General features: G+C 28.2%; 112 protein-coding genes, 1 other RNA gene and 1 pseudogene (1 of these 114 running past the window's edge). 97 read left to right on the top strand and 17 right to left on the bottom strand.

What is annotated here, in order from left to right:
- The 6 genes from OW729_RS14185 to OW729_RS14160 all read left to right on the top strand — a co-directional run.
- Window positions 1-483 carry part of the coding region annotated (locus OW729_RS14185) for an acetyl-CoA hydrolase/transferase family protein (protein ID WP_326498381.1) on the top strand (this coding region is incomplete at its 5' end). Its footprint begins 22 nt before the window's first position, so 483 of the 505 annotated nt are shown.
- Between the two features lie 142 nt (window positions 484-625).
- The gene (locus OW729_RS14180) at window positions 626-1,993 is read left to right on the top strand and encodes a hypothetical protein (RefSeq protein ID WP_268062199.1); all 1,368 of its coding nucleotides are present in this window, start codon (window positions 626-628) and stop codon (window positions 1,991-1,993) included.
- A gap of 216 nt (window positions 1,994-2,209) precedes the next feature.
- Complete coding sequence (locus OW729_RS14175) at window positions 2,210-2,494, top strand: NifU family protein (protein ID WP_268062198.1); 285 nt, start codon at window positions 2,210-2,212, stop codon at window positions 2,492-2,494.
- A gap of 8 nt (window positions 2,495-2,502) precedes the next feature.
- Window positions 2,503-2,772 (top strand): hypothetical protein, encoded by a 270-nt coding sequence (locus tag OW729_RS14170; protein WP_268062197.1) that lies wholly within the window; start codon window positions 2,503-2,505, stop codon window positions 2,770-2,772.
- A gap of 268 nt (window positions 2,773-3,040) precedes the next feature.
- A complete protein-coding gene (locus OW729_RS14165) occupies window positions 3,041-5,503 on the top strand; it encodes a YhgE/Pip domain-containing protein (RefSeq protein ID WP_268062196.1) in 2,463 nt (820 codons plus the stop codon).
- Window positions 5,504-5,751: 248 nt separating this feature from the next.
- The gene (locus tag OW729_RS14160; RefSeq protein ID WP_268062195.1) at window positions 5,752-6,252 is read left to right on the top strand and encodes a gamma carbonic anhydrase family protein; all 501 of its coding nucleotides are present in this window, start codon (window positions 5,752-5,754) and stop codon (window positions 6,250-6,252) included.
- Window positions 6,253-6,457: 205 nt separating this feature from the next.
- Here OW729_RS14160 and OW729_RS14155 read toward each other — a convergent pair whose 3' ends face one another.
- Complete coding sequence (locus OW729_RS14155; protein ID WP_268062194.1) at window positions 6,458-7,384, bottom strand: hypothetical protein; 927 nt, start codon at window positions 7,382-7,384, stop codon at window positions 6,458-6,460.
- Between the two features lie 261 nt (window positions 7,385-7,645).
- Between OW729_RS14155 and OW729_RS14150 the strand changes: the two genes are divergently transcribed.
- Window positions 7,646-9,397, top strand: coding sequence for a glycoside hydrolase family 10 protein (locus OW729_RS14150; RefSeq protein ID WP_268062193.1), 1,752 nt, complete (start codon window positions 7,646-7,648; stop codon window positions 9,395-9,397).
- A gap of 205 nt (window positions 9,398-9,602) precedes the next feature.
- Here OW729_RS14150 and OW729_RS14145 read toward each other — a convergent pair whose 3' ends face one another.
- The 3 genes from OW729_RS14145 to OW729_RS14135 form a co-directional block, all read right to left on the bottom strand.
- Window positions 9,603-12,209 carry a calcium-translocating P-type ATPase, PMCA-type gene (locus OW729_RS14145; protein WP_268062192.1) on the bottom strand — a complete coding sequence of 869 codons (2,607 nt, stop codon included), beginning with the start codon at window positions 12,207-12,209 and terminating at the stop codon, window positions 9,603-9,605.
- A 660-nt stretch (window positions 12,210-12,869) separates the two neighbouring features.
- Complete coding sequence (locus tag OW729_RS14140) at window positions 12,870-13,406, bottom strand: chromate transporter (protein WP_268062191.1); 537 nt, start codon at window positions 13,404-13,406, stop codon at window positions 12,870-12,872.
- A 3-nt stretch (window positions 13,407-13,409) separates the two neighbouring features.
- The gene (locus OW729_RS14135; RefSeq protein WP_268062190.1) at window positions 13,410-13,946 is read right to left on the bottom strand and encodes a chromate transporter; all 537 of its coding nucleotides are present in this window, start codon (window positions 13,944-13,946) and stop codon (window positions 13,410-13,412) included.
- Window positions 13,947-14,389: 443 nt separating this feature from the next.
- Between OW729_RS14135 and OW729_RS14130 the strand changes: the two genes are divergently transcribed.
- Window positions 14,390-14,812 (top strand): YaaR family protein, encoded by a 423-nt coding sequence (locus tag OW729_RS14130; RefSeq protein WP_268062189.1) that lies wholly within the window; start codon window positions 14,390-14,392, stop codon window positions 14,810-14,812.
- 141 nt (window positions 14,813-14,953) lie between these two features.
- Here the strand turns inward: OW729_RS14130 and OW729_RS14125 are convergent, their stop codons facing one another.
- Window positions 14,954-16,858: an NAD(+) synthase gene (locus OW729_RS14125; protein WP_268062188.1), complete on the bottom strand. Its 1,905-nt coding sequence runs from the start codon at window positions 16,856-16,858 to the stop codon at window positions 14,954-14,956.
- A 279-nt stretch (window positions 16,859-17,137) separates the two neighbouring features.
- On the opposite strand from OW729_RS14125, the gene OW729_RS14120 reads away from it, so the two are divergent.
- From OW729_RS14120 to yhbY, 22 genes are all read left to right on the top strand, one after another.
- On the top strand, window positions 17,138-17,563 hold the full coding sequence (locus tag OW729_RS14120; protein WP_268062187.1) for an NfeD family protein: 426 nt from the start codon (window positions 17,138-17,140) through the stop codon (window positions 17,561-17,563).
- 26 nt (window positions 17,564-17,589) lie between these two features.
- Entirely contained in the window at window positions 17,590-18,534 is a 945-nt protein-coding gene (locus OW729_RS14115) for an SPFH domain-containing protein (protein WP_268062186.1), read from the top strand.
- A 277-nt stretch (window positions 18,535-18,811) separates the two neighbouring features.
- Window positions 18,812-20,158, top strand: a complete 1,347-nt coding sequence (gene gdhA / locus OW729_RS14110) for an NADP-specific glutamate dehydrogenase (RefSeq protein WP_268062185.1) — start codon at window positions 18,812-18,814, stop codon at window positions 20,156-20,158.
- Window positions 20,159-20,309: 151 nt separating this feature from the next.
- Window positions 20,310-20,741, top strand: coding sequence for a SoxR reducing system RseC family protein (locus OW729_RS14105; protein WP_268062184.1), 432 nt, complete (start codon window positions 20,310-20,312; stop codon window positions 20,739-20,741).
- 210 nt (window positions 20,742-20,951) lie between these two features.
- Window positions 20,952-21,683, top strand: a complete 732-nt coding sequence (locus OW729_RS14100) for an ABC transporter ATP-binding protein (protein WP_268062183.1) — start codon at window positions 20,952-20,954, stop codon at window positions 21,681-21,683.
- Window positions 21,684-21,688: 5 nt separating this feature from the next.
- Window positions 21,689-22,609 carry a SufB/SufD family protein gene (locus tag OW729_RS14095; RefSeq protein WP_268062182.1) on the top strand — a complete coding sequence of 307 codons (921 nt, stop codon included), beginning with the start codon at window positions 21,689-21,691 and terminating at the stop codon, window positions 22,607-22,609.
- Between the two features lie 122 nt (window positions 22,610-22,731).
- Window positions 22,732-22,917: a DUF1858 domain-containing protein gene (locus OW729_RS14090; RefSeq protein WP_268062181.1), complete on the top strand. Its 186-nt coding sequence runs from the start codon at window positions 22,732-22,734 to the stop codon at window positions 22,915-22,917.
- A 346-nt stretch (window positions 22,918-23,263) separates the two neighbouring features.
- Window positions 23,264-24,427 carry an iron-containing alcohol dehydrogenase gene (locus OW729_RS14085; RefSeq protein ID WP_268062180.1) on the top strand — a complete coding sequence of 388 codons (1,164 nt, stop codon included), beginning with the start codon at window positions 23,264-23,266 and terminating at the stop codon, window positions 24,425-24,427.
- A gap of 532 nt (window positions 24,428-24,959) precedes the next feature.
- On the top strand, window positions 24,960-25,691 hold the full coding sequence (locus OW729_RS14080; protein WP_268062179.1) for a M23 family metallopeptidase: 732 nt from the start codon (window positions 24,960-24,962) through the stop codon (window positions 25,689-25,691).
- A 6-nt stretch (window positions 25,692-25,697) separates the two neighbouring features.
- Complete coding sequence (locus OW729_RS14075; protein ID WP_268062178.1) at window positions 25,698-26,642, top strand: M50 family metallopeptidase; 945 nt, start codon at window positions 25,698-25,700, stop codon at window positions 26,640-26,642.
- A 97-nt stretch (window positions 26,643-26,739) separates the two neighbouring features.
- Window positions 26,740-28,611, top strand: a complete 1,872-nt coding sequence (locus OW729_RS14070; protein WP_268062177.1) for a TIGR03960 family B12-binding radical SAM protein — start codon at window positions 26,740-26,742, stop codon at window positions 28,609-28,611.
- Window positions 28,586-29,293, top strand: a complete 708-nt coding sequence (locus OW729_RS14065) for a TIGR03936 family radical SAM-associated protein (RefSeq protein WP_268062176.1) — start codon at window positions 28,586-28,588, stop codon at window positions 29,291-29,293. Before OW729_RS14070 ends, OW729_RS14065 begins: the two co-directional genes overlap by 26 nt.
- Window positions 29,294-30,067: 774 nt before the next feature.
- Window positions 30,068-30,616, top strand: a complete 549-nt coding sequence (locus OW729_RS14060) for a GNAT family N-acetyltransferase (protein WP_268062175.1) — start codon at window positions 30,068-30,070, stop codon at window positions 30,614-30,616.
- Window positions 30,617-30,681: 65 nt separating this feature from the next.
- Window positions 30,682-31,296: a class I SAM-dependent DNA methyltransferase gene (locus OW729_RS14055; protein ID WP_268062174.1), complete on the top strand. Its 615-nt coding sequence runs from the start codon at window positions 30,682-30,684 to the stop codon at window positions 31,294-31,296.
- A 138-nt stretch (window positions 31,297-31,434) separates the two neighbouring features.
- Window positions 31,435-32,043 (top strand): 3'-5' exonuclease, encoded by a 609-nt coding sequence (locus OW729_RS14050; RefSeq protein ID WP_268062173.1) that lies wholly within the window; start codon window positions 31,435-31,437, stop codon window positions 32,041-32,043.
- Between the two features lie 22 nt (window positions 32,044-32,065).
- Window positions 32,066-33,511 carry an Rne/Rng family ribonuclease gene (locus tag OW729_RS14045; protein WP_268062172.1) on the top strand — a complete coding sequence of 482 codons (1,446 nt, stop codon included), beginning with the start codon at window positions 32,066-32,068 and terminating at the stop codon, window positions 33,509-33,511.
- A gap of 124 nt (window positions 33,512-33,635) precedes the next feature.
- A complete protein-coding gene (gene rplU / locus OW729_RS14040; protein ID WP_268062171.1) occupies window positions 33,636-33,947 on the top strand; it encodes a 50S ribosomal protein L21 in 312 nt (103 codons plus the stop codon).
- A 4-nt stretch (window positions 33,948-33,951) separates the two neighbouring features.
- Window positions 33,952-34,284 (top strand): ribosomal-processing cysteine protease Prp, encoded by a 333-nt coding sequence (locus OW729_RS14035; RefSeq protein ID WP_268062170.1) that lies wholly within the window; start codon window positions 33,952-33,954, stop codon window positions 34,282-34,284.
- A gap of 3 nt (window positions 34,285-34,287) precedes the next feature.
- On the top strand, window positions 34,288-34,587 hold the full coding sequence (gene rpmA / locus OW729_RS14030; protein ID WP_268062169.1) for a 50S ribosomal protein L27: 300 nt from the start codon (window positions 34,288-34,290) through the stop codon (window positions 34,585-34,587).
- 199 nt (window positions 34,588-34,786) lie between these two features.
- Window positions 34,787-35,323, top strand: a complete 537-nt coding sequence (locus tag OW729_RS14025; protein WP_268062168.1) for a Spo0B domain-containing protein — start codon at window positions 34,787-34,789, stop codon at window positions 35,321-35,323.
- Between the two features lie 38 nt (window positions 35,324-35,361).
- Window positions 35,362-36,636: a GTPase ObgE gene (obgE, locus tag OW729_RS14020; protein WP_268062167.1), complete on the top strand. Its 1,275-nt coding sequence runs from the start codon at window positions 35,362-35,364 to the stop codon at window positions 36,634-36,636.
- A 10-nt stretch (window positions 36,637-36,646) separates the two neighbouring features.
- A complete protein-coding gene (gene yhbY, locus OW729_RS14015; protein ID WP_268062166.1) occupies window positions 36,647-36,937 on the top strand; it encodes a ribosome assembly RNA-binding protein YhbY in 291 nt (96 codons plus the stop codon).
- 51 nt (window positions 36,938-36,988) lie between these two features.
- Here yhbY and OW729_RS14010 read toward each other — a convergent pair whose 3' ends face one another.
- Entirely contained in the window at window positions 36,989-38,080 is a 1,092-nt protein-coding gene (locus OW729_RS14010; RefSeq protein WP_268062165.1) for an endospore germination permease, read from the bottom strand.
- A gap of 125 nt (window positions 38,081-38,205) precedes the next feature.
- On the opposite strand from OW729_RS14010, the gene OW729_RS14005 reads away from it, so the two are divergent.
- The 7 genes from OW729_RS14005 to OW729_RS13975 all read left to right on the top strand — a co-directional run bounded on the left by OW729_RS14005 (window position 38,206) and on the right by OW729_RS13975 (window position 44,693).
- The gene (locus OW729_RS14005) at window positions 38,206-39,618 is read left to right on the top strand and encodes a spore germination protein (RefSeq protein ID WP_268062164.1); all 1,413 of its coding nucleotides are present in this window, start codon (window positions 38,206-38,208) and stop codon (window positions 39,616-39,618) included.
- Window positions 39,602-40,714: a Ger(x)C family spore germination protein gene (locus tag OW729_RS14000; protein ID WP_268062163.1), complete on the top strand. Its 1,113-nt coding sequence runs from the start codon at window positions 39,602-39,604 to the stop codon at window positions 40,712-40,714. Before OW729_RS14005 ends, OW729_RS14000 begins: the two co-directional genes overlap by 17 nt.
- Window positions 40,715-40,888: 174 nt before the next feature.
- Entirely contained in the window at window positions 40,889-41,488 is a 600-nt protein-coding gene (gene nadD / locus OW729_RS13995) for a nicotinate-nucleotide adenylyltransferase (protein ID WP_268062162.1), read from the top strand.
- 82 nt (window positions 41,489-41,570) lie between these two features.
- Window positions 41,571-42,152 (top strand): bis(5'-nucleosyl)-tetraphosphatase (symmetrical) YqeK, encoded by a 582-nt coding sequence (gene yqeK, locus OW729_RS13990; protein WP_268062161.1) that lies wholly within the window; start codon window positions 41,571-41,573, stop codon window positions 42,150-42,152.
- Window positions 42,149-43,399 (top strand): LCP family protein, encoded by a 1,251-nt coding sequence (locus OW729_RS13985; protein WP_268062160.1) that lies wholly within the window; start codon window positions 42,149-42,151, stop codon window positions 43,397-43,399. The genes yqeK and OW729_RS13985 overlap by 4 nt, the downstream gene beginning before the upstream one ends.
- A gap of 15 nt (window positions 43,400-43,414) precedes the next feature.
- The gene (locus OW729_RS13980) at window positions 43,415-43,798 is read left to right on the top strand and encodes a RidA family protein (protein WP_268062159.1); all 384 of its coding nucleotides are present in this window, start codon (window positions 43,415-43,417) and stop codon (window positions 43,796-43,798) included.
- Window positions 43,791-44,693 carry an RluA family pseudouridine synthase gene (locus tag OW729_RS13975; protein WP_407647685.1) on the top strand — a complete coding sequence of 301 codons (903 nt, stop codon included), beginning with the start codon at window positions 43,791-43,793 and terminating at the stop codon, window positions 44,691-44,693. Before OW729_RS13980 ends, OW729_RS13975 begins: the two co-directional genes overlap by 8 nt.
- Window positions 44,694-44,805: 112 nt before the next feature.
- Here the strand turns inward: OW729_RS13975 and OW729_RS13970 are convergent, their stop codons facing one another.
- A complete protein-coding gene (locus OW729_RS13970; protein ID WP_268062158.1) occupies window positions 44,806-46,065 on the bottom strand; it encodes a D-alanyl-D-alanine carboxypeptidase family protein in 1,260 nt (419 codons plus the stop codon).
- A 489-nt stretch (window positions 46,066-46,554) separates the two neighbouring features.
- Here OW729_RS13970 and OW729_RS13965 point away from each other — a divergent pair, with 489 nt between their 5' ends.
- The gene (locus OW729_RS13965; protein WP_268062157.1) at window positions 46,555-47,205 is read left to right on the top strand and encodes a ComEA family DNA-binding protein; all 651 of its coding nucleotides are present in this window, start codon (window positions 46,555-46,557) and stop codon (window positions 47,203-47,205) included.
- 118 nt (window positions 47,206-47,323) lie between these two features.
- Here OW729_RS13965 and OW729_RS13960 read toward each other — a convergent pair whose 3' ends face one another.
- Window positions 47,324-48,520 carry a class I SAM-dependent methyltransferase gene (locus OW729_RS13960; RefSeq protein WP_268062155.1) on the bottom strand — a complete coding sequence of 399 codons (1,197 nt, stop codon included), beginning with the start codon at window positions 48,518-48,520 and terminating at the stop codon, window positions 47,324-47,326.
- A 273-nt stretch (window positions 48,521-48,793) separates the two neighbouring features.
- Between OW729_RS13960 and OW729_RS13955 the strand changes: the two genes are divergently transcribed.
- The 5 genes from OW729_RS13955 to holA all read left to right on the top strand — a co-directional run bounded on the left by OW729_RS13955 (window position 48,794) and on the right by holA (window position 54,737).
- Complete coding sequence (locus tag OW729_RS13955) at window positions 48,794-49,093, top strand: hypothetical protein (RefSeq protein ID WP_268062154.1); 300 nt, start codon at window positions 48,794-48,796, stop codon at window positions 49,091-49,093.
- Window positions 49,094-49,221: 128 nt separating this feature from the next.
- Window positions 49,222-51,792, top strand: coding sequence for an HAD-IC family P-type ATPase (locus OW729_RS13950; RefSeq protein WP_268062153.1), 2,571 nt, complete (start codon window positions 49,222-49,224; stop codon window positions 51,790-51,792).
- 138 nt (window positions 51,793-51,930) lie between these two features.
- Complete coding sequence (locus OW729_RS13945; RefSeq protein ID WP_268062152.1) at window positions 51,931-52,212, top strand: hypothetical protein; 282 nt, start codon at window positions 51,931-51,933, stop codon at window positions 52,210-52,212.
- Complete coding sequence (locus OW729_RS13940) at window positions 52,209-53,546, top strand: ComEC/Rec2 family competence protein (RefSeq protein WP_268062151.1); 1,338 nt, start codon at window positions 52,209-52,211, stop codon at window positions 53,544-53,546. The genes OW729_RS13945 and OW729_RS13940 overlap by 4 nt, the downstream gene beginning before the upstream one ends.
- A 168-nt stretch (window positions 53,547-53,714) precedes the next feature.
- Window positions 53,715-54,737 (top strand): DNA polymerase III subunit delta, encoded by a 1,023-nt coding sequence (gene holA / locus OW729_RS13935; protein WP_268062150.1) that lies wholly within the window; start codon window positions 53,715-53,717, stop codon window positions 54,735-54,737.
- Between the two features lie 84 nt (window positions 54,738-54,821).
- Here holA and rpsT read toward each other — a convergent pair whose 3' ends face one another.
- Window positions 54,822-55,088, bottom strand: a complete 267-nt coding sequence (gene rpsT, locus OW729_RS13930) for a 30S ribosomal protein S20 (RefSeq protein ID WP_268062149.1) — start codon at window positions 55,086-55,088, stop codon at window positions 54,822-54,824.
- 209 nt (window positions 55,089-55,297) lie between these two features.
- On the opposite strand from rpsT, the gene gpr reads away from it, so the two are divergent.
- The 25 genes from gpr (at window position 55,298) to ppdK (ending at window position 82,198) form a co-directional block, all read left to right on the top strand.
- A complete protein-coding gene (gpr, locus tag OW729_RS13925; protein WP_268062148.1) occupies window positions 55,298-56,272 on the top strand; it encodes a GPR endopeptidase in 975 nt (324 codons plus the stop codon).
- Window positions 56,273-56,326: 54 nt separating this feature from the next.
- Window positions 56,327-57,415: a stage II sporulation protein P gene (locus OW729_RS13920; protein WP_268062147.1), complete on the top strand. Its 1,089-nt coding sequence runs from the start codon at window positions 56,327-56,329 to the stop codon at window positions 57,413-57,415.
- 52 nt (window positions 57,416-57,467) lie between these two features.
- A complete protein-coding gene (locus OW729_RS13915) occupies window positions 57,468-57,923 on the top strand; it encodes a hypothetical protein (protein ID WP_268062146.1) in 456 nt (151 codons plus the stop codon).
- Between the two features lie 68 nt (window positions 57,924-57,991).
- Window positions 57,992-59,797 carry a translation elongation factor 4 gene (gene lepA / locus OW729_RS13910; protein ID WP_268062145.1) on the top strand — a complete coding sequence of 602 codons (1,806 nt, stop codon included), beginning with the start codon at window positions 57,992-57,994 and terminating at the stop codon, window positions 59,795-59,797.
- 100 nt (window positions 59,798-59,897) lie between these two features.
- On the top strand, window positions 59,898-61,022 hold the full coding sequence (hemW, locus tag OW729_RS13905) for a radical SAM family heme chaperone HemW (RefSeq protein WP_268062144.1): 1,125 nt from the start codon (window positions 59,898-59,900) through the stop codon (window positions 61,020-61,022).
- Between the two features lie 310 nt (window positions 61,023-61,332).
- Window positions 61,333-62,391, top strand: a complete 1,059-nt coding sequence (hrcA, locus tag OW729_RS13900; protein WP_268062202.1) for a heat-inducible transcriptional repressor HrcA — start codon at window positions 61,333-61,335, stop codon at window positions 62,389-62,391.
- A 27-nt stretch (window positions 62,392-62,418) separates the two neighbouring features.
- Window positions 62,419-63,009 carry a nucleotide exchange factor GrpE gene (gene grpE, locus OW729_RS13895; RefSeq protein ID WP_268062143.1) on the top strand — a complete coding sequence of 197 codons (591 nt, stop codon included), beginning with the start codon at window positions 62,419-62,421 and terminating at the stop codon, window positions 63,007-63,009.
- 61 nt (window positions 63,010-63,070) lie between these two features.
- Window positions 63,071-64,927, top strand: coding sequence for a molecular chaperone DnaK (gene dnaK / locus OW729_RS13890; RefSeq protein ID WP_268062142.1), 1,857 nt, complete (start codon window positions 63,071-63,073; stop codon window positions 64,925-64,927).
- 121 nt (window positions 64,928-65,048) lie between these two features.
- Complete coding sequence (gene dnaJ, locus OW729_RS13885) at window positions 65,049-66,182, top strand: molecular chaperone DnaJ (protein WP_268062141.1); 1,134 nt, start codon at window positions 65,049-65,051, stop codon at window positions 66,180-66,182.
- A 111-nt stretch (window positions 66,183-66,293) separates the two neighbouring features.
- A complete protein-coding gene (prmA, locus tag OW729_RS13880) occupies window positions 66,294-67,229 on the top strand; it encodes a 50S ribosomal protein L11 methyltransferase (protein WP_268062140.1) in 936 nt (311 codons plus the stop codon).
- A gap of 16 nt (window positions 67,230-67,245) precedes the next feature.
- Window positions 67,246-68,001 (top strand): RsmE family RNA methyltransferase, encoded by a 756-nt coding sequence (locus OW729_RS13875; RefSeq protein WP_268062139.1) that lies wholly within the window; start codon window positions 67,246-67,248, stop codon window positions 67,999-68,001.
- Window positions 68,001-69,302 (top strand): tRNA (N(6)-L-threonylcarbamoyladenosine(37)-C(2))-methylthiotransferase MtaB, encoded by a 1,302-nt coding sequence (gene mtaB, locus OW729_RS13870; protein WP_268062138.1) that lies wholly within the window; start codon window positions 68,001-68,003, stop codon window positions 69,300-69,302. Before OW729_RS13875 ends, mtaB begins: the two co-directional genes overlap by 1 nt.
- A 92-nt stretch (window positions 69,303-69,394) precedes the next feature.
- Complete coding sequence (locus OW729_RS13865) at window positions 69,395-69,739, top strand: histidine triad nucleotide-binding protein (protein ID WP_268062137.1); 345 nt, start codon at window positions 69,395-69,397, stop codon at window positions 69,737-69,739.
- Window positions 69,740-69,883: 144 nt separating this feature from the next.
- Window positions 69,884-70,066, top strand: a complete 183-nt coding sequence (rpsU, locus tag OW729_RS13860) for a 30S ribosomal protein S21 (RefSeq protein WP_268062136.1) — start codon at window positions 69,884-69,886, stop codon at window positions 70,064-70,066.
- Between the two features lie 315 nt (window positions 70,067-70,381).
- The gene (yqfC, locus tag OW729_RS13855) at window positions 70,382-70,672 is read left to right on the top strand and encodes a sporulation protein YqfC (RefSeq protein ID WP_268062135.1); all 291 of its coding nucleotides are present in this window, start codon (window positions 70,382-70,384) and stop codon (window positions 70,670-70,672) included.
- Window positions 70,665-71,834 (top strand): sporulation protein YqfD, encoded by a 1,170-nt coding sequence (gene yqfD, locus OW729_RS13850; RefSeq protein ID WP_268062134.1) that lies wholly within the window; start codon window positions 70,665-70,667, stop codon window positions 71,832-71,834. The genes yqfC and yqfD overlap by 8 nt, the downstream gene beginning before the upstream one ends.
- 51 nt (window positions 71,835-71,885) lie before the next feature.
- Window positions 71,886-73,955 carry an HD family phosphohydrolase gene (locus OW729_RS13845; protein WP_268062133.1) on the top strand — a complete coding sequence of 690 codons (2,070 nt, stop codon included), beginning with the start codon at window positions 71,886-71,888 and terminating at the stop codon, window positions 73,953-73,955.
- A complete protein-coding gene (ybeY, locus tag OW729_RS13840) occupies window positions 73,955-74,455 on the top strand; it encodes an rRNA maturation RNase YbeY (protein WP_268062131.1) in 501 nt (166 codons plus the stop codon). The genes OW729_RS13845 and ybeY overlap by 1 nt, the downstream gene beginning before the upstream one ends.
- A gap of 487 nt (window positions 74,456-74,942) precedes the next feature.
- On the top strand, window positions 74,943-75,656 hold the full coding sequence (locus OW729_RS13835) for a diacylglycerol kinase (protein WP_268062130.1): 714 nt from the start codon (window positions 74,943-74,945) through the stop codon (window positions 75,654-75,656).
- Between the two features lie 81 nt (window positions 75,657-75,737).
- Window positions 75,738-76,136, top strand: coding sequence for a cytidine deaminase (locus tag OW729_RS13830; protein WP_268062129.1), 399 nt, complete (start codon window positions 75,738-75,740; stop codon window positions 76,134-76,136).
- 9 nt (window positions 76,137-76,145) lie between these two features.
- Window positions 76,146-77,036 carry a GTPase Era gene (era, locus tag OW729_RS13825; protein WP_268062128.1) on the top strand — a complete coding sequence of 297 codons (891 nt, stop codon included), beginning with the start codon at window positions 76,146-76,148 and terminating at the stop codon, window positions 77,034-77,036.
- Window positions 77,037-77,236: 200 nt separating this feature from the next.
- Entirely contained in the window at window positions 77,237-77,992 is a 756-nt protein-coding gene (gene recO / locus OW729_RS13820) for a DNA repair protein RecO (protein ID WP_268062201.1), read from the top strand.
- A complete protein-coding gene (locus tag OW729_RS13815) occupies window positions 77,985-78,581 on the top strand; it encodes a DUF4342 domain-containing protein (RefSeq protein WP_268062127.1) in 597 nt (198 codons plus the stop codon). The genes recO and OW729_RS13815 overlap by 8 nt, the downstream gene beginning before the upstream one ends.
- A gap of 278 nt (window positions 78,582-78,859) precedes the next feature.
- Window positions 78,860-79,501, top strand: coding sequence for a helix-turn-helix transcriptional regulator (locus tag OW729_RS13810; RefSeq protein WP_268062126.1), 642 nt, complete (start codon window positions 78,860-78,862; stop codon window positions 79,499-79,501).
- A 66-nt stretch (window positions 79,502-79,567) separates the two neighbouring features.
- On the top strand, window positions 79,568-82,198 hold the full coding sequence (ppdK, locus tag OW729_RS13805) for a pyruvate, phosphate dikinase (RefSeq protein ID WP_268062125.1): 2,631 nt from the start codon (window positions 79,568-79,570) through the stop codon (window positions 82,196-82,198).
- Between the two features lie 18 nt (window positions 82,199-82,216).
- On the opposite strand, the gene OW729_RS13800 is transcribed toward ppdK, so the two are convergent.
- Window positions 82,217-83,278, bottom strand: coding sequence for a CotS family spore coat protein (locus OW729_RS13800; protein WP_268062124.1), 1,062 nt, complete (start codon window positions 83,276-83,278; stop codon window positions 82,217-82,219).
- Window positions 83,279-83,639: 361 nt separating this feature from the next.
- Between OW729_RS13800 and dnaG the strand changes: the two genes are divergently transcribed.
- The 7 genes from dnaG (at window position 83,640) to rnpB (ending at window position 90,197) form a co-directional block, all read left to right on the top strand.
- Window positions 83,640-85,421, top strand: a complete 1,782-nt coding sequence (gene dnaG / locus OW729_RS13795; RefSeq protein WP_268062123.1) for a DNA primase — start codon at window positions 83,640-83,642, stop codon at window positions 85,419-85,421.
- A gap of 4 nt (window positions 85,422-85,425) precedes the next feature.
- On the top strand, window positions 85,426-86,532 hold the full coding sequence (gene rpoD / locus OW729_RS13790) for an RNA polymerase sigma factor RpoD (protein ID WP_268062122.1): 1,107 nt from the start codon (window positions 85,426-85,428) through the stop codon (window positions 86,530-86,532).
- Window positions 86,533-86,618: 86 nt separating this feature from the next.
- Window positions 86,619-87,506, top strand: a complete 888-nt coding sequence (locus OW729_RS13785) for a PH domain-containing protein (RefSeq protein WP_268062121.1) — start codon at window positions 86,619-86,621, stop codon at window positions 87,504-87,506.
- A 10-nt stretch (window positions 87,507-87,516) separates the two neighbouring features.
- On the top strand, window positions 87,517-88,206 hold the full coding sequence (locus tag OW729_RS13780) for a tRNA (adenine(22)-N(1))-methyltransferase (RefSeq protein ID WP_268062120.1): 690 nt from the start codon (window positions 87,517-87,519) through the stop codon (window positions 88,204-88,206).
- The gene (locus tag OW729_RS13775) at window positions 88,197-89,012 is read left to right on the top strand and encodes a Nif3-like dinuclear metal center hexameric protein (RefSeq protein WP_268062119.1); all 816 of its coding nucleotides are present in this window, start codon (window positions 88,197-88,199) and stop codon (window positions 89,010-89,012) included. The genes OW729_RS13780 and OW729_RS13775 overlap by 10 nt, the downstream gene beginning before the upstream one ends.
- Before the next feature lie 57 nt (window positions 89,013-89,069).
- Window positions 89,070-89,786, top strand: coding sequence for a zinc ribbon domain-containing protein (locus OW729_RS13770; protein ID WP_268062118.1), 717 nt, complete (start codon window positions 89,070-89,072; stop codon window positions 89,784-89,786).
- 39 nt (window positions 89,787-89,825) lie between these two features.
- Window positions 89,826-90,197: RNase P RNA component class A (gene rnpB, locus OW729_RS13765), an RNA gene on the top strand.
- Between the two features lie 174 nt (window positions 90,198-90,371).
- Here rnpB and OW729_RS13760 read toward each other — a convergent pair.
- The 7 genes from OW729_RS13760 to OW729_RS13730 all read right to left on the bottom strand — a co-directional run bounded on the left by OW729_RS13760 (window position 90,372) and on the right by OW729_RS13730 (window position 96,339).
- Window positions 90,372-91,658, bottom strand: a complete 1,287-nt coding sequence (locus tag OW729_RS13760) for a VTT domain-containing protein (protein ID WP_268062117.1) — start codon at window positions 91,656-91,658, stop codon at window positions 90,372-90,374.
- Window positions 91,659-91,698: 40 nt separating this feature from the next.
- The gene (locus OW729_RS13755; protein ID WP_268062116.1) at window positions 91,699-92,289 is read right to left on the bottom strand and encodes an undecaprenyl-diphosphatase; all 591 of its coding nucleotides are present in this window, start codon (window positions 92,287-92,289) and stop codon (window positions 91,699-91,701) included.
- Between the two features lie 16 nt (window positions 92,290-92,305).
- On the bottom strand, window positions 92,306-92,881 hold the full coding sequence (locus OW729_RS13750; protein ID WP_268062115.1) for a phosphatase PAP2 family protein: 576 nt from the start codon (window positions 92,879-92,881) through the stop codon (window positions 92,306-92,308).
- A gap of 4 nt (window positions 92,882-92,885) precedes the next feature.
- Window positions 92,886-93,431 (bottom strand): phosphatase PAP2 family protein, encoded by a 546-nt coding sequence (locus tag OW729_RS13745; RefSeq protein WP_268062200.1) that lies wholly within the window; start codon window positions 93,429-93,431, stop codon window positions 92,886-92,888.
- Window positions 93,409-94,083 (bottom strand): DedA family protein, encoded by a 675-nt coding sequence (locus OW729_RS13740; RefSeq protein WP_268062114.1) that lies wholly within the window; start codon window positions 94,081-94,083, stop codon window positions 93,409-93,411. The genes OW729_RS13745 and OW729_RS13740 overlap by 23 nt, the downstream gene beginning before the upstream one ends.
- A 182-nt stretch (window positions 94,084-94,265) precedes the next feature.
- Entirely contained in the window at window positions 94,266-95,678 is a 1,413-nt protein-coding gene (locus tag OW729_RS13735) for a sensor histidine kinase (protein WP_268062113.1), read from the bottom strand.
- A complete protein-coding gene (locus OW729_RS13730) occupies window positions 95,659-96,339 on the bottom strand; it encodes a response regulator transcription factor (RefSeq protein WP_268062112.1) in 681 nt (226 codons plus the stop codon). Before OW729_RS13730 ends, OW729_RS13735 begins: the two co-directional genes overlap by 20 nt.
- 529 nt (window positions 96,340-96,868) lie before the next feature.
- Between OW729_RS13730 and OW729_RS13725 the strand changes: the two genes are divergently transcribed.
- The 22 genes and pseudogenes from OW729_RS13725 to OW729_RS13630 all read left to right on the top strand — a co-directional run bounded on the left by OW729_RS13725 (window position 96,869) and on the right by OW729_RS13630 (window position 115,053).
- A complete protein-coding gene (locus tag OW729_RS13725; protein ID WP_268062111.1) occupies window positions 96,869-97,096 on the top strand; it encodes a hypothetical protein in 228 nt (75 codons plus the stop codon).
- A 326-nt stretch (window positions 97,097-97,422) separates the two neighbouring features.
- Entirely contained in the window at window positions 97,423-97,683 is a 261-nt protein-coding gene (locus OW729_RS13720; RefSeq protein ID WP_268062110.1) for a hypothetical protein, read from the top strand.
- 108 nt (window positions 97,684-97,791) lie between these two features.
- Window positions 97,792-98,406 carry a YdcF family protein gene (locus OW729_RS13715; RefSeq protein WP_268062109.1) on the top strand — a complete coding sequence of 205 codons (615 nt, stop codon included), beginning with the start codon at window positions 97,792-97,794 and terminating at the stop codon, window positions 98,404-98,406.
- 139 nt (window positions 98,407-98,545) lie between these two features.
- Complete coding sequence (locus tag OW729_RS13710) at window positions 98,546-99,082, top strand: GNAT family N-acetyltransferase (RefSeq protein WP_268062108.1); 537 nt, start codon at window positions 98,546-98,548, stop codon at window positions 99,080-99,082.
- A gap of 84 nt (window positions 99,083-99,166) precedes the next feature.
- Window positions 99,167-99,532: a hypothetical protein gene (locus OW729_RS13705; RefSeq protein WP_268062107.1), complete on the top strand. Its 366-nt coding sequence runs from the start codon at window positions 99,167-99,169 to the stop codon at window positions 99,530-99,532.
- Between the two features lie 200 nt (window positions 99,533-99,732).
- A complete protein-coding gene (locus OW729_RS13700) occupies window positions 99,733-100,314 on the top strand; it encodes a GyrI-like domain-containing protein (RefSeq protein WP_268062106.1) in 582 nt (193 codons plus the stop codon).
- Window positions 100,315-100,335: 21 nt separating this feature from the next.
- On the top strand, window positions 100,336-100,701 hold the full coding sequence (locus OW729_RS19435; RefSeq protein WP_326498380.1) for a serine hydrolase domain-containing protein: 366 nt from the start codon (window positions 100,336-100,338) through the stop codon (window positions 100,699-100,701).
- Window positions 100,702-100,778: 77 nt separating this feature from the next.
- Window positions 100,779-100,949: a hypothetical protein gene (locus tag OW729_RS19430; RefSeq protein WP_326498379.1), complete on the top strand. Its 171-nt coding sequence runs from the start codon at window positions 100,779-100,781 to the stop codon at window positions 100,947-100,949.
- Window positions 100,950-101,539: 590 nt separating this feature from the next.
- Window positions 101,540-102,415 carry an AraC family transcriptional regulator gene (locus OW729_RS13690; protein ID WP_268062105.1) on the top strand — a complete coding sequence of 292 codons (876 nt, stop codon included), beginning with the start codon at window positions 101,540-101,542 and terminating at the stop codon, window positions 102,413-102,415.
- A gap of 4 nt (window positions 102,416-102,419) precedes the next feature.
- On the top strand, window positions 102,420-102,875 hold the full coding sequence (locus OW729_RS13685; protein WP_268062104.1) for a GyrI-like domain-containing protein: 456 nt from the start codon (window positions 102,420-102,422) through the stop codon (window positions 102,873-102,875).
- A 1-nt stretch (window position 102,876) separates the two neighbouring features.
- Window positions 102,877-103,830, top strand: coding sequence for an ABC transporter ATP-binding protein (locus OW729_RS13680; protein WP_268062103.1), 954 nt, complete (start codon window positions 102,877-102,879; stop codon window positions 103,828-103,830).
- Window positions 103,827-104,582 (top strand): ABC transporter permease, encoded by a 756-nt coding sequence (locus OW729_RS13675; RefSeq protein WP_268062102.1) that lies wholly within the window; start codon window positions 103,827-103,829, stop codon window positions 104,580-104,582. Before OW729_RS13680 ends, OW729_RS13675 begins: the two co-directional genes overlap by 4 nt.
- A 465-nt stretch (window positions 104,583-105,047) precedes the next feature.
- On the top strand, window positions 105,048-105,215 hold the full coding sequence (locus tag OW729_RS13670; protein ID WP_268062101.1) for a hypothetical protein: 168 nt from the start codon (window positions 105,048-105,050) through the stop codon (window positions 105,213-105,215).
- An 835-nt stretch (window positions 105,216-106,050) separates the two neighbouring features.
- Window positions 106,051-106,182: pseudogene (locus OW729_RS19495) on the top strand (DUF3990 domain-containing protein); the annotation flags it as partial.
- A gap of 30 nt (window positions 106,183-106,212) precedes the next feature.
- Complete coding sequence (locus OW729_RS13665; protein WP_268062100.1) at window positions 106,213-107,412, top strand: phosphoenolpyruvate hydrolase family protein; 1,200 nt, start codon at window positions 106,213-106,215, stop codon at window positions 107,410-107,412.
- A gap of 152 nt (window positions 107,413-107,564) precedes the next feature.
- Entirely contained in the window at window positions 107,565-108,773 is a 1,209-nt protein-coding gene (locus tag OW729_RS13660) for a Tm-1-like ATP-binding domain-containing protein (RefSeq protein WP_268062099.1), read from the top strand.
- Between the two features lie 52 nt (window positions 108,774-108,825).
- Window positions 108,826-109,656: a phosphoenolpyruvate hydrolase family protein gene (locus OW729_RS13655; RefSeq protein ID WP_268062098.1), complete on the top strand. Its 831-nt coding sequence runs from the start codon at window positions 108,826-108,828 to the stop codon at window positions 109,654-109,656.
- 1,277 nt (window positions 109,657-110,933) lie between these two features.
- Window positions 110,934-111,356: a hypothetical protein gene (locus tag OW729_RS13650; protein ID WP_268062096.1), complete on the top strand. Its 423-nt coding sequence runs from the start codon at window positions 110,934-110,936 to the stop codon at window positions 111,354-111,356.
- Window positions 111,357-111,451: 95 nt separating this feature from the next.
- Complete coding sequence (locus OW729_RS13645; protein ID WP_268062095.1) at window positions 111,452-112,252, top strand: hypothetical protein; 801 nt, start codon at window positions 111,452-111,454, stop codon at window positions 112,250-112,252.
- 669 nt (window positions 112,253-112,921) lie between these two features.
- Entirely contained in the window at window positions 112,922-113,701 is a 780-nt protein-coding gene (locus OW729_RS13640; protein WP_268062094.1) for a hypothetical protein, read from the top strand.
- Window positions 113,702-113,710: 9 nt separating this feature from the next.
- On the top strand, window positions 113,711-114,346 hold the full coding sequence (locus OW729_RS13635; RefSeq protein WP_268062093.1) for an ABC transporter ATP-binding protein: 636 nt from the start codon (window positions 113,711-113,713) through the stop codon (window positions 114,344-114,346).
- A 2-nt stretch (window positions 114,347-114,348) separates the two neighbouring features.
- Window positions 114,349-115,053 (top strand): hypothetical protein, encoded by a 705-nt coding sequence (locus OW729_RS13630; protein WP_268062092.1) that lies wholly within the window; start codon window positions 114,349-114,351, stop codon window positions 115,051-115,053.
- Window positions 115,054-115,343: the final 290 nt, after the last annotated feature.

Genomic DNA, 115,343 nt, shown 5'->3' with positions numbered 1-115,343 from the left:
AAAAGACTATATAATTTTGTAAATAACAATCCTATGGTAGAAATGTATCCTGTTGATTATGTAAATGATCCAGTAGTAGTATCTAAGAATGATAATTTAATATCAATTAATTCATGTGTTCAAGTTGACTTTATGGGACAAGTATGCTCAGAAAGTATAGGAAGTAAGCAAATTAGTGGAGTTGGAGGACAAGTAGATTTTGTAAGAGGAGCTACTATGTCTAAAGGTGGAAAATGTATAATAGCTATGCCTTCAACAGCTGCAAGAGGAAAGATATCTAGAATAGTTCCTAACTTAGATGAAGGGGCAGTAGTAACAACATCAAGAAATGATGTGGATTACATTGTTACAGAATATGGAATTGCACAATTAAAGGGTAAAACATTAAAAGAAAGAGCAAGAGCATTAATAAATATAGCTCATCCAGATTTTAGACAATCATTAATAGAACAATTTGAAGAGAGATTCAATAATAAGTTTTAAAATATACAGGATTTTTATTTGTATAAAATGTTAAAATATTAACAATATAAAAAGATAAATATATTATTGCTTATAAATAATAACACATTTATAAGCAATGATATACTTATTCACAGTATGTTATGGAAAGGAGAATATTATTATGGCGATTAAGAGAGAATATGGAAAAGAACAACCATATATACCAGCAGGACCGTTTAAGATTCGAATTCCTTTTGTACATTATAAATTTGAGTGGGCAGATTATATACAAGGTTTGTTTATGTGTGCTGTATGTTTAGGCGCTATTCCAATGTTGCAGGAGTACTTAGGAATGCCTTTTGAAATAGCTATGGCAATAGTACTTCTAAATGGTATACTTTATTGTGCACATGTATTTTTAGGAGATCCAGTAGTTCCGGGATGGGTAACTCCAGCTATACCACTTCTTATGCTTCATATAAGTCAATTCCAAATGGGAATTGAAAGGATGCATGCATTAATTGCATTTGAGTTAACATTAGGTATATTAGCAATTATTTTAGGTATTACAGGTTTAGGAAAGAAAATAGTCTCCATAGTCCCTAATGCTATGCAATCAGGAATTATATTAGGTGCTGGAATTGCCGCTGTAAACGTTATCTTTGTAAAGGGCGCACGTTTTGATAAATTTCCTATATCAATAGTTATTTGTGTAGGTATAGGTTTTTACCTATTATTTTCTAATCATTTTAGAAGTATAAGAGAAAACAATAAAATTTTAAAAATAGTATCTGATTTAGGTATATTACCAGTAATTTTATTAGCTGTTATAGTTGGACCTTTAGCAGGAGAGACACCTTGGCCTCATATGGAATGGGGAATAACAAAACCAGAATTTGGAACTCTATGGAAAGAATGGACTGTATTTGGAATGGGCTTTCCACCATTAAGTATGTTTATAAAATCCATTCCTATGGTATTATCAGCTTATATAGTATTATTTGGAGACATGATTCAGGCTAATGCTTTATTAGAAGATGCTGAAAAAGTAAGACCAGATGAAAAGATAGATTATAATGCAAATAGAACTCATATAATATTTGGATTACGTAATACTATTATGTCAATTATAGGACCAGATTTAACTATGTGTGGACCATTATGGGCAGCTATGCAGGTTGTTATATGTGAAAGATATAAAAAAGGAAGAGAGGCAATGGATAGTATAAGTGGTGGTGCAGGTTCTTTTCGTTTTGGAACATTAACAGGTTATCTTTTATTACCTATAGTTTCTCTTTGTAAGCCAATTTTAGGAATTGCACTTGCCTGCACAATGCTTATTCAAGGATATGTCTCTGTAAGAGTTGGAGTTATGAAGTCACGTACTTTTAATGACCTTGGTATTGCTGGTATTATGGCTGCAGTTCTTGCAACTAGAGGAGCAGCTTGGGGACTTGCAACAGGAATAATACTTTGCTTATTAATTCAATTGGGTAATAAACCTAATTTGGATAATTATATTTTTGAAGAAACAAAGGAAGTAGAATAATTTTATTTGAATAAGAAGTTGTTCAAATAGATGAGTTTATTATAGTTAAAAATGTTTTTCAAATTATGCTAAATTAACAAGTTTTTAAGTGTAGATTAATATAAGAATTTAACTAAAAGAATCTTGAAAACTTATAGTATTTTTGATAGTATGAAGAAAAAGATATAATAAAACTATAAGGGATTAGTAGTCCTTTTACAGAAATGGAGAGGAAACATGTTTCATAAAGTAGAAGATATTCTTAATAAAAAAGTAAAACCTTCACTTCAAAGTCATAATGGAGATATTAAACTTCTAGAGGTAAAAGATGGAGTAGTAAAAGTTAAGCTTTTAGGTCAATGTAGTGGGTGTCCATCAGCAAAATATACTCTTGAACATGTTGTAGAAACAGCACTAAAAGAAGAAATACCTGAAATAAAAGAAGTTATAGCAATTCATGAAGTAAGTGAGGAATTATTGGATATGGCTAGAAAAATTTTAAATAAAGATAAAAAACAATAGGTGATTTCATGAAAGTAGGAGTTAAATATTGTGGTGGGTGCAACCCAAGGTATGATAGAACTTCCTTTATAGATAAATTAAAGAATGAAGTTAAATTTGATTTAGATATACAAGGGGCATCAGAAGATAACTTTTATGATGTTGTATTAATTTTATGTGGGTGTACTAGTGCCTGTGTTAATCATGATAATTTAAAGGGTAAATATGGTAAAATTGTTGTTGTTTCACAAGATAATTATAATAAAGTACTAGACTTATTAAATAATGTAAATAAATGAAAAATGGATGATATGATATCATCCATTTTTTTATGCCAATAGTTTTTAATATCTGTTGTAGATTATTAGTATTCTACTAAAATTAACTTTACAATTTTTGTAAATATTACAATATATGACTTTATTTTTAAAAAGTATTAGATGAATATTAATTTTTTTAAAATATAATAAAAAACTATTGAAAAAATAAATAAAAATATGTATATTTATATATAAATAATGACTCGTAGTCATAAATACAAAAAGAAAGGCGGATAAAATTAAACAAATGAAGATTTTTAAATTTACAAAAGAAGAATTTAAAGCTATTTTTAACAACAAAATTAAAATAGTCGCACTTATAGCTATAATAATTATTCCTCTACTTTATAGCTTTTTCTATCTGAAAGCTTATTGGGATCCTTATGGTAATCTAGATAGTTATCCAATTGCTATAGTTAACCAAGATAAAGGTGTGTATGAAGATGGTCAGAAGCATAACTACGGAAATGAAATTATTAATAATTTAAAAGATAATAAGGAGGTAGGTTTTGAATTTATATCTTCTGAAGAAGCAAAAGATGGATTAAGCAATGATAAATATTTTGCTGCATTTTTTATTTCAGAAAATTTTTCAGAGAAAATTGTAGATGCGAAAAAAGGTAAGGCTGTACAGCCAGTAATAGAATATGTTTCAAATGATAAGAAGAACTATATAGGTTCAAAAATTTCAAAAGCAGTTCAAGGAGAAGTTAAGGAAAAAATAAAGAAAAATATTTCAAAAGCATATGGTGAGGCTGCTTTTAAAAGCATATATGAGATGAGAGACGGAATGGGAGATGCAGTAGATGGTTCTCAAAAGCTATTAGATGGAGAGAATAAGCTTAAAGATGGAGCTAATCAGTTGAATAATGGTATAAGCAAAATAAATAGCAATATGCCTGAATTAGCTAGTGGATTTAAAAGATTATATGATGGTATGATATCTATGGAAAAGGGTATAAATGATCCATCAGGATTAAAAAGCGGTTCAGTGAATCTATCACAAGGATTAAAAATTGCTGAAGTTGGAAGTAATGAATTAAGTGAAGGAATACTTAAAGCTTCTAATGGTATAGATAGTTTATATGAAGGAATTTTAAAATTAAATAATGCATTAAATACAGAAGAAAAAGATAAAAATGACAAACCATTAGGATTAAAGAATGGAGCTTTAGCGTTAGAAAATGGGGTTACAAGTCTAAACAATGTAATAAATACACAAGCAAAAGATCAAAATGGAAACCCTTTAGGACTTAAAGAAGGTATGATTTCTCTTAATAACGGTATTAATACATTAAATAAAGGTGTTAATGGAGATGAAGGGTTAGTAGAAGCTGTGAATAAAATATATGAAGGAAATAAAACTTTATCAGCTAGTGTTGATAGTTTAGATAGGGCTTTTCAGGCTTATAAAGCAAATCCTAATAGTGAAACATTGGTTCAAGTAGAGTATATAATAAATGCTTTAAAATATAATACAAGTCAAAATTCTAAAGATCCAAGCAAGCCTACTTTTAAGGATGGTATAGATAATTTAAAACAGGGAACAGATGGATTATCTATAAGTATTGATAAAGCTCTTGTACCAGCTTCAGCATCAATTACTAAAGGGGTGGGTACATTAGCATCAACAGTAAATGATCAGGTATTACCTGCAACTAAAGGAGTAACTAATGGTGTTAAACAAGTTTCTAATACAATGAATTTTCAAGTAGCTCCAGGAACAGCACAATTACAGACTGGACTGCAAGAGTTAAATAAAGGTTCACAAAGATTGAACAACGGTGTAGGAGAACTGTATAATGGTTCTACAACAATGGTTCAGGGAGTAGATACTCTTGGAAATGGTACTACTAATATGAAAGATGGAATGAGTAAGTTTAATGAAACTATACCTGTTTTGACAAATGGAATCTCAAAATTATTTAAAGGGTCAGAAGAAATATCAAAGGGTATGGGAAAATTACAATCTGGTACTGAAGAATTGAATGATGGATTAAATGATGGTATTGATAAGGTAAATAAAAATGTAAGCACGCCTAGTAAAGAACTTGGTGAGTTTGTAGGGGAGCCTATTAAAGTTAATGAAAATGTTATAAATCCTGTGCCGAATTATGGAACAGGTTTAGCACCATATTTTTTACCTATTTCATCTTGGTTAGGAGCTGTATTCATGTTCTTTGTTCTTAAAAGTAAAAGAGATAATGCAGAAGAGTATAATAGTGCTGAGAGGGTGTTAGGAAGTTACTTTACTTATGCAATATTAGGTATAATACAAGCTATAGCATTAGGGGTTGTAGTATTAGGTTTAGGAATAAAGCCATCTAACATACCTATGTTATTTGTAATAAATGTATTTATGTCTCTTTGCTTTGTAGCTATAATTCAATGTTTTACAAGCTTATTAGGATTAGCAGGAGAAGGATTAGCTATAATAGTATTGGTACTTCAACTTTGTTCAGATGCAGGAACATTTCCAATTGAAACTTTACCAGAATTTTTCAAAAACATAAGTGGATTTTTGCCATTCACTTATTGTGTTCAAATGATAAGAGAGGTACTTTCTGCAACTAGTATTAATTATTCATTAGTTATAAAAGATATAAGCATGTTAATTATATTTGCTTTAGTGTTTATGATGGTAAATATGATATTTAATAAAAAAGGACAAGCTATTTCAGAAACTTTAGAAGAAAAGCTAGCATCTTAGAAAAAATTATTTAGTAAATGAGAAAATTACTATAATTATATAATTTTTAAATTATGAAATTTACTCAAATATAAAATAATGAAAAATGCCATTAAAATATTTTTCAATGTAATTTTAAAAAAACTTTCAAAAACAAAGGATTTAGTATATAGGTATAAATGAAAACCTATACTAGATCCTTTATTTATTTGATTCATAGTGAATTTTGGTTATAATATTAATGTATATCTTAACGGAGGATGATGAATATGAATTACAAATTTAATGATAAAATTCCAAACATAAATGAAACTGCTTTTGTAGCAAAAAGTTCAGATTTAATAGGAGATGTTGAAGTATTAGAAGAAGCTAGTGTGTGGTTTGGGGCAGTTCTAAGAGCAGATGAAAATAAAATTATTGTAGGCAAAAGGGTAAATGTTCAAGATAATTCTACTGTGCATACGTCATCAAAATATCCTACTGAAATAGGTCAAAATACAAGTATAGGCCATAATTGTGTTATTCATGCATGTAAGGTAGGAGAAAATTGTTTAATAGGAATGGGAAGTATTATTTTAGATGGAGCAGAGATAGGAGACAATACAATTATAGGAGCAGGAAGTTTAGTTACAGGAGGTAAAAAAATACCTTCAGGAGTTTTATGTGTTGGGTCACCTGCTAGAGTAGTTAGGGAATTAACAGAGAAGGATATGGAGTATATAAGAAGTAATTGTGAAACTTATGTAGGGCTTTCAAAAGGCTATAAATAAAATTTATAGTCAATATATGACTATTGTTACACAAGTAAACAGATTAGTTTGATTATTTTACCATGTATATTAAAAGATTTATAACACATACTATAATTAGACATAAATGACTATTATTAGTATGTGTTATACTCAAATAAATATTACTAGAAATTAGTTTTTCTAGTAATATTTATTTGATGTTGGTATTCTAAAGCACATAAATCTATTTATATTCCTTAGAAATAGCTTCATCACAATCAAATATATCTAAATTAGAATTTTTACTTATATCTATATTTTCTAGTTCATTATGATCACAAAATAATATACATAAAGAGCTATTATTACTTATATTTAGATTTGATAAATTATTTTTTCTACAATCTAATGTATCTAGCTTAGTATTTTTACTTATATCTAGTATTTTTAGTTTATTATTATTACACATTAATTCAGTTAAAACAACATTCTTACTTACATTTAAGTTTGATAAATTATTACTATTACACACTAAACTAATTAAAGCGGTATTCTTACTTAAATCTAGAGATGTTAGTTGATTATTACTACAATCTAAATTAGTTAAAGAAGTAAAATACTCAATTCCGCTTAAATTTTTTATATTCTCATTGTTTAAGTCTAAAGAAGTTATATCTTTTATATCAGAATAAAGTATTGGTTTTGAACTATTTTTTCTTATGATATCATATATATTATTTTTAAAATTCACATCACTAAACTTGTTAGTTACATCCGTTTTATCACTTATAACTGGTTTTTTTATGCTGAATTTTAATGTAACTGTTTGTTTTAAATGCTTATTGTTTTTAGAATGTACTTTATTGTCAATAATTAGCTTATACATTTCCCCTTCTTTATATCCACCTATTGGAGCATCTACTATAATATTTTTATTATTTTGTCCTAATTTTAAAACTACCGGAGCTAAATTACCTTCACTATCAATTACATTAATACTTTTCCTTGATAGATCGTCAAATATAATCTCTTTGTTAAAATTTATCATCCATTTTTTATTTGTATCTACAATTGTATTATCAGTAAAGGTTGTTGCTTTAACACTTGTACATAGAAATAATAATACAGTTGCTGTTATAGTTGCTATTGATGTAAAGCTTTTTTTAAACATACCATCATCCTTCCAATTTAGCAAAGTGCATAATTATAAATTTAAAACTTACATGGAGTTATATATTTTTAAATTTTGACATTTATTAAATTATTATTAATATAAGAATTATTATATAATAATTTCTAAAATAAGTATATGAAAAAAATTCTATTATAACAAATAAACCACCTTATATGACATTTTTAGTATTTTTTATGTTATAATTTTCTATACCAAGTAGAAATAAAGAGTAAAAAATATAAAAATATGGAGGAAGAAATGAAAAATAAGAGTTTTATTAAAATTGCTATATTAAGTATAATTCTGTTTACATTTGTATTTTCAATTAACATTTATGCAGTAGAAATGAATGCAAATAAAAAAGAAGATATAATATATTTAAAAGAAGGTGAAACAGTAGTTTCAAAACCTGGTAAAACATATTTATTTAGAAGAATGCATAAAATGATTGGCTATTATAATAATGAAGAAGCTTTAGATTCTAGATGGAATATATCCATATATGAAAAAGATAAGAAAAAAGGAATTATAATTGATAGTACTAATTCTTCTGAAACACTAAGATTACCTTTAAAACTTAATGGATGGTTTAAAGTTTATGTGGGCTATGCTTCTGGAACAAGCAATTTTACGATAAAGAAAGAAAATCGTTTAGATGACGTTTCATATACTTTCAATGAAAGTAACCAAGATAATAATAAGTTATATGGCGAACAATTTATATATGAAAAAAAGGTATTTACTTGCAATTTTAATAAAGATACTATTCAGATAGTACCTCATAATAAAACACGAATAGCGTATATAAAATTAGTTGGATTAACCTCACAAGAAATAAATGAATATACTAAACAAGATGAAGGGGATAATGGCAAAAGAATTCTTTATGATTTTGATGGATATTCTGACTTTTTCTCAGGAATTTATCCTGATGAAGAAACTCTAAAAGAAAGAACGGTAAGAAGATTGGCTCAAAAAGGTGTTGGAGAGATAAATTGGTGTTTAGGAACTACTTGCATGCTTAATTATAATAGTAAATATGCTGGAAAAGCTTTTGATTACGATCATAAGTATGATAATCAATTAAGAGATGGGGATAAGCTTGCAATAGAGCAACTTTCAAATATTTTAAAGTCAGGAAAATCTCCTATAGAAATTATAGCGGAGGAAGGAAAAAAACTAGGTGTAAAAGTTAATGCTTCTCTTAGAATGAACGCTTTCTATCCTCCTGGAAAATATGGTTTCTTGAATGGAATAGTTTATAATAAGTATGTTAGTTATCTTCAACCACATCAAGAACTTATGAATTATAAATACCCTCAGTTTAGAACTTATGTAAAAAATATACTTAAAGAAGCAGCTTCCTTTGAAAATGTAAGTGGTGTAACTTTAGACTTTTGTAGATATCCTACAGTTATGAGTAAAGAAGTGAAACAAGGAGATAAGATTAAAATAATGAATCAATTTATGAAAGAAGTACGAAATGAAATACCTACTAATAAGACTATTACAGTAAGAATACCATATAAAGATACTCTTTCTTATGGATTTGATATAAAAACATGGGTTAGAAATGGATATATAGATAGATTAGTTCCTTCTAATATTACAATTGAAGATTTTTTTGATATAACTCCTTATGTTAATATGGTAAAAGGGACAAAAGTAAAGTTATACATTGGTATTGCTGCTGATGTCAAAGGACATGATTTAACTAAAGAAGAAGAGGAATTAATAAAAAAAGGCCTTTATGTTCATAAAAAAGAATATTTAGATATAAATCAATATTTATCTAGAGCTTATGATGTATATAAAAAAGGTGCTGATGGACTATTTTTATTTAACACTACCTCCAAAATTTTAATTGACCCAACTGCTCCAAAAGAAGGTGAATATTTAGGAGATAAGGTTAAAATGGAAAAATGGTATAAGAAACAATACAATACTGAAAAGATAGAGAAACAGAAAGTATTTATATCCAAGAACACTATTGAATCTTTTTTAAATTAGAAGAGTTCACTTCTGTTAGTTTTCATAAACTATAATCTAAAGTGTACAAGCTAAGGATATAAGAAAAAATATATGAATGAAGAATGATAAGGAAAAGTGGCTGTGGCACTAATAATAAATCCTACAATATATTGTATTAAATTTAAACTTTCAAAACAGTATATTGTATGTAAATTTTTTAATGCCACAGTTCCTTTTAATTCTTTTAGTTTCTTTTAAATAATTTTACTAATTCATTTATTAGTAAAGGTATAAGGCTTAAGATAATTACCCACATCCAATCATAAGCATTAAGAAGATATACTTTAAAAATACTTCTAAGAGCAGGAATAAATAATATTATATTTTGAAGTAATATTCCTAATAAGATTGATATTATTAGAAGTTTATTTGAGAATAATCCTATTTTAAATATTGATTTATCTCTATTCCTCATATTTAAAGAATGTATTAATTCACTTATACTCATAACCATAAAAGCCATTGTTTGAGCGTGAAGCAGTGAATCAGAGTAGCGGGTGAAACCTATTCTAAAAGCTATCAATGTTAAAGCACCAATTAAAATTGCATTAAACACTAAGAATTGTATTGAGTCTGATAAAATACTTTCTTTAGGACTCCTAGAATCTTCATCCATAACAGATTCATCCATAGGGTCAATACCTAAAGCTAGTGCAGGGAGAGAATCTGTGACTAAATTTATCCATAATATGTGTATTGATCTTAAAGGAGAAGACCATCCTAAAATTATTGCAATAAATATAGCAATTAATTCTCCAATATTACAGGAGAGCAAAAATAATACTGATTTTTTTATATTATTATATATATTTCTTCCTTCTTCAATGGCAGATACTATGGTAGAAAAATTATCATCTGTTAGTATCATATCTGATGCACCTTTTGCAACATCTGTACCTGTTATTCCCATAGCTACTCCAATATCAGCTATTTTGAGAGAAGGCGCATCATTTACCCCATCACCTGTCATGGAAACTATATTTCCTTTAGACTTAAAGGCTTCGACAATTTTAACTTTATGTTCTGGGGAAACTCTAGCAAAAACTTTTAAGGTATCAATTCTTTTATTTAAGTCTTCTTGAGATAAAGTATCAAGTTCTGCGCCAGATATAGTGTCTTCTTCATTTTGAGTAATATCTAATGCTTTTGCTATAGCAAAAGCAGTAGATTTATGATCACCTGTTATCATTACAGCAGATATACCAGCTTTTTTGCATAAAGCTATAGAATCTTTAACTTCTAATCTAGGAGGATCTATCATACCTACTAGTCCTATAAGAGTAAGTTCTTTTTCTAAAGTATCTATTTCAACATGAGGTGTTGTAATCTTTTTATATGCAGCACCTAGAACTCTAAGAGCATCTTTAGACATTGAAGAAGCTGCATCTGAAAACATTTTTTTTATTTCACCATTAATAGGGATAACTTCTCCATTAATATAAACATTGTCACATAAAGGTAGTAGGTTATCTATTGCACCTTTTGTCATAACGTAAAATTCTTCTTCAAATTTATTTACTGTTGTCATAAGTTTCCTATCTGAATCAAAAGGAATTTCATTAATACGAGAATGTGTTTTTTCAAGTTCATCTTTAAATATGTTAAATTTTATACCTGCATCTAAAAGTGCTATCTCTGTTGGGTCACCTGTTTTGCTTTTTTCAGAATAAGTAGCATCATTACATAATATTAAATTTTCAAGAAGTAATTGTTGAACAGGGCTGTTTATGTCTAAATTTTCAATATTATCAAGCGAATTGTGTACAAAAAACTTAGTAACAGTCATTTTATTTTGTGTTAAAGTTCCTGTTTTGTCAGAGCAAATTATATTTACAGAACCTAAAGTTTCAACTGCAGGAAGTTTTCTTATTATGGCGTTTTGTTTTATCATTCGTTGAACGCCTAAAGCAAGTACTATTGTTACAATGGCGGGAAGACCTTCAGGGACAGCGGCTACGGCTAAACTTATAGCAGTTATAAACATTTCAAACAAGTCTCTTTTCTGGATAATTCCAATAATGAAAATTACAGCACATATACCAACAGCAGCTAACCCAAGCACTTTTCCTAACTGCTCTAACTTTTTTTGAAGTGGAGTTAATTCTTTTTTACTTTCTGTAAGAAGAGAGGCAACTTTACCTATTTCTGTATTCATACCGGTTCCAACTGCGATGCCAACACCTCTTCCGTTACTTACCAAAGTTGACATAAAAGCCATGTTTTTTTGATCCCCTAAAGGAACTTTATCTTCTTTTAATACTAAATTAGCATCTTTATCTACAGGAACTGATTCACCTGTAAGAGCGGATTCTTCTATTTTTAAATTGGCACTTTCTATAAGACGAAGATCACAAGGAATATATCTTCCAGCATCTATTACTACGATGTCTCCAGGAACAACTTCTTCAGATGGTATTTCCTTTAACTCTCCATCTCGTTTTACAATAGCCTTTGGGGTTGATAAGTTTTTTAATGCTTCTAAAGAATGTTCTGCCTTAGATTCTTGTACAATACCGATTACAGCATTAAGTAATATTACAACGCATATTATAATAGAATCACTAACTTCGTTTGCTAAAGCAGAAATGATTGCAGCAGCAATTAATATATAAATCAAAACATCATTTATTTGGGATAAGAAAAGCTGAAATAATGTTTGTTTTTTTTCAGAAGCTAGTTTATTAAAACCAAATTCTTGTTGACGTTTTTCTACTTCAGCGGAAGATAAACCATTTGTTGAATTAGAATTTAATTCAGTTAATACATCTTGAATATTTTTTAAGTAAAACATATAAATCACCTCCTTATATATTATTTTATTAAAGTGCTAAGTTTATTAGTTATATTTCAAGAAGTTTTTATTTTAATTATATAAAGTAGAGAATATTTCAGAAATATAAAAGATGCAGGATAAATTCTATTGAAAATTTGTCTTATTAAATAAAATGTTACAAAAAAATAAAATTTGTACAGTAATCATTAACGACTTACTGTACAAATTATAGATGTTTCAAGATTATTAATTTATGTATTGTTAAACTAGTAATATTATTTTTCATTGCTATTTTGTTTTAATACTTTCATTTGTATTGTCAATTGAAGAAATTAATGCAACTCCTGCTAAAAAAATCAATCCTATAAATGCGTAAACTCCTTGTAACATATTAAATACCTCCATTAAATTTATATTTTATTTATTAATTAGTAATGTCAATTACTAACGCTTAACTATCTTTAAATAAAGTATATCATAGAGAATTTAAATATTAAAAACTGATAATAGTTTAAAATAAACTGAAAAAGCGTTTACACATTATATGTATAGCGTTTACAAGTTAATCAGATATAAAAAACCTCATTAAATCATGTATTTAAACGCATATTAAAAAATCACTATTAGTTTTCGTAATAATAAAATTTTTGTATTTTAATCCCACTATAACGAAATGTTTTAGAAAATTCCGTAGAAAAATATTCCCAATACTGCAGATATTATTATTATTAAGATAGGATGTATTTTAGTTTTAAATGATAATACTCCTATAATTACGCCTAATATTATACTCTTTATATCTTTTAATGTATAAGAACTTTTAGCAAGAAGTAAAAAAGCAGATGTTATTAATCCTATAACTGCAGGTCTCATACCTAACATTGCAGATTTCAGTATTTTAGATTCTTTAAATTTCATTATATAATGAGTTGCAATAGAAACTAAAATAAATGAGAAGGATACAACACCTAATGTTGCAAAAATACTTCCCATTATACCACTTACTTTGAATCCTACAAAAGTAGCCGCATTTATAGCTATAGGTCCAGGAGTCATTTGAGATATTCCTATTATGTCTTTAAAGGTAGAAAAATCAATCCAATGATTAGAATCTACTATCTCTTTTTTTATAAATGGAATCATGGCTAGTCCGCCACCAAAACTAAACATTCCTATTTTAAAAAGAGTAACATAGAGTTTTATTAAAAGTTTCATTGATTAATCCACCTTCTTTCTTAAAAATAGAATACCATAAATTGCAGCGAAGGATATTATTAAAATAGGGTGGATATTAAATATAGTAACTGCAACTATAGATATAATTAGTATAATTAAATTATCTACACTTTTATCTAAGGATTTTGCCAATTTATCTATACCAGATAAAACTAATACAGGAACTGCAGCAGAAATTCCTTTAAAAAGTAAATCAACTATGTGATTATTTCTAAATTGTAAGAAAAAATGTGCTACAATTAATATTATAAAAAAAGAAGGAAGTACAACTCCCATTAAAGCCAATACAGCACCAATTAATCCACCTATTTTATAACCTATAAAAACAGAAGAATTTACAGCTAATGCTCCAGGAAAGGATTGAGAGATGACAATAATGTCCAAAAACTCTTCTTTATCTATCCAATTTTGTTTATCTACGACTTCGGCCTCGATAAGAGGTATCATTGCATATCCACCACCAAATGTAAATGCACCTATCTTAAAAAAAGTTATGAACATAGTTAAAAGCTTTTTCATTGAATCACCTCGCATAATTGATAAATAGATTACTATGTAAATTATAGCAGAAATTCATTATTTGAGGAACTTTGATAATTGGTAAATTATATAGCTGTGTAGCCATTATTATTGACTAAAACAAGTTATAAGGGAGTACATTACTAATGTTTTTCTATTTAAATATAGAATTTAATAAAGTTATAGAAAGTATTGTTAGATAACAAAAATGAAGTATTCTATATTAATGATTGAGTGCTTTGTTTTTATTTAAAATTAATATATAATATTAATAAATAAATTTGTTCTAATGAGAAATGGTGATTATTATATTTTCAATTAGGTGATATACACATAGAAGTCTATATACTATTATGATGATTGTTTATGAAATATATAACTACATTTAGGTGTGATTAATAAAGTTTCATTAAACGAAAATTTACTTTATGGAGGTGATAGGTTTGGAAATAACACCATTAGGAAGAAATACTCCAGTTACATCTGAGAAAAAAGTAGTTGCAAGTAAGAAAAACTTTTCTCAAAGTTTTAGTTTTGCCAATCAAAAAAAATCTGAAGAACAATTAAAAAAAATGCTTGAAGATATAAAGAAGAAAGGTAATAGGTTGGTTATAACTAAGTGTTATGGTGATGTAGCTGCCTATAAGAGAATGATAAGAGAATATTTAGAATCTGTACTTACGCATATGTATGGAGTTAAAAAAGATATAAGTTTTTGGCAAACCCAATATTTTATAACTGTTGAAACAATAGATGAAAAATTAGAAGAACTTACTAAAATGCTTTTAGGAGAGGAAAAGGAAAATTTAAATGTAGCGGCTACTATTGATGAAATAACAGGGCTTATAGTGGATATATATAAATAGAGTTAAATACTGTGCTAATTATTGATTTGAGAAACCTTGTGGAAATATAAGAGTTAGACTAGAAACCTATCAAATTTTTAGCCTAACTCTTTTTCATTATTAAGGCATATTTTAAGTTGTTGTGGAGAGTATACTTAGATATTATCTCCAAATAGCATAGCTAGCATCTGATGGCATTCTCCAATCTCCTCGAGGAGATAGACTTATAGTTCCTACTTTTGGACCATCAGGTAAAGCTGATCTTTTAAATTGCTGAGTAAAGAAACGCTTTATGAATTTATCTAGCCATTTTTCTATAGTTTCATTATCATAACAATCCTTAAAGGCGTGTTTTGCTAAGAATAGAATTTTTTCAGGAGTAGCTCCTTGTCTTATAAAATAATATAAGAAGAAATCATGAAGTTCATAAGGTCCTACTATGTCTTCTGTTTTTTGAGAAATTTCTCCACCATTATCTTTAGGCAAAAGTTCAGGACTAACTGGAGTATCTAGAATATCAATAAGAATTTTTGAAACTTCTTCTGAACTTTCCGTATCAGCTACATATTTTACTAAGTATCTAACTAAAGTTTTAGGAACAGAGCAATTTACTGAATACATAGACATATGATCTCCATTATAAGTTGCCCAACCTAATGCTAATTCAGATAAATCTCCAGTACCAACTAAAAGACCACCCTCTTTGTTAGAAATGTCCATAAGAATTTGTGTTCTTTCTCTTGCTTGAACATTTTCATATGTAACATCATGCTTTTCTACAGAATGATTTATATCTTTAAAATGTTGAAGGCATGCATCTACAATGTTTATTTCTCTTAAGTCTGTACCTAATTTTTTGCACAAATTTATTGCATTATTATATGTTCTATCTGTAGTACCAAAGCCTGGCATTGTTATGGTTATTATATTTTCTCTAGGAATATTTAATAAGTCAAATGTTTTAATTGTTACAAGTAAAGCTAAAGTTGAATCAAGTCCACCAGAGATGCCAATTACAGTTTTATCAATTCCAGTATGAGTTAATCTTTTAGCAAGTCCGGAAGATTGTATATTAAATATTTCTTTGCATCTTTCTGATCTTTCATTTTCATTTGAAGGTACAAAAGGATGTTTATCTACAAATCTGTCAAAGTTTTTTAAAGATATATTAGAAAAATTAAATTGTATTTCCTCAATTTCAAAAGGTAAATAATTTTCATAAGATCTAAAACTCAAGTTTTTTAAACGTTCGTTGTTTAGTTTATCAATATCTATTAATTGAGTTATTACTTGATTTTCTCTTTGAAATCTATCATTTTCTTCAAGTATGTAGCCATTTTCAGCTATAAGCAAGTGTCCGCTAAATACTAAGTCAGTAGATGATTCAAATACGCCAGAAGAAGAATAAATATATGAAGAAATACTCCTTCCACTTTGATTTTCAATCAATGATTTTCTATATTTAGCTTTACTAACAAGCTCGTTAGAGGCTGAAAGGTTTCCTATTATATTAGCTCCAGCGAGGCTTAAGTATGAACTAGGTGGTATAACAGTCCATAAATCTTCACACACTTCAAAACCAAATTTAAAGTCACCACAAGTAAACAATAAATTTACTCCAAAAGGTATGTTTTTTTGAAAAGGAAGAGAAGCTGTTTTGCTAATTATATTTATACCTTCAGTAAACCATCTTTTTTCATAGAACTCTGAGTAATTAGGTATATGACTTTTAGGAACAATTCCAAGTATATTACCATTATATATTATATAGGCACAGTTATATAAGCAATTTTTATATACTAAAGGGGCACCAATAGCTATAAGTATATCTTTATTTTTAGAAAAAAGACAAAGCCTTTTTAATGCTAAGTTAGATTTTTCTAATAATTGTTGTTGTGAAAAGAGGTCTCCACAAGTATAAGAGGTCAGAGAAAGCTCAGGAAACACTATAAGCTTGCTATTTTTTTCTATAGCTTTATTTATACAGTCTTTTATATTTTCAATATTAAAGTTTATATGTGCTACGTTAGTTATAGGGCATGCGGCTGCAACTCTAATAAAATTCATTATACTCACACTCCTGTTTATAATATTTTAATTTATATCATTGAAAGGTATTTATGATTAAAAATATAGTAAAATATATTTCAATTATTAATCGGCTTTCATTAAAACATGATACCAAAATTTAAGTAAATATAAAAGAATTTAATTTATAAATAGTATAAGAGTATAATAAATCTTATAAAACTCTTAAATTTTTGTATGCTATGTTAAATTTTAGAGCGTTGGTATATAATAATGCTATATTGATTTTTATAAAATAGTGAAAGGGGGATATAGGGTATGTGGTCGGAGTTAATATTATGGATAGTAGTAGTGGTTGTGGCAATGGGAATAGATATTTTTACAAGTAGCTTTTTATTTGTATGGTTTGGAATAGGAGGAATAGTCGCAATAATATTAACAGTATTACATTTTCCTTTTTCAGTTCAACTTATTACATTTATAGCTACTAGTTTAGTCTTAATGTCTGTAGGTTATCCAATAGTTAAAAAAGCAATAAAAAATACAGTCCCAATAACTCCAACAATGGAAGAAGAATATATAGGAAAAGAATTTATTAGTGAAGATAATATTGGTAATAAAGCTACAACAAAAATTGAAGGACTATATTGGACAGTTAAAAACGTAGGAGGAGATATAAATAAAGGTGATAAGGTTGTAGTTTTAGGAATAGAAGGTAATAAATTAGTTATTAAAAAATTATAATAAATTAATGGAAGGGGATTTTTAGTATGGTAGGTACAATTTTGTTAACTGTATTGTTAGTTATAGTTTTATTAGCAGTATTAACATCAATTAAGATAGTAAACACTGGATACATTTATATTTTGGAAAGATTTGGTCAATACCATAGAGCATTACAACCAGGATGGCATTTTACAATACCATTTGCTGATTTTGTAAGACGTAAAATTTCAACAAAACAGCAGATTTTAGATATTCAGCCACAAAGTGTTATAACTAAAGATAATGTTAAAATATCAATAGATAATGTTATATTTTATAAGGTTTTAGATCCAAAAGCAGCAGTGTATAATATAGAGGATTATAAATCAGGTATAGTCTATTCAACTATAACAAATATGAGAAATATAGTTGGAGAAATGAGTTTAGATGAAGTTTTATCAGGTAGAGATAGAATAAATTCTAAGCTCCTAGAGATAATAGATGAGATAACTGATGCTTATGGTATTAAAATTCTTTCTGTTGAAATAAAAAATATAATTCCACCATCTGAGATTCAACAAGCTATGGAAAAACAAATGAGAGCAGAGAGAGATAAAAGAGCTGTAATTCTTCAAGCAGAAGGTGATAAACAAAGTCAAATTGCAAGAGCAGAAGGAGAAAAACAAGGAGCAATACTTAAATCAGAAGCTGAAAAAGAGGCTAATATAAGACGTGCAGAAGGACTTAGAGAATCTCAACTTCTTGAAGCAGAAGGTAAAGCTAAAGCTATTGAAATAGTTGCAAAGGCAGAAGCAGAAGCAATTAAACAAGTAAACAAAGCTATAATTGAATCAGGAACAAATGAAACTGTTATTGCATTAAAACAGGTTGAAGCTCTTAAAGAAATGGCTAATAGTCCAGCAAATAAACTTATACTTCCCAATGAGGCTTTATCTACTTTAGGTAGTATAGCTGCTATAGGGGAAATGTTAAAAAAAGAGAATAAATAATAAAAATATATAAATAATAAAGGCAGGTAATACTTTAAAAAGGGTTACCTGCTTTTGTATTTTGATATACTTTGTGTTATTTAATGAAGAACCATAATGATGCTTTAATTTAAAAATGAAGTAAATACTGAATTCGCAATTTTTTCATATATATTTTATTAAAGTAATAAAAAAATGCATGATTTTATAAAAAATTATTTAAAAAACTATGTATTTTTAAAAAAAAATATGGTATCATTATGAACACGGGGTAAAAAAATCGTAGGGGGTAATTACCATGAATACTAAAGAATATGTAGAAAAAGTATATGAACAAGTTTTACAAAGAAATCCTGGTGAAGTAGAATTTCATCAAGCTGTTAAAGAAGTTATACATTCATTAATACCTGTTTTTGAAAAACATCCAGAATATGTGCAGCAAGGAATCTTAGAAAGAATAGTTGAACCAGATAGACAATTTATTTTCAGAGTACCATGGGTAGATGATAATGGAAATGTTAGAGTGAATAGAGGATTTAGAGTTCAGTTTAATAATGCTATTGGACCTTACAAAGGTGGACTTAGATTTCATCCTACTGTAAACTTAAGCATAATAAAATTTTTAGGATTCGAACAGATTTTAAAAAACTCCTTGACTGGTCTTCCAATAGGAGGAGGTAAAGGTGGTTCTGATTTTGATCCAAAAGGAAAATCAGATGCAGAAATAATGAGATTTTGCCAAAGCTTTATGTCAGAACTTTATAAATATATAGGACAGGATATTGATGTACCTGCAGGTGACATTGGAGTTGGAGGACGTGAAATTGGATATTTATATGGATATTATAAAAAATTAAGAAGTTCATATGAAGCGGGAGTTTTAACAGGAAAAGGATTGACGTATGGTGGAAGTCTTGCTAGAAAAGAAGCAACAGGATATGGATTGGTTTATTTTGTTGATGAAATGTTAAAAGGAAAAGGAATTAAATTGGAAGGAAAAACAGTAGTAGTTTCGGGTTCAGGTAATGTAGCTATTTATGCCATAGAAAAAGTTCAAGAATTAGGTGGAAAAGTTGTTGCGTGTAGCGATTCTAATGGATATATATATGATAAAGATGGAATTAAATTAGAAACTGTTAAGAGAATAAAGGAAGTAGAGAGAAAGAGAATTAAAGAATATGTTAGTAAGCATGAGAATGCTGAATATCATGAAGGATGTAGAGGTGTATGGACAATACCGTGTGATGTAGCTCTTCCATGTGCTACACAAAACGAGATAAGTAAAGAAGAAGCAGAAGTTCTAGTTAAAAATGGTGTTAAAGCAGTAGGTGAAGGAGCTAATATGCCATCTACTTTAGAAGCTGTAGATATATTCTTAAACAACAAGGTTCTTTTTGCACCTGCAAAAGCAGCAAATGCTGGAGGAGTTGCTGTTTCAGCTCTAGAAATGAGTCAAAATAGTATAAGATATTCATGGAGCTTTGAGGAAGTAGATAATAAATTAAAAGATATTATGAAAAATATATACCAAAATTCAGTAAGATGTGCTAAGGCATATGGCTATGAAGACAATTATGTTATAGGGGCCAATATTGCTGGATTCCTAAAAGTTGCTGATGCAATGTATTCACAAGGTATAATTTAAAACGTTCGAATTAAAAGAGTATAGTTTAAAATATACTCTTTTTTTATGAGCTTAAATTATTTGACAAATATCTACTTTTTAATTTAATATATAGGGTGCAGGGGTATATGTATGTCTATTAAATTCACTTTTAATTAGGAGTTGATAATTTATGACTGAAATAGGATATATAACAGGCATTAGTGGAGAATATGCTTTGGTAAAATTCAAAAGAAAATCTGGATGTGGTGATAATTGTGCAACATGTAAATCTTCTTGTGGAGCAAAAGAAGGGGTTTCTGTAGAGGTGAAAAATATTTTAAATGGTAAAGTTGGAGATAAAGTAAAAGTTTCTATAGAAGAAAAATTTCTTAATAAGATGATTGCTTTAGTTTATGTGTTTCCTTTAATCATGATGATTATAGGGATTGGAGTAGGTTTAAAAATATTTAAAGATATAGGTTATTCTAATTATGAACTATTTAGTTTCCTATTGGGAATGGTATTTTTAATAATATCATATGGAGTTTTGAATATTGTAAATAAGAAAAAAGTTAAAAATAAGGAAATTATTTTGGAAATGATAGATATTATTAACGACTAAATAAAAACTCCTGTGGCTTATTATTCACAGGAGTTTTCATTTTGAAATTAACTTAAGTTATATGTCAATAATACACAATTTATTATACAAAATAATTGAAAGAATAATTACATAATGGTAATATAAATAAGTGTAATATTATTAATAATATTAGGCTTGATTTGTTAGGAATTAATGTACAGAATATTAATACGTAAGGAGAAGTTTGGAATGATAGAATTTCAAAATGTTTCACTAGAAGTAGAAGAACAAAATGATAAAGTTACTATTTTACATGATATAAACTTAAAATTAGAAGATAATAAAATTTACGTTATTACAGGTCCTAATGGGGGCGGTAAGTCTTCTTTATGCAAACTTATAATGGGAATATATAATCCTACAGATGGAAAAATTCTTTTAGATGGAGAAGATATTACTGAATTAGGAATTACAGAAAGGGCTAGAAAAAAAATTGGTTATGCTTTTCAACAGCCTCCTCATTTTAAAGGGATGACAGTTAAAGAATTATTAGAGTTATCTAGTAAAGATAATAAAGAAAAAGTGGATATAACAGAGTTATTAGCTGATATGGGACTTTGTCCTAAAGATTATATAAATAGAGAAGTTAATGGAAGTCTTTCTGGTGGAGAATTAAAAAGAATAGAGATAGCTTCAGTTTTAGCTAGAGAACTAAAACTTGCTGTTTTTGATGAACCAGAAGCAGGAATTGATTTATGGAGTTTCCAAAGACTTGTAGAAACTTTTAAGAATATGCATAAGAAATATAATTCAACAATTGTTATAATTTCTCACCAAGAACGCATTATAGATATTGCTGATGAAGTTATAGTTTTATCAAAAGGAAGTATAGAAAGAACTACCAGCAAAGAAGAAATTATAAAGGAGATAAAAGACCAAGTAGCCTGTGAATATTGTGAAACATGTGAGGGGAGAATGTAGTAAATATGGTTAATTCAATCGAAGAAAAAGTATTAAGTGAAATAGATAATTTAGATGATTTATATAAAGGGGCTCATAATATAAGAAGCAATGGAAAAGCTATAAGCCGAACTTCTTCTAAAACAATTACAATAAGTAATAAACAAGATAAGGCAGGAATTAATGTTGTAGTAAGTCCTGATACTAAAAATGAAAGTGTTCATGTTCCAGTTATAATTTCAAATTCTGATATTACTGATACTGTATACAATACATTTGATATAGGTGAAAATTCAGATGTAACTATTGTAGCAGGATGTGGCATTCATAACTGTACTGCTCAGAAAACAGAACATGTAGGTATTCATGATCTGTTTGTAAGAAAAGGAAGTAAAGTAAAGTATGTTGAAAAACATTATGCAGAAAGTGAAGGCGAATCAAGAAAAGTTTTTCATACAAAAACCATTATAGAAGTTGAAGAAAATGGAACATTAGAAATGGAATTGGTTCAAATAAAAGGTGTTGATGACAGTAAAAAAGATTTAGAAGTAAATTTACATAAAAATGCTCATCTAATTATAACAGAAAGAATTTTTACAGAACTTAATCAGGAAGCAAAGTCTAATTTAATTGTAAATTTAATTGGAGAAGATGCCTCTGCCCAAACTATATCACGTACTGTAGCAAAAGGTGAATCAAAACAAACATTTAATTTTATGATAAATGGAAAAAATAAGAGTAGAGGTCATATAGAGTGTGATTCTATTATTATGGACAAAGCGGTTGTAACATCTGTACCAGCTCTTTGTGCTAGTTGTGAAGATGCGGAACTTATTCATGAAGCGGCAATAGGTAAAATAGCATCTGATCAAATAATGAAGTTAATGTCTTTGGGACTTACTGAAGAAGAGGCTCAAGAAACTATACTTCAAGGATTTTTAAAATAAGATGTGTTTTTAGCGTTAATCTAGAGTTATAATTAAATTCTTGGGAATTATATATTTATAATATACTTTATACATGTATATAATTAAAAGAATTTATTTAATTGAAAAAGGAGAAAAGGGATATGAAAATTACTAAAGATATGACAATAGGTGAAATAATAAGAATGGATATGTCTAAAGCAGAAATTTTAATGAACTTTGGAATGGGATGTGTTGGATGTCCATCAGCGCAAGGAGAAACTATAGAAGAAGCAGCTATGGTTCATGGAATAGACTTAAATGCTTTATTAGAAGCTTTAAACAAATAAGTGTAAAAAATAGGGACTGTCTCAAAATAAATTTCATACACAATATATTGAAATCCTAATTTAAAAATTGTTCAATATATTGTGTTGATTTTCTGTTTAGAGACAGTTTTTTTTAGTAAGGATAGCATTTTAAAACATTTGTAAAGAGGTGTTTTAAGTATTTTATAGATCATAATTAATGTATAAAAATTTAAACAAAAGAAGGAATTTATATAAAAAAAACAGAAATTAATGCAGTGACAATCTAAAAGTAAATGGAACTGCAAAACTTAATTATAAATGCAGGATTATTTTGCTGAAATAAATTAAGAATCAACCTAATATAAAATGTGAAGGGGGAAGTAATATGTTAAAATTTAGTTACTCTATTCCAACAAATGTTCATTTCGGAAAAGGTAGAATAAAAGTGTTAGCAAAAGAAATAAAGAAGTATGGTTCAAAAGTTCTTTTAACTTATGGGGGAGGAAGCATAAAGAGAAATGGACTTTATGATTCTATAGTAGAGATTTTTAATGAGAATGATATATCTTTTTGTGAACTTAATGGAATAGATCCTAATCCAAGATTAACTAGTGTAAATGAAGGAATTAAAATATGTAAAGAAAATAATATTGATTTTATTCTCGCAGTTGGAGGAGGAAGTGTAATAGATTGCTCTAAAATAATCGCAGCAGGATATCATTATGAAGGGGATCCATGGGATTTTTTCATTGGAAAAGCTAGAATAAAGCAAGCACTACCTATAGGAACAATTCTTACATTAGCTGCCACTGGCTCTGAAATGAATGGAAATGCAGTTATAAGTAACATGGAAACAGAAGAGAAGTTGGGGACTTTTGGGGAGTCCCTAAAACCTAAGTTTTCAATATTAGATCCTACTTATACAATGACTGTTCCAGTTAAACAAACAGCAGCAGGTACAGCTGATATAATGAGTCATGTATTTGAACAATACTTTAGTCCTACAGAAGGAGCTTTTCTTCAAGATAGATTAGCTGAAGCTGTTCTTAAGACATGTATAGAATATGGTCCAATAGCAATTAAAAATCCAGAAAATTATGAAGCAAGAGCGAATTTGATGTGGTCTTCAAGTATAGCTTTAAATGGTCTATTAACTTATGGAAAGATTACAGATTGGGCTACTCATGGAATGGAACACGAGCTAAGTGCTATATACGATATAACTCATGGTATAGGACTTGCTATTCTTACTCCAAATTGGATGGAACATGTTCTAGATAATGGGACTGTTGATAAGTTTGTTGAATATGGAGTTAATGTATGGGGAATATCATTAGAAGAAGATAAGTATAGTGTAGCTAGAAAAGCAATAGAAAAAACAAGAGAATTCTTTAAAGGATTAGGAATTCCGATGACTTTGAAGGAAGTTGGAATTAATGAAGAAAGATTACAAGAGATGGCAGAAAAAGCTACAAAGTTTAGACCTCTAGGTGGATTCAAAAAACTTGATAAAAATGATGTTTTAGAAATATACAAAGCATCTTTATAATAATATTGCAAGGCAACATTATTATAGGGATTAGTGAACAGAGAACAGAGAATAGTGAATAGTAAAGGAAGATTTTTCTCCTAAAGTCCCAAAATCTTTGAATTAAGTAAAAGAATAAGAGCATAATGAAAAATTGATTTTTCATTATGCTCTTTGTTTTTAGTTTAAACAAAGGAGCTGATAAGCTCTTAAAAACGGTAGCTTGAGTAAGTTATTACAAAATTTTAGCTTAAATACAGCTGTTCATAATATATTCTGAATATAAAGAGAATTTTCATTCCCTTACTCTAAATTTAATTCAAAATTATATGAACTCAATCTTTAAAATAGATATTTTACAAATGCTAACGAATAAAAGAATCTTAACAATCTAAGATTTTGTCTAAAACAAAATCCTCCTTTACTATTCTATATACACTATTCTCTGTTCCCTATAATAATGTTGCGTCGAAACATTATTCTTTTACGAATACAATCCAATTCTACTAAATATATATATTATATATCATCTTCTTAAGGCAAGGGGGATAAAATGGGTAATTTTAATTCTAAATATGAAAGCTATTATAGTTCTATTGTGAATAGAAGAAATACTGGTGGATACTACAATGGAATTTCTAATAAACATCAAAAGCAATTGACAGGTAATAGAATAATTAAAAAATTAATTCAAGATCTGTGTGGGGTTTTAATTATGTTTATTTTTGTAATAGCATGTAAGACTATTGTTACTCCACGAACGACTACAGCATATAATTACTGTAAGAATGTAGTTAATAAAAATTACGATTATAAAAAGATAATTACTACAATTAAAGAGGAAGGAAAAACAGAAAATTTTCAAGATAGGATTATAAACATTATTGAAAAAATTAAAACTAAGTTTACTGGTGAAGAGACAATAAAAAATATGATAAAAGACAAGTTTCAGTTACCTGTTGAAGGGAAGATTATGAGCTCAACTAAACAAGGGGTGGATATAGAGTCTCCCAATAGGGTAGATATAAAAGCAAGCTATGATGGGACAGTAAAGCAATGTGGTATCGATGAAAAATATGGAAAATATATTGTTATTGATCATGGTCAAGGGCTTGAAACAAAGTATTCTAATTTAGAAAATATAGTAGTAAAAAGAGAGGACAAAGTTGGAAAAGGACAAATTATAGCTAAAGCCAGTGGTAGTAATTCTAATGAGGTAGTTCATTTTGAAATTTTATTTATGGGTCAAAATAAGGGTTTAGAAAAAAACGTGGAAATGAAGTAGTTTGCTATGGAAAAACAAAAGCCGTTATTAATTAAATTTAGCAAAATTTTTATGATTTATATTATTGTTCTTATAATAATAGGATTTAAAGGAAAAGTGATTATTTCCTTTTTATTTGTTTTTATGCATGAATTAACTCATTATATTACCGCAAGAAAAATGGGGTTTAAGGGGTTTGATATAGAAATACTGCCTATAGGAGCTGTACTTCATCTTAAGGATTTAGATGATGCGGAGCCTAAAGAAGATCTTATTATATCAATGAGTGGTCCTTTATTTAATTTAGTAGTTGCACTGATTTTTTGTGTTCTAAGGAATTTTTTTTATAGTGAATATTTTAATTTTATATATTTGAGCAATATGGCATTAGCTATATTCAATTTAATTCCTGCTTTCCCACTGGATGGTGGAAGGATTTTGAGAGATATTTTATCAATAAAGACCTATTATAAAAAAGCAAATAAGATTACAGTTAATATTAGCTTCATAGTAGGATTTATAATGATAATATGTTCATTAATTATATGGAGGTTAAGAAGTTTAAATTTAAGCATTTTAATTATTGGTTTTTTTATTATAATCTCATCATATAAAGAAAAAGAAAGGATAGTTTATTTAATTATGGGAGATATTATTAGAAAGAAATATAAGTTTTTAAAGAGAGGATATATTGATAATAGAAGTGTATCAATATATTGTAAAAAAACTTTATTAGAAGCTCTTAGTATAGTGGATAAGAATAAATATAATATATTTATTGTATTAGACGAAGACATGAAAACTATAGGGATTACTTACGAAGAAAGCCTTGTTGAAGGACTAAAAGTTTATGGCAACATCTCTATAGAAGAATATTTAAAAACTACTGATGAGATTGATAAGATGGATAAATGGGCTACAATGACAGTGGAAGAATGGAGTAAATGGAATGAAAAGAGTATCAAAGGATAGTAAAAATATGCCTAAGTATATTTTATTTAATTTTTATAATCAATATGTTAAAATGTAAAAATGAATGAAATTGCAATTTAACTTAGGAGGAAGTTTAATGAATAAGATTTCAGACGATATATTATATAAGGTTGAAAAACCTTCTAGGTATACTGGTGGAGAACTAAATTGTTTTTATAAAGATAAGGACAAAGTGGATATAAGATTTGCATTTTGCTTTCCGGATGTTTATGAGGTAGGTATGTCACATTTAGGAATGAAGATACTTTATTATACATTAAATCAAAGAGAAGATACTTATTGTGAAAGAGCCTTTGCCCCATGGCCTGATATGGAAAAACTAATGAGAAAAAATGATATACCAATGTATACATTAGAGACAAAAGACTCTCTTGAAAAATTCGATTTTGTATCATTTACTCTTCAATATGAGATGAGCTATACTAATATATTAAATATGCTTAACTTAGGTAATATAAGCTTAAGAGCCTCTGAAAGAGGAGAAGATGAGCCTATTGTCTTATGCGGTGGTCCTTGTGCTTATAATCCTGAGCCACTTTATGATATAGCAGATATTTTTGCTTTAGGTGAAGGTGAAGAACAATTAGATCAGTTGATGGATTTATATAAAGAATATAAGAAAAAAGGAATAGGAAAAAAACAGTTTTTAAGAGAGGCTGTAAAAATAAGAGGAATATATGTTCCAAGTCTTTATGATGTTACTTATAAAGAAGATGGTACTTTAAAAGAATTTAAACCTAAATATGAGGATGTTCCTAAAAAGGTAGTAAAAGCGATAATACGTGATTTTGACAGTGTGCCTTTTCCAGAAAAATTAATAGTACCTTATGGCGAAATAGTCCATGATAGAGTAACTCTCGAAACTTTTAGAGGGTGTACAAGAGGATGTAGATTTTGTCAGGCGGGAATTGTTTATAGACCTGTTAGAGAAAAAACTGCTAAAACTCTAATAGAGGAGGCAGACAAGCTCATAAAAATTACTGGATATGAGGAAGTTTCATTGGTATCTTTAAGTACATGTGATTATTCTGATATACAAAATCTTATTATGTCATTAATAGAAAAATATAAAGATAAAAAAGTTGGTGTTTCTCTTCCATCAATTAGGATCGATGCATTTTCAGTAGATCTTATAAAAGAAATTCAAAAGGTTAGAAAAACTGGACTTACTTTTGCTCCAGAAGCAGGAAGTCAAAGAATGAGAGATATAATAAATAAAGGGGTCACTGAACAAAACCTTTTAGACTCTGTAACAAGTGCTTTTAAATCAGGGTGGTCAACTATAAAATTGTATTTTATGTTAGGACTTCCTTATGAAAAAGATGAAGACATAGTAGGCATAGCAGAGTTAGGACAAAAAGTTGTTCAGCAATATTATAGTATATCAAAAGAAGAAAGAAGAAAGGGGCTTAAAGTAACGTTAAGCACGTCCATTTTTGTACCTAAACCTTTTACACCTTTTCAGTGGGCGGCACAAAATAAAATGGAAGATATGAAAAATAAAATAAGGCTTTTAAGAGGAAAAATTAAAAGCAGACAAATTACATATAACTGGCATGAATCACCAGTAAGTTACATGGAAGCTATAATTGCAAGAGGAGATAGGAGAATTTGTGATGTTATAATAAAAGCTTATGAAATGGGAGCTAAATTTGATGGATGGGGAGAATATTTTAGCTTTGAAACATGGATTAAAGCTATGGAAGCTTGCAATGTAGATGGTGATTTTTACGCCTGTCGTGAAAGATACTATGATGAAATTTTCCCTTGGGATTTTATAGATATTGGGGTATCAAAAGAATTTTTAATGGAAGAAAATGAAAAGGCTAAAAAAGCTGATCTTACACCAGACTGCAGACAAGGGTGTAAGAATTGCGGAATACTTACTAATGAAAATTTTGGAAAGGGGGTTTGCTTTGAAAATGCGATATTTAATAAAGTTCACTAAGGAAGGCAATATAAAGTTTGTAGGACATTTAGATTTAATGAGGACTATACAAAGAATGATAAGAAGATCAGAAATTCCAGTACAATATTCAAAAGGATTTAATCCTCATATAATTTTATCTATAGCTCAACCTCTTTCTGTTGGGGCATATTCAAGAGGAGAATACATGGATTTAGAGTTTACGGAGGAGATAGACACAGAGTACATAAAAGAAAGGCTAAATGAAAATGCACCTATGGGAATAAAAATTCTTAATGTTGTAAAAGCAAAAGAAAAAATAGGTGAAAAAAAAGCAGCGCCAGCGATGGCACTTATTGAAGCTGCACAGTATAATATTAAGATAAAATGTATTGATTCAGAAACAGTACAAAAAGATTTGAAAGCTATAATGACTAGAGAAGAATGGATTGCTACAAAAACAAGTAAAAAGGGCAGTAAAGATGTAAATATAAAGCCAATGATAAAGAAAATAAATTGTGATATTGATGATAGCTTCTTATTTATAAATACGACTCTAACAAGTGGAAGTAAAGAGAATTTATCAGCTCAGCTTTTAGGAGAATATTTAAGGGATAATTTAAATGGAGTAAATAAGGAAGCATTTATAGATATAGAAAGACAAGATATGTACGCTTATGAAGGAAAAAAGATGCTTAGTCTTGATGAATACTTAAAAGAATAATGTTGTGACGTAATGAACATCGGCAGAGGAATAGGATTTTCTAGGATATATGTAGTTATCCATTAAACCTTCAGTACGCAAAGAAGTACTAAAGGCGTAGCCTTCTAAAAATTCTACCCTCGCTATGGGGAGTCCATTCCCCAGCTCGGCTGTCGGAGTCCGTTCTGACAATTACGCATTTTTAGAAACCTACACCTTAAGTATTCCTAGTTGCTACTTCAAAGTTTAATTGGCTAACTACATATATAAGAAAATCCAATTCCTCTGCCTTAGTTTCTTTATAAGTAATATAGTTTAATATGTATACTGGGGAGAAGAAGAGGAAGACTAAAGGATGATTTTCTTCCTTATGTCAGAAAATCTTAAAACTAAATAGAAAATTATTTTAAAACAAACCATCAGTATTTAAAATTAAAACTTATTACAGCCTACAGTCTAACATTTATCTTATTATGTTCAAAATATACTATAAATAAAAATGCTTAATCTAAAATTTAGCAATGTTTCTGATAGCTGCCGCTTTTAAGAGCTTATCAACCCTTTTATTTAGACTAACGACAAAGAGCATAATGAAAAATTAATTTTTCATTATGCTCTTCTTTTTTTACTTAGTTTAAAGATTTTCTGACCTTAGGAGGAAAATCCTCCTTTATCATTCACTATTCTCTGTTCACTAGTCACTACTATAATATTACCTCACAATATTATTTTATTGTGCTATAATAAAATAAAAATTTTTTTATTTTATTAGGGGTGCAGAGGGGGAGTAAAGGTATGTTTAAATGTATAATTGATGAAAATATTGAGCTAAGATTACTTGAAACTACGCATGCAGAAGAAATTTTCAAGTCAATTGATTCATGTAGGAATCATTTGAGGGAATGGTTACCTTTTGTAGATGGAACTAAGACTATTGAGGATACAAAAAAATTTATTGATATGACAAAAGAACAGTTTGTATCAAATAGTGGGTTTCAATCGGGGATATGGTATAAAGGAGTATTTGCTGGAATAATAGGATATCATAAAGTTGATTGGAATAATAAATCTGTAAGTATAGGATATTGGTTGGATGAAAGATATGTAGGAAAAAGAATAATGACAAAAGCATGTAGAAAATTTGTGGATTATGCATTCAATAATTTAAAATTAAATAGAGTAGAAATAAGATGTGGTGAGAATAATTATAAGAGTAGAGCTATTCCACAAAAAATTGGTTTTAGTGAAGAAGGTTTAATAAGGGATGCTGAATGGCTTTATGACCATTATGTTAACCATATTGTTTATGGTATGTTAGCTGATGAATGGGTGAGAGGTAAATAAAGTAAGTTAATTTTGTAGAATATAAAATAATATTTTGTTATTTAATATGGAGGAATAGATTATTTATGAGTTTTGATAATTATGCTAAAACTTGGGATACTGATGAGAGAATTGATAGAGCAAGAATAATATCAGATAAAATAATTAACTCAATTGATGTTAATAAAGATTGTTCTGCTATGGAATTTGGATGTGGAACTGGGCTTGTAAGTTTTAATCTTTATAAAAGATTTAAAAGTATAACACTTATTGATACCTCAAGAGAGATGATAGATATACTTAATTCTAAAATTGATAAGTATAAAGCAAACAATATGATTAGTTATCAATCAGACATATTTGATGAAAGTTTAACAGATAGAAAATATGATGTTATTTATAATTCTATGGTACTGCATCATATTCAAGATACTAAGTCTATAATAAAAAAGTTTTATGATTTACTAAATGAATATGGGTATTTGTGTATAGTAGATTTAGATGAAGAAGATGGTAGTTTTCATAAAAAATATTCAGATTTTGATGGACATAATGGTTTTAATCAAGAGAAGTTAAAAAATGTTTTAATAGCTGTTGGTTTTAAAGATGTAGAATCAAATACATTTTTTCATGATAAAAAAGATATAGATGGTAAAAAAATTAATTACTCATTATTTTTAATGAAAGCAAGGAAATATTAACTATACTAAGGGTGATTTTTTAGGTTCTTATTATCATTACCCATAATATACATTTTTTTTAAGATTTAATACAAGTTTTACTTTGGATATAAATAGGGTATAATTAGTAATATATTAGATTAAAGGGGTTTAGATTCAATGGGCTTTTACATTATGCAGGATTTAGAAATGAAATTTATCCCATATAATTTATTAGCTTTAGATTTTGAATTTATAACTACAAGGGTAGTTAAGAATAAAGCTAAAAAATATCTTCAAGAAATTATTGAAGTAGGTGCTGTGTATAAAGAAGATGATAAAATTTTGGAATTTGAAAGTGTAATTAGACCAAGGAATTATATACAATCTAAGCATAAACCACTTTATGCCATTTATGCAGGAAGATTTTCGGAAGAAAAAATAGAAGATGGTATGGAATTGGAAGAAGCTATTAATGAATTAAAAAAGATATATATTCCAGAAGAAACGATCTGGATATCTTGGGGAAAAGCAGAATATGATATTTTAAAAACTATATGTAAAGATTATGAGATAAGTTTTCCTTTTTTAAAAGATGATTATTTAGATTTATCTAAGGAATTTGCACAATTTTATAAGATTAAGACAAGTGTTTCTTTAGATAAAGCTTTAAATATGTTAGATATACCTTCTTTAAGTAGACATGAGGCTCTTCCGGATGCAAGGGCTTTGATGAAGATAGCAGAAAGAATGTTTATAGAAGGATATGAAATAGAAGAAAAATATTAATAAATAGATGAGGTGTGGCATATTGGAGGAAGTTTTTATAGAAAGACAGAAAAACATCTTGAGAATAGCATTGAAGGAAAATAATGAATTAAAAGAATGTTTTATTGAAGAAGAAAGTTTAGAGCCGTCTCCTGGAGAGATATATAAGGGAGTAATTAAAAATATTGTTCCAGCTATTAAATGTGCTTTTATAGATATTGGATGTGAAAAAAATGCTTATATGTACATACATGAAAGGTATGGAAATTCTCAAGTGAAAAATGGAGATGAGGTCCTTGTTGAGATAATGAAGGAACCTATTTTAGATAAAGGTCCTAAAGTAACAAGTCAAATTAGTGTACCAGGAAGGTATGTAGTTATAATAACTTATAATAAAAATATTAATTTTTCTAAGAAAATAGATGATAATGATAATTTTAAAGAGTACATAATGTCTCATTTAAACAAACCTGATGATGTAGGAATTATGATTAGAACAAATGCACTTAATGTAGAAATAAATGATATAAACAAAGAGATAGAAGAATTATATTCTATTTACAAAAATATTGTTAAACAAGGATGTTACTCTATAAAACCTAAACTTTTGTATGATGGTGGAGGAAGTTTGGGAAGAATTTTAAAGGACATATTAAATGAAAATACAGAAAAAGTTATCTGTGACAATAAAGAGGACTATGATTTTATAAGTGAATTTATAAAAAACAAGTCTGATTTAAATATAGAATTAACCATGTATTTTGAAGAAGAAAATCTTTTTAGTTACTATAATATTGAAAGAGAAATCCTTTCTCTTAGGAATAGCAAAGTTGTATTACCTGGAGGAGGAAATATTGTTATAGACAAGACAGAAGCTATGTATGTTATAGACGTAAATTCTGCTAAAAATATAAAAGAAACATCTATAGATAAAACAGCTTTGAATACTAACTTAGAAGCTGCTAAAGAAATATGTAGACAGGTAATGATTCGAAATTTGAGTGGAATAATTATAATTGACTTTATAGATGTAAATAACTACAACAGTAAGAAGAAAATTATGAATGTATTAAAAGATGGATTTAGAGAAGATAAAAAGAAAACAGTAATTTATCCTTTTACACAGTTAAATCTTGTTCAAATAGCGAGGAAAAGAAGAGGAAAATCAATATATGATTATATAGAAGAAGATTGTAATTTATGTAAAGGAAAAGGTAAGAGAATAAAGTTTATATATATAAGTAGTTTAATTAAAAATGAAATTATTAAAATGAACAGATCTTATAATATTGATGATATATATATTGAAGTAAATGAAATATATCAAAAGGATATATTAGGAGATGTTTTAAGTTTTATTAAATTAATAAATGCTTTGGATAAAAAAGTATATGTGAATTTTATGGAAAATCTAGAAAATTTCAAGGTAGAACCACTTTTATTTAATAGTCAAGTGAAAAAAATAGAAAACCTTAAGATATATGGGTGAAATTTTCTTTACAAATAAGTAGCTATATGATAAAATGGCTTTTGTAAACCGCACGCATAAGGTTATAAACACAAAGTGACTTGTGTACCGACGGCGGCGAGACTCTTATAAGGAGGTGTATTGAATGTACGCTGTAGTTAAAACTGGAGGAAAACAATATAAAGTTCAAGAAGGAGACGTTATCTTCGTAGAAAAACTAACTGCTGAAGTTGACTCAAATGTTGAATTAAATGAAGTTCTTGCTGTAAATAAGGACGGAAGCTTAGTTGTTGGAGCTCCTGTAGTTGAAGGTGCTAAGGTTGTTGCTAAAGTACTTAAGCAAGGAAAAGCTAAGAAAGTTATCGTGTTCAAGTACAAATCAAAGAAGGACTCAAAAAAGAAAAGAGGCCACAGACAACCTTTTACAAAATTACAAATCGAAAAGATAGAAGCATAATATCATGATTGATGTAGTATTTAAGTTGGATGAAAGTTATATTGTAGCATTTGAAATTGAAGGCCATGCAGGGTTTGATGACGCAGGTAATGATATTTTATGCAGTGCGATATCGTTTTTATCACAGGCCACTTTAAATGGTCTTATTGAGATATTAAAAGTGAATGTACAGTATAAGGCTGAAGATGATGGATACTTAAATGTCAGCATAGAAAATGAAGAAGATGAACATATTGAAAAATGTCAGGTCTTACTTAAAACTATGTTGTTAGGAATAAAAAGTTTAATTAAGGACGGTTACGGAGATTATGTACGTCTGTTTATTAAGGAGGTGTAAAGGATGATAAGAATAAACCTTCAGATGTTTGCACATAAAAAAGGTCAAGGTGCATCTAAAAATGGTAGAGACTCTGAATCAAAAAGACTTGGAGTTAAATGCGGAGATGGACAATTTGTTCTTGCTGGAAATATATTAGTAAGACAAAGAGGAACAAAGATACACCCAGGAAACAATGTTGGTAGAGGTGGAGATGATACACTTTTTGCTAAGGTTGACGGTGTAGTAAAGTATGAAAGAGTTGGAAGAGATAAAAAACAAGCTAGTGTTTATCCTGTAGAATTTGAAGAAATAGCTGAATAATACAAGGCACCCAATAGGGTGCTTTTTTAAAATTTCATTTACTTTATATGATATATCTATTATAACTCACATAATTTTGTTTAAAGACATAAGTATTTAAACTATCTTTAGTTTACTTTAGGTATTTGATAGTAGCTATTATGTTCCTGGGTAAGTTATTTTAAAGTAAATATTTAGATTTTTATAGTGAGGTAATGTAATGAATGAATTTGAGGGATTTGTAGAATATTTTAGAAAACAAAGACATGATTTTATGAATGAATTACAAGTTATATATGGATACATTCAAGTGGGAAAAGATAAAGAAGCTAAAGATTATATAGAAAAAATGGTGAATATAAGTAAAGAATTAAGTAAAATATACTCTTTAGGAGACAATTATTTTGGAATTTTAATGGAAGAGAATTTTAAAAACTTATTAAATGACGGAGTGAAATTAGACTTATTTATAGAATTAGAAAAATTAGAATCAGATTTTAAAAAGGAATACCATAAAAAAAGTAAATTAGTAAATAATATATTTAATGAAATTGGAAATAACAAATATAAGTTTGTTCATATATACATATTTGAAGATGAAACTGGTGAAAGTATACTTATTTCTAATTGTGAATCAGTAGTAGATGAGTTAGACTGGATGGAAGAGTGGGAAGAAATTAATTCAAATATAAGTAATGTGAAGTTGCACAAATATATGTATGATGAAGATATTGGTTATAGATTGACTTTTATATAGATGCTACATAATAAATAAATTAAGGTAAGGTGATACATGTGTTTATAGATATAGCTAAAATATTTGTTAAGTCAGGAAATGGTGGTAATGGGTGCGTTTCTTTTAGAAGAGAGAAGTATATTCCATTAGGAGGACCAGATGGAGGAGACGGAGGCAGTGGAGGTAATGTAATTTTACAAGCAGACAGAAACCTAACTACTTTATTAGATTTTAAATATCGTAAAAAATATGATGCGGAAAATGGTAAGGATGGTTCAGGGTCTAAATGTTTTGGTAGAAAAGGTGAAGATTTAGTTATAAAGGTACCTATGGGAACTATAATTAAAGACGTGGAAACTGGCAAAATAATGGCTGATTTGTCTCATGAAGGGGATAGTTATGCAGTTGCAAAAGGAGGTAGAGGAGGTAGAGGAAATTACCATTTTGCTACTCCAACAAGAAGAACGCCTAGTTTTGCTGAGCCAGGAATGCCAGGAGAAGAAAGATGGATTACACTAGAATTAAAATTATTAGCTGACGTAGGATTATTGGGATTCCCAAATGTAGGTAAGTCAACGTTACTATCTATGGTGTCTAAAGCAAAGCCTAAAATAGCCAACTATCATTTTACTACCTTAAAACCAAATTTAGGTGTAGTTAAACCAGAAGGAACTCCTGCTTTTGTAATGGCAGATATTCCAGGTATAATAGAAGGGGCGTCAGAAGGTGTTGGTCTTGGATTAGATTTTCTAAGACATATAGAAAGAACAAGACTGTTAATTCATGTAGTAGATATATCAGGTGTTGAAGGAAGAGATCCAGTAGAGGATTTTATTAAAATAAATGAAGAACTTAAAAACTATAGTGTTAAATTATGGGATAGACCTCAGATAGTTGCAGCTAATAAAAGTGATATGTTGTACGATGATGAAGTATTTGAAAGATTTAAAGGCGAACTTAATAAACTAGGCTTTAATAAAATCTTTAAGATTTCGGCGGCAACAAGGGAAGGTGTAGATGAGCTTATGAAAGAAGCGGCTAGAGTTCTAAGTACTATACCAATAAAAGATTTAGAAATTGATGAATCAGATAAGTTTATAGAAGAAGAAAAGAAATTCACATATGAAATAAATGTTGAGGATAATATTTATTCTATAACTGGAAGTTTTGTAGATAGGCTTCTTAGAAGCGTTAATGTTAATGATCCTGATTCTATGAGATACTTGCAAAAGGTTTTAAAGGATAAAGGTATAATAGAAGAGTTAAGGGAACTTGGAATTGAAGATGGAGATATAGTAAGACTTGAAGATTTCGAATTTGAATTTTTGTTGTAGGAGGAAAAATATGATTAGTAGTAAACAAAGAGCTTATTTAAGAGGGTTGGCAAATACAATGCAACCAATTTTTCAGGTTGGTAAAAATGGTGTAGAAGATCCCCTTTTAAAGCAATTAGAGGAAGCAATAAAAAAGAGAGAGTTAATTAAACTAAAAGTTTTAAACAATAGTGGACTTACTGCTAGAGAAGCTTCAGATATAATTTGTGAAGAAATAAATTGTGAAGGGGTTCAAGCAATAGGTAATATAGTAGTAATCTATAAAAAAGCTAAAAAACCTAAAATAGAATTACCTAGATAAAATTACACTTAAATAATAATTATAATAAAATAAAAAACAAAAAAGACTTTTTTAAAAGAGTCTTTTTTGTTTTTTATTGAATTTTACTATAAATAGAGTAAACACAAAGAAAGGTATAATTATAAAATTTATTAAGGAAATATAATTATAATAATTTAAAAATTTTAGAAGGAAAAAAGCATTTCGAATTATAAAAAAGGAGATAATATAAACTAAAATAGAAACGATTAAAGTAGTATATTTACTTAAAAAATTAAATTCTTTTGATAAAGTTAATAAGGTATAAAAAGTCAGTAAGTATTTTACAAACCATCCTCCAACCATTTGAAGTAGAACAAAGAACTCGCCACTTTCTAAAAAACCAAAATATCCTACTAATTGAGTTTGAATTAATTTCGGATACCATATATTTATTGCTCTTTTAGGACCAAAGGTAGTTATAATTCCTGTCATGGATAATATCTCCATTTGGATAACTATAATTAATGCTATAATAACAGATTTTGTAAGATGTTTTCTTTCTTTAGTATCTAAGTTTATTAAAAAAGGTAAAAAAAGAAAAATACTTGAATACCCACCTAAAGCTTTTATTGTAGCAATAAGAAAGTTTAAATCAAACCCGTTTTCTAATATAGGAAATAGAAATTTGTTGTCTTTAAATTTTATTGTCATTATACCTAAATTCATTCCAGCCAGCATAATAAAAGATATTCCTATTACTGTTATTATAATAACAGCATTTAATCCTTTATTAATAGAATAAAATCCTACCATAACAAAAAATATCAATATATACCATGGGGGTGTTTCAATAAATAAATTTTCATGAATTGAACTGGATTCAATTGATGAACATTCAATTAAAGTTAAGAAAATTGTTAAATAAAGCAAAGACAATAATATGGTACTTAACTTTTTACCCAATGCAAAATCATAAATTTCATATATATTATAAGTTTCAGTTTTTTGACAAATTAATATTATGTAAATAGTAAACAAAAAAAGTAATATAGAAGCTATAAGCACTGCTATCCAAGAATCTCTTCCAGCAAATAAAATAACTATATTAGGATATGTTTTTAATGCAACTATTGATATACCAAATATTACAAATATCAAATGCCGTGAATTTAATTGATTCATATATAATTCACCTCAAGAAATTTTTTCAAATTAACAAATTTATCTAATATTGTTTACCAAAATAGTGAATAATATCCCCTTCACTTACAAAAAATAATAAAAAGTTATTATAAGTAGGTGATAAATTGAATGCACAATATATAAGTCATATAAAAGAAAAGTTGAAAGATAGCTTTGATGTTAAGTATAGGGAGTTAGAATGCCCGGAAGGTATAATAACAATAATATATATAGATAATTTGTGTGATTCTAAATTTATAAGTGAATATGTAATTCAGCCATTATTAAGTAACAAAGATTTAAAGGATATAGACAGTATAAAAAAAGAAATATTATGGGCTAATATAGTTGGAAATGTTAATGATGAAAATGATGCAATATCACATATTCTATCAGGCGATATAGTACTAGTATTTAATTTTGATAAAAATATACTTTATTGTGAAGCAAAAGGTTTTGCTAAGAGACCTGTTTTTGTTCCACCAACAGAGGCTGTTATAAAAGGTCCAAGAGAAGGATTTAATGAAGCTATAATGGATAATATCTCTTTAGTGAGGAGAAAAATAAAAAACAAAGATTTAAAATTTGAAAGTTTTAGCGTAGGAGAAAAATCTCAAACAATTGTGGTAGTTTCATATATAAAAGGAACTGCTCATGATGAATTAGTTCAATACATAAGAGATAAAATTAAAAGTATAAAGATAGACTTTGTACTTGATACAAACTATATAGAAGAGCAATTAAAAAATACAAGATCACCTTTTGATACTATTGGATATACAGAAAAACCAGACATTGTAGCTTCTAAATTATTTGAGGGTAAGGTAATAGTTATGGTTGATGGAACACCTTCTGTTATTGTAGCTCCCTATTTTTTTATAGAAAACTTACAGGCAGCAGATGATTATTATTTAAATAAGTATTTTACGAGTTTTGCAAGGTTACAAAGATGGATTGCACTTTTTATAGCTATGTTATTGCCCGGGCTATACATAGCCTTAAGTACATATCATTTTTCTTTAGTTCCAACGGTCTTAGTATTTAGATTAGCAAATTCTAGAGCAGGAGTACCTTTCCCTACCATTGTAGAAGTTGTAATTATGATATTGTTTTTTCAGATATTAAGGGAAGCTGGAATTAGATTGCCTCAACCTACAGGTCAAGCATTAAGTATAGTAGGAGCTTTAATTTTAGGAGAAGCAGCAATAGGTGCTGGATTAACTTCAGAAACTACTATAGTTATTGTAGCTATATCATCTATTTCTACTTTTCTTGTACCTAATTTGTATAAAGCAGTAGTTATATGGAGCTTGATTATATTATTATTTTCATCATTACTGGGGCTGCCTGGATTTTATTTGGCGTTTTTTTCCTTAATAGCTCATTTAGCATCTTTAGACAGTTGTGGATATCCATATTTATATCCTGTAGGGACTAAGAGTAATAATACAAATGGGGATACATTAATAAGAAGAGGGCTTAATAAGATATCTAATAATACATTTGATGAGGATGAAAAAAATGAAAAAAATAGTTAGTATATTGGCTACTATAATAGTTAGTATTTTTTTTAGTGGATGTTTCAACTATAAGGATATAAATAAAGTATTATTTGTTACTACTGTTATAATGGATATAGATGAAGAGAATAAGCCTGTAGTATATGATGAGGTCTTTAAGGCGAATGCAGGAAATAAAGGGCCTGGAAATGATACTAGGCTTATCTTCAAGGGTGAGGGAAAAACGATGTTTGAAGGAGCAAGGGATATGAGTTTAATGTCTAGCTATAAGCTGAATTATACTCAAAATAAAGTATTGGTTTTTACTAAGAGAGCTGCGGAATATGGATTAGATAATTTTATAGATTTTTTTGAGAGGGATCAAGAACTAATTATAAGACCCAGTATATGTATTTATGATGGAGACCCGGAAAAATTGCTTCAAGCTAAACTAGAAGAAGAAAAATATATAGGTATATATATTATGCAGCTCATAGAGAATATAAGAGTATCCTCCAGATCTATAAGAAGGTCTTTTAACGAGTATTTAAATGAAAGGTTAGTTGGTGATAAAGTAAATGTAATTCCTATTATACAATTAAAATCTGATGGATTGGGAAATAAAATAAAAATTGAAGGTGGAGCTGTTATTAGAGAAGATAAACTTGTAGGAGTAATAAAAAAGGAAGAAGCTCAAGGATTTAATTTCTTGTTAGATAATGTTAAATTAGGAACTTTAGAACCTAAAAATCCAGAAGTGAAAAGTAAATTTGTAACTTTGGATATATTGAGTAGTAAAACAATTACTGATTTAAATTATGATGAAGGGAAAATAAAACTTATAAAGAAAATTACAGTTAATACTTCTCTTGCTGAAATACAAGAAAAGATGTTAGTAAACGACAAGAACTTGATGGAATTAAAAGGAGCCACAGAAGATAATATTAAAAGAGCTTGTGAAACTATATTTAATAAATATAAAGATAAGGGACTAGATATTTTCGATATAGGTGAAGAGCTTAAAAGAAGATATCCTAAAGCAAATGTGGAAAATGTTATTAAGGAAACAGAATTAATATTGGATGTTGATGTTGATATTACAGCATCTGGAGAAAGTTTAAGCTTTATAAAGTAAATTTATCAGATGATATAGAAAAGATTATAAGCTTCAGATGGAATAAAAATTTCATTTGAGGCTTATAATCTTTTTATGGAAATAAAAAAGTGCTTTACTTTAATTTTTATTTTTTTATGGTATACTTTTTTATGGTAGAAATATTACAGATTATTGGAAGAGGGATGATTTCAAATGAAAAAGGGAATATTTGGAGGAACTTTTGATCCAATTCATAATGGGCATATACATGTAGCCTATGAAGCTTTATATAAATTGGGATTAGATCAGATTATTTTTGTTCCCGCAGGTAATCCACCACATAAGATGAGAAAAATAATAACTGATGGAGAAAAAAGGGTTGAATTAATCAGAAAAGTTATTAGTGAAGAGAAAAAATTCAAAGTAAGTAGTTACGAAGTATATAAAAAAGACTTAAGTTATACCTATGAAACTTTAAAACATTTTAATTCCTTAGAGCCTAGTACAGAATGGTATTTTATAACGGGCATGGATTGCTTAATGCAAATAGATACATGGAAAAATGTCGCAGGTATTTTAGAAAAATGCAAATTTGTTGTCTTCAATAGGATGGGTTATAAAAAAGAAGAAATATATGATCAGAAAATTAATATAGAAAATAAATATAATAAGGAAATTATCCTCTTAGATATACCTATATTAGAAATTTCATCTACTCTTATAAGAGAAAAAATAAGAAATGGTGAAAATGTAAGTTATCTTATACCAGAAAAGTTAGATAATTTACTTAAAAATATAGACTTGTATAAATAATATTAAAGATTAAAATAAAAGAGTAGGGTTAGTTTAAAGTATGAAATATATAAATGGTATAAAGAATAAGGGGGATTTAGATATGTGGACAGAAGATAAGATAGTTCAATATTTAAAAGAAAATTTAAAAGAAAGTAGATTTAAGCATAGTATAAGTGTTATGGATACAGCTATAAAGTTAGCCGATATTTATGGAGAGGATATAGAAAAAGCTAAAATCGCAGGACTTGTCCATGATTGCGCAAAGTATTTACAAAGAGAGAGAATGTTGAGTGTTGCTAGAGAATACGGTTATGATATCACTAAAGTATGCTTTAAAAACTCAAGTCTTCTACATGGGGTAGCAGGAGCCTATGTAGCTAAAAACATTATAGGAATTGAAGATGAAGATATATTAAATTCAATTGCTTATCATACTACAGGTAGGAGAAATATGAGTATGCTAGAAAAAATAATTTTTATTGCTGATTATATAGAACCGTTAAGAGATTTCCCAGGAGTAGATGTGGTTAGGGAAATGGCTTTTAAAGATATAGATAAATCTTTGATTATGGCCTTTGACAGAACAATTAAGTATGTCATAGAAAAAGGACAGCTTTTGCACAATGATACAGTAGAGGCAAGAAACTATATGATATGTGAGAAATATGTGGAGGAGATATGAGTTCAAAAAAAAGAGGTAAGATAAAAAAAATAATTTTAATTATAATAACCTTAGCAATATCTATAATAGCTATAAGTGGGGTCTATGTATATCATACCCTTGACAAACTAAGTAAAAATTCAAATAAAAATCAATTGAGTAGTTTAAAAAGAAGTAAGGATAAAACTGATGATTCAATTAATATCCTTGCATTAGGGGTAGATATTGGTGATCCAACTATTAAAAGTGGGAATGTTCCTAAACGTACAGATACAATGATGTTGATACATTATAATCCAACGAGTGAAGAAGTTAGTATAGTTTCTATTCCTAGAGATACTTTAATAAAAATAAATAAAAAAAATTTTAAGATAAATGCTGCTCATGCTGTGGGGAATGTTGACTATTCTATTGACGCCGTTGAAAAACTTTTAGATATAGACATAGATTATTATGGGAAAATAGATTACCAAGGTTTTAGAGAAATTATTGACTCAATAGGTGGAGTTGATATGGAGATAACTAGAAATATGAATTATGACGATGAATCACAAGATTTACATATACATTTTAAAAAAGGAGAAGAGGTTCATTTAGATGGAGCAAAGGCAGAGCAGTTTTTTAGATGGAGAAAAAATAATGATGGAACAGGGTTAGCTGATGGTGATATAGGTAGAATAGACAATCAACACATTTTTGTACAGAAAGTACTTGAAAAGTTAAAGAGTCCTAAGATAATACCTAGAATACCAGGGATTCTAACGACTATACCAAAATATTGTGAGACAAATATGTCTGCAGATGAAATGATGAAGTATGGATATAATTTTGTAACTGCAAATAAAATTCAAACTTATACATTAAAAGGCGAGTTTAAATATATAAATAGAATTTCCTATTTTATTTATGATAAAAAATTTAATAAAGAGATTTTAAGTAAACTTCATCAGAGTAGCTCTTTAAGTGAAAATTCTGGTTTAAGTAAAAATAATATGAGAATACAAGTTTTAAATTGCACTAAAAAGGATGGGCTAGCAGCTAATTATAAGAAGCAATTAAATGAAGAAGGATATAACAGTGTATCTACAGGAAATGGTACAGCTAGAGACGAGAGTGTAATTTATTTTAATAACGTTGATAATACTACAATGGACATGATAAAAAAAGATTTAAATATAAAAAAATATGAAATTATTGATGACAACAGCAAAAACTTTGATATAATAATATTGTTGGGAAAAAATTTTACCAACAAAAACATAAAATAATTGGAGGATAATAACATGGAAAAAATTATCATTAACACACAAAATGCACCTTCAGCAATAGGTCCATATTCACAAGGAGTTAAAGTAGGAAATTTAGTATTTACTTCAGGTCAAATTCCAATAGATCCAAAAACTGGAGAATTAGTTACTGGAGATATTGAAAAAGCTGCAGAACAAGTAATGCAAAACTTAAAAGCTATATTAGAAGAAGCAGGAACAAAGTTTGAAAACGTTATAAAAACAACTGTATTATTAAGTGATATAAATGATTTTGGAAAAGTAAATGAAATATATGGAAAATATTTCGTTTCAGAACAACCAGCAAGATCTTGCTTCCAAGTTGGAAAACTTCCAAAAGATGCATTATTAGAAATAGAGGTTATTGCAATAGTTGAATAATGACACTGGAACATTAAAGTTTATAGTCCAAAATGAATATGATGGATTGAAACTCAATCAATATCTTAGGAGTGTAGTTAAATTTTCTAGTAGATTTACTCAAAAGGTTGTAAGGAGCGGAGGAGTTAAAGTAAACAATGTGAATGCTACATTGTTTACTAAACTAAGCGCTGGAGATAACATTGAAGTTTATATCGACAAATCAGAAGAACAAGATATTATTCCTGAAAAAATGGAATTAGATATTGTTTATGAGGATAAAGATATAATAGTTGTGAATAAACCAGCAGGTATAGTTGTTCATCCAACCAAAAGATACCCACAAGGTACTTTAGCTAATGGGCTGTTATATCATTTTAAACAAAATGGTGATAACTGTATAGTTAGGCTTGTTAGTAGGCTAGATATGGATACTTCTGGCCTTATTCTTGTTGCAAAGAATGCTTTTAGTCACATGTCTTTAGCTAGAGATATGAACAAAGAACAATTTGTCAAAGCATATTTAGCTATAGTACATGGAAATCTTCCACAGGAAAAGGGAGTTATAGATAAGCCTATATATAAACCAGATGATGGAAGTATAAAAAGAATCATTGATGGTAGAGGGCAAAAAAGTATAACTCATTTTAATGTTGTTGAGAGATTTAATAATTCTGATTTAGTAAGACTTGTTTTAGAAACAGGCCGTACCCATCAGATAAGAGTGCATTTAAGCAGTATGGGTACTTCTATATATGGAGATAGCTTATATGGAAAAGAAGAAGATGAATACATAAATCGGCAGGCACTACATGCCTATTCACTACAAATTCTTCATCCTAGAAGTGGAGAATTGTTAAAATTTCAATGTGAGCTACCTGATGATATGAAAGAACTTCTAAGAAAATTAAAGTAAAAAAGAGAGATTGTATTAATTAATGCAATCTCTCTTTTTGAAATGAAAAATAGCTTCTGTATTCAAGCCATATGTAAAAAATACAAAGTTAATCTATGTAAACACAATAGTTCTAATGTATATGTTTAAATTTTTTTCTTTTCTTTTTAAATCTTTTTTTTAGTCTAACAGAAATAAAAGCTACTACTAATGCTCCTATAGCAACGCATGAAGCAATTTTTAAAAGTCCTGAGCTAGTTATCTGTGTATTTTTAAAAGAGGCTAGCAGGTTGTTATTAGAAGAGTAGTCTACATTGCTTGCTATTTTTAAAGTTCCAACATTTTTGTTTTTATACAGGATACTTGCATCTAATATGATATCTCCTTTTTTAAAATCCCCTTTTATTAGGCTTTGATCATTTATTTTAAATTGTGGTTCTTCATCAGAATTTTTATCTTTTACATAAAAAGAAGTTTCAGCAGATACAATTGGAATTTCAGTATTTTTGTTTATAGAGTATGTTCCTAGTGAGTCTCCCTTAGAGTGAAAAGTCTCCAACGAAAAATTATTAAATCCATAATTAAATAAATTTATAACATCAGACCAATATGTATGTTTAGTATCATGAAGTAATATAGCTATAAGTGTTTGATTACTTCGTGAAGCTGCCGCTACATAAGAATGTTTAGATTGAACTGTATATCCAGTTTTACCACCAATACATTCAGGATAATAAGAGTCTGAATTTTTTTGAACTAATTTGTTTTTATTCCAAATAGGACGTTTTGCTCCAGTTTGATTTGTTGGAGGTATATAATAAATTGAAGTAGTTGAGATTTCTTTATATTCTGGATGTTTTATAAGTTCTTTTAGAATTAAAGCAAGGTCATATGCAGTAGTTCTATGATTATCATCATATAGACCATGAGCATTCTTAAAAGTAGTATTTTTACATCCTAACTCTTTAGCACGTTTATTCATTAACTCAGCAAAATTTTCTTTGGAGCCAGATATGTGTTCTGCTAATGCTTCTGCACAATCATTGGCAGATTGAAGAAGAAGACCATATAATAAATCCTTTACAGTTAGTTTTTCATTTTCAAATATATATATTTTACTTCCATCTACAAGAGGAGGTTTTTTGCCTACTTTAACAACTTCATCTAATTTACAGTTTTCAAGGGCTAATAGGGCAGTCATAATTTTAGTAGTAGATGCAGGTGGGTATTTCACATCCTTATTTTTAGAATACAAAATATTTCCTGTGGTTGCATCCATTAATATAACTCCATCAGCTGATACTGAAGGGGGAATACTATTAGCTTTTGCTGAACTTATTATTAATGAAATTGATAATATAAATGTTAGTATAAAAATGACAGTCTTACGCATTAGTTACCTCCTAAATTTTATAAGATTAGTATAACAGAAATATAAATCCATATCAAAACAAAGCATTTCAATTACATTTAAAGAAAATAATTATATTAAAGAATACTAGGAATTTTTCAAATATTCTTATGGATTTTCTAAACTAAAGAAATTTTTATTATATATCTGCATATATAAAATTTTTAAAATTAAAGATTTTATATAGTCTTGGACCCAAAATATATAAAATACAATAAGTAGTATACACCTGATCTATGGCATTTTGATGTCAACGACTTAAAATTTTTTCCTTTACTTTTTTTTAATGGAAGTAATTTAAAGATAGAAAACACACAAACAGGAGCAAAATTTTTCCTCACATTGAATATATCCAATAAGGGTAGAAATGAAAAATTTAAATATTCAGTTAATAATTGCAGGAGAGTTGTCAATAATTAAGATATAGAGATTAGAAATAAATGTGAAAGCTAATAATTCGGAGGAATGGTAATGGAAAAAAAAGAAAAATTAGTTGGATCTATAGTAATGATTGTTATGTGCTTAATATTTCTTATTGTAGGGTATTTTTGTACAAAACCAAAAGCTAATAATGCAGAAGTAACAGTGAAAAATGATCAAGTAAAAAATAAAGAAGAAGTAATTATAGATAAGTCTAATTCATCCCAGGAAAAAGAACATTATAATGAATATAAAAAGATAGTGGTAGAGATAAAAGGGGAAGTTAAAAAGCCCAATGTATATGATATGAAATATGGTACTAGAGTATATGAGTTAATTGGCAAAGCTGGGGGGTATACTGAAAATGCAGATACAACTTGCGTAAATGGTTCCATGAAACTAAAGGATGAAGATTGCATAATAATATGTAAAAAGGGAGAAGAAAATAAAACAAACAATAATACAATTAATAGAAGTAATTCCATTAAGGAAAGTAGTTCAGGCAGTGATAAAATAGACATCAACGCTGCTACAAAGGAAGATTTGAAGACTTTGCCTGGAGTTGGAGAAGTAACAGCTGAAAAGATAATAGATTATAGGGATAAAAATGGTGGATTTACATCAGTTGATGAACTTACAAAAGTAGATAGAATAGGAGAAAAAACTCTTGCTAAATTTAAAGATAAAATTCAAGTAAGATAAATTTTTTATAAAGTAATAGTTAATGAATTGTATGATCTTGGAATTTTATAATTTTTTTATGTAAAATTTAAAATGATGATTATGAAAATTAAAATTTCATAATCATCGACTTAATGTATTACCATTCATTTAAATATCTATATAAAGCAGGATAAACATTTAAAGAATTCATTAAATTATGATATTCATCCATAGCATCATCATCACTCTCTTTAACCTTAAATGCCCTAATCATGAGATTTTTGGGAGTTTCTAGAGGTGAAATATATTCCACAACAGATACATCATAGCCTTTAGCTTCAAGCATAGTGGAACGCATACCATCTGTTATAATATCGGCCATTCTAGCTTTTAAAATACCATGTTTTATAATAGATTTAAAAGGATTATAAGAATACTGATTTAATAATTCTCTGTGACAGCATGGAACTGCAATAATAACATCGGAATTTAATTTTATTCCAAGAGCTAGGGCCATATCTGTAGCAGTATCACAAGCATGAAGAGATAATACTATATTTACTTTTTTATCAGGAACATAATCTTTTATATCAACAGCATGAAATTCCATGTTTCTATATCCTAAGTTTTGTGCCATTTTTTTAGAGGAATTAATTACATTTTCCGAATAATCTAGGCCAATAAAATGACACTTCATCTTTTTTACTTCAGTTAAGTAGTAATTTAGTACAAATGATAAATAAGATTTACCACAGCCGCAGTCTAGTATGTTAATTGTACCTTTATTAGGTAAATCATTAAAAATTCCATCTAAAAGTTCAACATAATGATCTATTTGATTATATTTTCTTATTTTATCATTTTTTATTTTACCTTCTTTAGTCATTATATTAATTTCTTTAAGTAAATTATCGGCTTTACCTATTTTTATATAGTAATCTCTATTTAGTAAAGAAGATGTACCTTCATGAGTATTACATAGTTGATTAGAGTTTTTTACAGTTTCTTTTATGGTATTGTCATTCTCTGATTCAACATTTTTCATGAATACATTTTTATTGTCAGCAGAAATTAAAATATCAGTACCTCTTTCGCTATATATAAATTGTAATGAATCATACTTTTCAGCTTCAGCACATATATTTTCAAAAATCTTATTTATACTATTAGCTATTGTAATTCCATTAAAGTTATATTTGATATTATCTTCAGAATAAACTCCATGGCCACTAAATTCTTTTAAGCCAGTTTTAAAAGATACATTTATACTTTTGAAAATAGATTTATTTTCTGAGAACCTATTTTCTATTCCCATAAAAAAAAGCTTTAGTTTGGTTAAACTTTGTTTATTCATAAGTTTTTTAGTACCTCCGTTTTTGTATGTTAGATTTATTTTTACATTATATAGAATTAGTAATTTCCTCAATCATTAGAAAAGATTATATACAATAAGTAATTTTATCATAAGCTTAGAGGAAAATTCAATTTTATTAATTATTTCTACTTTTAATATAATTTCCATTATAAAATTTTGAATTCAAGCTTTAAAAATGATATAATATTAAACATGTTAAAAGGTAACATTAATATTTTATATAAAAAATATTATAAAAAGGAGTTATGATTAATGCAAGAATTACAAGATATGCAAGAATTAGAAGAAATGAATGAAATTAAGGATAACGAAGAAACACAGGAAATTGTGAAACCAATTAAAAAAGTTATTTTCAAGAAAAATACCCAAGAAAAATTAGGTGTTAAAGTAAATTTAACTCAAGATAAAGAATATGACGTTTTAAGTGTTATAGTTCCTGTTCAACCTAAAATAACACCTTCTGTAGATAATACTGTTTTATATCTAATAGAAGATGATGATGGTGAAAAAAATTATTTTAGAACAAATTTCTTTAAAAATAAAGAGATTTAAGTTAGTGAGCCTTTTAGAGGCTCATTAATTTTGTTTGAATTTAATGTAAATGTATTAAAGTTTACATTAATATATACGAATAAGAATATGAAGTATAAATAAAACTAAATAAAATATGAGGGATTTTTATGTTTGATTGGTATAATTTTAGTTGGAGTGAAGTAGTAAAAGAGCTTAATAGTGATATGTGTAAAGGATTAAGTGCAGATAATGTAAATTCTAATAGAGAAAAGTATGGAGAGAATACTACATTAAATATAAAATTGAAAAGTAGTATTTTTTTATTCATAAAAGAAGTTTTTAAATTATATGCCTTGATAGGATTTGCTGTATCCGCTTTATTAATCTATAATAAAGAAGTTTTTTCAGGAAGCCTTATTTTTGCAATGATTAATTTTTGTGTTATATTGTTTTTTTTAAAAACCTATAGTAGTGAAAAAAACTTAAAAGAATTAGATAAAATAACTCCTAATGAAGCATTAGTAATGAGAAACGGAAAAAGTAACAAAATTAATTCTGAAGAAGTTGTTATAGGGGATATAGTTTATCTTGAAAGAGGAGAGATAGTTCCAGCTGATCTAAGATTGATAGAATGTGACGATTTAAAGATAAAGGAATCAGCGGTAACAGGAGATAATACCATTGTAGAAAAATACTCAACAAAAATTGAAGATAAGGAAATAACATTAAGTGAAATGAAAAACATAGCATTTAAATCTTCTTTTGTAATAGATGGAAGTGCTAAAGGCATTGTTATAGCAGTTGGAGAGAATACTCAGATAGGAAAAACAATACAAGATTTTATAAAAGAAAAGCAGGATATAAATATATTTGAAAAAAATATATCTAGTATTATAAACATTCTTGCAATTGCATTTTTGATTGCTTCTTCTTTAATTCTGCTTTATGGATTTTATAATAAAAATTTAAGTTTTTCTTTAAAATTAATTCCTTTGGTATATCTAGTACTAGTTCCAGTTCATATGATTTTTGCTGTTTTTGTAGTCGGGTTTATATTAAAAAATAATATGAAGACAAATGGAATTTATTTTAAGGGATTATCTTCAATTCAAAGGCTTTCTAGTACAAATATGATTTTTATAGATAAGATAGGAACATTAACAGAAGAAAAAATGTATGTTAATAAAATCTTCACAAATAGTAAAATATTAGAAGAAAATTCTAATGAAGAAGAAAACAAAGATAACATATATAGAATTTTAAATATTGGACTTTTATGTAATGATGTAAGAAGAAATATAGATGGAGATATAGTAAAAGGAGATTTTATTGAAATATCTTTAGCCAAATATGGGATTAGAAATTTTTTAGATAAAAGATTATTAGATAAAGAAATGGAAAGAATATTTGTAATACCTTATGATAGGGATAAAAGGATAAAAACATCTTTAAATATGGTAGAAGATAAGTACAGAGCTAATGTAAGAGGAAGCATTGATCGACTACTTGAAAGATGCACTCATATAATGAAAAATGGAATAGAAGTAGAGATAACAGATAAAGACATAAATGAGATAAGAAATGCAGATTTAACCATGTCAAAAGAATATCTTTATGTAGAAGGCTTTGCTTATAGGAATTTTAATTATGAGCCAAGTATAAATGAAAACATAGAGAGTAACTTAGTATTTGTAGGATTGGTGGGCTTTGAAAATCCCATAAAAGAGAATGCGAGGACTTATATAGATTATTGTAGAAGTTTAGCTGTTAAAGCAACAGTTATTACAGAAGATAATAAAATAACTGCAGAGTCTTTTGGTAAAAAGGTAGGTTTGTTAAATAAAAATGATATAGTACTATCAGAAGTAGAAATTGATCACATGGAAGAAGAAGAAATTGAAAAGTATATTGAAAGAGTGGGGATATTTTCAAAGATATCTTCTAAAACAAAATGTAAGATTTCATCCATGTTTCAAAAATTAGGATATAATTTAGCAGTTACGGGAAATAGGTTTACAGATTCTCCAAGCCTTAGGACAGCGCATATAGGAATTGCATCAGGTCCTAAGTGTACTAATATTACCAAAAAGCTTGCTGATATATATATAAAAGATAATGATTTAATAAATTTATTATCTTTGATCGAAGAAAGTAGAAAATTGATGCAGGTATTAAAAGATGAATCTATATTTATTTTAGTAATGTCAATAGGCCAACTAATAAGTATTCTAATACCTACAATTTTAGGATACAATATTCCTATAACTTCAAGTAAAATTTTATTTATAAATTTTGTAACTTTAATTTTAAGTTATATACTTATTTTTAGTCAGCATAAAAATATTAAAATAAAAAACTATGAAGGAGTAGTGATAGATAGAAGTATATTTGAAAACTTTACAAATAACATATTATTATATGGTATTTGTATGGGAATAATATCAACTATAGCTTTTTATTATGGAAGTAGGACTAGTTTTTATCTAGGAGAATTTAATTTGTTTATAAGTTTAAATGTAAGTTGCATAATATTTAGCACTTATTTTTCAGATATAAAGAGTATTATTAAAAGTAAATTATCATTTTTTGTATTAACAATTTTGATATTGGTTATTATGGGCATTATTGTATTTGGTAATAAAGGTATGCTTTTAAGTAATTATAGTAACTTGAAATTTATTATTACTATAGTAGCTGTACAAGTTATTACTACTATTTTTATGAAAAAGTTAGAATAATAAAATATACAATTATATTTCTAAGAGAAGTTATAAAAAATATTTTTATAATCTTTTAAACTATACATTAAAAATAAGAATTATAGGTTTAAACCTCCGTATATTTGGTTAAATTAAATATATGGAGGTGTATTTTTTATGCTGGATAATGTATTTGAAACTATTGTAATTGGCAGTAATACAGAGTTTTTGGACATACCAGAAAAAGATTTTTTTTCTAATTATGATAGGTTAGATATAGAATCAGCTCAAAGTTTTGCTGAAAAATATTTTAGTATGAGAGAAAAAAATGGCACGCCTTACGTTAAAGATGTAAAAATTGATAATTCTATCCATAGAGTAAAAATAATAGTAGATGTATATAAGAAAAAAGATGAGAAGATTGAGAACTCTTTTATTAGTATGAGTGATGAAATATGAAAAGACCTTTGATTTATTATTCAATATCAGTATTTTTGGGAGCTTTTATCATAATTGTTTTTGAATACAACATATTTTTAGGTGCGGCTGTGGCTGCATCCTTTTTTAGTATTATTTTTTTTACTTTAAATAAAAAAGAAGCTATTATTTTATGCTTGTTTTTTATTATAGGAGGATTTAGTTTTTACAATTATTATAATATAAATGTACCTAGTGAAGGTGAGTTTAGACTAGTTGAAAAAAGAGGAAAATACTGCACTGGAAATTATAAAGGAAGAATAGTATATCTTTCAGGAAATTTAAAAGAGTTATCTAACGGAGAAAAAGTTAAGCTTTATGGAAATTTTAAAAAAGAAACTGACTATGAAAAAGGTTCTATTGGAATATATAAAGTTACTTTTTATGAAAACAGAAATGAAGATTTTGTATTTAAGTTATATAATTTAAAAGAAAAACTATTTACAAAATACTCAGAATCACTTGGAAAAGATAAATCGGCTTTAATAATGAGTGTATGCTATGGAGAAACTAAATATCTATCTTTTCATGAAAAAGAAAATTTTAAGGAATTAGGAATATCTCATATAATAAGTGTTTCTGGGTTCCATATGGCTTTAGTATATGGATTTTTGCAGAAAATGTTTGGAATTGAAATAAGTCTTATATTGTCCTTCATATACTTAATATTTACAGGTGCAAAAGCGGCTACTATAAGAGCTTATATAATGATACTAATTTTAAAGTTATCAAAAATTGTTTATAGAACTTATGATAGTCTTTCGGCATTAGCTTTATCAGCATTGATTCTATTAATTATAAGACCATATTATATAACAAATATAGGATTTACATTATCATTTCTAGCTACTCTTGGTATAATACTATATAACAAAAAAATAAAGAGGATTTTATATAAACTGCCTAAAAAAATCAATGAAAGTTTAAGTATAACTTTAAGTTCTCAAGTTTTTTCAATGCCATATGTTATGTGTGCCATTAATGAAGTAAGTATTTTTTTTATTCCAGCAAATTTGATACTTATTCCTTTATATTCTTTATTAATATTTGCAGGTAATATAGGGGCTGTGGCAATAAATATACCAATTCTTAAAAATATAGTAATTTATATTTTATATTCACTTACTACTACTATACAGGGAGCAAACTATGTATTATTAAAAATAGCTCCACCAGTACATAAATACAATTATTTTTATGGAATAGTCTTATTATCGATTATTATGAGTTATATATTTTATAAACATGAATATAAAGAAGTTAAATATTTTCCTTTAATGTTGTTGAGTTTTATAATTATATATAACATGATATAATTATTTTATAATATATCATAGATTGTTGATTTTATATGATCTTTTATTACAATCAACTCAATAATTTAAAATATATATTTATGACTACTAAAGAAAGTTTTAGAGAACATATATTTATATTTTGTAGAATATATTCTATAATTCAAAATCAAAAGTGGGGGACTGAAATTGATAGATTCTTTATCATTAGAGAATAAACTTAAAAAGAATGAGATTGCAAATTGTTATATATTTTGTGGAAGTGATGAACAAAGTATTAAAAATGTTATAGATATTATTATAAAAAAATCTATAAAAAATGATTTTATGGACTTGAATTATACTCAGTTAGATGGATTAACTGTTAATTCAGATAATTTAACTAATGCCTGTGAGACTTTACCATTTATGGATGAAAAAAAGGTTGTAGTAGTTTATAGAGCCAGTTTCCTTAGAGATAAATGTGATCGAGAAAAGGAAAAGGTATATAAATATATGGAGATGTACATAAAAAAGTTGCCCAAAGAATGTATACTTATAATGTATTATATTTTTGAAAATGATAGAGAGAAAGAAAGTAATAAAATAAAGAAACTAGACAAATATTGCCAAGTAGTTAAATTTTCAAAATTAAAAGGAGCAGCTTTTCAAAAAAAAGTTAAGGAGATTTTTGATAAAAAAAATTTAAAAATAGGAAAGGTGGAATTAACTTTGTTTTGTAATTGTGTTGAAAACAACATGGACATAATTCAAAATGAAGTTGAAAAGTTATATTGGTATACTTATGGAAGAGAGATAACATCTAAGGATATTTATGATGTTATAACAGTTAAGAATGATAATGATATTTTCAACTTAGTAGATTACTTATCTCAGAGGAAACCTGAAAAAGCATTAGATATATTAAATGAATTAATATTCAAGGGAGAAAATGTTAACACTATTTTAAGAATGATAGAAAGGCAGTTTAATTTACTTTTTAATATAAAGGTAGGTTTAGAAAAAGGAAATACTAAGGAAGAACTTGCTAGAGAATTAAGACTTCATCCTTTTATATGTGAAAATATGATGAAACAAAGCAGAAAATTCCAATTTAATCAAATTGAGAAGAGTATGGAATTGTGTTTAGAAACAGAGAAAAATTTAAAAAGTACATCTGTAGATGGAAAAACTGAAATGGAGTTATTAATAATTAATACAGCTAGATCTTAATAAATGCTTTTATTGGTAAAAATATATTATTTAAAAACAAATTTAAAAATAAAAAACCGGTGAAAAATTCACCGGTTTATCTTATTAAGCGCTTAATCCATTTAATTTTGCAGCTAATCTAGATTTACTTCTTGCAGCTTTATTTTTATGTAATACTCCTTTTGAAGCAGCCATATCTAAAGATTTAACGCAAGCAGCAAAAGCAGCTTTAGCTTCTTCTACATTTTTGTTTTGGATAGCTATTTCAAATTTCTTTATAGTTGTTTTTAATGCTGATTTAATCATTTTATTTCTAAGAGTTTTTACTTTTATTACTTTAACTCTCTTTTTAGCTGATTTTATATTTGCCATTTCATTTTCACCCCCTTGTGGTTTTAGTAGGGTTAAGCAGCTTTGGGGAATTCAAAAAATTGAACTGCCTTACTCAACAAATGATATTATAGCATTATTTGTTAAGTACTTCAAGTAAAAATTTTAAAATTACTAACTCTTATATAATGTGAATTATTAAAGATAATTAGGAAAAAATATTAATAAAAAGTTTGAGAGGAAGTGTAGAAGTGAGTAATGTGAGAACAGATTTAGCTGTGGAAGCTAAAGAAATTTATGAAGAGCAAAATAAAGGTAAAATTCAAGGGGTTGAAATAAATGAATATATAGAAAATGACATGAAGGTTATAGATGTAAAGATTACTAATGAAGTTGGAGAAAGGAGTATGGGAAAACCAGTAGGCAAATATGTAACCATAGAAATGCCTGAATTTGTTCAATATGATAAAGATGTTATGGATGATGTTGGCAAAACTTTGGCTAAGGTATTATCTGAAATAGTAAATCTCGAGAAGAGTATGACTGCTTTAGTAGTGGGATTGGGTAACTGGAATGTTACACCTGATGCGTTAGGTCCAAAAGTTATCTCAAGGTTAATGGTAACAAGACATCTAAAAGAACTTGTTCCAGATAGTATAGATGAAAATATAAGACCTGTATGCGCTATATCGCCAGGAGTATTAGGGCTTACAGGAATAGAGACTAGTGAAATAGTAAAATCTTTATGTGATAAGATAAAACCTAATTTAATAATATGTATAGATGCTTTGGCTTCCAGAAAAACAGAAAGAGTTAATAGAACTATTCAAATAGGAAACACAGGAATATCTCCAGGATCTGGTATAGGAAATAAGAGAATGGAAATAAGTGAGAAGACTTTAGGAGTACCTGTTATTGCAATAGGTGTACCTACAGTAGTTCACGCAGCTACTCTAGCTAATGATACCATAGATCTTGCTATAGATGAGATGATAAAACAATCGACTCAAGGTAGCCAATTTTATAATATGTTAAAATCTCTTGATAAAGCAGAAAAAGAAAAGTTAATTAATGAAGTTCTATATCCTCATGTTGGAGAGTTAGTAGTTACTCCTAAAGATGTAGATATAGTAATAGACTCTATTTCTAAAGTTATTGCTAATGGAATAAATATTGCGTTGCAGCCAGCTTTAGGAATAGAAGATATTAATAAATATGTGAATTAGTAATATTCCATACCCCTCCCTCATATACATACAATAAACAAGGGAGGGGTTGTGGTGAACAGTACGAAAAAGGGTATGGATGATAAAAAATTTAATTTTTATTGTAGTATCTTGATATTTTTAATTAGTATACTTTTATTTAGTATATTAACTAGTAGGATGAAAAATATTATTACAGCTAATAGTGGAAGAGAAATTGGATTTTATGGAGCCGTATTAGATTATGGAATACCAGCTTTACCAACAGCATTTACAGAAAAAGATAAAGTTGAAAAACATCAATCATTCAAAGATAATATGTTAAATATTTTAGGGATTAAAAGCAAAACTTCTTTATCAATAATTGGAAAGGAAATTTCATATTTAGGAAATGTAAGTGGAGAAAAAGATGATTGTAGGTTGACTATGAGAGACCCAGAAAATGTGTTTGATAAATTTTCATTAAATGAAGATCAAGTTTTTGAACAAGAAAACAAAGTTGAAAATAATCAACCTGTTAAAAATTGTCCTGTGTATGATCCTAAATTGAAGAAGAAATTATCTAATAATCCTGAAGTTTTAATTTATCACACTCATACCTGTGAAAGTTATAAGCCTAATGTAATAAGTAGTAAGGATAAGACTCAAAATGTATGTGCAGTAGGAGAAGAGATAAAAAAAGAGTTAGAAAGTAAGTATGGTATAGCTGTTTTACATGATACTACTGTTCATGATGTAGCAGCATATAATAAAAGTTATGAAAGATCGCGCCCTACTGTGGAGAAATATTTAAAACAATATAAAGATTTTAAAATTATAATTGATCTTCATAGAGATTCTATTGAAAATAAGGATGCAGTAACTTTTAATGTTAATAATGAAAAGGTTGCTAAATTTGCTTTTGTTATGACGAGAAAAAATCCTCATTTTAATAAAAACATGGAAGTAGTAAATAAAATGGCAAGTATATCAAATAAACTGTATCCAGGACTTTATAAAGGCTTATTTTGTTATAATTATGGAAAGAAGTTTTATAATCAAGATTTGAACAATAATATGGTTTTAATGGAAGTTGGTTCACATGTTAATACTATAGAAGAATCTAAAGGAACTGGTAAGTATGTAGCTAGAATAATTGCAGAATATATAAATGGTAAAAATTGAATAAATTATCTAAAAAAAGTACATCCTTAATAAAAGGGAGGTGCTTTTTTTTATGAAATTAAAAAAAATTTTTTTGGGTATAATTATGATAGTTATATTAGGGTATGGACTTTTAGCTGTAAATATAAATATGAATAGACAAATTTATTCCAGTTTAGTTAATGATTATATGTTTTATGAAGATGATAATAAAACTTGGGATATAAATAATATGGTTGAAGCTTTTAATAATGTTAATAATAATGTTAATAATAATAATAATAATAAAGTTAAAGAAGTGGTAAATGGTGAAGATGATCGTATCCCTAAATTTAGGGTATTATTTAATCCTATTCCTTTTGATTTTAGAATAGACACCAATAAATATGTTTTTTACATTAATAAAGATGTATTTTCAAATAAAGGGTTTAACAAGGGTATTGAATACTTAAAAAACAAAGTCTTAAAATTAAATGAAGTAATAAAAAAATATATTGGAATAGTGCATATAAGAAATACTTATTGTTGACATATATAGATACTTGTATGCTATAATTTAGTTTGATTTATTATGTGCAAATGGGGGTTAAATAACGTATGCATAAAGACAAAAAGAAATATATAAGAAATTTTTCAATTGTAGCACATATTGACCATGGTAAGTCTACACTTGCAGATAGATTACTTGAAGCTACTGGGACATTAACTAAGAGAGAAATGGAAAACCAAATTCTTGATAATATGGAATTAGAGCGTGAAAGAGGAATAACAATAAAATCACAAGCAGCAAGGCTTGTTTATAGAAGAGAAAATGGGGAAGAGTACATATTAAACTTAATTGATACTCCTGGTCATGTAGATTTCAATTATGAGGTTTCAAGAAGTTTAGCTGCTTGTGAAGGAGCTTTGCTTGTTGTAGATGCTACTCAAGGAATACAAGCTCAAACTTTAGCGAATTGTTATCTTGCACTAGATAATGATTTAGAAATTGTACCAGTTATAAATAAAATTGATTTACCTAGTGCTAGACCTGATGAAATTAAGCAAGAAATAGAAGATGTTATAGGAATAGAGGCAGAAGATGCTCCTTTAGTATCTGCTAAAACAGGACTTAATATTGAGGATGTACTAGAAGCTGTAGTAGAGAAAGTTCCATCACCACAAGGAGATGAAGAGGCTCCATTAAAGGCTTTGATATTTGATTCTTATTACGATAGTTACAAGGGAGTAGTATGTTATATAAGAATTAAAGAAGGTACGTTGCGCCCAGGAACTAGGATTAAATTTATGGCAAGCAACAAAGAATATGAAGCTACGGAAGTTGGCATATTTGCTCCAAGTTTTGTTTCTATGAAAGAGTTAAGTGCAGGAGAAGTTGGATATGTAACAGCTTCTATAAAAAATGTTAGTGATGCAGCTGTTGGAGATACTATTACGGAAGCTTTAAGACCAGCTGATGAACCTTTAGAAGGGTATAGACCTGCAATACCGATGGTGTATAGTGGTATTTATCCAGTGGATGGAGCTAAATATGATGAGTTAAAGGAAGCTCTTGAAAAATTAAAAATAAATGATGCTGCATTATCTTTTGAATTAGAAACATCTATAGCTTTAGGGTTTGGATTTAGATGTGGATTTTTAGGGCTTCTACATATGGAAATAATACAAGAGAGAATAGAAAGAGAGTTTAATCTTGATATTATTACTACTGCGCCATCTGTTATATATAAAATATATAAAAACGATGGAACAGTATTAGAAATTACTAATCCAACTAATATGCCAGATCCAACTGAGATAGATTATATGGAAGAACCTCTTGTTAAAGCTTCTATAATTACCCCTTCAGATTATGTAGGTGCTATAATGGAACTTTGTCAAAATAGACGTGGTACTTATATAAATATGGAGTATATAGAAACTACAAGAGCAGTACTTCATTATTACATCCCACTTAATGAAATCATATATGATTTTTTTGATACATTAAAGTCAAAAACAAAGGGATATGCATCTTTAGATTATGAACTTCATGGATATCAAAAAACTGAACTTGTAAAGCTTGATATGCTTTTAAATGGAGATATAGTGGATGCTTTATCAATGATTGTACCTAAGGAAAGGGCATATCACAAAGGAAGAGCTATAGCTGAAAAATTAAAAGAAGTTATACCAAGACAAATGTTTGAAATACCTATTCAAGCAGCAGTAGGTTCTAAAATTATTGCAAGAGAGACTGTAAAAGCTATGAGGAAAGACGTTCTTGCAAAATGTTATGGTGGAGATATTTCAAGAAAGAAAAAACTTCTTGAAAAGCAAAAAGAAGGAAAGAAGAGGATGCGTCAAGTGGGTAGTGTAGAAGTGCCTCAAGAAGCGTTTATGTCTATCTTAAAAGTTGATTAATTAAAAGAGTACATGTACTTTGTATATAGATTACAATTTGTATTTTGAATATATGTAATCTATATAAAGTCTTTAAATTATAGGAACGGAGATGGGTAATATGAATGATGGCATTGCTTTATATATACATATTCCATTTTGTAAGCAAAAATGTTTGTATTGTGATTTTCCATCTTATTGTGGAGAGGAAAATAAAATGCTTAGTTATTCAAAAGCCCTTTCTAAAGAAATAAATAGAATAAAAGATAAAAAAATAAGTACAATATTTATAGGTGGGGGAACTCCCACCTATTTATCTTTAGAAGGCTGGAATACGATTAAAGAAAGCATAAAAAGACTAAACACAACTGATGATTTGGAATTTACTGTAGAAGGTAATCCTGGAACGTTTAGTGAAGATAAACTACTTCTCTTTAAAAATATAGGCGTTAATAGATTGAGTATAGGACTTCAAGCTTGGCAAAATGAGCATCTTAAAAGATTAGGAAGAATACATTCTGTAGAAGAATTTTTAGAAAGTTTTTATATGGCAAGAAAAGTTGGCTTTGAAAATATAAATATAGATTTAATGTTTGGATTACCAGAACAAAGTTTAGAGGAGTGGAAGCAGACATTAGAAAATGTTACGAATTTGGAACCAGAACATTTGTCTTGTTATAGTTTAATAGTAGAAGAAGGCACAAGGTTTTATGATTTATATGATAAAGATAAATTAAATTTGCCGGATGAAGATATAGAAAGGGAAATGTATAGATTTACTTTACAGTATTTAAAAGAAAACCAATATCATCAATATGAAATATCAAATTTTTCAAAACATAATAGAGAATGTAAACATAATTTAGTATATTGGAATTTGGAGGAATATTTGGGTTGTGGTTCTGCAGCACATTCCTATATTGATGGGTATAGATTTAGAAATGTACAAAATATAGATAAATACATTTCTAATGAAGTCAATGGAATTTCTCCTGTAGAAGAAAAAAATAAAAACTCAGAAAAAGATGATATGGAAGAGTTTATGTTTATGGGGCTTAGAAAGATTGACGGAATATCAACAAAAAAATTTAACAAAAAATTCAGAACCTCTATATATGATATTTATGGTGATGTTATAAAAAAATATGTAAGTCAAAACCTATTGGTAGAGAAGGAAGGACAGATGTTTTTAACTCCTAGAGGAGTGGAAATATCTAATACTGTAATGAGTGATTTTATATTATAGTACTGAGTTGTGCTGAAAATCTAAATAAAATATAGCAAACAAGAGAAAAACGTAAATAAATTATAAAATTAAGTTAATTATATAATTTATTTATATTGTATGATGTTGACAAAAAAATAAGGTAGTGATAATGTAAAAACGTAGTCGTTAGCACTCAACAACATAGAGTGCTAATAAATAAAAACTTAGTTTGAATTGGGAGAAATTCTAGTTGAATGAATCCAGGCATATACTACTCCTGTCTAAGTTTATTAAAGTATAAGATTATTAGAGTGGTTAGTTATTGGATAAAAGAGGTGATTCAGTAAATATGGGGTCTTATATGGATGAAAGAAAAATTAAAATACTTGAGGCCATTATTCGTGATTATATCTATACTGGAGAACCTGTGGGTTCAAGGACAATTGCTAAAAAATATGAGTTGGGAGTAAGTTCTGCTACTATAAGGAATGAAATGTCAGACCTTGAGGATATGGGATTAATAGAACAACTTCATACTTCTTCGGGAAGAAAACCTTCAGATAAGGGGTATAGATTATATGTGGATAAGTTAATCCAATTGCAGCAATTGACTACAGAAGAAGAACTCAAAATAAAGACAGAGCTTATAAATAAAGCTTTGTTTGAAGTAGATAAAATGGTTAAAAGAGCTACACTACTTCTTTCAGAACTTACAAAATTAACTTGTGTAGTAAGAACTCCATCTTTAAAGAATAGTCATATAAAAACTATTCAGCTTTTAAACATAGACAGTAATAATGTGTTGGCAGTAATAGTTACACAAGATGGCATAATCAATAATAATGTTATACGTGTAAATGAACCTATAGAGAATAAGTCTCTTCAAAAGATATCAAATACACTGAATTTAAGACTTAATGGTTTAACTATACAAGATATTAATCTAGAGGTAATAAATGAACTAAAGACTAATCTAAGTGGATTTGAAGGTATCTTTAATGGAATTATTTCTGCTCTTTATGAGGCTTTAAATAAGTCTGAGAATAGCGAAATATATTGCCAAGGGGCTTCCAATATATTTAATTATGCGGAATATAAAGATTTTGAAAGAGCTAGACAGTTTCTATCCTTACTAGATAATAAGGAATTAATAGGACAGCTATTTAATAATGTTACATTTTCACAGAACATGCCTGAAATTTCGATAAGTATAGGTGAAGAAAATTTTGCAGATGATGCTAAAGATTGCAGTATTGTTTCAGCTATGTATAGTTTAGGAGATAAACCATTAGGTACAATAGGATTAATAGGTCCGACAAGAATGCAGTATTCAAAGGTCATATCTCTACTTAATAAATGTGTTAAAACACTAAATGAGAATATAAAAGAAATATATTCTGATGATTAATATCTGATGATTAATAGAGGTGAGGAAATGGAAAATAAGGAAAAAATAGAAGAAATCCTGACAGAAGATATGGATGATAAAGTTAATGAACAAGAAGAAACTATTGATGAAATGGATGAAGGAATAAAGGAAAATACTGAAGAAGAAGTTAATGAATTGAAAGTAGAAAATAATGAACTTAAAGAAGAAAACAAAAAATTAGAGAATGAATTAGACACATTAAAAGAAAGACTTTTAAGAGTAAATGCAGAATATGAGAATTTTAGAAATAGAACTGAAAAAGAGAAAAAAGAAATTTATACAGATGCATGTGGAGATGTTTTGGAAAACATTTTACCTGTATATGATAACTTACAAAGGGCTATAATGGCTGATGGTAGTGTAGAGGATCTTAGATTAGGAATAGAAGCTGTTATGAAGCAGTTTATCGAATCTTTAAAGAAATTGGATGTTGAAGAAATTTCAGCAGAAGGAGAATTTGATCCTAATTACCATAATGCCATAATGCATATAGAAGATGACAATTTTGATAAAAATCAGATTGTGGAAGTATTCCAAAAAGGATTTAAAAGAGGAGATAAGGTGTTAAGATATAGCCTTGTAAAAGTAGCTAATTAGAAATAATATTAAACACATTTTGCAAAAATTAAATTAACTAACTTTAGGAGGGAATTTTTAAATGGGAAAAATAATAGGAATAGACTTAGGAACAACTAACTCTTGCGTAGCAGTTATGGAAGGTGGAAACCCAGTTGTTATACCAAATGCTGAAGGTGCTAGAACTACTCCATCAGTATTAGCATTTAAGGACAATGAAGAAAGACTTGTAGGTCAAGTTGCAAAAAGACAGGCAATTACAAATCCTGATAAAACTATAATTTCTATAAAAAGACATATGGGAACAGATTATAGAGTGGATATAGATAATAAAAAATATTCACCAGAAGAAATATCAGCGATGATTCTTCAAAAATTAAAGGCAGATGCAGAAGCATACTTAGGAGAAACTGTGACTGAAGCAGTTATAACAGTCCCTGCTTATTTTAATGATAGCCAAAGACAAGCGACTAAAAATGCTGGTAAAATAGCAGGACTTGATGTTAAAAGAATTATAAATGAACCAACAGCTGCATCATTAGCATATGGTCTTGATAAAACAGAAACTTCTCAAAAAATATTTGTATATGACTTAGGTGGAGGTACATTTGATGTATCTATACTTGAACTTGGTGATGGAGTATTCGAAGTTAAAGCTACAAATGGAAATACAGCTTTAGGTGGAGATGACTTTGACCAAAAAGTTATGGACTATATAGCTGATACTTTTAAAGCAGAAAATGGAATAGATTTAAGAAATGATAAGATGGCTGTTCAAAGATTAAAAGAAGCAGCAGAAAAAGCTAAAATAGAATTATCATCATCAACAACTACTAATATAAACTTACCATTTATAACAGCAGATGCTACTGGACCAAAACATATAGATATGAATTTGACAAGAGCAAAATTTGAAGAGTTAACTCATGATTTAGTTGAAGCAACAATAGAACCTATGAGAAAAGCATTAACTGATGCTGACCTTTCAATAAATGATATAGACAAAATTGTTTTAGTTGGAGGTTCTACAAGAATCCCAGCAGTTCAAGAAGCAGTTAAAAACTTTACTGGTAAAGAACCAACAAAAGGAATAAACCCAGATGAATGTGTTGCTTTAGGAGCAGCAATTCAAGCAGGAGTATTAACTGGAGAAGTTAAGGATGTATTACTTTTAGATGTAACTCCACTTACATTAGGAATAGAAACTTTAGGGGGAGTAGCAACTCCGTTAATAGAAAGAAATACAACAATACCAACAAGAAAGAGCCAAATATTCTCAACTGCTGCAGATAATCAAACTTCAGTTGAAATCCATATTGTTCAAGGTGAAAGAAAAATGGCCTCAGACAATAAAACTCTTGGAAGATTCCAATTAAGTGATATACCACCAGCACCAAGAGGAATTCCACAAATAGAAGTTGCTTTTGATATAGATGCTAATGGTATTTTAAATGTTTCTGCAAAAGATAAGGGAACAAGTAAAGAAGCTAATATAACAATTACAGCATCAACTAACTTAAATGATGCTGAAATAGATAAAGCTGTTAAAGAAGCTGAGAAATTTGCAGCAGAAGACGAAAAGAGAAAAGAAACAATTGAAGTTAAAAATAATGCTGATACTATTTCTTATCAAACAGAAAAAACATTAAAAGATTTAGGAGACAAAGTTTCTGAAGAAGACAAGAAAAATGTTGAAGATAAATTAGCAGAACTTAAAAAAGTTAAAGATGGTGATGATATAGAAGCTATTAAAAAGGCTACTGAAGAAGTAACTCAAGCATTTTATGCTGTTTCTTCAAAAATTTATCAAGAAGCTGGTGGTCCACAAGCAGGTCCACAAGCAGGCCAAGATATGGGAGATATGGGTGGAAACAATGCAGGGAAATCAGATGATGATAATGTAGTAGATGCTGATTTTAAGGTTGAAGAAGATAAGTAATTTGTATATAATAAAATAAGTTAAAAGTGATTTGAGGGATGGGTAATAACCCTTCCCTTAATTTTAGTAATGTTATTTGAGTTTTTCGAACAAAAACACATTAGGTGGTGAAAAGTTAGGGATGGCAAATAAAGATTATTATAAGGTCCTAGGAATTTCAAATGGTGCTAGTGAAGATGAAATAAAAAAAGCATATAGAAAACTTGCAATGAAATACCATCCAGATAGAAATCCAGGAGATAAAGAGGCAGAAGAAAAGTTTAAAGATATAAATGAGGCATATCAAGTATTATCAGATCCTGAAAAAAAATCCCAATATGATAGATTTGGAACTACAGATTTCAATGGTGGATTTGGTGGAACAGGTGGTTTCGATTTTTCAGGTGGCATGGGAGGATTTGAGGATATATTTGATTCCTTTTTTGGAGGCTTTGGTGGATTTTCATCAAGAAGAAAGAATGGACCTGAAAGAGGGGAAGATATTGAGTATACTTTAAATCTTACTTTTGAAGAAGCTGTTTTTGGAGTTGAAAAGGAAATATCTTTAACAAAAAACGAAAAATGTGAAACTTGCAATGGAACTGGTGCTAAACCGGGAACCAATTCTAAAACTTGTGATAAATGTAATGGAACAGGTCAGGTAAGGTATCAAAGGAATACTCCTCTTGGAAGTTTTGTTAGTACAGCTACCTGCGATAAGTGTAATGGAAGTGGTAAAATTATAACTAATCCATGTCATACTTGTCATGGAAAAGGTACTGTAAGAAAAAATAAAAAAATAAAGATTAAAATACCAGCAGGAGTAGATACAGGAAATGTATTGCCTCTTAGAGGTCAAGGAGAACCAGGTAAAAATGGTGGTCCTTCAGGAGATTTATATGTAAATATAAGAGTTTCTCCACATAAATTTTTCAAAAGAAAAGGCTTCGATATATATGTAGAACAACATATTAGCTTTGCAAGAGCAGCCTTAGGAGTAGAACTTGAAGTAGCTACAGTAGATGGAGATGTTAAATACAAGGTTCCAGCAGGAACTCAATCAGGTACAGTTTTCAGACTTAAAGGTAAAGGTGTTACAAGAGTTAACGGTCATGGAAGAGGAGACGAATATATTAAGATTATAGTAGATGTACCTAAAAACTTAAATGATAAGCAAAAAGAAGCTTTAGTAGCTTTTATGGAAGCTAGCGGAGAAAAGTTAGAAGATGGTCACAAAAAATCATTTGTGGATAAAATAAAAGATACTTTTAAGTAAAACTTGTTTCTCTCTTCTGAGGGAGGCAAGTTTTTTTAGTTTACTTTACGATATACTATGATTTATAATGAAGTTGATTTTTACTATATAAAGAAGGAGTGCTTTTATAAAATGGATAAAAACTGGATAGAGATAGAAGTTATTACAAGTAGTGAGGCTGTGGAGGCTGTAACAGGTATTCTATATAATACGGGAGTACAGGGAGTTGCTATTTTAGATTCTCAAGATATTAAATTAAAGAAAGAGAATCCTGGTCAATTTGATTGGGTTGATGAAATAATAATAGATGTAAAAGAAGGAGCTATTTTAAGAGCTTACTATAAAAAAGAAGATAATATAGATGAACATGTAAATTATATAAAAGAAGCTGTAGATAAGTTAGAACAATATGGTATAGATAAAGGAAAAGGTCTTGTCACTGCAAAAAAAATAAATGAAGAAGATTGGGAGAATAACTGGAAACAATATTACAAACCAACTAAGGTAGGAAATAGAGTAGTGGTTAAGCCAATTTGGGAAGAGTATACTAGGAAAGAAGATGAAGTTATTGTTGAATTAGATCCTGGTATGGCTTTTGGCACGGGGACTCATGAAACAACAAGACTTTGTGTTAAAGCTCTTGAAGAATATGTAAAAGAAGATAGTGTAGTGTTTGATATTGGAACAGGTTCAGGTATACTTGCTATATCTGCTGCAAAATTGGGAGCAAAAAAAGTTGTGGGAGTAGATTTAGACCCTGTTGCTGTAGATTCAGCAAAAAAGAATATTTCTTACAATAACATAGATAATATTGAGGTTCTATACGGGAATTTAATGGAAGTAGTAGATGGAAAAGCAAATATAGTTATAGCAAATATATTGGCAGATGTTATAAAAATATTAGTAGAGGATGTTAAGAAATTTATTGAAAAGGATGGGTACTTTATATCTTCTGGTATAATACTTGAAAGAAAAGCAGATGTTATAGAAAAACTGGTTGAGTGTGGTTTTACAGTTGAAAAGGTTAATGTTGACGGAGAATGGTGTTGTATAATAGCTAAAGCTTAGAAAAGGAGCGGTATTTGTGCACAAGTTTTTTGTACCTGGAAATCAGATATTTGGAGATAAGGCTATAATAGAAGGTGAAGATGTAAAACATATCTATAAAGTTTTAAGATTAAAAAAGGGAGAAAAGGTAAATATTAATAACTGTAGTGGAAAAGAATATTTAGGAGAAATAGAGTCTATAAATAAAACTGCTGTAGAAGTAATTCTATTAGAAGAAATTAATGTAAGTAATGAAGCACCTATAGATGTGTATTTATATCAAGGATTTCCTAAGGGAAGTAAAATGGATTTGATTGTTCAAAAATGTACTGAATTAGGAATAAAAGAAATAATACCTGTTGTAACCTCAAGAGTTTTATCTGCTGTAGGAAATGTAAAGAAGGAAAATAGTAAGGTAGATAGATGGAATAGAATTGCATTTGAAGCATGTAAGCAAAGTAAAAGAACTCTTATATCTAAAGTAAGAGATGTAATAGATTTTAATGAAATGAAAGAAGAACTAAAAGAAATGGATCTAATTGTAGTACCTTATGAAAATGCAGAAAATTATGGTGTGAAAAATTTAATTAATAATTTGCATAGTAAAGTTAAAAAGGTGGCAATTATTGTAGGACCAGAAGGTGGTTTTGAAGAAGAAGAAATTAAAATATTAGAGGAAATAAAAGCGGAAATAGTTACATTAGGTCCGAGAATACTTAGAACAGAGACTGCCGGATTTGTTTGTCTAAGCTTAGTTATGTATGAACTGGGAGATTTAGGAGGAAAAAATTAATGAAAGTTGCCTTTGCTACTTTAGGATGTAGAGTTAATCAATATGAATCAGAGGCTATGGCTGAAAAGTTTATTAAAAGTGGGTATGAAGTAGTTCCTTTTAGTGAAGTTGCAGATGTATATGTTGTTAATACATGTACTGTTACTAATATGAGTGATAAGAAATCACGTCAAATGATCTCTAGAGCAAGAAGATTAAATGAAGATTCAGTTATAGCAGCAGTGGGGTGTTATACGCAAATTGCACCTGATAAGGTTAAAGATATAAAAGATGTAGATGTGGTTTTAGGAACTCGCAATAAAGGAGAAATTGTATATTGGGTGAATAGGGCAAGAGAAGAAAGAAGACAAATAGTAGAAGTTAACGACGTACTAAAAAATAGAGTTTTTGAGGATCTAACTATTGAGGAGTATCAAGATAGAACAAGAGCTTTTTTGAAAATTCAAGATGGATGTAATAATTTTTGTTCCTATTGTCTAATTCCTTTTGCGAGAGGAGCTGTATGTAGCAAAAAACCTGAAAGAGTAATTAGCGAGGTTAGAGAATTAGCAAGTCATGGATTTAAGGAAGTGATTTTATCAGGAATTGATATATCTTCTTATGGAGTTGATTTAGAGGGTGAATATAATCTTTTGACTATACTGCAAGAAATAGACGAAATAGATGGAATAGAAAGAATAAGGATAGGTTCAATAGGACCAGAATTTTTTAATAAAGATATAATGAGCGGTATTTCAAAAATGAAGAAGTTATGTCCTCACTTTCATCTATCTCTTCAAAGTGGATGTAATGAGACTTTAAAGAGAATGAATAGAAGATATACTGTAGAGGAATATAAAACTATTGTAGAGAGTCTTAGAAAACAGATTCAGGGTGTATCTATAACTACTGATGTAATTGTAGGATTTCCAGGAGAGAGTGAAGAAGAATTTAATAAAACATATGAGTTTTTAAAAGAGATAAAACTTTCTAAGATGCATATATTTAAATATAGTCCTAGAACTGGAACTAAGGCAGCTTCTATGGAAGATCAAGTGGATGGTAATATTAAAGATGCTAGGAGTAAAATGCTTATAGAATTAAATGAAGAGAATGAAAAAGAGTTTATGAAAAACTTCATAGGAAAAGATATGAAGGTATTATATGAACAAAAGATAGATAAAGAGGAAGATTTGTACGAAGGATATACCCCTAATTATATAAAGATTGTAGCTAAGTCTAAAGAAGATATTAGAGAAAAGATAGTAGATACATTACTGAAAAATGTAAGTAAAGATCATATTATTGGACAAATTCAATAATTATAAAAAATATTTATCGTATTATGAAGGATTTTTAGATATGTTTATTGAATATTATAAGGCATGAGTATATAAGTGAGGAGGTGAGAAGCATGGAAGAGTGCATATTCTGTAAAATAATTAATGGTGATATACCGTCTAAAAAAGTTTACGAAGATGATGTAGTATTGTGTTTTGAAGATATAAATCCGGCAGCACCGGTTCATGTTCTCGTAATACCTAAAAAACATATAAAAAATTTAAATGAGATGAGTAATGAAGACTCAAACATAATAGCACATATTTTTTCTGTAAGTAGGGATATTGCAAAAAAATTAGATATAGATGATAATGGATACAGAATTGTCATGAACTGTGGTGAAGATGGAGGACAAGAAGTTGAACATATTCATTTTCACATGCTAGGAGGAAGAAATTTATCGTGGCCACCAGGCTAAATTTTTTCTTAATATTAGTCTTAATGAAGTGAAAACAGTTGACAGCTTGTAAAATAATGTTGTATAATTACCAATGTGCTATTTTGCCCTCAGCAACTGCAAACAACTTAGGTTTGAATACTGCTAGGGAGGGAGGGATAATCGGTGTCAGAAGTTAAAGTAAGAGAAAATGAAACTTTAGAGAGTGCTTTAAAGAGATTTAAAAGATCTTGCGCTAAAGCGGGTGTTTTATCTGAAGTAAGAAAGAGAGAACATTACGAAAAGCCAAGTGTTAAAAGAAAGAAAAAATCAGAAGCTGCAAGAAGAAGAAAGACAAAACATAGATAAAATAAATATTTTAAGAAGGTACCTCAAGTATATCTCTTAAGATAAGGTTAAGTAAAAACTTAATTTATAATAGAGATTTTATTAGAGTACCTTCCTAAGCAGTTGACCGAAGATGAAATGCTGAAGTTATTGTCAGCAAGTTGATGAAGAAGGGGCAGATAGTAAACACACAGAAATTGCTAAAATTAAAATTTCAGTCTTTGGACTTGATTAAGAGCCAGTTATTAACTGGCTCTTTTTATTTTATTAAATGTAAGTAATTTATTAAAATGAAAACTCATAAATTAGTATGAAAGCAATTATTAGGAGAAATTAATGAAAGAAAAATTAGATAGAACCAAAGAAAATATGGCAGAAAAGTTGGACTTACCAAGAGATATAGTATTAAACATGCCCAAAATAACAATAACAGGAGATAATGAAATAAAAATTGAAAATCATAAAGGAATAGTAATTTTTGAAGAAGGGCAAATAAAGATAAATTCTAATGTGGGTATAGTATCAGTTCAGGGAAGTAAACTTGAAATATTATTTATTGGTGGAAGCACTATAATTGTAGGGGGTAAATTTAAAGGAATAACTTATGAGGGGATTGCGTATGAATAGGTTTAATTTTAGTAAATATAAAAAAGGAATAATAACTATTGAGATTCAATCTATGCTACCTGAAAAATTTATAAATTTACTTTGGAAAAATAATATAAACATAACAAACTTAAGAAAGATTGATATTACAACTATAATTATGGATGTAAGTCTAAAAGACTATTATACTATAAGAGAAATTTCAAAAAAAACAAAGACTAAAATTAAGATTATTAATAGAAAAGGTATATCTTTTTTTATAATAAAGATTCATAATAGAAGGGCTTTAATAGGCGGTATAGTTATATTTGTAGGCATAATTTATTTTTTATCCACATTTATATGGTCAATAGATATAGTTACTGAAAAAAGTATTACTCCATTTGAACTTAGAAGTCAATTGAAAAATATGGGTATTAAACCAGGAATCAATAAAAGAAAAGTAGACGTATATAAGGTTGAAGAAAAACTTATGAAAGAAAATAATGATATAATGTGGATTAGAAGTAGAATTGAGGGGGCTAAATTAAAAATTAATATAGCTGAAAGACAGCAACCCCCTAAAATTAAAGAGGATAATACTCCTTGTGATATAGTTGCAAGAAAAGATGGGGAAGTTGTTAGGGTTTATTCAAGTGCAGGAACTATAGTTGTAAAAGAAGGAGATATAGTAAAAAAAGGTGATGTCCTTATCAAAGGAGAACAGGGGAAAGAAGAGAATGTTTATTTTGTCCATGCACAGGGAGATGTTATTGCAAAAACATTTTATGAAAGTACTAAAGATGTGTCTATAAAAAAACTTGAAAGAAAGAGAACTGGAAGAAAACAAAAAAGTATATACTTAAATATTTTAGGGAAAAATATTTGTTTAAAAAAAGTAAAAAATAATTTTAAAATTTATGATAAAATATTGGTAGATAAAAAAATATTTAAAGAAGAAGTTTACTATGAAGTAGTTGAAGAAAATAAAGTATTAAATAAAGACGAAGTTGTAAAAGAAACAGCAGAGTCACTTTCACAGGACATGATTGTAAAGTTAGACAAATCTGTTAAAATAGTAGATAAGATGGTCGATGCAAATCAGTCTGGAGAAAAAATAAATGTGAGAGTAATGTTGGTAGTAGAAGAGAATATAGCACAACCTCAGAAGAAAGAACTTGAGGAAAAGGAACTAGAAAATTAATAGTCCTACTTAAGATGAGATATCATAAAAACTAAGGGATGTGATTTATAGATGGACAATTTTAAAACTATATTGAATGACAATAATAATGCAAAAAAAGTATTGATTTTTTTCCTCACCTCTATTTTTATTTCAGCTATTTTAATGACATCTTTAATAACTAAGAAATATGATTTTAAGGAAGGCGATATTTCAAGAATAGATATAAAGGCTACAAGAGAAGTTAAAGATATATTAAAAACTAAAGAAAAGGAAGCACAGGCTGAAGAGTCTGTGGGAGAACAATATAATAAAAATTTAGAAATAAAAAAACAAAGTCTAGAAGAAATCAATAACTTGTTTTTTCAACTTTTAAAACTGCAAGAAAGAAAATTAGATGAAAGTGCAAAAATTGAAGAATTAAAAAAACAGTTTCATATGAATTTATCAGAAGAGGATATAAAAACGCTTGTATCTTTAAATAAAGACCAGCTAGAAATACTCAAAAAAAGTTTATTAGACGTCATGAATAAAGTACTTGACTATGATATAAGAGAAGATAGTGAAGAGGACTTGAAAAAAGCCCAAGATGTTATAGATGTTAAATTTAATGCTGCAAAGCTTCCTAAAACATTAAGGGAACTTGGTAAAAGTATAGGTTATTCTAAGGTGAAACCTAATTTCTTTTATGACAAAGAAAAAACAGAACAGTTAAAGACAGAGGCAAGAAAAAAAGTACAGCCCATAATGATTAAAAAAGGGCAGACAATAGTTAAAGAGGGCGAACCAATTACTGATAGAGATTTAGAAATCCTTAAAGATTTAGGATTATTAGATAATGAAAATAATAAATATATGTATATTGATATAATTGTATTAGTGGTTTTAGTGTTATTCATACAATGGTTCTATCTTTATAAATATTATAGAAAAATTTATGATGATAATAGAAAGCTGGTTTTAATAAGTATATTAACTTGTTTATCTGTTTTATTTGCAAGAGCGCTTAATGGAGTTACACCATTTTTAATACCACTTGCATGTGTACCTATGTTATTTACGCTCTTAATAAATCATAAAATATCACTCAATGTGAGCATAATTAACTGTATTTTAATAAGTGCTGTTGTTCAGTTTGATATACAAATAACTTTACTAGCCATACTAAATAGTATACTAGGTGCTATGGTATTAAAAAAACTTCAACAAAGAAATGATATTATGTATGCTTCCATTTTTATAGGAGTAACAAATGCAGCTTTAGTATTTACAGTTGGATTTTTGTTAAGTAATAATGTTTTTGAAGTTATGAAAAGATCAGGATTCTCGTTTGTTGCTAGTGTTTTAGCGGCAGTACTTACTATAGGATTCCTACCTTTCTTTGAAAGTACCTTTGATATAGTAACTACAATAAAGCTTTTAGAGTTATCTAATCCTAATCATCCTGTGCAAAAGAAGCTTCTTTTAGAAGCACCGGGTACATATCACCACAGTATACTTGTAGCTAACTTGGCTGAGGTAGCGGCAGAACAAGTTGGAGGAAATCCAGTTTTGGCTAGAGTTTCTGCTTATTATCATGATATTGGGAAAATAAAGCGACCTTTATTTTTTAAAGAAAATCAAATTGGGAGAGATAACCCACATGATAAAATCAATCCTAATTTAAGTACATTAATAATTACATCACATGTAAAAGATGGATTAGAAATTGCAAAGGAACATAAATTACCAAAAGTTATACAAGATGCTATAGAACAGCATCATGGAACATCGCTTGTTAAGTATTTTTATATAACAGCTAAAAATTCAAGTGAAAAACCAGAAGAAGTTAAAGAAGATGATTTTAGGTATTTAGGACCTATACCAGATAGTAAGGAAATAGCTATATTGATGCTTGCAGATAGCATAGAGGCGGCAGTTAGGTCTATTAATGAGCCTACAAAGGGAAAAATAGAAGAGATGGTTAATAGTATTATAAAAGCTAGGCTTAATGAAGGACAATTGGACAATTGTGATTTAACGCTTAAAGATGTAAATAAAATAAGAAACTCGTTTTTAAAAACTTTAGGGGGAATATATCATGAAAGAATAGAATATCCTACAGAAAATATTTCGCCAAAGAATAAAAAGGAGAATAAATAATGATATATATAGACGATAGACAAGAAAAAATTAAAGTTACAGATGAAATGGTAGGAACGATAGAAGATATAATTAATTATGCTTTAAAAGAGGAAGAAGTAGACGTTCCTACTGAAATTAGTGTTATCTTTATAGATAATGAAAAAATTAAAATGATAAATAAAGAGCAAAGGAACATAAATAAAGTTACAGATGTTTTATCTTTTCCTATGCTAGACTATCCAGAAGGAAAAGTGTATAAAGAAGTATATAAAGATTATGATTTTATGGAAGCAGATATGGATAATGGAGAGTTAGTCTTAGGGGATATAGTATTGTCATTAGAAAAAGCGGAAGAACAATCAAAGGAATATGAACACTCCTTTATTAGAGAGGTATGCTATTTAACTATTCATTCTGTTTTACATTTGTTAGGATATGACCATATGATAGATCAAGATAAAATAAAAATGAGAAAAAGAGAAGAAATGATTTTAGATAAGTTTAATATAAGAAGATAATAGGTAAAATATAATATGAGTAATAAATAGGGTTCTTAATTTCAGGTGGAGTTTTTATTTCAAATGAAATTTATTAACAGGATTTTTAGGAGTTCTAATCCTTAGAAGCTGTTATTCTTTAGGAGAAACCATTATCCAAGGTTGTGCTATACTTTACTTCCATTTTAGAGAAAAGCAGAGAGGTGAAATCTTCGATTCGGTGCGAATTGCTTTCACAGAGTGCGATGGAAGTATTAGAATGGTTAGACATAGGATAAAAATATAAGTATTGACATGCAGTTATATTTTATTGCATGTCAATACTTATATTAAGGGGGTTAATTGCCGGACAGTATGTTATAACCCTCGAAAGAACTATAATTAAATTTTAATAATCTATTTGTTTTATAATTTTAATTAGGATTAGTGAAAAATCTCATATGTTTTGTAATATCATGAATTAAGGGGAATTATATAAGTATTGGTATGGACTTTTGAAATGTGAAGGATGGTGAATATTATTAGAAGAGTAAAAAAACTTGTAGATAGTTTTAATTATGCTATAGAGGGAATGATATATAGTGTAAGAACACAAAGAAATATGAAAATACATATGATTGCAGCTTTAATTGTATTAAGTGCATGTTTTTTCTATGATTTAAGTAAGATAGAACTGCTAATAATTACAATAACGATAACTATGGTTTTGATATGTGAAATGATTAATACAGCAATAGAATGTACAATTGATGCAACCACTAATTACTACCATCCATTAGCAAAAATTGCTAAAAATGTTGCTGCAGGAGCAGTTCTAGTTTCAGCTATAAATGCATTGTTAGTAGGATATATAATATTTTGGGATAGATTATCTCCTTTTAGTTTAATTGTTATAAATAAAATAAGAAATTCTAATCCTTATATGATTTTTTTAGTTTTAGTAATAGTATCTTTGGCTACTGTGATTGTTAAAGCTATATTTGGAGAAGGAACTCCATTAAAGGGAGGTATGCCTAGTGGGCATAGCGCAATAGCATTTTCTATTGCTACAATGATAGTTCTACTTACAGGAAGGCCTATAGTTATGATTTTAAGTTATCTTATGGCTTTAATAGTCGCTCAAAGTAGAGTTGATTCGGAAGTACATTCGATTTGGGAAGTTATAGCTGGAGCTGTTTTTGGAATCTTATTAACACTACTTATATTTAGAGTTTTTGATTAAAAGAATTTGAAATGAAACTAAGACGTGGTATAATTTATATACTATCATATTTCAGAAAATTAATCCTATGGAGGAAAAGTTATGGATTATAGAGAATTAGTAAGAAAAGCATTAGAAATTAGAGAACGGGCATATGCTCCTTATTCAAATTTCAAGGTAGGTGCTGCTGTTATAATGGAAGATGGTAAAATATATAGTGGATGTAATATTGAAAATGCTTCTTATGGTGCTACTAATTGTGCTGAAAGAACAGCTATTTTTAATGCAGTTACAGAAGGAAATAGAAAACTTAAGGCAATAGCTATTGTTGGAGATACAACTACCTACACTTATCCATGTGGAATATGCAGACAGGTTATTAGTGAATTTTGTGATGAAGATACAGATATAATACTTGTAAAGAATGAAAAAGAGTATTTAACAAAGAAAATTGATGATATATTGCCAGGTGCATTTACAAAAAAAGATTTAATTAAATAAGGAGGATTTATGTTCAAATCAGGATTTGTTACTATAATAGGAAGACCCAATGTAGGAAAATCTACATTAACCAATAAAATAATTGGAGAAAAGTTATCAATTGTATCATGTAGACCACAAACTACAAGAAATAATATAAAATCGGTTTTAACTAAGGAGGATTATCAGCTTGTTTTTGTTGATACACCTGGTATTCATAAACCTAGACACAGATTAGGCGAATATATGGTAAAAGTTGCGGAAGAATCTGTTAGAGAAGTAGACTTAATATTATTTATGACAACTCCTCAAGAGGAGATAGGAAAAGGTGATTTAAAAATACTTGAAGGATTAAAAGATACTAAAAAGCCTGTATTTTTAATAATAAATAAAACAGACGAAAATCCTCCGGAGCTAGTTGCTAAAGCCCTTGAAAAGTATTCAGGTTATATGGAATTTACTGAAATAGTACCTATTTCTGCTAAAAAAAGTAAAAACATAGAGACATTAATAGATTTAATGGTAAAATATATACCAGAGGGACCTAAATATTATCCTGATGATATGATTACGGATCAGCAAGAAAGATTTATAATTTCGGAAATTGTAAGAGAAAAAGCACTAAAATTATTATCTGAAGAAGTGCCACATGGTATAGCTGTTGAAATATTAACTATGAAACAAAATAATAATGGTAATTATCATATTGATGTAAATCTACTTTGCGAAAAAGATTCTCACAAGGGTATAATTATTGGTAAGGGAGGACAAATGTTGAAAAGAATATCTACATATGCTAGACAGGATATGGAAAAATTCTTAGAAAGCAAAGTCAATCTTAAAATATGGGTTAAAGTTAAAAAAGATTGGAGAGATAGTCAATTTATGTTAAAGGAACTTGGATATAAAGATCAAAGATAAATAAAATAACATAATTATTAAAGACTAGATAAGAGATATAAAAAATATTTAATCACGCTGAAATGATATAAATTACATATTAAGAAAAAATTTACAAATTAATCTATTATTTATTTGGTAAAATAGGTTATAATATAAATAATAGGTGATTCAAATATTGTTTATGTAATTTTAAGATGGTTTGAACAGGAGATGGTATTCTGTCGGTATTTAAGAGTAGAGGAGTAGTGCTAAAAACTCAAGATTACAAGGAAAATGATAAGCTACTGTGGCTTTTTTGTGAAAAGTTAGGTAAGGTTTCTGCAATAGCAAGAGGAGCTAAAAAAGGAAAAAGTAAATTTTTATCTTCTACTCAACAATTTTGTTTTGGAGAATACGTACTTTATAGAGGCAAGAATTTATTTACTGTAAATGAGGTTGAGATAATAGATTCTTTTCAAGATATATTAAAAGATATAGATTCTATAACTTTTGCTTCTTATTTTTGTGAACTAATATTAATTGGACTACAAGAGGAAGAAAGTAACAGGGATTTATTCAAAGATTTTGTAAAGGCTCTATATCTCCTAAAGAGTAAAGCTGTGGATTTGGAAATTTTAGCGAGAAGTTTTGAATTAAAAATTTTGAAAGCTACTGGATATGGATTTAACTTTGATAAGTGTAGCTTATGTGGGAATAAATTAAGTACATCAAATTATATAAGCTTTCAATATAATGGTGGTGTGTGTGTTGAATGTAATAAGACCAATGGAATAAACATAAGCTATCCAGCGTATAATATTTTAAGATTTTTAAATAGGATACCTATTGAAAATATAAGTAGGGTTTCAGCATCTCAAGAATTAAAAAATGAAATCCATAAAGTCTTAGATATATTTATTTCTCAAAACTATTCAAAAAAACCTAAAAGCTTAGAATTTTACAATTATTTAAGAAGGAGTGAATGTAATGAATGATATATCTTTAGAAAAAATTGATATTGTAAGAGAAAGAACAGGTGTAAGTTATACTGAAGCAAAAGAGGCTTTGGAAGCATGTAGTGGAGATGTAGTTGAGGCATTAATTTATATAGAAAAAAACCAAAAAAATAAATATAACTTAAAAGATGATATATATACTACCAAAGAAGAATTTATAGCATGGCTTAAAGAAACTATAAAAAAAGGTAATGTTAATAGAATAATTATAAAAAAAGATGCAAAAGTACTTGCTGATATACCTGTTAATGCTGGAGTAGCTGCTGGGGTGCTTGCTCTTGCAATTCCTTCACTTGCAGTACTTGGAATGTTAACTGCTGTTATTACTAAAATTAGTGTTGAAATAATTAAAAGTGATGGTTCTGTAGAAGTAGTAAATAAGATTATAAAGAATAAAGCACAAGATATGAAGGAAAAAATTGATGACTTTACAAATGAAGTAAAAGAAAAATTTGATAATAAGGGTGAAAAAACTGCTAATAAAGATGACAGTGATAATGTATATCAATATACTGTAACTTTTGAAGAAGTTGACGAAGATAAAGAAAAGAATAATGACGGCAGATAATACTGTCGTTTTTATTTTTAAAGTATGGATTTTGAAAAGAAGTATAGCACATAGTTTATTTGTATAGCACATATTTAAAATGAAAATATAGCATATAATTCTTAATTAATAAGAATTAAGTAAAACATATACGGAAAAAAATTTAATAAGCGTAAGAAAATCGAAGAAAAATACATCACATATATAAATAATTAAACATAATGAGTATCACATACGGATAAGTGCTATACTATTTCTTTGAAATACGTGATATAATATGTTTGTTATTGCGAGGGAGGTTGGAAACAATTAATTTATCATCTAGACAAAAAGAAATTATTGAATTGGTAAAAAAAAATGGACCAATTACTAGTGAACAATTAGCAAGCAAAATAGGACTCACAAGAGCTGCCTTAAGACCAGACTTAGCTATTCTTACAATGACTGAAATATTAGAGGCTAGACCAAAAGTAGGGTATATTTATGCTAACAAGACAACATCAGGATTATTTAATGATTACCTAAAGAAAATTAAAATAAAAGATGTGATGTCAAAACCTATTACTGTGGATGAACAAACAACTGTATATAATGCTATAGTAAATTTATTTTTAAATGATGTAGGAACTATCTTTGTTGAAAATAAAGGATGTTTAGTTGGTGCTGTATCGAGAAAAGATTTCTTAAAGACTGCTATAGGTGGAACTGATATAAACAAAGTACCTATAGGAATTATTATGACAAGAATGCCTAATATAGTATACGTAGAATCACAAGATTCAGTTTATACAGCAGCAAAAAAAATTATTGATAGAGAAGTTGACAGTCTTCCAGTTGTTGAAAAAACTTCCGAGGAAAATGAAGAAAAAATTAAAGTAATAGGTAAACTTTCAAAAACAAACATAACACGTCTTTTTGTCAAAATGATTGAAAATGATTAAGTTAACTTAACCGAGGCAACTCGGTAAGTACTAATAATAGACAAATATTAAAAGGGGATGTTTAGTATGGAGAAAAAGTATGTTTACCTATTTAGTGAAGGTAATGCTAGTATGAGGAACCTATTAGGTGGAAAGGGAGCAAATTTAGCTGAAATGACAAACATAGGAATACCTGTTCCACAAGGTTTTACTATAACTACAGAAGCCTGCACTAAATATTATGAAGATGGTGAAATTATTGTTGACGAAATTATTCAACAAATCAACAATGCTTTGAAAAACACAGAAGAAATTACAGGTAAAAAATTTGGAGACAAGCAAAATCCTCTTCTTGTTTCAGTAAGATCAGGTGCAAGAGTTTCTATGCCTGGTATGATGGATACTATACTAAACTTAGGATTAAATGATGAGTCAGTAAAAGGAGTTGCAGAACTTACTCAAAATGAGAGATTTGCATATGATTCCTACAGAAGATTTATTCAAATGTTCTCAGATGTAGCTATGGGACTTGATAAAAGAAAATTTGAAAACATTTTAGATGAAATTAAAGATGAAAAAAATTATGAATATGATACAGATTTAACTACTGATGATTTAAAAGAAGTTGTTGAAAGATATAAAGAAATATACGTTAAGGAAATGGGAAGTAGTTTCCCTCAGGATCCAAAAGAACAGTTAATGGAATCTGTAAAAGCTGTATTTAGATCATGGAATAATCCAAGAGCAATAGTTTATAGAAGATTAAACGATATATCATCTAGTTGGGGAACAGCAGTAAATGTTCAATCAATGGTATTTGGTAATATGGGAAACACTTCAGGAACAGGTGTTGCATTTACTAGGAATCCAGCTAATGGAAAAAATGAAATATTCGGAGAATATTTAATAAATGCTCAAGGAGAGGATGTAGTTGCTGGTATCAGAACACCACAACCTATATCAAAATTAAAAGAAGAGTTACCAAAGTGCTTTGATGAATTTATGAGTATAGCTAAGAAACTAGAAGCACATTATAGAGATATGCAAGATATGGAGTTCACAATAGAACAAGGTAAATTATATTTCTTACAAACAAGAAACGGAAAAAGGACAGCCCCAGCTGCATTGAAAATCGCAGTAGATTTGGTTGAAGAAGGCGTTTTGACTAAAAAGGAAGCTTTATTAAAAGTTGAGCCTAAACAATTAGATTCATTACTTCATCCTGCATTTGATGAAAATGAGTTAAAGAAAGCAAATCCTATTGCTAAAGGATTACCAGCTTCTCCAGGAGCAGCATGCGGTAGAATTTATTTTACAGCTCAAGAAGCAAAATCTCATCATGAAAAAGGTGAGAAAGTAATATTAGTTAGATTAGAAACTTCACCAGAAGATATTGAGGGAATGGTTGCTGCAGAAGGTATACTTACAGTAAGAGGAGGCATGACTTCTCATGCTGCAGTTGTAGCAAGAGGAATGGGAACTTGTTGTGTAGCAGGATGTGGAGAAATAAAAGTAAATGAAGAAGAAAGAAAATTCACAGTAAATGGAAATGCATATCAAGAAGGAGATTACATATCTCTTGATGGAAGTACAGGAAATGTATATGGATTTGCTATAAAAACGGTAGCCCCTGAGATAACAGGATATTTTGGGATTTTTATGAAATGGGCTGATGAAACAAGAAAATTAAAAGTAAGAACTAATGCTGATACTCCAAGAGATGCTGAGCAAGCTGTTAGATTTGGAGCAGAAGGAATAGGACTATGTAGAACAGAGCATATGTTCTTTAATGAAGATAGAATACCAGCAGTTAGAGAAATGATAGTTTCAGAAAATGAAGAGCAAAGAAGAAAAGCATTAGAAAAATTGCTTCCAATGCAAAGAGAAGATTTTATTGGAATATACAAGGCTATGGAAGGTAGACCTGTTACAATAAGATTCTTAGATCCACCACTACATGAATTTTTACCAACTGAAGAAGAAGATATAAAGGAACTTTCAGAAGAGATGGGAATAAGCTATGAAGAGTTGAATTCTACTATTCAAAGTTTACATGAGTTTAACCCTATGATGGGTCATAGAGGATGTCGTTTAACAGTATCATATCCAGAAATTGCTGAAATGCAAACAAGAGCTATTATAGAAGCTGCTATAAGTGTTAAAAAAGAAAAAGGATATGATATAGTTCCAGAAATAATGATTCCATTAGTAGGTGAAAGAAAAGAATTAAAGTATGTAAAAGATACTGTAGTTAGAATAGCAGATGAGATAATAGCAGATGAAGGAATTCATATGGACTATAAAGTTGGAACTATGATAGAAATTCCAAGAGCTGCTCTAACAGCAGATGAAATAGCTAAAGAAGCTGATTTCTTCTCTTTTGGAACTAATGATTTAACACAAATGACATTTGGTTTTTCAAGAGATGATGCGGGTAAATTCTTAAATGATTACTATGAAAGAAGTGTTTATGAATTTGATCCATTCCAAAAATTAGATCAAAATGGTGTAGGTAAGCTTGTTGAGATGGCTACTACATTAGGAAGAGGCGCAAGAAAAGATCTTAAAGTAGGGATTTGTGGAGAGCATGGAGGAGATCCTTCTTCTGTAGAATTCTTCCATAATACAGGACTTGACTATGTTTCATGTTCACCATTTAGAGTGCCATTAGCAAGACTTGCTGCAGCTCAATCCCAAATTAATAACCCAAGGAAATAAAATAAAAAAATGTCTCAACTAATTAGTTGGGACATTTTCATTTATATAGTTATTAAATTCATCATTGAACTTTATTTGAGAATCAAAAGATTTACAGGAGCTATATAGTATATCTCTAAAGGCTTTTTTATTACATTTTCTTATATTGCGATAATAGTCTTTAGAAATTTTCCAATATTTTTGAGGAAAAGTTAAATAGCCTAATAAGTAATAATACTCATCTATATTGAGTGGACGTATCTTTTCATAAGATTTAAGACATAAAATAGCGGTATCAATATCCCAACAGGTTTTTTCTCTTTTTAGAAGACGTCTAAAGAAATAAGATAAATCATAGGCTACATAATCCATTCTGCATTTATCAAAATCTATAATCCATATATTTGAGTTAGAGTCAAAAATTAGATTTTTATTCACATAATCCATATGACATAGAGATACTGTTAAATTATTAGGATTGACTCTACTTAATGCTTCTACAGATTTTTTAGCAAGATAAATAGCCTTATTAAAATTTTTTAAGTATATTTTTGAAAAGTTATCTTTGTATTTAAAAGCCATATTTGAATGTATAAGAAGTTGTTGAAAGTGTTTGTTTATAGATTCATATAAGTTGTTACATCCTTTTCTAGAAGAACTTCCATTTATAGGGGTGAAATTATTACATTTATTATGGAATGTTGCTAGAGTGGAACAGCTTTTATCTAAATTTAAAGTTAAATCATAATTACATTTTTCTCCTTCAATCCAAGGAGTTAAAATAAACAGCATTCCTTCGTATTCAACAAATCTTCCATTATATTTATTAGGTAAAATTCTAGGTACATTTAAACTGTGTCTATATAACCACTCTATAGCTGAATATACAAATAATAGATCTTCTTTTCCAAAGTAAACTTTTTTTAGGCAGTATTCTTTATTGCTATGTTCTATTCTATAAACGGCTCTTTGTTTATCAGTATCTTTAAATTTTATGGGTTCAATTTTGGCTCCTTCCAAATTATAATGAGGAAGAACACATTTTTTTACGTTTTCTTCTGAAAGCAAATTTAAATTATATGATTTAGCCGCATTAGGCATAATAGTCCTCCTTAAATAAGATCTCATTATAAACATATTAAAAAAGATATTAGAATATACATTTTAGTTGTAAAAAGGAATTTTATATTATTGTATAGAAATAATAATTACTGAGAAGAGGATATTTATTTTACTAGTTATATAATAAATTACTAATAGGTTAAATCATTGAATATTTTTTCAAAGATATGGAAAAATATATGTATACATAAAATAAAAAAAAATGAAGGAAATTTGTATTTTATAAAGAATATATACTATATAGTAAGTAAAATTTTAAAAAAGATAGAAGGAGAAAAGACTTTTTTGTCGAATACGTATAAGGTTAGCAAAAAATTAATAAGTGGGTGGTAATGCTTCATTGATAAGTGAAGAGGTAATTCAAAAAATCAAAGAACAAAATGATATAGTAGATATTATATCTGAAAGTGTTCAGCTTAAAAGAGCAGGAAGAAATTTTACAGGCCTTTGTCCATTTCATCATGAAAAAACACCATCTTTTAGTGTCTCTCCTGATAAACAGATATACAAGTGCTTTGGATGTGGTGAGGCAGGAAATGTAATTACATTCATTATGAAAACAAAAAATATTTCTTTTGTGGAAACTTTAAAATATCTTGCAGAGAGAGCTAATATAGATGTTAATTTTGGGGATAAGACAAAAGTAGAAAATAACAAGCATAAAAAAATATATAAAATTAATGTAGATGCAGCTAGATACTATTTTGCTTGTCTTCAAAATGATAAAAAAGTTATTGAGTACTTTATAGGCAGAGGTATAAAAAACAGTACAATAAGACGGTTTGGCTTAGGATATGCGCCAAAGGGTTGGAGTAATATAACCAATTATTTAAAAAAGAAAGGATATTCTGAACTAGATCTTTTAAATGCAGGATTAATAACTAAAGGGAAAAATAATTCTTATTATGATAGATTTAGAGAAAGAGTTATGTTTCCTGTTTTTGATTATAAAGGAAGAGTGATAGGGTTTGGAGGAAGAGTTTTAGACGACTCAAAGCCTAAATATTTAAATTCTCCTGAAACAGAAGTTTTTAAAAAAGGAACAAATCTTTATGGATTAAATTTTGCTAATAGGGATTTAAAAGACAGGACATTAATTATTGTAGAAGGATATATGGATTGTATATCTTTACATCAATATGGGATAACTAATGTTGTGGCTTCATTAGGTACGGCACTTACATCCCAACAAGCTAAATTATTAAAAAGATATGCAGATAGAGTAATAATATCCTATGATTCAGATAGTGCAGGCAAAAATGCAACTATAAGGGGACTAGATATATTGAGAAAAGAAGGCTTTGATTTAAAAGTACTTTCAGTTCCTCAAGGAAAAGATCCAGATGAGTTTGTTAGAAATAATGGCAAGGATGCTTTCCTTCAACTTATAGATAAAGCTATGCCTTTTATTGACTATAGAATAGAACGTGCAAAAGAAGGGTTAAATTTAAAAAATGGAGAAATGTTGGCTGCTTATATAAAAAAAGTGTGTAATATAGTTTCTGAACTAGATCCAATTACTATGGATGTTTACATAAAGAAGGTATCAGAAGAAACTGGAGTTAATGAACAAGCGATTTATGATTCTTTATCCAATAAAAATCAAAGAAATGTAAAAAATTCACAAAACATGTATAGTGAGAGTGCTTTTAGACAAAAATTATATTTAGAGCCTGGTTTTATAAAGGCAGAGAGAAATTTACTGAAAACTATGCTTCAAAGCATTGATGCTTATAGATATGTAAAGGAAAATATTGAGGAAGAAGAATTAATCTTAGATAGTCATAAAAAAATATTTAATTTAATTATTGAAACTAAAAATAATAAAACTGAAAATGATGAAATATATATAGAAGCTAGATGTAATGACATTGAAAGTTCTAAAGAATGGACTAAGATTGTGCAAAGTAGTCTTGTAGATAGTGATAATTATAAAGAATTAATAAATGATTATATGAGAGAAATTAAAAAATATAAGCTAGAGGAGTCGAAAAAAGAAGTTATGAACAAAATAAAACTATGCGAAGAAAAAGGCCTTTTTGAGGAGTCTTTACAACTTGTAAAACAATTCCAAGAAATTGAAGAGGATATAATGAAAATTACAAATAACGAAAGGAGGTAATAAAATGGCAGAGAAGAACAGTAAGAAAACAGCTAGTAAAAACAACGTAAAAGATCAAAATGAAAAGATGAAGATAATAAAGAATCTTATTGATAAAGGCAAAAAAAATGGAAGTTTAACATATCAAGAAATAATGGATGAATTAGAACATGTGGAGTTAAGTCCTGAACAAATAGAGAAAGTATACAATGTACTTGAATCTATGGATATAGAAGTAATAGGTGATATGAAACAGATTGAGGAAGAGGAAGAAGAAATTGATTTAAGTGTACCAGAAGGTATATCAATAGATGATCCTGTAAGAATGTATCTAAAAGAAATAGGTAAAGTGCCTCTTTTATCTCCAGAAGAAGAAATTGAATTAGCTCAAAGAATAGAAGAAGGAAGTATGATTGCTAAGAAGAAATTAGCAGAAGCTAATCTTAGATTAGTTGTAAGTATTGCTAAGAGATATGTAGGAAGAGGAATGCTTTTTCTTGACCTTATTCAAGAAGGAAATTTAGGCCTTATAAAAGCTGTAGAAAAGTTTGATTATAGAAAAGGGTATAAGTTTAGTACTTATGCTACATGGTGGATAAGGCAGGCAATAACTAGAGCTATAGCAGACCAAGCTAGAACTATAAGAATCCCTGTTCATATGGTTGAAACAATAAACAAACTTATTAGAGTTTCAAGACAACTTTTACAAGAATTGGGCCGTGAACCTCAACCAGAAGAAATAGCAAAGATTATGGAAATGCCTGTAGATAAAGTAAGAGAAATAATGAAGATAGCTCAGGAACCGGTATCTTTAGAAACTCCTATCGGGGAAGAGGAAGATAGTCACTTAGGGGATTTTATTCCAGATGATGAAGCACCTGCACCAGCAGAAGCAGCTGCATTCACAATGCTAAAAGAACAATTGATAAATGTTTTAGATACATTGACACCAAGAGAAGAAAAAGTTTTAAGACTTAGATTTGGTTTGGATGATGGTAGAGCGAGAACTTTAGAGGAAGTCGGAAAAGAATTCAATGTAACTAGAGAAAGAATAAGACAAATAGAAGCAAAAGCTTTAAGAAAGTTAAGACATCCAAGCAGAAGCAAGAAACTTAAGGATTACTTGGATTAAGGTAAAGGTATATTATTGTAAAAGAAAGAGTAAAGTTTAACTTTGCTCTTTTTTTATGATATAATAACTTAAAAGGGGGTGATGGGATGCAAATATATAAGAATAAAAAGGGTACAGGACCTTTAATTATATTTTCTTATATAGTATTAGTGAACATAGTTACTTTTGTATTGATGAAGTTGATAGATACATATACAATAATATCTTTGATAAAAATATTTTTAAGTATATTTAATATATATGAATTGTATTATTTTATTTTAACATTAACAGTAACATATATAATTGATGAAGATTCTATACATATTAAAGGAATTTGGGGATTGAAAGATCTCAGTATTTCTTTTGAGACTTTGCAAGGTTATAAAACTTCAAAGGGCTTGATTAAGGGAGTTAAATTATCAGGTGTTGGTAAAAATAGTTTTGCACTTGGAAGAGTTGTAATAGATAAAATAGGTACTACTAGAATGTTTGTTACCAATAGTCAAGAGGTAATATATTTAAGAACCGAAGAAATAAATTATGCTATTTCACCAGAAGATATTGAGAAACTGAAAAAAACTTTAGAGGAAAAAAATATCGAATATTTGGATTGGGAGCATAAACCTAACAAAGACATAAACCTTCATAAGCAAAAAAGATTTATGATACCTTTTATATTGGTTAGTGCTATAATAGTAGCATCTATAATAATGCCTCTAATATTATATTTAAAGCAGATGTTTCCGGCAGAAATGCCTATAAGTTTCAATTCTAAGTTTCAAGCTGTAAAGATGGGTACTGGTAAGCAATTTGCCTTTAAGCAGATGACATATGGTGCATTAAATATGGGTATTTTATTCTGTATGTATTATGCAGCTCATTTTCATGTGAAATATGATAAGAAAACAGCTTATAGGTATATATATTTCTCTCTTATAACATCATTAGCTTTCTTTTTAATGCAGATTAAAACATTAATTGATTATTTATAGGAGAAATTACATGAACATAAGTGATAGACTAAAAACAATCGGAAGTATGGTAGATAAGTGTGAAGTTATATGTGATGTAGGTACTGATCATGCTTATTTACCTATATATTTAATAAAAAAAGGAGTGTGCAATAGAGCTATTGCATCTGATATAAATAAAGGACCTGTAGATAAGGCAAAGCACAATGTAAAAAGAGAAGGGCTTTATGATAAAATCTCCTGTAGATTAGGGGGAGGGTTAACAACTGTAAAGCCTTTTGAAGCAGAAGGTGCAATAATTGCTGGAATGGGTGGAAATCTCATTAGAGATATAATAGAAGAAAGTAAAACTGTATTTGAGAGTTTTAAGTTTTTAATTCTTCAGCCTGTTCAAAATCCAGAAGTATTAAGACAATATATTTATGAAGCTGGTTATGATATAATTAATGAGGAATTATGCTTTGATGAAGGAAAATACTACGAAATAATAAAGATAAAGTATGATAATAAGCCTTTAGAATTAGATCATATATATTATGAGGTAAGTGAGAAATTAATAGATAAAAAACATCCTCTTATAAGGGAATATATTGAATTTAAATTAGATAAATATAAGAGTATACTAAAATATTTAAATGAAAATACAGAACCAGCTAAAAAGAGAAAAGATGAAGTAGAATATAAAATAAGTAAGTTGGAGGAATTTTTAAAATGCCTTTAAAAGTTAGAGATGTTGTAAAATTTATGGAGGATATAGCACCAGTAAATCTTAAAGAAAGTTATGATAACGTTGGTCTTATGGTAGGCGATAAGGATGAAGAGATAACATCTATTTTAGTAGCATTAGATTGCACGTTAGATGTGATAGAGGAGGCGAAAGATAAAAATTGCAGCCTTATTTTGACGCATCATCCACTATTATTCAGAAAACCTTCTTCTATAACAACAGAAACTCTTATTGGGAAAAAAATAATTCAGCTTATTAAAAATAACATTAATCTTTATTCAAGTCATACAAATTTAGACTCTGTTAAAGATGGAATAAATGATATATTAGTTAAAATATTAGGATTTAAAAGTTTTAAAACTATAGAACTTGCACCTAATAGGGAATATAATGATAGCATAAGTGGCATAGGTAGAATCGTGGAGTTAGAGAAATATATAACTTTAGAAGAATTATGTTGTAAGATAAAAGAGGACTTAAACATTTCTTATGTTAGGTACTCTGGGGAAGAATCTAAGGTTATAAAGAAGATAGCTATAATAAATGGAAGTGGCCAAGATTATTTTGATAAAGCTAAAAAGGCACATGTTGATTGTATAATTACAGGCGATACAAGTTACCACTATGTTAGTGATTATAGTGAAGAAGGTATGGCCTTAATAGATGCTGGCCATTTTGGAACAGAGTGGCCATGTATGAAATTTGTTGCTATGGAATTAGAAAATAGAATAAAAAATATGGGCTTTAATAATTCTGTTATTATGTCTAACAGGATTAGAGACCCATACAAGTTAAAATAGAAATGAGATGTAATGCTTATTTCTATTTTTTATTTTATAACTATAGGAGGAATTGGTATGAAAGATGTTATAAGAAAGTTAGCAGAATTGCAAAAAGGCTATGATAAAATAGACGAAGGAGACAAGGGCATAAAGAATAATAAAGATATATCTATTTTAAATAAAATAAAGAAAGAGTTTCAAGAATTAAAATTGAGATATATAGAGAAGAAGAATGAACTTGAAAAAGTTAAGAATAGCTCTGCAGATTTAAGTAACCAAATAGAAATACAAAAAGAAGACCTATTAAAGTTAGAAGATAAGTTGTATAAGGATTGTGGTAGTGATTTAAAAATGATAAGTAAATGCGAAAAAGAGATTCTTAACTATAAAGAAACAATAAATAATGAGGAAAATGAATATTTTAGCCTTATGGAAAAGGAAGATATTTTAAGTAAAGAAAAAGATGAATTAAAAGCAGAAATTGTTAATTTAAAGCAGAAATTTGATGATTACAAAACTGAAGCATCACTTAGATTGGCTGAATCTAAGATGAAAATTGAAGAAGGTAAACAGATAGTTGAATCTTTAGAAAAGGAAATTCCTGATGAAGTGTTAAACATATATAATTCTTTAAAAAGGCAGAAAAATAATCCTATAGTGCTTGTTAAGAAAAATGTATGTTTAGGATGTAAAATAAAGCTTCCTAAGATGACAATTACAAAATTAAATGAGGGCAAAGAAATAATTTATTGTGATAATTGTGGAAGAATGATATATTTACCAGAAAAATAAATTTGATTTTTATAAATTTATATGATAAGATAAATCTTGCGAGTAAGCCAGATGGTCGCTGCTGCAGATTACTGCAGGAGAGGAAAGTCCGAGCTCCATAGGGCAGGGTGCTGGGTAATACCCAGTGGAGGCGACTCTAAGGAAAGTGCAACAGAGATATACCGCCAGAATCAGATTCTCTGATGAGTGCAGCTTTGGCTGCCTGGCAAGGATGGAAAGGCGAGGTAAGAGCTCACCAGCGCATTGGCGACTTTGCGGCTATGTAAACCCCACTTGGAGCAAGATCGAATAGGGAGACATATGGGGCTGCCCGTCCCGTCTCCGGGTAAGATCGCTTGAGCCTAATGGTAACATTAGGCCTAGATAGATGACCGTTTAATACAGAACTCGGCTTATAGACTTAGTCGTGCCATTGAAAACACTGGGTTTTATACTTGGTGTTTTTGTGTTTTTACAGCAAACTTCCACCATATAAAAAGCTAAGCATTGAAAAAACTGTCCTTCTCATAATACTGCACAATATAAAAGTTGCTCATTAATTGATTTTCAAATTACTTAATTTTTTCTACAATCTTTGTATTGGAATTATATTTTAGGTAAAATACGAAAGACTTCTAATAATACAATATTTAAGGTTAACCACACTCCACCAAAAACATAACCAGCATAAACATCACTTGGATATTCAACTTGATAAAATATAGGACTCAAACCTCCCAAAAAACAAATAATTATAGTTATTATTATAGAAGTAGTTTTAATCCAATTCTTATTTGTATGACGTATTATAAGAAAACATAAGAAACCATATGCCACAATAGTCATAAAAGATTGCTTACTTGGAAAAGTATATTTAATAGTTTCTATTAGAGATAGCTTTGATGGTCCTAAATGTTTAAAAACAAGTCTTAATATAGTTTGTAATATTTCTCCACCTAAAATTGCTAAAAACACAAATCTAATTTCAAGAAATGTATCTATGTCTCTTATTGTAATAAATATAATTATACAAATAGCTACTGGTATTAACATATTTAAAGATGTTATATTATTAAATAAATTTATTATATATTTCCAATTTTCTGTAAAAATAGTTTTTACTAAATATGTTACAATGATATCAAATTCATTAAATTCATGGGCTAAAAAATCTTGAATTACACCAATTACAAGAACAGAAAAACCTAAAAAAGCTAAAGCAATTCCTGCTATTACAATTTTAATCTTGCCAAAAGAATTAAATGTTTTTATAGCATTTTCAAGTATTTTTATAGTAAATTCAGTGATATGTTGCTTGTGATTCCTATAAATATATATAATAATCATAATTGAAGACGTTATTAAACCACCTATAATTAAATATCTAGTAATGATACTATGGTATTTATCCCAATTATTTCCTAGAACTTTACCTAAAGAAATAAATGTTGTAGTCCATAAAAAAGCTCCTATATAGGCATTTTGCATAAACTTTTTATAGGTGATTTCTGTTATTCCTGAAAAGTATCCTGTAATATGTCTAACACCAGGTATAAAATATGAAATTAATAATAGTTTGTTGCCATACTTATTAAACCATGTTGAAGTTTTATCTAACTTATCTGAACCTAAATGAATGTAATGACCATAGTGTTTGAAGAATGTAAGACCTAATTTACTTCCTACAAAATAGGATATTGTTATGCCCATAATTGTTCCAGATGATGCAATTATAATACTTAGTAACCAATTTAATTTATGTTGATTTACAAGAAATCCACAATAGATCATAAGAAACTCACCTGGAAGTGGAAATGCAATCAACTCTAACATTAATGCAATTAATAAAACTATATATCCATAATGATTGAGAAGAACTGTTATAGATTGCATTCATAAATCCCTCCAATATTTTATCAACATATGAAAAAAATTATTTTACTAATTTTTCATTTTTATTAAATTTTAATTTATTAATTATCAAATTTTCAATTTGGGGATAAAGTTCTTCAATTTTATTTTTTAAGACTAAACTATATAGATAATTTGTAATAAGCACTATAATATATGCACCAATAACATCTGTAGGATAATGGTTACCAACATACACTCTGGAAAAACCCACAATTAGTGATAGTATTGTCATTGTTATTCCAAGTATTTTATTGTATTTTCCTAAGCCTAAAGCTATACTCATTGTTCCTATAGCATGGTCGCTTGGAAAAGAAGCATCTTTAATATGTGGAATAAGCAAATTAACCTTATTATGAACAAAAGGCCTTTCTATATAGCATATACTTCCAATTATAAAGCTTAGTATTAAATTGATTACTGTCATAACAAAAGTATTTACATACACTTTTCTATATTTTTCATCCTTTTTAATAACACCTAGTATAAATATTATTGCAATAACTGCCATAAATATATAGGGTACATCTTTTGAGAAAAAGATCATTACTTTATCTAAAATTATATTTTTATTTGCTAAATTATTTATTAATCTAAAAATTTCTATATTCATATCTAAAATATCCTTTCTAATGTATGTTTTTGTATACTGCTATAAAACTTTCAAAATATCCTTTTTGTAAAAGTGTAAAGACCAATTTTGAACATAACAGTCCCAATACAATTCCACCTATAATATCAGTTGGATAATGAACATACAAGTATAATCTTGATAAAGCTATTAACGATGCCATACCTATAAAAATTAAGCTATATTTATTAAAAGATACTGATAGAACTTCTGCAATAGCAAAAGAAGATAATGTATGTCCTGATGGGAATGAGTAGGACATAGGTTTTGTAATCAAAAGATTAATGTCACTTATATCGTTGCATGGTCTTATACGTCTAACTAAATGCTTTACTATTCCTTCACCGATAATTGTACTTATAACTAATGTTATTAAAATTATTTCGCCAATTACTTTATAAGGCTTATTGAAGAATAAACCAAAAGCTATAATAATCCAAATAAGTCCCAAATTTCCCATGATTGTTATTATAGGCATTAATATATCTAAATATTTATTTTTTATATATTTTTTAATAATAAGTAAGATATAATTATCCAACATATTTATTTTTACTCTAAAATCTAAATACATATGGCTACCTCCTTTGTTTCCATAGAGACTGTGAAGTTTTAAATGCATAAATTATCATTTTACTACATATTAATCCCAAGATTATACCAGCTAAAACATCAGTAGGATAATGTACATATAAGTATAATCTTGAAAAAGCTATCAAAGATGATAAACTAAAAAATTCAAGTGCATAATTCTTAAAATATTTAGATAATATTCCTGTAACTGCAAATGAAGAGGTACAATGTCCTGATGGAAATGAATATGATAAAGGTTTTGGAATTAAAAGATTAGCTGCTGGTATATCTGCTGATGGTCTTACACGTTGAACCAAATGTTTTAAAAGTCCTTCTCCTAAAATTGTGCTTAATACTAGAGCTGTCAAAGCCATAAGTCCTATCTTTCTGTATTTTTTCTTTATAATTAGTAATCCTGAAATTATAATCCATATTAATCCCTTGTCGCCTAAAGAAGTTATAATAACCATAGCTCTATCTAGTATATGTCCATGCATATTGTTACTAATATACAATAATATGAAATTATCAATATTTTGTATTAATGACATCATCTTTGGTATTGCCTCCGTTTCTTTTTCCTTTTATAAATGTAACTATTGCTGGAATAATAGATATTATTATAATAGCAATTACTATATAGGAAAAATGCTCTTTTATAAAAGGTAATTCTCCAAAGAAATACCCCCCACCTAACATTAATGTAACCCATAAGAGTCCGCCTAAAATATTATAAGAAATAAATTTTGTATAATTCATTTCACCTATTCCAGCAACAAATGGTACAAAGGTTCTTATTATAGGTATAAATCTTCCCAATACTATAGTCATAGCGCCATGCTTTTGATAAAATTCATGTGCTTTATTAAGGTATTGTTTATTTATATATTTCACATCCTCTTTGTCTAAAATTCTATTTCCTATCTTTTTTCCTACATGATAATTTACAGTATCTCCAACTACTGCACCGGTAAAAAAGATAATAAATAAAATAATAACATTAAGAGAACCAATTGAAGCAAGTGCTCCTGTAGCAAATAGAATAGAGTCTCCTGGTAAAAATGGAGTAACAATTAATCCAGTTTCGCAAAATATAATTAGAAATATAAGAGCATATGTCCATATCCCATAATTTTGTATCACTACATTCAAATACTTATCAAGATGTAATATTATATTAATAAAAGTTTCTATAATACTCATATTTTCTCCCTTCATTATTAAAAAATTTTATAAATTTTTAATTCAGTATGTTATGTATTATAAATATTTAAGATTAAAATTATATTAAAAAACTCTTAGGTTATATTAAAAATTTGCTCTATATTTTCGAATTTAAGTAAATATACCCAAAATAATAAGATGAAGGAAAACTTTTCTTCATCTTATAACTTATAATTTTTTTCTTTATCTAAATTTAATAATACTATTATTTTTGTATACTTATCTTCTTCACTTTCAACCTCTATAGTTCCATAATGCATATCAACAATCCACTTTGCTATAGATAATCCAAGCCCTGTTCCGCCTTTTTCTTTAGATCTAGATTTATCAACAATATAAAATCTATCAAATATTTTCTCAATTTCATTTTGGGGTATGCCAATTCCCATATCACTAACAGTTAGTTTTACTTTATTTTCTTGAACTTCTGATCTTATATCTATTACGCTCTGTTCTGGTGCAAATTTAACACTATTTTCAATAAATATCCGTAACATTTGCTTTAACATTTTATAATCGGCTACTATACTTATGGTAGCATTTTTACTATTTGATATTATATGATTAGGTGCTATTAACTTGCTTTCTTTTACTACGTCATCAATAAGTTCATTAAGATAAAACTCTTTTTTTTTCATTAACTGCGTACTACTAGTACCTTTTGCAATAAACAATAATTTTTCAACTAAATTAGCCATATTATCAGCCTCTAATTTAATTGCATAAATTGATTTCCCCAAAGCTTCTTTATCGTTTTTTCCCCATCTATCCAATAAATTAGCGTATCCTTGAATAACTGCGATAGGAGTCCTGAGTTCATGGGATGCATCTGATACAAACTGAGTTTGTCTGTTAAAAGATTCTTGAAGCCTATCTATCATATTATTAAATGTACTTCCAAGCCTTTTAAGTTCATCATCAGGACCATTTACATTTATTCGTCCTTTTAAATTATTGATGCTTATGTTTTCAGCAGTTTTTGTTATATAATCAATGGGTTGTAACATTCTCTTACTTACTAAATATCCTACTATAATTGAAGCAATAATTCCAACAGAATCAGCTATAGCCATAACCACAAATAATATTTTCAAAAAATAATATTCATTGTACATATCTTTTACTATTTGAAGATATGTAGTACTATAGCTTTTACTTTCAAATTTTACATTTTTAAAAACTAAATGTTTTTCATCTTTTTCTAAGTGTTTTATTCTATCATAAGGCTCTTTTATCTCAATATTATAATTAGATTTATTTGATATATTTAGTATTTTTCCGTCTTTTTGAAATATTATTATGGATACATTTTTCTTGTATGGAATATCAGAAATAAGTTCTTTATCAGATAAATCTATATGCTCATTTGAAACCCTATTTAATATAATTGTTTTAACATCATCTATTTGTTTACTTGCTTGATTGTAAAAGTAATATTTTATTCCATATAAAATTGAGGCGTTTAATATAAGTAATACTAAAGAAAACATGAAGGCGTATACTATTGTAAGTTTTATAGAGATTTTCCTACTTTTGATAATGTTAAAAAAATAATTAATCGGCTTTAATAACATAACCTACACCCCTTATTGTAGTTATCAATTTATTTTCAAAGCCATCATCAATCTTACTACGTAAGTATCTTATAAATACATCTACTACATTATTATAACCTGAATAATCATGCCCCCATACACTTTTAATCAACTGATCTCTTGTAAGTACAACATTTTTATTTACTAGTAACGTTTCTAAAAGATCATATTCTTTTTTTGTAAGTTCAATTTCTTTGCCAGATCTCCATACCTGATGTGTTTTATTATTCATAACAATATCCTTTACTTTTATTTCATCAAGCATATTTTTTAATCCTTTTTCTCGTGTGTGTACCCGTATTCTTGCCAATAATTCTTCTATTGCAAATGGTTTTGGTAAATAATCATTAGCTCCAGCATCAAGTCCTAAAACTTTATCAGATATATTACTTTTAGCGGTTAGCATTATGATAGGCACATAAGAAAACTGCCTAATTTTTTTGCATACTTCAATTCCATTTAGGCCTGGTAACATAACATCAAGAAGAATTACATCATACTCATTGGCTTCTGCATTTTTCAAACCTTCTATTCCATCATATACTACATCAACTTTATATCCTTCATGAGTGAGTTCCATTTCAATAAACATTGACATCTGCCTTTCATCTTCTACTATAAGTATTTTATAATTCTCCACATTGCCACCTTGTATAATGAACAAATATTAAAGTTCATTATACTTTTCCTTTTATAATATTTTTTATTACTATATTATCATAAGATGTTATAGATTAGTTTTACCACCGTATAGCTAAATTATTTTAGTTGAGAATCTAATCATTGTATTATATTTATTTGTTAATTAGTTAGACAAAATATGATGTTTTATATGGAACAAGGATACATTTAGCATAAGATTTGTGGAGTATAGCAAAGTTATGCTATAAAGGAGCTTATTTTATAATTTTTATCGCAATAAAAATTGATTGCTGCACTTAGATTCAGATGGTGTTATTTTTAAACATTAACTCCCATAAAGGAACTTTTTTAGAACTAATAAGAAGTTTTATAAATAAAGATTGGGTAAATCTAATAAAAGAGGATGATTTAGTGTTAGCAGATAAGGCATATATTAAGCGATTTTGAAGAAGAAGAATCAGATATAGATATAGTTTACAAGCTAAATATAGAAGGGCAGGAAGTAATATTCTATCAAGGGGAGGTTGATGATATGGTTAGTAATTTGGAAAAAACTTTGGATAAAATTAAAGAGGATGCAATTAAAGAGGGAAGAGAAGAAGGGATACAACAAGGGATACAAACAAGGAAAATTAGAGGGAAGATTAGAAACTGCAAGAAATTTATTAAGAATGAGCATGGATTTGCTAACAGTGGTAAAAGCAACTGGTTTATCACATGAAGAGATTGAAAAAATAAAGAAAAATATGAACTAAAATAAAAGGGAGCCTTAGCTTAGTTTCCGATATTGTATTAAATAATATTAGAACGACTTAGGCTCTTTTTATATATTTTTTAAACTTCTTTTTTATAAACTATTTTACCAACCTGAATTTCATATAAAATCTTGTTAAGTATTGATATTAAAGAGCTTACGAGCTCTTTAATAATTTTTTTAAAAATCAATGAACGCCTGGTGAAAAATCCAGTAATCCATTGAAAATACAGGGGTGTAGGTATATAATGAATTTTAAGAATGGCTTATTTAAGGATGATTTTTTCAAAATACGAAGTTATATAAAATAAGGCGGGTTTAGAATATATGGATAGTGAAAAGATAAAAGAACAGTTTGAAAAAGGAATAAAATACAAAGGAATAGGTTTTTTATTAATACTTCTTTCTCCAGGTCCTATGGCGTTATTAAAAGGCTCAGTAAAGTATATTTTAGCAAGTATTATATTTGGGATAGGAGTGTATTTTGAAAGGCAATACAAATATCCAGTATGTGGACATGTATTTGATCCAAGAGTAAAGTCTAAGGAGTTAACCTATTGCTCAAACTGTGGTGAAAAACTTCAATAATAAGATATAATAGATACTGTTTATTAAAAATGTGTACTAAAAGCAACTGGTTTATCATATGAAGAGATTGAAAATATAATATAAGCAATGAATGGAGTACAAAAGGAAATGGATGCTAATATTCTTATTATTTTATTAAAGTATGTGGCAATAAATGTTTTTACTTTTATTATTATAATCCTTGTATTAATCAACTTATATCCTCTTTTGCTTTATAAGTCTCCTGCAACAAAATTAAAAAGGGATAGATTTGATGTGATAATTATTTTAGGCTTTCCTGCATTACAGGATGGGAAGCCTTCTCCGATAATGAGAGAAAGAGTTATAAAAGCAGTTGAATTATTTAATAAGGGATACGCTAATAACATTATATGTTCGGGTGGAGGAGTCTATAATAAATATATTGAAGCAGATATTATGGCTAATTTGGCAGAATCATTAGGTATTCCAAATAGTTGTTTGATTAAAGAGGATAAATCAAGAAATACATATCAAAATATACAAAATTCAATAAAGATAATGGAAGATAAAAATTGGTCATCAGCAATGGTAGTAACTTCTCCCTGGCATTTAAGACGTTCTAACTATTTTTTATCAAAATTCAATATTACATATCAAATGGAGAAATCTGACTATCCAAGAGAACTCTCTTATCTTTATATTATTGCTATATATATGTGGGAAAATTATGTAATGACCAAAACTAAAATAAAAAGACACTAATACTATACTGTTTGGCAACTTTCTTAAATAACGGTATAAAAATCACATAATCAAGAAAGTAATTAAGTCGTAACAGTAATAAAATATGCCATAATTGATTGAAAGATAAATAGTAATTTAGAAGGGAGTAGTGATACATATGAGATTAGAAACTAGCAGAACAATTCTTCGCGGTTTTGAAGAGAAAGACTTAGAGGATTTATATGAGTATTGTAGTCAGGAGGGTGTTGGAGAATTGGCTGGATGGAAGCATCATAGTAATTTGTTAGCTTCAAAAGAAGTGTTGCATAGAAATATTGAAAATAGTAACATTTTTGCAATAGAAAATAAAGAAAACAGAAAAGTGATTGGTCATATAGAAGTAAATAGTGATTCTGAGAATGGAAGAGATGATACAAAGGAATTAGGCTTTGTACTGAATCGTAACTACCAGAATCAAGGAATAATGACAGAAGTAATTCGTCAGATTCTGGATTATCTATTTTCTAATGAAATAGAATATGTGTATGCTTGTTGTTTTCAAAATAACAAATCATCTAAACGGTTGATTGAAAAATGTGGTTTTACTTTTGAACAAGAAGGTTCATTTTATTCAGAATCACTTAATAAAACTTTTAAGTCATTTGAGTATGTTTATAGTAAAAATGATTGGCAGCTACAGAAGAAACATTGCTAAATTCCAATTTTAAGGTTAAATAATATAAATGTTAATATGTAATTAAAAACATAATAAAAATTTTAAATAAATGGGGTATTTACTGTGGAAAGAAATAATGCTAAAAAAATTATTAAAGAATGGATTTTAAGAATAAATAATGAAGAAGTATTACCCAATAACATTAAGGCTTTAAATTTTGGATTATTTGAACCTTATGGAATTGAGTTGATTGGAGCTTTAACTTATGATGCAGAAGATGATGACTGGGCTTGTGAAGAAGATTTTATACCTAAAGAAAGAAAATGTCCAGAATTAAATATTGATTGTGAATGTGATTGGAAATCTGTGCTTAATGAAATACAAATGATTTTAAAAGAATTAGTGGATGAATTAAGAGAGTTGCCACTATTAAATGTTAAGCATATAACAACAGGTTTTTGTGATGGTGATCTTGTTGTGGTGAAATAATTGACCAAATACTAATTTAATGTCAAGTAATATAAATAGTAATTTATCGGGGAGATTATGAGAACATCACTTAAAAGAGTAGAGCAGTCAGATTATTTAATAATCTGGCTGTATTTATAGTATCACAAAGTATTTTTATAAGTGTAGTTGACTTTAACCTTTTAAAATTAGAAAAAGATCAGTTTGAAGAAAAATTAATAGTGTTGTTGAATAAAAAGAGATATGATATTCAAGCAAAGTTAACAGCATACGATATGATGCTACAACAACTAAGTAATGATATGCAAAATCTTCAAAAAGGTGAATCGGTATTTAGTAATTTAAAAGATTTAGATATTATGCTTGTAGAAGTACCAGCTATGTATATTTTATCAATTCGTAAATTAGTAAGTATAGAAGAATGTAATTTAGGATATGACATGTTTTTTAATCAATTATATAAAAGAATAGCAGAAGATGATCTTACAATGATAGGTCCGCCAATGACAATATATCATAGTGAGGAATATTTATTTGAAGGGTACGATATTGAATTTGCTATTCCAATCAAAGAATATGCGATAGGCACAAAAGATTTTAATCCAGGATTGTGTATTAAAACCCGACTTAAAGGAGACTATTCAGAAATTACTTCAGTATATACAAAACAACATGAATGGTTAGAACAAGAAAAATATTGTGTGGCAAAACCTCCGTTTGATATTTATATAACAAATCCTCGGGAAACTAAAAGGCCGGTAGATTCTATTACAGATGTATATTTACCTGTAAAGAAGATTTGATTAATGTGAGGAGGGAATAATGTGCTTAAAAAAGAATGCTTTAATAGTGATTTAGAAAAAGTAATAGTAAAGGAATATAAAAATATAGCGGGTATTGTTGCTCTGAAAGATGGCAACCTGGTTTATGAAAATTATTTCAATGGGTATAAAAGAGAAGATACGATTCATGTTGCTTCGGTAACAAAAAGTGTATTATCTGCACTGATAGGAATTGCTATTGATAAAGGTTCTATAAAGAGTGTAAATGAAAAGGTGCTGGATTTTTTCCCGGAGTATGATAGCACACTCGTAGATAGCAAAAAGCAAGAAATAACGATAAAACATCTTCTTACAATGACTGCGGTACCTTCAAGTATTCTACAGCCGGAGCGCATTTATTATCTGTAATACTTACAAAAGCAACTGGAAAGACAGCAAGAGAATTTGCAAATGAATACTTATTTGAACCAATTGGAATGAAACAATTGCCAAATTATGAAATGACTACTGCAACCTATATGAATTTTATTAAAGGTAAGCATGTTTGTGGATGGGTATCAGATCCCAAGAAGAATAGTATTGGCGGTTGGGGAGTTACTTTATCAGCAATTGATATGGCGCGACTTGGACAACTCTATTTGAATTATGGGAAATAGAATGGTAAACAAATAATTTCAAAAGAGTGGATTGAGGAATCTCTACAGGATAATCCTAATCATTATGGATATCTTTGGTGGATATTTAAAAAGGACGAATTTGCGTATTGTGCTATTGGGGATGGAGGTAACATGATTTGTTGCTTACCAGAAAGAAATATGGTAGTTGCTATTGCTTCTAAATTTATAATGAAACCAAAAGATAGAATGAAATTAATAAAAGATTGTATACTGCCATCATTAGATAAATAAAAAATATATGAACAATTAAAATATGAGAGCAAAAAAGGTCAGTAAATAACTGATCTTTTATTATAAATATTGTTATAAAATACATTATTATCTAATTAACTTAGAATTAACTAAAAGGTATCCTATAAATATAATTAAAAATAATAAATTTTAGGTAAATAATTTGAAAGGAATTACTCTATGTTAAATGAATATACCAAGTTAATTGATTCAAATATTTAAAATTCATTTATAGAGTTTAACATTTTTGATAATAATTTAATGTTTACAAATTAAATCAAAAAATGCGAGGAAATAAATTGTATGGTAGAGTATGCTAATATCAAGGAGGTAAGATAATGGAGTGGTTAAAAAATTTGAGTAAAGCTATTGATTATATAGAACAGAATTTAGATGGGGATATTTCATATAAAGAAGCGGCTAAAATTGCATGTTGTTCAACAAACTATTTTCAACGTATGTTTGCTTATGTGACAGGTATAACGTTAGTAGAATATATAAGGCGTAGAAGAATTACACAAGCTGCTTTTGAATTGCAGACAAAAGATATCAAAGTCTTAGATATTGCCATGAAATATGGATATACTTCACCAACGGCATTCAATCGTGCATTTCAAAGTGTACATAACATTAATCCTGCCGTGGCAAAATCGAAAGGGTGTCAACTTTGTGCATATCCCCCTATTAAATTCTCAATTCAAATACAAGGAGGTAGTGATATGCCATATAGAGTCGAAGAAAAAGCTCCTATGAGAATCGTTGGTGTACGTATTCCGTTAACATATGATATGGATAAAAATTACAAGTTAATTCCATCATTTTGGGAACAAACAAAGCAAAGCGAAAAGTTTTACCAAATTATAAATCTGAATAATACACCGCAAAAAAAAATCTTTGGAATATCAATTTATGATGCAAATGATGAAGTTTATTATTATATTGCTACTGCTACAGATAAACCTGTGCCAGAAGGAATGTATGAATATGAAATCCCTGCATCAATTTGGGCTGTGTTTGAGAGCCATGGTTCCTTCAAGGAATCCATACAAACTATATATAAACGTTTTTTTACAGAATGGCTTCCATTTTCAGGATATAGACATGCGGGGATTGCAGATGTTGAAGTATATCCAGTATATCCAGTATATGATGAATCAACGGTTAGCGGATATGCAGAAATATGGATGAGTATAAAAAAGGAAAAGGAGAGTTAGTAAAATGGAATATCAAGTAGAAATTAGAGAAATAGAACCTATCAGAGTAGCATTTATGAGATATAAGGGAATTGCTACGGAAGCAAATAAAGTGTTTCCTAATGTATTTAAATCAATTAAAGGAAAAGCAGATGGAGCACCATTTTTTAACTACATTACAATGAATCCAGAGACTAAATTTGGAGAGATTGAACTATGTGTACCTACTGCAATGACTCCAAGTGGAAATGGTATCGAGGTGAAGGAAACCCCTAGGATAAGGGCACTATGTGTTACTCACAAGGGTTCTTATGAAACTATGTTTGAAGCATATAAAAAGATTGATGCATATGCCAAACAAAATGGAATTAAGTTGCAGTCTGAATTCCGTGAAGTATTTATTAAAGGGCCTGGTATGATTTTAAAGGGTAATCCTGAGAAATATATTACAGAAATTATATTTCCGATTGAGGAGGATTAATATGGAAGCAATTTATGTAGAGAACGTTGTTAAACGTTATAAGAATGGTGTTGAGGCCTTAAACGGACTTTCATTAACAGTTAAGGAAGGTGAGATTTTTTCACTTCTTGGTCAGAATGGTGCTGGAAAGTCAACTTTAATCAACATCCTTACAACATATCTTGAGCCAACTTCAGGTATTGCAAAAATACTAGGTAGTGATATCTATACAGAAACTAACAAGGTAAGAAGAAGTATTGCATGTGTTGCGCAGAAAACATCCATTGATACCTACTTATCATTAAAAGAAAATATGATGATCCAAAGTAAATTGTATAAAATACCAAAAGCAAAAGCTGAAGAACGTATGAAAACCTTGATTTCCTGTTTTTCATTAGAAAGATATCTAGATTATCCTGTTTCTTCTTATTCAGGGGGAGTGAAAAGACGATTAGATATTGCTTTGAATCTTATGTCAAATCCACAGATTTTGTTCTTAGATGAGCCTACAGTTGGTATGGATATTCAATCACGTATGGCTATGTGGGATATGATGAAAAAAATTAGAGATGAATTTGGAACTACGATTTTTCTTACGACACATTATCTGGAAGAAGCAGATGATTTAAGTGATACTATCTGTATTATGAGAGATGGAAAAGAGGTAATACAGGGGACTCCAGCTAAGTTACGTGAACTAATTAAACAGGATATTTTAAGTATTCGATTTACCAATAAAAATGAGTCTAAAGCTTGTCTTGTAGAGCTTAGTAAAGCTAGAAATGATATAAAGTTATCCCTTCGAGATGAAAAGATTTTAATTTATTCAAAACAAAGTAGAGAAGATTTTCAAAAAATCAATCAGTGGTTGTTTAAGAGTCAGATAAAATTTGAAGGTATTGAAATAGTTCAGCCAACCTTGGAAGATGTGTTTTTAAGATTAACAGAAGTGAATGGATTGGAGGAAATTTCATGAATGTTATAACTCTTTTAGGACGTAATGTTAAGTGGCGCTTTCATAATAAATTTACTGTTGTCATTACTATTTTACAGCCAATGCTTTGGCTTATATTATATAGTGAAGTTGCAAAGCAAGCTATGAGTGGAATAGGAATTGATAATTATACAACTTTTATTTTACCAGGTTTAATTGTGTTGGTGAGTTTTGGTGCATGTAGTAGTAGTGGAATTATGAACTATTTAATGAAGGCTGATGGAAGTTTTTATCGTATTCTGATTGCTCCGGTTAGTAGGAAGTCAATAGTATTAGGACAAGTTCTTGAAGCAGTTTTATGCACATTTCTTGAAGTTGGAGTCATGTGTATTGTGAGTTTATTCTTCTCTGTAAAAATTCAAACTAACATTTTGGGAATTTTGATTATTATATTAATTATTTTCCTTAATGCCTTATGTTTATCTTCATTGACCTATGCAATAAGTTTATCACTCCCAAATGAGGTAGTATATGAAACAGTTCTAAATGCTATCGTATTGCCAGTATTCTTTTTAAGTACAGCGCTGTTTCCATCAGATACATTAACTGGTTGGATTGCAGTAGCTGTAAACCTGAATCCATTTACACATGTAATTAATTTATTACGTACATTGATGATAGAAGGGAATGCCCAAGCACTCCAGATCATTTTAGTAATAGCTATGCTTATTGTAATGAGTGGAATCACATTTTTATGGGCTTTGTCAAGATTAAAGAAAGAAAGTAGTTTTTAATAGGTAAGTTAATATTAATAACTATTTATAACACTATTTAATTTATTTGCAGTAGCTTTATTTATATCAGTTAAAACATGAGAATATAGATCAATTGTAATATTAATAGTACTATGAAACAAGTTTTGAAGGAGCAGCTTTTGCGGGAGTTTCACCTAAATGGAGAAAGGTTGAATTTGGATATCTTAAGTTGTAAAATCTAATGTTTAAATATTTGGCATCGTTATGGAGCTTTGCACGTATAGTTAGTAGCCTTTGAAAGTCATTGGAGATGCAATGGCTTTCAAAGGCTACTAATGGTTTATTTTGTAAAATATTAGTGGGGGATGAATTAAGAAGTAGGAAATAATCAATGGATTAATATTGTAATTAATGTTATAATATGGAATGAAATGTTGATTAAGTACATAGTTGTGTGTTATTGTGTGAAAGTTTTTTATTGAAGAAGAAGTAAGGGGGCATTGTATGAAAGTGTTGTATGGAAGTGTTGTGGTGGCCTTAATTAATCTAATAATTGTTTTAGTGTTATTTAGTATAATAATTTATGGATTTGTATTGTTTGTAAAACTTGCTAATAGAGGAATTAAAGCACTTGATATTTACATAAATGAGAAGACTAACAATAAATTATAGACACACAATTTCATTATGTTACCAATTATTAAAATATAAGTTTCAATTTTCTTTACAAGCTAAGGTTCAAATGATCTGCCTCTATCTCTTGGTATATTTAAATCAAATTATCCTAAGATTTTAAAGTTAAGAAAATATTTCTCCAAAGATATATATTAAAATTGGAGGTAATAAAATAAAAAGAAAGTTTTTGTTGAAAATAGCAAAAACTTTCTTTTTATTTTCAAGTATAATCTTAAAAACTATACTATAATTTATGTAACACAATTCCGTTTGTGCTTCATTTTGTACGTTTCATGCATTAAGTATTGAAAAGTTGAGTATAGAATTATATAATCTCGGATAAGGTTTTCCATTATATTCATTTTTATGTTGCAATGAATTTGTAATTATATATAATACTGGGCATAAATTCATATGATTAGAAAAAATCATATCAATAGCAATTTCATTAATAGGAAGCATATGTAAAAATGCTTTCTCAATGATTCTATCTTTTGTACTTTTTGGTTTATTTATAAAGTATTCATATGGTTCAGATGGTAGCTATGTGAATAGACTTTTAATATTTATGATGATTTTACCTTTAAATTGTTTAAAACAAAATACTGTACATATTTTATTAAAACATAGAAATTTTTGAAACAAGGTAGCGTATAAACTTGTTTCTTTTTATTTAGTGTTAAGTATTTAAATAAAAATAAGTATGATAAAATATTATTAATAAGTAAACAGTGTAAAAATATATTTATCATTTTAATCAATAATTGGAAATAGTATAATTATCTAAAGTGGAACAGGATAATGTAAGTATATATCTACGTAATATATATAGATAGAGGAAATATATCATGGGAGTTCAATAGAAATAAAAGACCATAAAGTAATAGAAGTAGGGTTTAATAAAGACTTTTATAATGGATTTTATTGTACTAACATAGATGTTCAAGTGAAAAAAGGGGTTGTAAGAAAAGAAAAAGGAAGAGGTTTTTATATTATGGAGAGAGAAAAAATATTAGAAAATATAAAAGCAGAAATAAAAAAAGGAAATCATATCATTGGTGTGGCAACAGGCACAGGAATGACAGCTAAGTATGCTCAAAATGGAGGAGCAGATTTTATTTTAGCGTTGAGTTCTGGTAGATTTAGACTCATGGGGAGAAGCTCCCTAGGAGGTTATCTGCCTTTTTGCAACAGCAATGATATGGTCATAGATTTTGCTACAAAGGAAATAATGCCTTTGCTAAAAAATGTGCCTATTATCTTTGGTTTGAATGGTACGGACCCTACAATAGATATGGATGAGTATATAGATAAAATAAAAGCTATGGGTTTCTCGGGAATTAATAATTATCCTACAGTGGGTTTAATTGATGGTAAATTTAGTGAAGGTATTGAAGAAGCGGGATGCTGTTATGCTAAGGAAGTAGAGGCAATAAGAATAGCCCGTGAAAAGAATTTATTTACAGTGGCTTTTGTATTTAACGAAGAGCATGCAGAACAGATGATTAAAGCTGGTGCTGACGTTATCTGTGTACATTTAGGTTTAACCGAAGGAGGGCTTTTAGGAGCAAAAAAAGTATTTTCGCTAGAGGCAGCGAAGGTTAGAGCGGCTAGTATATTTAATAAATGCAATGAGCTTAATCCTAATATAGTGAAACTCATTTATGGAGGTCCTGTTAAAACCCCAATTGATATTCAGTACATGTACAGTAATAATGAAGACTTAATGGGGTATATAGGCGGCTCCGCTTTTGAAAGAATTCCGTCTGAAAAGAGTATCACAAATGTAACAAAAGCTTTTAAAGTATCAGGACATCTAGATGAAGATGATTTGATGATTAAAATGCTAGATGGGGTGAAAAAGCATTACGATTATGTTGAATTTGTGAAAGAGTATGTTTATCAGAATTATATGCATGATATATTATTTTCAGATTTAGCAAAAGTTGCTCATGTTTCTAGAAGTTATTTAAGTACTCTTTTTAAAAGGGAAGTAGGTTGTACTTTTTCAGAGTATCTAGTTAAATTCCGAATAGAAAAAGCTGTGGAAATATTACGTAGAGAAAATATTCAGTTATCAGAGGTAGCGGCTTTAGTTGGGTACAAGGACTACGCACAGTTTAGCAAGATGTTTAAAAAGTATAAAGGCATTCCCCCAAAAGAAATTAAACTGAAAAATAAAAATATAACATAAACACAAAAACATAGAACATAACAACGTTTACATAGAGAATGGAAAGCAGTATTATTAACTTACAGTTAGTTATACTGCTTTTATTGAATTTTAAAATGCTTACTAATGTTTAGGTACAAACAAAAAATAAAGATTTTTGGGAGGTTTATTAATTGAAAACTGTTGCAATTGCAGGAACATTTGATACGAAGGGGACTGAGTATTTATATGTAAAGGAATTAATTGAAAGCCAGGGGTTAGGCACATTTACTATTCATACAGGAGTATTTGAACCAGTATTCAAACCAGATGTAACAAACAAAGAAGTAGCAGAGGCTGCTAACACAGACATTGAAAAGCTTATAGCTAAAAAGGACAGAGCTTTGGCAACAGAAGTATTATCAAAGGGTATGGAGAAATTAGTACCGGAATTGTACAAACATGGAAAATTTGATGCAATTATCTCTTTTGGAGGTACAGGAGGAACTTCACTAGTAACACCAGCTATGAGAGCATTACCGATAGGTATTCCAAAGGTTATGGTTTCAACAGTTGCTTCAGGAAATACTGAGCCTTATGTAGGTACTAGTGATATTATTATGATGCCTTCTGTAGTAGATGTTGCAGGTCTTAACTCAATTTCAACAAAGATTTTTACAAATGCAGTGTTTGCTATTGCAGGTATGCTTAAATTTGAAAATACAAAGGTTGTAGAGAAAAAGCCACTAGTTGCTGCAACTATGTTTGGTGTAACAACACCATGTATAACAGCTGCAAGAGAATACCTTGAAAAGAGAGGTTATGAAGTTCTTGTATTTCATGCAACAGGAATAGGTGGACGTTCAATGGAAGCACTTGTGGATGGAGGCTTCATTGAGGGAGTACTAGACCTTACAACTACAGAATGGGCAGATGAAATTATTGGAGGAGTTCTAAACGCAGGGCCTAACCGTTTAGAGGCAGCAGGCAAAAATCATATACCGCAAGTTGTATCAGTAGGTGCCCTTGATATGTGTAATTTCGGACCATATGATTCAGTACCTGAGAAGTTTGCTGGACGTAATTTTTATAAACATAACCCTACAGTAACTCTTATGAGAACAAACAAAGAGGAAAATGAAGCAATTGGTAAAAAATTAGTTGAAAAATTAAATTTAGCTAGAGAAAAAGTAGCTTTATTTATACCACTGAAAGGAGTATCTGGTATTGATGTAGAAGGACAGCCGTTCTATGGTCCAGAAGAAAATAAAGTATTATTTGATACATTAAGAAATGGTATAAACAGAAATGTTGTGGAATTAGTAGAAATGGATTGTGATATTAATGAGGTGGCTTTTGCACAAGCAGCAGCTCAAAAATTAATAGATATGATGCAAAAGTAGGAAATTAATAAATAAGTTAATCAATAGATTTAAATTTTAGGAGGATTTAATTATGAATAAACTTACAAGAAGTGAGATTATGACAAAATTTAGAGAGCAGGTTAAAAGCGGAGATACATTATTAGGTGTAGGAGCAGGTACAGGTATTACAGCTAAATTTAGTGAAGCTGGCGGAGCAGATATGCTTATAGTTTATAATTCAGGTAGATACAGAATGGCAGGAAGAGGTTCTCTTGCAGGATTATTATCTTATGGAGATGCTAATCAAATAGTAGTGGAAATGGGATCAGAAGTACTTCCAGTTGTTAAAGATACTCCAGTGCTTGCTGGTGTATGTGGAACTGATCCATTCAGAGTAATGGATATTTTCCTTAATCAATTAAAAGCACAAGGTTTTGCAGGTGTTCAAAATTTCCCTACAGTAGGGTTAATTGATGGGACATTCAGACAAAATTTAGAGGAAACTGGTATGGGATATGATTTAGAAGTTGAAATGATAAGAAAAGCACATGAACTAGATATGCTTACAACTCCTTATGTATTTGATCCAGAACAAGCAAGAAAAATGGCTGAAGCTGGTGCTGATATATTAGTTGCACATATGGGATTAACAACAAAAGGTACAATTGGAGCACAAACAGCACTTACACTTGACGACTGTGTAGAGAGAATCGAAGCTATTATAAAGGCAGGAAGAAAAGTTAACCCTGATATAATGGTAATCTGCCACGGTGGACCTATTGCAGAACCAGAAGATGCTGCATATGTAATAGAAAAAACAGAAGGAATAGACGGTTTCTTCGGTGCTTCAAGTATTGAAAGATTTGCAGCAGAAAAAGGTATTAAATCACAAACAGAAGCGTTCAAAGTAATAAAAAAATAAGGAGTTAAGTTTGTTATAAAAACACATTAGATAGTCTAAAATATTATTTTAAAAGTGAGGGAATATATTAAATTTCAGTGGAGTTGTTTGGGACTTTGTAATTGTCCTGGACAGTGAAAAGTTCTATTCTCTTAAGAAGCAAGTTGACCTTTATAGAATAAAGGGGCAATTTGCTTCTTTTTAATTTTACTAAAACTGATGAAGGGTAATCTAATAATAAGAAAGTTTTTGTTGAAAATAGCAAAAAATTCTTATTATTTTCAAATATAATCTTAGAAATAATATTATAATTAACAATTAATGTAAAGGGATTCCGTTTGTGCTTCATTTTGTACGTTTTGTGCATTCAGCATTGAAAAGCTGGTTATAGGGTTATATAATTTAGACAAGATTTCCATTATATTGATTTTTTGTATTATAATTAACTTGTAATTATATTGAATAGAGAAAATTTTATAATTGCAAAACTGTATAGCTACATGCAAGTTTAATTGTTTACTGCTTCGAAAAGTTCTCTTTTAGGGTTAGAATAAACTCGAAATATAGTGAAAGAAAAATTTTAAGGCATTGTTCACGATAAACAGTAGAGAAAATGCATTTAACATTGCTTTTTTATTAGATAAAAATATTGTTAAGGGAAAACATACTTTTGATGATGTTCAAGAAACAATCAATTCATCGTATGTTTTTGATTATATAATAGAAACTTTAGATAAAAGAATAGATAAAAGTTATTTAAAATATTTTCATAGTATGTTAAAACATAATACCTTTGATTAAGATACTTTTAGCAGGATTGATAACTACTTTTAAAAAATCTCTTTTTATATGCAGTTTTTTCTGCATTTGAACAATAGAACAATAGGACTATTTTCTTCAATAGGAACTCTTGTTTTAGTTACATTGTTATAGCACTATTGAAGTCTAAAATCCCACAACCTGAATTTCATAATTATGACAAATTTTGCAATTCAATAATTTCTAACTATTTACATAATAAACAAAAAATGATATTGTATATATAATATAACATTTTAATACAAATTATAAATATATATATTAATTAAGTATTAATACAATTTTAGGATTAATTATCTTAACACCTTATATAATAGAATATGTCAGATTTCTAGGTGATTTTTAGACAAGCATTATATATTTTATTTATTGTGTTATGAAAAAGATATATAATCTTATAACTTACTATGTTTACTATTAGTATATACTTTTAAAACGTATATATTATAAAAATAAATATTTAGGAGGAATTTTAAATTATGATAAAAGACAATAAAATCAAGAAATGTATTGCAACATTATGTCTATTAATAGGCCTGGTATGTATTAATGTTTATACTAGCTTGGCGGGAACAGAAAGAAAGTTTTGGAATATGACTATTAGACCACTACAAGGAGATAGTGTATTAACAACTAGACACAAAGAAACTGACTTACAATATTCTTGGGTTAAGGTTACTAAAATGCAAAGCATAGGAAAAGTAAATGTAAAATTTGTAGGACCTACTTGGACGATTACGAATCCTATAACTATTGATACTGGAGTTAATACTGGTAGATGGTACAAAGCACCATATATAACTGGTGGTTCTGTTTCAGGTAGTCCGATTGCTTTATCGGCTTCTAACTATAATTGGTCTACAAGTAAAGGCTATATTGAAGGTTGGGTTGATTACGAATAAAGAAATATTTAAGAATACCTAATTAGGTATTCTTAATGTTAAATGAATTTAAACAACAGAATAATTATTAAGTTTTATGAGAATGAGGAAAAAATATGATAAATTTAATTAAACTGGATTTTGAAAATTGTTTTAGAAGTGTAAAATTTAGACTTTGTTTTTTATTTTTGTATTGTATTTCTATATTTTCATTTTTGACTGTTTCTATAATGACTTATAAGCAAAGTTCTTTACAATTAAATTTTACATACAAAATGGGTATAATACAAGGAGTTGGTCAGCGTTCAGTATTCCAACTTATATTATTACTGCTTCCTTTAATTACATGTGGTATTTATTCCGATTCATTTATATATGAAAGAGATAAAAATATAATTTCACATTATTTAACAAGAACATGTAAATTAAAATATTTTATCTCAAAAATATTTTCGATTTTTATTATAGTTTTTTTTTCAATATTCTTTGTATTAAGTATAAATGAACTTTTGATATTCTTAGAAATCCCTAATATAGGAGTAAATCATGGGTATGGTATTACTGTATATCAATTAAAATCGGATGCCGATAGTTTCTTTTTATCAAGTATATATACTGCTCATCCATATTTGTATAATTATTTGTTAATTTTAATAACATCACTTTATGCAGCACTAGTAGCTGTTATAGGTTTCAACATTTCCCTGTTATTTCATATGAAAAAAATAACATTATATATTTATATGTTTTTGGGAGTTCATTTAATTTCATTTATATTACCTGAACAATTCCAAATATACAATTATATACAATCAATCCCTGGCACATTCAAAAATTTTGTCATTACATTAATTGGGTGGATAGCAATAGCGTTCATAAGTGGAGTCATTGGTATTTTTAAGGAGATTAACAAATAGTTATGAATAAATACTTTTACTTAAAGAAAACAATTTTAAGCAAACAATCTAGCATAATATGGGGATTAACAATAGCAGAAATATTATTTTTATTTATTATTAAAGGGGATTTAAAAGTTAATAATTTATCTATTTATATTAACTCTGATTATTTATTTAGTTATGGAATAATAGTAATACAATATTTACTATTTATAAGTATTTATACAAGTTACTATCAAAATATTTGTATAATTATTAGATATTTAAGTATTAAAAGGTTGATGAACACCATAGTAAAAAACATAATATTTTTAACATTAGTATTTGTAATTAATTTTAATATAATTGTACTTACAATTATTAAATTGAATTATAAAAATATATATATTTATAAAGACTTAAAATATATTTTATTTACAATATTAATGCAATTTTTATCATTTTTAATTTTAGGTCTTATTTATTCAATTCTGTTCTTTAAAAAATATAATATAAAAGTATCTGTTGTTGTAACTTTTGTTATTTATACAGTATTAATTATGAGTATTAACAAAATTGGGCTATATTTTGTTTTGCCTATAGAAATTAGTCAAAAAGAAATATTTAATATGATAAAAAATACAATAAGTATTTATATTGTTTTTCTACTATATTTTATTAATAAATCAAATAAGGGAATAGAATTATATGAAAACAGGATGTAAAAAATTTAATCTAATCATACTTAGTATACTTAGTATGATACTTATATCAACAATATTAAATTTAAATTTAAATCAAATGACTAGTAATATTAAAGATATGTATATATATTATTATTCTTATACATTTTTAAGTGAAAAAATGACGATTTTAAATATACTCATATCTTCGTTACCTATGATTATATCAATCTCAATATTTGCAGATGACTTGGCAATTGAAATAGAAAAAAATGCAGCTTATATATTCACTAGATCAAGAAAACGTAAAAAATGGATTGTTAATAAATTTATATATATATTATTTAATATTTTAAGAATAGAATTTATTCAATTTAGTATATCATTTGTGTATTTTACTATATTAGGATATAGGATAAAAGAACCTAAACAATTTCTATTAGTTTTTGTAGAATTGCTTATATTAAATATATTAACTCAATATATTCTTATTATAATAGTTAACTTAGTGACACTAAAAATAAATAACATAGTTGGATATATTATTTGTATTTTTTTATTTTTAATTAACATAATAACTTTTCATTTATTTTTTTTAAAAGAACAAATATTAGTAAAGTATATTCCTTTAATACAATATCTGCTATCTATTAAAGAAAATATGTTAGTTGACAGAAGCATAATATATTTTTCTAATTTTATTCCAAGTTATAATTTTATACAGGCTGTAGCATACGATGTTATAATTATAATATTTTTACTATTAGTAGGAAGAAAAATAATAGAAAAATATGAATTTTATTAGGAGGAAAATATGAGCTACATAGAAATTAAGAATTTTACTAAAACTATAAAAGAAAATACGGTTTTAAAAAATATAAATATTAACTTATCTAAAGGGAAAATATATGGATTTGTAGGTAGAAATGGTTCAGGAAAAACCATGTTGTTTAGAGCAATATGTGGGTTAATAAAAGCTACAAGTGGCGAGATAATTATAGATGGAAAAACTATTTCAAAAGATATAGATTTTCCTGATTCTTGTGGTGTGATTTTAGAAACACCTGGATTTTGGGATAACCAAACAGGTTTACAATGTTTAAAAAATATAGCAAGTATAAAATCAATTGTTAATGAAGATATTATACGCAAATGGATGATGAGATTTGAATTAGATCCAAATGACAAAAAAATCTATAAAAAGTATTCATTAGGTATGAAACAAAAACTAGCTTTAGTACAAGCTTTAATGGAATCGCCAAATCTAATTATTTTAGATGAACCAACAAATTCCCTAGATGAAGAAAGTATTATTATTTTAAGAGATATTCTAGAAAAAGAAAAAGAAAGAGGTGCAACTATTTTAATTGCTAGTCATAATAAAACAGACATTGAAGAATTATGTGATAAAGTATTTAAAATAGATTTTGGTAAAGTTAAAGAGGTATAGTTATGAAATCTAAGAAAAATTTATTTGTTATCATAGTTACATTTTCACTTTCAATATGTTTAATCATATCTATCGGAGTTCGATTATCAATTTCCAAATTTGAATATAATGACATTTTTAATTTATCAAATACTATGACTTATTATCCATATACTGAAATTGAATATTCTAGTGGTTCATTTAAAGATGTTAGTTCAGTAAAAGATACTAATTCCCTTTATAAATTTATAGTAAAAGGCAAAACTACAAGTCACAGAGAAGTATTATCTGGAGCGGTACTTACAGAAATTACAGTGCTCGATGTATTGAAAGGAAATATTGATAGTAAAAATATATACATTTATGAGCCAATAGCTATACATAACAATAATAATGTAGCGATGTTAAGTACATTTGAAGGATATAATTTTATAAAAGACGATAAAACATATATTTTTTGTTTAAATGAATTAGAGAAAAAGTATTATAATATTTATACTAAGGGGAAAAAGAATATTTTTATGTATTCAACACCTTTCTATGGGAAATTTCCGTTGAAATACAACTCAAATGATTTTGCTATAATTGATGAAAAAGAGTTCACTACTGAACCATTTAAGATTTATAAAAACTTTATCAATTATGAACAAATATTTAGCTCCCCAAGGGCAAAAAATAAATATTTTGAAGAGTATAATAGACTTATAAAACTTGCAAAACAAAAATAAGTTATAAAGTTTTAAGAGAAAATAGATTAGTAAAAGATATTTTAATTTTTAATTTTTTTAGTAGTAGATTTATTATGTAGTAATAAGTAATCATATCAATTTATTGGGCTGTTGAATTAAGAAACTAGTGAGACAGCCTATTTTGCATTTTATAATGTAATTTTAATTACCTAAGTTTTGTACAAACAAAACTTTATTAGTTTCCATATTATAGTTTCCAAAAAATAAATAGTGGATAATACCAAGCCTTGAAGTATAATTTTCTTGCTACAGAAAAATTAAGAAAGGCG

It is taken from the genome of Clostridium brassicae (assembly GCF_026738875.1).
GTDB classification, from domain to species: domain Bacteria; phylum Bacillota; class Clostridia; order Clostridiales; family Clostridiaceae; genus Clostridium_H; species Clostridium_H brassicae.
This window is presented reverse-complemented; position numbering and strand designations above follow the sequence as displayed.

What these genes read in the sequence shown, in the direction of transcription:
- prmA (WP_268062140.1), top strand. Translation starts at nt 66,294, where the DNA reads ATGGATAAAAACTGGATAGAGATAGAAGTTATTACAAGTAGTGAGGCT.
- rpoD (WP_268062122.1), top strand. Translation starts at nt 85,426, where the DNA reads ATGGCAGAGAAGAACAGTAAGAAAACAGCTAGTAAAAACAACGTAAAA.
- OW729_RS13965 (WP_268062157.1), top strand. Translation starts at nt 46,555, where the DNA reads ATGGAAAAAAAAGAAAAATTAGTTGGATCTATAGTAATGATTGTTATG.
- OW729_RS14135 (WP_268062190.1), bottom strand. Translation starts at nt 13,946, where the DNA reads ATGAAAAAGCTTTTAACTATGTTCATAACTTTTTTTAAGATAGGTGCA.
- OW729_RS14025 (WP_268062168.1), top strand. Translation starts at nt 34,787, where the DNA reads ATGAATGAATTTGAGGGATTTGTAGAATATTTTAGAAAACAAAGACAT.
- OW729_RS13845 (WP_268062133.1), top strand. Translation starts at nt 71,886, where the DNA reads ATGGACAATTTTAAAACTATATTGAATGACAATAATAATGCAAAAAAA.
- OW729_RS14165 (WP_268062196.1), top strand. Translation starts at nt 3,041, where the DNA reads ATGAAGATTTTTAAATTTACAAAAGAAGAATTTAAAGCTATTTTTAAC.
- OW729_RS14085 (WP_268062180.1), top strand. Translation starts at nt 23,264, where the DNA reads ATGTTAAAATTTAGTTACTCTATTCCAACAAATGTTCATTTCGGAAAA.
- OW729_RS14075 (WP_268062178.1), top strand. Translation starts at nt 25,698, where the DNA reads ATGGAAAAACAAAAGCCGTTATTAATTAAATTTAGCAAAATTTTTATG.
- OW729_RS13630 (WP_268062092.1), top strand. Translation starts at nt 114,349, where the DNA reads ATGAAATCTAAGAAAAATTTATTTGTTATCATAGTTACATTTTCACTT.
- OW729_RS14095 (WP_268062182.1), top strand. Translation starts at nt 21,689, where the DNA reads ATGGTTAATTCAATCGAAGAAAAAGTATTAAGTGAAATAGATAATTTA.
- OW729_RS13780 (WP_268062120.1), top strand. Translation starts at nt 87,517, where the DNA reads ATGAACATAAGTGATAGACTAAAAACAATCGGAAGTATGGTAGATAAG.
- OW729_RS14170 (WP_268062197.1), top strand. Translation starts at nt 2,503, where the DNA reads ATGAAAGTAGGAGTTAAATATTGTGGTGGGTGCAACCCAAGGTATGAT.
- nadD (WP_268062162.1), top strand. Translation starts at nt 40,889, where the DNA reads ATGAAAAAGGGAATATTTGGAGGAACTTTTGATCCAATTCATAATGGG.
- OW729_RS13735 (WP_268062113.1), bottom strand. Translation starts at nt 95,678, where the DNA reads ATGTTATTAAAGCCGATTAATTATTTTTTTAACATTATCAAAAGTAGG.
- OW729_RS14070 (WP_268062177.1), top strand. Translation starts at nt 26,740, where the DNA reads ATGAATAAGATTTCAGACGATATATTATATAAGGTTGAAAAACCTTCT.
- OW729_RS14000 (WP_268062163.1), top strand. Translation starts at nt 39,602, where the DNA reads ATGAAAAAAATAGTTAGTATATTGGCTACTATAATAGTTAGTATTTTT.
- OW729_RS14080 (WP_268062179.1), top strand. Translation starts at nt 24,960, where the DNA reads ATGGGTAATTTTAATTCTAAATATGAAAGCTATTATAGTTCTATTGTG.
- OW729_RS14065 (WP_268062176.1), top strand. Translation starts at nt 28,586, where the DNA reads ATGCGATATTTAATAAAGTTCACTAAGGAAGGCAATATAAAGTTTGTA.
- OW729_RS13945 (WP_268062152.1), top strand. Translation starts at nt 51,931, where the DNA reads ATGCTGGATAATGTATTTGAAACTATTGTAATTGGCAGTAATACAGAG.
- OW729_RS14050 (WP_268062173.1), top strand. Translation starts at nt 31,435, where the DNA reads ATGGGCTTTTACATTATGCAGGATTTAGAAATGAAATTTATCCCATAT.
- OW729_RS13675 (WP_268062102.1), top strand. Translation starts at nt 103,827, where the DNA reads ATGAATGTTATAACTCTTTTAGGACGTAATGTTAAGTGGCGCTTTCAT.
- grpE (WP_268062143.1), top strand. Translation starts at nt 62,419, where the DNA reads ATGGAAAATAAGGAAAAAATAGAAGAAATCCTGACAGAAGATATGGAT.
- rpmA (WP_268062169.1), top strand. Translation starts at nt 34,288, where the DNA reads ATGATAAGAATAAACCTTCAGATGTTTGCACATAAAAAAGGTCAAGGT.
- OW729_RS13970 (WP_268062158.1), bottom strand. Translation starts at nt 46,065, where the DNA reads ATGCGTAAGACTGTCATTTTTATACTAACATTTATATTATCAATTTCA.
- OW729_RS13760 (WP_268062117.1), bottom strand. Translation starts at nt 91,658, where the DNA reads ATGCAATCTATAACAGTTCTTCTCAATCATTATGGATATATAGTTTTA.
- OW729_RS13955 (WP_268062154.1), top strand. Translation starts at nt 48,794, where the DNA reads ATGCAAGAATTACAAGATATGCAAGAATTAGAAGAAATGAATGAAATT.
- OW729_RS13640 (WP_268062094.1), top strand. Translation starts at nt 112,922, where the DNA reads ATGAAAACAGGATGTAAAAAATTTAATCTAATCATACTTAGTATACTT.
- OW729_RS13670 (WP_268062101.1), top strand. Translation starts at nt 105,048, where the DNA reads ATGAAAGTGTTGTATGGAAGTGTTGTGGTGGCCTTAATTAATCTAATA.
- OW729_RS14060 (WP_268062175.1), top strand. Translation starts at nt 30,068, where the DNA reads ATGTTTAAATGTATAATTGATGAAAATATTGAGCTAAGATTACTTGAA.
- OW729_RS13775 (WP_268062119.1), top strand. Translation starts at nt 88,197, where the DNA reads ATGCCTTTAAAAGTTAGAGATGTTGTAAAATTTATGGAGGATATAGCA.
- dnaK (WP_268062142.1), top strand. Translation starts at nt 63,071, where the DNA reads ATGGGAAAAATAATAGGAATAGACTTAGGAACAACTAACTCTTGCGTA.
- OW729_RS13740 (WP_268062114.1), bottom strand. Translation starts at nt 94,083, where the DNA reads ATGAGTATTATAGAAACTTTTATTAATATAATATTACATCTTGATAAG.
- mtaB (WP_268062138.1), top strand. Translation starts at nt 68,001, where the DNA reads ATGAAAGTTGCCTTTGCTACTTTAGGATGTAGAGTTAATCAATATGAA.
- OW729_RS14160 (WP_268062195.1), top strand. Translation starts at nt 5,752, where the DNA reads ATGAATTACAAATTTAATGATAAAATTCCAAACATAAATGAAACTGCT.
- yqfD (WP_268062134.1), top strand. Translation starts at nt 70,665, where the DNA reads ATGAATAGGTTTAATTTTAGTAAATATAAAAAAGGAATAATAACTATT.
- OW729_RS13655 (WP_268062098.1), top strand. Translation starts at nt 108,826, where the DNA reads ATGAATAAACTTACAAGAAGTGAGATTATGACAAAATTTAGAGAGCAG.
- OW729_RS14115 (WP_268062186.1), top strand. Translation starts at nt 17,590, where the DNA reads ATGGTAGGTACAATTTTGTTAACTGTATTGTTAGTTATAGTTTTATTA.
- OW729_RS14155 (WP_268062194.1), bottom strand. Translation starts at nt 7,384, where the DNA reads ATGTTTAAAAAAAGCTTTACATCAATAGCAACTATAACAGCAACTGTA.
- OW729_RS13650 (WP_268062096.1), top strand. Translation starts at nt 110,934, where the DNA reads ATGATAAAAGACAATAAAATCAAGAAATGTATTGCAACATTATGTCTA.
- gdhA (WP_268062185.1), top strand. Translation starts at nt 18,812, where the DNA reads ATGAATACTAAAGAATATGTAGAAAAAGTATATGAACAAGTTTTACAA.
- yhbY (WP_268062166.1), top strand. Translation starts at nt 36,647, where the DNA reads ATGATTAGTAGTAAACAAAGAGCTTATTTAAGAGGGTTGGCAAATACA.
- OW729_RS14055 (WP_268062174.1), top strand. Translation starts at nt 30,682, where the DNA reads ATGAGTTTTGATAATTATGCTAAAACTTGGGATACTGATGAGAGAATT.
- OW729_RS13665 (WP_268062100.1), top strand. Translation starts at nt 106,213, where the DNA reads ATGGAGAGAGAAAAAATATTAGAAAATATAAAAGCAGAAATAAAAAAA.
- era (WP_268062128.1), top strand. Translation starts at nt 76,146, where the DNA reads ATGTTCAAATCAGGATTTGTTACTATAATAGGAAGACCCAATGTAGGA.
- lepA (WP_268062145.1), top strand. Translation starts at nt 57,992, where the DNA reads ATGCATAAAGACAAAAAGAAATATATAAGAAATTTTTCAATTGTAGCA.
- OW729_RS14180 (WP_268062199.1), top strand. Translation starts at nt 626, where the DNA reads ATGGCGATTAAGAGAGAATATGGAAAAGAACAACCATATATACCAGCA.
- OW729_RS13800 (WP_268062124.1), bottom strand. Translation starts at nt 83,278, where the DNA reads ATGCCTAATGCGGCTAAATCATATAATTTAAATTTGCTTTCAGAAGAA.
- OW729_RS13685 (WP_268062104.1), top strand. Translation starts at nt 102,420, where the DNA reads ATGGAATATCAAGTAGAAATTAGAGAAATAGAACCTATCAGAGTAGCA.
- OW729_RS13645 (WP_268062095.1), top strand. Translation starts at nt 111,452, where the DNA reads ATGATAAATTTAATTAAACTGGATTTTGAAAATTGTTTTAGAAGTGTA.
- OW729_RS13750 (WP_268062115.1), bottom strand. Translation starts at nt 92,881, where the DNA reads ATGTATTTAGATTTTAGAGTAAAAATAAATATGTTGGATAATTATATC.
- OW729_RS14140 (WP_268062191.1), bottom strand. Translation starts at nt 13,406, where the DNA reads ATGAAACTTTTAATAAAACTCTATGTTACTCTTTTTAAAATAGGAATG.
- yqfC (WP_268062135.1), top strand. Translation starts at nt 70,382, where the DNA reads ATGAAAGAAAAATTAGATAGAACCAAAGAAAATATGGCAGAAAAGTTG.
- OW729_RS14120 (WP_268062187.1), top strand. Translation starts at nt 17,138, where the DNA reads ATGTGGTCGGAGTTAATATTATGGATAGTAGTAGTGGTTGTGGCAATG.
- OW729_RS13720 (WP_268062110.1), top strand. Translation starts at nt 97,423, where the DNA reads ATGGATAGTGAAAAGATAAAAGAACAGTTTGAAAAAGGAATAAAATAC.
- OW729_RS13745 (WP_268062200.1), bottom strand. Translation starts at nt 93,431, where the DNA reads ATGTCATTAATACAAAATATTGATAATTTCATATTATTGTATATTAGT.
- OW729_RS14010 (WP_268062165.1), bottom strand. Translation starts at nt 38,080, where the DNA reads ATGAATCAATTAAATTCACGGCATTTGATATTTGTAATATTTGGTATA.
- OW729_RS14090 (WP_268062181.1), top strand. Translation starts at nt 22,732, where the DNA reads ATGAAAATTACTAAAGATATGACAATAGGTGAAATAATAAGAATGGAT.
- rplU (WP_268062171.1), top strand. Translation starts at nt 33,636, where the DNA reads ATGTACGCTGTAGTTAAAACTGGAGGAAAACAATATAAAGTTCAAGAA.
- OW729_RS13710 (WP_268062108.1), top strand. Translation starts at nt 98,546, where the DNA reads ATGAGATTAGAAACTAGCAGAACAATTCTTCGCGGTTTTGAAGAGAAA.
- OW729_RS13830 (WP_268062129.1), top strand. Translation starts at nt 75,738, where the DNA reads ATGGATTATAGAGAATTAGTAAGAAAAGCATTAGAAATTAGAGAACGG.
- OW729_RS13715 (WP_268062109.1), top strand. Translation starts at nt 97,792, where the DNA reads ATGGATGCTAATATTCTTATTATTTTATTAAAGTATGTGGCAATAAAT.
- rpsT (WP_268062149.1), bottom strand. Translation starts at nt 55,088, where the DNA reads ATGGCAAATATAAAATCAGCTAAAAAGAGAGTTAAAGTAATAAAAGTA.
- hrcA (WP_268062202.1), top strand. Translation starts at nt 61,333, where the DNA reads ATGGGGTCTTATATGGATGAAAGAAAAATTAAAATACTTGAGGCCATT.
- OW729_RS14125 (WP_268062188.1), bottom strand. Translation starts at nt 16,858, where the DNA reads ATGAATTTTATTAGAGTTGCAGCCGCATGCCCTATAACTAACGTAGCA.
- OW729_RS13950 (WP_268062153.1), top strand. Translation starts at nt 49,222, where the DNA reads ATGTTTGATTGGTATAATTTTAGTTGGAGTGAAGTAGTAAAAGAGCTT.
- OW729_RS13690 (WP_268062105.1), top strand. Translation starts at nt 101,540, where the DNA reads ATGGAGTGGTTAAAAAATTTGAGTAAAGCTATTGATTATATAGAACAG.
- yqeK (WP_268062161.1), top strand. Translation starts at nt 41,571, where the DNA reads ATGTGGACAGAAGATAAGATAGTTCAATATTTAAAAGAAAATTTAAAA.
- OW729_RS13770 (WP_268062118.1), top strand. Translation starts at nt 89,070, where the DNA reads ATGAAAGATGTTATAAGAAAGTTAGCAGAATTGCAAAAAGGCTATGAT.
- ybeY (WP_268062131.1), top strand. Translation starts at nt 73,955, where the DNA reads ATGATATATATAGACGATAGACAAGAAAAAATTAAAGTTACAGATGAA.
- OW729_RS14100 (WP_268062183.1), top strand. Translation starts at nt 20,952, where the DNA reads ATGATAGAATTTCAAAATGTTTCACTAGAAGTAGAAGAACAAAATGAT.
- hemW (WP_268062144.1), top strand. Translation starts at nt 59,898, where the DNA reads ATGAATGATGGCATTGCTTTATATATACATATTCCATTTTGTAAGCAA.
- OW729_RS14105 (WP_268062184.1), top strand. Translation starts at nt 20,310, where the DNA reads ATGACTGAAATAGGATATATAACAGGCATTAGTGGAGAATATGCTTTG.
- OW729_RS13785 (WP_268062121.1), top strand. Translation starts at nt 86,619, where the DNA reads ATGCAAATATATAAGAATAAAAAGGGTACAGGACCTTTAATTATATTT.
- OW729_RS13980 (WP_268062159.1), top strand. Translation starts at nt 43,415, where the DNA reads ATGGAAAAAATTATCATTAACACACAAAATGCACCTTCAGCAATAGGT.
- OW729_RS13680 (WP_268062103.1), top strand. Translation starts at nt 102,877, where the DNA reads ATGGAAGCAATTTATGTAGAGAACGTTGTTAAACGTTATAAGAATGGT.
- OW729_RS14175 (WP_268062198.1), top strand. Translation starts at nt 2,210, where the DNA reads ATGTTTCATAAAGTAGAAGATATTCTTAATAAAAAAGTAAAACCTTCA.
- OW729_RS13940 (WP_268062151.1), top strand. Translation starts at nt 52,209, where the DNA reads ATGAAAAGACCTTTGATTTATTATTCAATATCAGTATTTTTGGGAGCT.
- OW729_RS13835 (WP_268062130.1), top strand. Translation starts at nt 74,943, where the DNA reads ATGGTGAATATTATTAGAAGAGTAAAAAAACTTGTAGATAGTTTTAAT.
- OW729_RS13725 (WP_268062111.1), top strand. Translation starts at nt 96,869, where the DNA reads ATGATATGGTTAGTAATTTGGAAAAAACTTTGGATAAAATTAAAGAGG.
- OW729_RS14035 (WP_268062170.1), top strand. Translation starts at nt 33,952, where the DNA reads ATGATTGATGTAGTATTTAAGTTGGATGAAAGTTATATTGTAGCATTT.
- dnaJ (WP_268062141.1), top strand. Translation starts at nt 65,049, where the DNA reads ATGGCAAATAAAGATTATTATAAGGTCCTAGGAATTTCAAATGGTGCT.
- OW729_RS14150 (WP_268062193.1), top strand. Translation starts at nt 7,646, where the DNA reads ATGAAAAATAAGAGTTTTATTAAAATTGCTATATTAAGTATAATTCTG.
- OW729_RS14145 (WP_268062192.1), bottom strand. Translation starts at nt 12,209, where the DNA reads ATGTTTTACTTAAAAAATATTCAAGATGTATTAACTGAATTAAATTCT.
- OW729_RS13865 (WP_268062137.1), top strand. Translation starts at nt 69,395, where the DNA reads ATGGAAGAGTGCATATTCTGTAAAATAATTAATGGTGATATACCGTCT.
- OW729_RS13755 (WP_268062116.1), bottom strand. Translation starts at nt 92,289, where the DNA reads ATGAATATAGAAATTTTTAGATTAATAAATAATTTAGCAAATAAAAAT.
- OW729_RS13815 (WP_268062127.1), top strand. Translation starts at nt 77,985, where the DNA reads ATGAATGATATATCTTTAGAAAAAATTGATATTGTAAGAGAAAGAACA.
- OW729_RS13985 (WP_268062160.1), top strand. Translation starts at nt 42,149, where the DNA reads ATGAGTTCAAAAAAAAGAGGTAAGATAAAAAAAATAATTTTAATTATA.
- ppdK (WP_268062125.1), top strand. Translation starts at nt 79,568, where the DNA reads ATGGAGAAAAAGTATGTTTACCTATTTAGTGAAGGTAATGCTAGTATG.
- OW729_RS13960 (WP_268062155.1), bottom strand. Translation starts at nt 48,520, where the DNA reads ATGAATAAACAAAGTTTAACCAAACTAAAGCTTTTTTTTATGGGAATA.
- OW729_RS13915 (WP_268062146.1), top strand. Translation starts at nt 57,468, where the DNA reads ATGAAATTAAAAAAAATTTTTTTGGGTATAATTATGATAGTTATATTA.
- OW729_RS13635 (WP_268062093.1), top strand. Translation starts at nt 113,711, where the DNA reads ATGAGCTACATAGAAATTAAGAATTTTACTAAAACTATAAAAGAAAAT.